Below are 115,343 nucleotides of genomic sequence, written 5' to 3'. Positions count from 1 at the left end.
GTTTCTTTGATAACTGTTCTGTAAGTTCGTCTGATTTTCTTAAAAAAGCCGGTAAATTCATTTGCCTTTTCCAATCAAATCATCAATCCTATTTCATTTTATCCGTCAATATCCATTTTCCTTTTCGATTAGACCCCTCACGGATAACTTTACCTTCATGCTGCATTTTTGTAAGCATACGCTTAATCGTTGCCGTAGAAACTGCAAGCGCTTTTGCTAATTCTTTCTGAGTCAGTTTCGGATTTTTATAAATCATTTCTGACAATTGAATTTCAAGGTCATCTTTGGGATCATGATTGGGGTCATTGGGATCTCGATCGAGGTCAACAGGCTCATGATTGAGATTATCGGGCTCACGATTGAGATCATTTGACCCATGATTGAGGTCATGATCTCGATTTTTGACCTCAATGACCTCATTCTGGCCGCGATAAAGATTGATGCGGAAAGCTACTTCCATATCAATAAATTCCGGTTCACGCAATCCGTATTCCTGCATAGCCTGCATAAGTTTCGGAATACCACTTCCCCATGCTTCCACAAGGTTCATATAGGCAAAAGCATTGGCAAGCGAACGATTTCGGATTTTTGAAAATCCTTCCTTCATCAACTCAATCGTTACGCCAGGAAGCAGTCCACCAGGAGATGTGATCTCCAAACGATCATCATAAATTGCCACCTGAATATTAGAATTCTGAATGTAACTGCAATTCATAACTGCATTAACGATCAACTCACGGATACTATCCGGCGGCAGTTCATAAATATCCTGTCGATATACTCCTTCCAGCCGACATCCCATACGAATATTTCTAAGGACAAACTGCACCGCTTCCTCTACTTGCTTCCAAAGCGGTCCTTCATAATTACGTCGATCCAAAAAGACAGCTCGCGTCGTTCCCTTAAACACAGCGCACTGTATCATGGAACGGAGTCCACCTTGTCCCGTTAAATAAATATACGCATTTGTCGGATAGATTTTTTCATTCTCATCTTTTTTCAAAATTCCCCAACTGAGCAAAACATTTTTCGTTACATCTTTAACTGCTGATCGCTGAAGATTGGATTTGCAGTTGGCAATAGCAACTTCCTTCATTTGTTCACAGAGACTTTTAATATCTTCATCGGTCACTTCTATATCTCTGCGGATTATTGAATCAAAAGAGCGGGCATCGCATTCATAATATAATTCTCTTGACATATCACGGTCAGCAGGGCGTGTTGTTCCAGAAACTCGAATATATACGCCATTCTCCAGCCCCTCTGCCTTAATATAATATGGTTTCCGACGTCCCGTCCTGATTTCTGCAACAATTACAGGTTTATCATTTATATTTTGCAAATAAACATCCGGGATAATTGTAGGTTCACAACTGTCAGAAATAGCATTCGTAATCGCATCAATCTCCCGAAAAACTTTATCCTCCGGAATGCCAACAACTTCTCTTGTTTTATCGTCAATACCAAATATAATCCTCCCACCTTTTCCGTTAGCGAAAGCAACAACCGTTTTCATATATTTCATGCTCTTGTCTGGACGTTGTACTTTGAATTCAACGTTCTTGGATTCTCCAGCAAGGATTTCTTCTATTGTCATCCGATCACCTCCATGATTAAGTTTTGTCCATGATGACTCTATTATTTTGCTTTTTGCTTCCAATGTGGTTCCATTCATTTATGACTATTTTCCGTATGGTGCTTCAGATTCTGCCGCCATCAACACTGTTTCCTGATCGCTCAGATCGTATGTCACGGCTTTATGCTCTGGCTCATTAAAGGAAGACGAACCACCGATACCGAAATATTTTTCAAAAAACGTTTTCAGTTTTTCAATGACTCTCTGTTTTTTCTTGGCTCTTCCGCCACCACCAAAATGAGAAATTGGCGGCATGATTTTATCTATATCCGTTCCCGCTGTTTTGATCTCTCCGTCCCGAAACGCATTCTCTATGAACTTTCGTGTGTCTTTCGGCTTCAATTTTTCTTCCGTAATAATTACATTAAGATCATAATCGCGCTGTTCCACAACAAATTCATGCCACTCATCCATAACATCGTCCACATCATTGATTCCTGCAATAAAGGTTTCAATAAGCTGTTTCTTGCTGCGCAGCTCCGGGCTGGCATCAATCGCTTTATTGATGGTTATCAGCACTTCCTTATCTTCACAGCGGGTATCATGATACTTCTTTACAAGCATCAGAATATAATCAATGTTGATTTCTACCTGCCGGATCAATTCAATTTCAAACACCACATCATCTGTAATATCCGTACTTTCCCGGCGTTTCCGTTTCCACTCGTCACGCAAATCCTGATAACGTCCAAGGTAGTCTTGCAAATTGCGCTCAGAAATCAGCTCATTCCCCTTAAATTCGTCAAAGGAAAGCAGAAGGTTTCTCATACGAAGAATAGCACCAAACAAAGCAATAAAATCCTTCTGGTTCTGCTCTCCGACAATCTGCGGTTCTGACAGCGGAAACTTATGATTCAATTCCTCCATCAGATCCACATACCCTGGCATTAGCTTACCATCTACGGATTCATATCCGTAATAGTAATCCTTAAAGCTCTGCAGTAAAACAAGGCCCCCGGCATTCTTATCCCCAAACAAGGAAATGGCACTATCTACTCGCTTCTGCAGATTTCTGAAACATACAATATTTCCAAAGGTCTTGATAGAATTCAGAATACGGTTTGTACGGGAAAACGCCTGTATCAGTCCGTGCATTTTCAGATTTTTATCTACCCACAGCGTATTCATAGTCGTCGCATCAAAACCGGTAAGAAACATATTGACTACGATCAGAATGTCCAATTCCTTATTCTTCATGCGAAGCGACACATCTTTATAATAATTCTGGAATTTATCACTTGAGGTATCGTAGTTCGTATGGAACATTTTGTTATAATCCTTGATTACTTCTTCCAGAAACTCTCTGGACGGCTGGTCGACAGATATAAAACAAGCATATCACGAAAACGTGAATTTTTCAATCCGCGCAAAAAATCACTCCGCTTCAAAACACAGAAACGAAGTGATTTCTTTTTGCACAAACTGGCACTCTCTATAGCTAAATCAAGGGTTATATGTTGCATAAAAAACAGCAAAACGCCACCAAACACCTCACCTTCAGCATTTCTGCCGAATTCACCGTGTTTGGTGGCGTTTTAGCCCGTTTTATTGATTGATTTCGTACAAAATCAATTATTTATTGTAGTTTACGATAGCTCCGAAATCTGGTTTCAGGGATGCTCCGCCTACCAGGCCGCCGTCGATGTTCTCCTGTGCGAACAGTTCCGGTGCAGTTTTTGCGTTTACAGAGCCGCCGTACTGGATACGGATAGCTGCTGCTGTTGCATCATCATAGATTTCAGCGATGCACTCGCGGATGCCTTTGCAAACTTCCTCAGCCTGCTCTGTTGTAGCAGTTTTGCCGGTTCCGATTGCCCAGATTGGCTCGTAAGCGATAACGGCTGTTTTTGCCTGATCTGCTGTTACATTCAGGAATCCAACCTTTACCTGCTGACGGATGAAATCCATCGTTACACCCTGCTCTCTCTGCTCCAGAGTTTCTCCGCAGCACATGATCGGGGTGATGCCGTGCTCGAAAGCTTTCAGCATTTTTTTGTTTACGGTCTCGCTGGTCTCTGCGAAGTATTCTCTTCTCTCAGAGTGGCCAAGTACAACGTATTTCACGCCAGCGTCTGTCAGCATAGCCGGGGAGATTTCGCCTGTGAAAGCACCTTTCTCCTCAAAATACATATTTTCAGCACCAATCTGGATGTTGGAGCCTTTTGCAGCCTCTACAACCGGGATGATATCGATGGCCGGTACGCAGAAAACAACGTCAACGTCGTCATTTGCTACCAGTGGTTTTAATGTATTGACTAATTCTACTGCCTCGCTCGGAGTCATGTTCATTTTCCAGTTTCCGGCGATAATTTTCTTTCTTGCCATGATCGTTTGATCTCCTTAGTTTTGAATATAAATTCTTATTTGTCGTTTGCTGCTGCAACGCCCGGCAGTTCTTTTCCTTCCAGGAACTCCAGGGAAGCGCCGCCGCCAGTGGAGATATGAGTCATCTTATCGCCATATCCAAGCTGGTTTACAGCTGCTGCGGAATCTCCGCCGCCGATGATCGTAACTGCATCTGTTTCAGCCAGTGCTGCTGCAACTGCTTTGGTTCCTGCTGCAAAATTCGGCATCTCGAAGCATCCCATCGGTCCGTTCCATACAACGGTTTTAGCAGTTTTAACAGCATCAGCGAACAGTTTTGCAGTTTCCGGTCCGATATCCAGACCTTCCCAGCCATCCGGAATCTGTCCGGCCGGAACAACCTGTGTATTTGCGTCGTTTGAGAATGCATCTGCAACAACGTTGTCTACCGGAAGAAGCAGTTTCACGCCTTTTGCTGCTGCTTTTTCTTTCATTTTGTTTGCATAATCCAGATAATCCATCTCAAGCAGAGAATCACCAACGGTGCCGCCTGCTGCTTTTGCGAAGGTATAAGCCATACCACCGCCGATGATCAGGACATCAACTTTATCGATCAGGTTGTCGATAACAGAAATCTTGCTGGATACTTTGGATCCACCAAGGATGGCAACAAACGGACGCTCCGGATTGTTGACAGCATTTCCAAGGAATGCGATCTCTTTCTCCATCAGGTAACCAACAACAGCAGTGTCAACATATTTGGTAACACCAACATTGGAGCAATGAGCACGGTGTGCGGTTCCGAATGCATCGTTTACGAATACGTCACACAGGGAAGCCAGTTCTTTGCTGAACTCCTCACCGTTTTTGGTCTCTTCTGCACGGTAACGGGTGTTCTCCAGAAGGATTACATCTCCGTCTTTCATAGCCTCAACAGCTGCTTTTGCGTTCGGTCCTACAACCTCAGGATCTGCTGCAAATTTAACTTCCTGTCCAAGAAGCTCGGAAAGGCGAACTGCAACCGGTGCAAGAGAAAGCTCTGGTTTTGGTTCTCCTTTCGGTTTTCCAAGATGAGAGCAGAGAATTACTTTTCCGCCGTCAGCGATCAGTTTTTTGATCGTTGGAAGAGCTGCTACCAGACGGTTCTCATCTGTGATTTTTCCATCGATCAGCGGAACGTTGAAGTCACATCTTACAAGGACTCTTTTTCCTTTTACGTTGATATCATCTACGGTTTTTTTGTTTAACATGGGCGTTTCCCTCCATATATCCAACTGCATCTGCCGCGCCGTTTCTTTGTTTTTGCGGCATCGCGGTCCTTATTTAAAAATGCAGTTTATAATTTTTGCACACGGAAAAGGGCTGTTTTTGTGCCGTATTTTTCCGCCGCATTCGCAAAAAGGGCCCGGTCCTTAACAGACCGGACCCTTTGGGCTCTGAAATTTTGCCGTTCAGTTTGTTAAATTATGCTAACTCGCTGAAGTATTTGATGGTACGAACCATCTGGCTTGTGTAGGAGTTCTCGTTATCATACCAAGAAACAACCTGTACCTCTGTTGTTCCGTTGTCCAGCGGAAGAACCATAGTCTGAGTTGCATCGAACAGAGAACCATATCTCATACCAACGATGTCGCTGGATACGATTTCATCTGTGTTGTATCCGAAGGACTCGGTTGCAGATGCTTTCATTTTTGCGTTGATCTCGTCAACAGTTACAGTTCCTTCTACAACTGCTGTAAGGATTGTGGTAGAACCGGTTGGGGTTGGAACACGCTGTGCAGAACCGATCAGTTTGCCGTTCAGTTCCGGAATAACAAGGCCGATTGCTTTTGCAGCACCGGTGCTGTTTGGAACGATGTTAACTGCAGCTGCACGGGATCTTCTCAGATCGCCTTTTCTCTGCGGTCCGTCCAGAGTCATCTGATCTCCAGTGTAAGCATGGATAGTAACCATGATACCGGATTTGATCGGAGCCAGTTCGTTCAGAGCTTTTGCCATAGGTGCAAGGCAGTTTGTGGTGCAGGATGCAGCGGAGATGATGTTATCGTCTGCTGTCAGGGTCTCATGGTTTACATTGTAAACGATGGTCGGAAGGTCGTTACCAGCCGGAGCGGAGATAACTACTTTACGAGCGCCTGCATTGATGTGTGCCTGAGCTTTTGCTTTGGAGGTGTAGAATCCGGAGCACTCCAGAACTACGTCTACGCCAAGCTCTCCCCATGGGCAGTTGTTAGCATCCGGGAAAGCATAGATTTTGATGTTTTTGCCATCTACTGTGATGGAATCTTCATCGGATGTTACGGTATCAGCCAGAGCATATTTTCCCTGAGAAGAGTCATATTTTAACAGATGAGCTAACATCTTCGGGGATGTTAAATCGTTGATTGCTACTACTTCATAACCTTCTGCTCCAAACATCTGTCTGAATGCAAGACGTCCGATACGGCCAAAACCATTGATTGCTACTTTTACTGCCATGATTTTCAATTCCTCCTAAAAAGTGAATTTTAATTTTGAGTCTCTGTACTTTGTTAAAGAAACATCAACCTTATCTGTATAATACCTAATTTCGTCGGAAAATTCAAGTTCTATTTTCAAGAAAATACGAAATTATTTCTAAAATTTGTGAAGAAGCCGGATGCCAATCCGTATTTCTGCAAAATTTCGAAAGATCCGTCTATTGCAGAAAGAGCCGGAATCCAGCCTTTCTGGGGCTTTTTCCGGCTTTTCCTGCGTGTTTTCTATTGGATCGGCAGATATTCCGGCTTTTTCTCTTTAAACCGCACGTAGTACCGGAATCCGGCTTCCTGCGCGATAGCTGACGCGTCCGCGAAATGAAACGCTATATGTTCCGGTTTGTGGGCATCGGCACCGAAGGTGATCTTTTCGCCGCCCAGTTCCCGGTATCTTCTGATGACATCCGGCGTCGGATTCGGCACGCCAAGGCCTGCCTTGTAGCCGCCGGTGTTGATTTCCAGCGCGATATCGTACTGAATCAGCTCTTTTAAAATGGTATCGATCTCGTCCGCAAATGCGCGGTAGCTGTAATCTTTTCCCTTTTCTCTGCAGTAGCGTACCACATAATCCAGATGACCAAGCGTCTGGAAATTGTGGAAGAACCGGATATTTTCTGCTGTAGCCCGAAAATACGCCCGGTACAGCTCTTCTGCTGTCCAGTCCAGGAAAGCATCCTCATAATAGGGGTCTTTTCCGTCAATGACATGCATGGAGCCGATCACATAGTCGAACGGCCACGCATTTACATACTCTTCCATCCGTTCTTTTAAGTGGAGCTGCAGTCCCAGTTCCACGCCGAATCGGATATCGATTTTGTCGCGGTATTTTTCCTGCAGTTCCCGGATTTTTGCCGCATATGCCGGTGTATCGAGCTGGAACTCGCCGGTACTGTAATCCATATCGTAGTGATCCGTCAGGCAGATTGCCGGAAGTCCCAGCTCGACTGCCCGTTTTACCATCTCTTCTGTTGGTGCTTCGCTGTCACTTGAAAAGAAACTGTGCATATGACAGTCCGCTATTTTCATCTTTCGGCCTCCGTAATCGTTCCGCCTCCGCCGACACAGCCGTCCACGTAGAAGACAACAGCCTGTCCCGGTGTCGGAGCACGCACGCCGTCCGGGAAGGTACAGGTAATCTCATCTTCCCCGGTCCGTTTGATCACGCACGGGGAGCCTTTGTGCCCGTACCGGATTTTTGCGGTGCAGGAGAGCTCTTCTCCAAGTTCCAGCGGCGGAATTGCCATATAGTTTACTTTGTTTGCTTTTACTACTTTTGCGAAAACCTCTTCATTTTCGCCGACCACAACCTCGTTCGTCTCCGGACGGATTTCCAGTACGAACACGCGGTGTCCCATCGGAAGGCCGAGTCCGCGGCGCTGTCCTACGGTGTAATGGGTAATCCCCTCATGGGTACCGAGGATTTCACCCTTTGTATTCACGAAATTGCCTTTCGGTGCCACGATTCCTGTCTCGTTCCGGATAAAGGAAGCGTAATCCTGATCCGGCACGAAGCAGATTTCCTGGGAATCCTTCTTTTTTGCTACCGGAAGACCGATTTTTGCTGCAATCTCACGAATCTGATCTTTTGTGTAGTCTCCGACCGGCATCAGCGTATGCGAAAGCTGCTCCTGGGTCAGATTATACAGTGCATACGTCTGGTCTTTTGCCGCTGTTACCGAATTTGCAATCGCATACCGTCCATTGGCAAGCTGTTCGATTCTTGCATAATGTCCGGTCGCAATGTAGTCCGCTCCAATGGAAAGACTGCGCTGAAGCAACGCTTCCCATTTCACATAGCGGTTGCAGGCGATACACGGGTTCGGTGTTCTGCCGCAGAGATATTCGTTCGTGAAATAGTCCATGACGTTCTCACGGAACTCTTTTTTGAAGTTCATGACATAATACGGAATGTCCAGCACCTGTGCCACGCGCCTTGCATCATCAACAGCAGAAAGGCCGCAACAGCCCCCGTTTTCCTCCTGGACTGTCTCGGCCTCATCCTGCCAGATCTGCATGGTCACCCCGATGACATCGTATCCTGCTTTTTTCAGGAGATACGCTGCCACCGAGGAATCTACGCCGCCGGACATTCCAACGACTACTTTCTTTTTTCCCATACTTAGTATTCTTCCTCTTCCTCGCCCTCGCTGATATCAGACTTCGGTTTTGCAAGACCTTCGATCTTGATGTGGTGTTTCTCTGCGTAATCCCAGAGTGCAGCGTGAATTGCTTCTTCTGCAAGCAGAGAACAGTGAACTTTGACCGGCGGAAGTCCGTCGAGTGCTTCCATAACGGCTTTGTTGGTTACTTCCAGAGCTTCCTGGATGGTTTTTCCTTTTACCAGCTCGGTTGCCATACTGCTGGTTGCAACTGCGGCGCCGCAGCCGAAGGTTTTGAATTTGCAGTCCTGAATGATTCCGTTATCGTCGATGTCAAGATACATTCTCATGATATCGCCGCATTTTGCATTTCCAACGGTACCTACACCGCTTGCGTTCTCAATTTCTCCTACATTTCTCGGATGCTGGAAATGATCCATTACTTTTTCACTGTACATTGTTATTCTTCCTCCTGAACTATTTCAAAGCAGTCCTCCTCCGGCACAGCTTTTACCTGAATTTTTCTGTACCGGCTTTCTGGATGGACTGTCTTATTTTTTTTTAACTTATTTACCCTGCTGTTTTTTGATGTAATCCTCATACAGCGGGGACATGCTGCGCAGACGGTCTACGATCGCTTTGATCTGCTCTACAACGAAATCAACGTCCTCTTTTGTGATCTCCTCACTTAAAGTCAGACGTAAGGAACCGTGTGCTTTCTCGTGCGGCAGTCCGATGGCCAGCAGTACATGGGACGGATCCAGGGATCCGGAAGTACATGCAGAACCGCTGGATGCGCAGATACCTTTCATATCCAGCATGATCAGAAGGGACTCTCCCTCGATGAATTCAAAGCTGATGTTGCAGTTGTTCGGCAGACGTTTTACCGGATCGCCGTTCAGACGGCAGTTCGGAATCTCGGTTAAAATACGGTTGATCAGATAATCACGTACTTCGATTTCTTTTGCGGTACGCTCCGCCATAGTTCTTGCCGCACGCTCTGCCGCAACTCCATATCCTACGATGCCCGGTACATTTTCTGTTCCGGCACGGCGTTTTCTTTCCTGCGCACCGCCGTGTACGAAGGAGCGGATTTTCACACCCTTTCGGATGTAAAGGAAGCCGATTCCTTTCGGTCCGTTAATCTTATGACCGCTGGAACTGAGCATATCAATATTGCACTCATCCACATTGATCGGGATCTGGCCAAATGCCTGTACGGCATCTGTGTGGAATAAAATATTGTGTTCTTTTGCAATTCTTCCGATTTCCTTGATCGGCTGAATCGTTCCGATTTCGTTGTTTGCCGCCATAACGGAAATCAGAATGGTCTCAGGTGTGATGGCTGCTTCGAGTTCATCCAGATTGACAACGCCGTTCTCATCGACGCCGATATAGGTGATTTTCGCACCGCGCTCTTTTTCCAGATACTCACAGGTATGAAGAATCGCATGATGCTCGATTTTTGTGGTAATGATGTGGTTTCCTTTATTTTTATATGCTTCAAAGGTAGCTTTTAACGCCCAGTTATCGGACTCGCTGCCGCCGGCTGTAAAATAAATTTCCTCCGGTTTTGCGCCGAGCACGTTTGCGATCTGCTCTCTTCCTTTGGTGATGGCTTCTTTGCTTTTTCCTGCAATTGCATAAATACTGGATGGATTTCCGTAGTATTCGCTGAAATAAGGAAGCATAGCCTCGACAACTTCCGGGGCTGTTTTTGTTGTTGCCGCATTGTCCAGATAAATCATTGTTGTTCACTCCTTGTCATTTCTATCGCTGTTTCTGTTTTTCTCTAATTGCCGGCTCTGCTGAACCAGCTCTCCGAGGCTGATGGAATCCACAGCGTTCGTAATTCCCTCATTGATCCTCTGCCACACAAAACGCGTGACGCAGAAATCGGCCGCATCGCAGCCGCCCAGGCCTTCATTGACCGAGCACGTGACTGCCTCGAGTCCGCCCTCCAGCACACGGAGAACATCTCCTACCGAAATGGAATCTGCCGGTTTTGCAAGTACATATCCACCGCCTGCTCCCCGCACACTCTCAATGAATCCGGCTTTTCGAAGCGGACGCACCAGCTGCTCCAGATAGCTCTCTGAGATATTCTGGCGTTCTGAAATGCTGGCAATGGACACTGCACCCTCTTCTTCGTGACTCGCCAGATCGATCATGGCACGCAGGCCATATCTTCCCTTGGTCGATAATTTCATTCCTGGTTCTCCTTTTTCCTGTGCTGTCGTTTTCCAATTCCGACAGTTTTAATCGGATTTATTTCTCACTCAGAATAGCACCTCTCACGGGGTTCTGTCAAGGAGTTTTTTCGCATATTTTAGACTATCTGCGCAATGCCGTGAAAGGAGTCTATCCCATGCTGAAAATCACAAGAAAGAACACGCTTCTTCTTGGCACACTGATCCTGACCGCGTCCGGGATCATCTGCAGAATTCTTGGATTTCTCTATAGAATATTCCTGTCGCGCCGGATCGGTGCGGAAGCCTTTGGTATCTACCAGCTCGCCACACCACTCTACGCACTGATGCTCTCCCTTGGCGCAGGCGGCATGCAGACGGTGCTCTCGCGCTTTGTCGCATCGTACCTTGCCAAAAAGGATTCCAGACGGGCAAAGATCTGTCTGGCGGCCGGATGCGGCATTGTAGTGATACTTTCCTTCTCCGCCTCCATCTTTCTCTTTTTCAGCGCGGATTTTATCGGAACACGGCTTCTTTTTGAGCCGCGGACGATTCTGCTCCTCCGGATTTTATCACTCGGCATTCTCCCCTCCGGGATCCACAACTGTCTCTCGGCATGGTATCTTGGCCAGAATCAGACGGCACTGCCTTCTTTTTGCCAGCTTTTGGAACAGTTCGTGCGCATGGGCGCTTCCTACCTTGCCTGGCTTTTCTGTCTTTCCACAAGCCTCCCCTCTGCCGCTGTCGCTGCATTCGGTACTGCCGCCGGCGAACTCTTTTCGTGTCTCTTTCTGATGGCCTGCCTGTCCGTCTCGCACAGCAGGTCCCCTCAGAAACACCGCCCGATTTCTGTTTTTTTCAAAGAAAAGACCCTCTGGTACGATACCTTCCGAGAGCTTGCCGTTTTGAATCTTCCGCTTACGCTGAACCGTATTCTTCTGAATGTCCTCCACAGCATTGAAAGTGCTCTGCTCCCCGGCTGTCTGGTCACCTTCGGTCTTTCCCGGAAAGCAGCGCTCTCGCAGTATGGCATTCTCACCGGTATGGCACTTCCTATGATCTTTTTTCCATCTGCCATCACCCACGCGGTGTCCGTCATGCTTCTGCCCGGCGTAGCAAAACAGCAGGCCGACGGTACGCCGGAGCAAATATCAGACACAATCCGTTATACAATTTCTTTCTGTGTGCTGCTTGGCACTTCCGCTGTTTTTGCCTTTTTCTTTTTCGGTCCGTGGCTTGGACGTTTCCTTTTTCAAAACGAAGAAGTCGGCGCTTTTCTGCGTATCCTTTCATTTTTAAGTCCTTTTCTCTATCTGGAAACGACACTTGGAAGCATTTTAAACGGCCTTGGAAAAACTTCTCTCGTTTTTTTCCAGAACCTTGCCGGAGATGTAATTCGTATTCTTGCAATTCTTTTTCTCGTCCCGGTTTTCGGTATCCGCGGCTATCTCTATGGTATTCTTGCAAGTGAACTTACCATTATGACAATGGCACTTTTGTTCCTGCATCGGGAATCTGCAAACGGATTTGCTGTTCATTGATACCTTTTTTCTATCTTTTTTAAGAGAAACAGAATTTTCGCCGAAAAAATATCGACAATCTTCGCGTTATGTATTATAATTTATAGATAGTTTGCGACGGGGCACACAAGAACGCTCCTCTGTCCGCAGCTAGAAAAGAAGTGCATCTAAGATAAAGGAGAACGAAAATGAGCCTTGAATTTGTAAGAAAACTTCCCACCCCAACAGAGATCCGGGAACAATATCCCTTAAGCGCCCGCGCAACCGAAATCAAAAAACAGCGTGACGCTGAAATCGCAAAAGTCTTTACCGGGGATTCCGATAAATTTCTTGTTATCGTAGGACCTTGCTCCGCAGACAACGAAGACGCTGTTCTGGAGTACAATCACCGTCTGGCAAAGGTTGCCGACAAAGTATCCGACAAACTGATCATCATCCCGCGTGTCTATACCAACAAACCGCGTACCACAGGTGAAGGCTACAAAGGTATCGTTCATCAGCCGGACCCGGAAGGAAAGCCGGACCTGCTGCACGGCCTGATCGCCATGCGTAAAATGCATATGCGTGTAGTAGAAGAGACTGATCTGACTTCTGCAGACGAAATGCTGTATCCGTCCAACTGGAGCTATCTGTCCGATATTCTCTCCTATGTTGCGGTCGGCGCACGTTCCGTAGAAAACCAGGAGCACCGTCTGACTGTTTCCGGCATCGACATTCCGGCCGGCATGAAAAACCCGACCAGCGGTGATCTTTCTGTTATGATCAACTCCGTCATTGCCGCACAGGGCTCCCACTCCTTTATTTACCGTACCTGGGAGGTAAAGACAAGCGGAAATCCGCTGGCGCACACCATTCTCCGCGGTGCGACCAACAAGCACGGCAACTCCGTGCCGAACTATCACTACGAGGACATTCAGCTTCTGCTGGAGAAATACAACGAAACACATCTCGTAAACCCGGCTACCATCATCGATGCCAACCATTCCAACTCCGGAAAGAAATACGAGCAGCAGATCCGTATCGTCAAAGACGTTCTGCACACAAGACGATGCAGCAAGGATATCGAAAGTCTCGTAAAAGGTGTTATGATCGAAAGCTATCTGGAGCCTGGCAATCAGAAAATCGGATGCGGAACCCATGTTTACGGAAAATCCATTACCGACCCGTGTCTTGGATGGGATCAGACCGAACGACTGATTTACGATATTGCTGAGGAGTGCTAAATTTTCTCCTTCGTTGCAAAAACACATATGAAAGAAACCTCTGTCGCAGATTTTACCGGTCTGCACAGAGGTTTCTTTCTTTTGTTATGATAAGGTTGTTAAATCAATACCGTTGCAATGCTATTGCCCCAGAAGGTCAGGCGGGTTGTGGTTCCGTTCATGCGGAGATTGACTACTTTCGTCTCTTCTGACGTATTTAATACAACGAGTGCAATCGTTCCATCCGGGTTTTTCGCTGCTGTAACCTCAAGATCCGGCGAATACGTGGAGCTTGCGATGCGGACGGCGCCCGGTTTGATGTATTTTGAGAAGTGGGCGATCGCGTGGAACATCGGTTTTACTTCGATTGTGTCGGTCGTTCCGTCGCAAATGATCGGTGCGCCGCAGAAGTTGTCCACGTGGTTCGGGCCGCCGATCTCATCAAGCACGAGGTTCCAGTCAATCCAGTAATTCATGCCATGGTTCAGATCGCCGATGATGTCGTGCGCATACTGTTTTGCATGGCGCAGAGAGTTTCCGGCAGCCGCACCGTACCGTGCCAGCTCTACGCAGCCCTCACTGTGCATCAGCATCAGATCCGGGTAATCTTCTCTTACCATCGAGAGGGTGTCAAAATGATCGCCTGAATACCAGTGGTATGCAACACCAGCAATCATATCTTTCGTTGTCTCATCCACAATGTCGCGGGTTCTCTCGTACGTTCTCTCTTTGTTGTGGTCCCAGATGTACAGTTTTACGTGATCAAGGCCTTTTTCTTTTAAGGTCGGGTACAGATAGTCACGCAGGAATTCTTTTTCCTCTTCTGCCGTATATTCGCAGGAATCCCAGGTCTGAACAGCCAGCGGCTCATTCTGTACCGTCATCCAGGAAATCGGCAGGCCGAGTTTTTCGTACTCGGTGATGTATTTTGCAATATAATTTGCGTAATCCGGATAGCTTTCTTTTTTCAGGTGGCCGCCGCCGTTTCTCACGCCGGTCTCTTTCAGGAAGGCTGGCGGGGACCACGGGGAAAGCAGCAGTGAGACCGGTTTGCCAAGAGTTTTGGAAACAGCTTTTACGAGCGGCTGCACGTATTTTGCATCTCTTTCCAGGCTAAAATCCCTGAATTCCGGATCGTCCGGGTTTTCGACTGCGCAGTAATTGCCGATGGAGAAGTCACAGCTGTCCATGTGAATCCGGCCGATCGTATAGCCAATGCCGTCTTTTCCATAATACGCTTCTACTACTTTCTTACGGTTTTCCTCACTCATGCGGGACAGTGCATAGCCTGCGGACTCGGTGAGTGCGGCGCCAAATCCCTCAATTTTCTGATACGTCTTGTCCGGGTACAGGTTGATGACCTGCATTTCCTGATTTTTCGCGTCCGGGATCAGTGCAGTTTCATAGTCTCTTGTTTTGATGCCATCTTCCCCAAAGATGGTTGCGTGTAATGTTACTTTTGCCATAAGTTTTCTTCTCCTTTTCTCTGCTTTTTGCAGATCATTTTATCGCTCCGGATCCTTTTCCAGGCAGTCCGGGTAATAACTGAGTCTTGCGGTTCCGTGTTCGGCATAGAGCATGCCTTCCCGCGGTGCGGTTTTTCCTTCTGCTTCGCCGGACAGAATCTGCTCGGCGGTTTTGATGCAGTCATCGAGAATCGTCTCTGGCTGGCTGAAATAGCCCTGCATGCCGCCGAAACCGATGTGCCCGCTGTAGGATCTCTCATAGCGGGTTTCGTATGTTTTCAGGTGATACAGCCCTTCCAGCGTTTTTCTCACGCTGCAGCCGAGGACAAGAAGATTCTGGTTGCAGGCATCGCCGGAGAACAGGATTTTCGTCGCTTCATCAAGAAAACAGATGCCGCCCGGCGTGTGGCCGGCCACCTCGATGCACTCGACGCGGCGGTTTCCCAGTTCGAAAACATCGCCCTCGTGCAGGGCATGGAATGTCGGCATTTCGAACGGCTGAATTTTGTTGAGATCATACTCATATGCCTGATAGCCGCCGTTTCTTCCAATTTCATCAGCAAAGCCGCGCAGCTGTTCTGCGTTCAGGTTCCGTGTCATAGCAAAATCTGCCTCGCCAAGATAGACATCCGTAAACGCACCGATTCCGCCGACATGATCGAGATGGCCGTGCGTCAGGACAACGTCGTACGGCTTGTCCGTCAAGCTTGCCGCGATGCCTTTCAGATCAGAAAGGCCGCATGCGGTGTCAATCAAAAGCGCACGCTCCTCTCCGACCAGAAAATAACACGCGGACAGACCGAATTCGTTGATGGCGTAGGTGTTTTTCGCAATTTCCATTACCATTGGTTCTTTTATCATAGTTTTGTTCCCTCCCATACATGATGGCTGTTTTCGGAAAAAGCAGGCACCGCACGCATACCCCCACGATATGTTCTGCTCCAGTACCTGCTTTTTGTCCGTCTGTTCTGCCTGCGGCAGAAGTTATATAGTCTTTGCGTTTCCCTTTCGGAAATTCGTTTTATTTCAGGCCTGCTACGTAAGCGTCAAGCTGTTTCTGAGCTGCCTCTTTCATGGTCTCGATTCCTGCTGCTTCCATCTGGGACTGATAATCAGCCAAACCAGATTCTGCATCTGTGTATCCGAGCTCAAGCGGCCACCAGTACTGCTGCTGTACATTGTTGCATGCAGCAAGCTGGGTCTCGAAGGAAGAGGTATCCAGTACAAATCCTGTGAATTTCTCATTTCCCTGTCCAGAAACGATGTGGGACTCAAACTCATCAATGTTAGTCTTATAATCGTCCGGAGTACCGATCGCCTGACGGTTCAGAGCATCACTTCTTGCAGACCACATTGCGCTCGTTCCATAGTTGTCCGTATCCAGAACCTTGAACTGTCCTTCATCGTTCAGCTCATAAGAAGTTCCTTCAATGCCGTAGTAGAATGCATCGTATACTTCCTGATCATTGGTGATCAGATCCCACAGTGCCATTGCTCTCTCCGGATTCTTGGAAGTATTGGAGATTACCATACAGTCCTGCGTATATGGAAGATGTGCAACATCTTTTACCATGTTAGAATAGTGAATATCGTATTCCGGATGAAGAATTGCCTGTCCCACATAGGAATCAATGTTATGGATCTTCAGAGCTGCTTTACCATTCTGAAATTTCGTGCTGTCCGTGTCTGACAGAGCAGATTTTGAATAAAATCCTTTCTCATTCCATCTTGCCATCATTTCCAGGAATTCCGGTGTTTTCTCCAGCTCATAGGAAGTCATAACAGTTGGATTTTCTGCATTTGGATCATACCACAGATAACGGATTCCGTTGAAGGCTGCCAGTCCCTGATTTTCCATATACATGAAGAAGATTTCCGGTGCTGTAGAGTACAGATCGATGCACTCCATTTCCGGATGCGTTTCTTTGATGATATCGCAGTACTCTTCAATATCTTCAAAGGTCTCCATCTTTCCGTCCCATTCGGTTCCCTCTACCAGGTCACCACGATAGATAGGACCATATGAATTGTAGGTAGACAGCAGGGAAGGAACACAATAATAGCTTCCATTTACTGTTGCCTGCTGTTTTGCTTCCTCAGACTGTGCTGCAAAGTTCTTCGGTGCGTAGGTTGGCCAGAGCTCATCAAGGCTCTTGAAGGCACCCTTCTGCGCCAGAGATGCAAAGTTCAGCCAGGATGCACTGTATGCCATATCAAACTCTTCTCCCGAAGAGAACAGCAACGGATATTTGTTTGCGTACTCCGCCCAGCCGATCCAGTTGATTTTCAAAGAGCAGTTCAGTTTCTCTTTTAAGAGTTTGTTCAGATTCTCGTCGATTGCATCCTGTCCTGCCGGACGGTCACTGATGACATACATGGAAAGCTCCACAAACTCGGATGTGTCAAGCTCACCGCTTGCGGATGATGTAGATCCGCTCTTTGCAGCTCCACCATTGGAAGAGCTGGAATTGTTGCTTCCGCAGCCTGCAAGCAGGCCTCCGGTCATGGCGATTGCCATGGATACAGCAAGTGCTTTTCTTAATTTTTTGTTTTGCATTTCTTTTTCCTCCTTTTTCGTTGCCTTTATCTAATCGTTCCATCAGCCTTTGACGGAACCGATTGTAACACCTTTTACAAAATATTTCTGTATAAACGGGTAAACCAGAATGATCGGGCCGGTTGCCACAACTGCCATGGCCAGCTTCAGGGAGTTGGATGGCATATCCTGCAGCGGAATGTTTGCAGAGCTTGCCATCTGGGACATTGCCTGCGTTTTCTGCATCAGGGCATACAGCATGTACTGCAGCGGATATTTTGTTTCTGTATTCATATACAGCATTGCATTGTACCAGTCATTCCAGTAACCAAGCGCAAGGAACAGACCGATGGTTGCCATTCCGGATTTCAGAAGCGGAAGGATGATGCTGAAAAATGTTTTAAACTCGCCTGCGCCGTCAATCTTCGCAGATTCGATCAGTGCGGTCGGAATTGCGGATACGAAGGTTCTCATGATCAACAGGTAGAAGACATTGAACACACCCGGTAAGATCAGGGCAAGGTAGCTGTCTTTTAAGTGCAGATACTGGATGTAGAAAATATAGGAGCAAACCATACCGCCGTTAAACAGGGTCGTAAAGTAGAAGAAGAAGGACAGAGCATTTCTGTACTTGAAATCTTTACGGCTGATCACGTAAGCGGTCATTGTCGTAAGCAGAAGTCCTACTGCAGTTCCGGCGAGGGTGATAAAAATAGATACCCCGTAAGCACGGACAACGGTCATCGGGCTCTTGAAGATCAGTGCGTAAGCGGCTGTGGTAAATTCTCTTGGGAGAATGCCATAACCCTGAAACCGAATCGCCTGCTCAGATGAAAACGAACCGGAAACCACCATAATAAACGGCAGTAAACATACCAGAGCCATCAGCGCAACAAAGGTGTAACAGATGACATAAAATACTTTTGTAGAAGTACTTTTCTTGATTTTCTGTGATTTTGCAACAGCTTGCATAACTAATTCCTCCTTTTTTCTGTCTTAGAACAGTGCAAGATCTTCTTCTACATGTTTTACGATTGCGTTTACGATCAGAATAGTCGCAAAGCAGATGACGGACTGATAGAAAGATGCTGCCGCTGTCATACCGAGGTTGGAGTTCTGAATCAGGGAACGGAATACATAGGTATCAATAACATCGGTCTTGTTGAAGAGCTGTCCGTTGTTTCCAACGATCTGATAGAACATCTCGAAATCACCACGGAGAATTCGGCCAACCTGCAGAAGAAGCATGGTGATAATGGTCGGAAGAATGCTCGGAAGAGTGATGAAACGGATTCTCTCAAAAATATTTGCACCGTCGATGGAAGCTGCTTCGTGAATCTCAGCATCGACACCGGTAATTGCTGCGATGTAAATAACGGAGTTATATCCACACCATTTCCATGAGTTGAACAGACAGATGATCCATGGCCATATACCGGCTTTGGATGCATCGTACATATTGATCTTCTCCCCTCCAAAGAAGGTTACGATACTGTTCAGGATACCGGTTTCATAGTTGAAGATATTGTAAACAAAAACTCCAACGATAACCCAGGAGATGAAGTACGGTAAGAAAATGATTGACTGTGTCACTTTTTTAAAGATTTTTTTGTTGATCTCAGAAATAAAAATTGCGATCAATACCGCAAGAAGCTGTGAAGTAACCAGGTTTAACAGGTTGTACACAACTGTGTTTCTCGTAATCAGCCATCCGGTTCCGGATGAGAACAGGTATTCGAAGTTTGCAAATCCATTCCATTCACTTCCGAATACGCCAAGATCATATCGATAGTTCTTAAATGCAAGCACCAGTCCGGACATCGGAAGGTACTGCATAATCAATACCAGCAAAAATGCAGGCATCGCCATAACAAAAAGGGCTCTGTTTTTCTTTACTTCTGCTACAAAACTTTTCACATGCTTTCCCATTTGTTGACTTCCTTTCTTTTTCATCGTTCCTGCACTGTATGCAACTGCCGGCCTGTACAAGAGTGCTCCCAAGACCCTCCACGCATCGCTTTGTCTTGGGCTTGTTCTCAACTGATGACCCTATTATACCGAAGGATTTAGCTATTTTGTACCCAACAAAACTTCGATTTCTAGTAATTTCTTATGATTTTTGTGATCTTGCACAGGAAAAATCTTGTTTTTCTTCCTGTTTCTTGTCAATTTGTCAGCGTACTTTCCACATCTCTCCGCTCATTTTCACAATTTTTATACAAAAAGAAAGAGAGTTTTTCCTCTCTCTTTCTTTTCAGATCTTCTCTTCCGCTTCTGCCATTGTCATAACCGGAATTTTGATCTCAACATGCGTTCCTTTTTCACTTTCCAGATACGTAACACCATACTTTTCACCGAAGCAGAGCTTCAGGCGAAAGTTGATGTTCCGCACACCATAGCCATGCTGTGCTGTCCGGATGTCCTGCTGTGTCTCTTTCTGCATCTCTTTCACATCGACACCGGGTCCGTCATCCTGCACAGAAAAAACAATATCCTGTTCCTCTCTTCTCGCGCAGATCCGGATCTCACAGCTTTCAATATCCGGTTTCTCCGCAATCCCATGGACGATCGCATTTTCCACAAATGGCTGGAGAATAATATTGAGACATGCATAGCTCTTCAGTTCTTCCGGTACATCTACCTCGAGAGAAATGGCGTTATCAAAGTGATAATTTTCGATATTGACATAAACCTCAACATGCTCGACTTCTTCCCCGATGGAAATCAGGCTCTTTCCATGATTCAGACTCAACCGATAGAACCGGGCCAGATTCCACGTCAGCGTTCCGATCTCCTCTGCACCGTAGTCCATGGAAATCCAGTTAATCAGATCCAGCGTATTGTAGAGAAAATGTGGGTTGATCTGCGCCTGCAGTGCCCGTACCTCTGCCATTTTAACTTCCTTACCAAGTTGATAATGCTCCTGCATCAGCCGCTGGACTTCCTGCACCATACCGTTAAAATTGTGATAAATTTCCTCAATTTCATCTTCCTCGGTTGTGATTGGCAGATTTGCGTTCAGATTTCCGCTTTCCAGACCCGTCATTTCCACATTCAGCTTTTTCAGTCTTCCAACGTAGTAACCGGAAAGAAGATATGACATCAATACAATAACGGCAATCATACTTCCAAGCATCAGAGCCGCTGAGAGCCACAGAAACGTGTACTGATCCTCATATTCATTTTCGGGAATTATCAAGATCATCTGCCAGGATGCACCGTCCACATTTTGCCGGGTAATGTAATATTCCTTCTGTCCCTCCTTCTTTTTTTCCATAAAAAGCTCCGCGCCATAGTTTAAAAGTATTCCTTTTTTCTGCATTTTTTGAAGAATACTGCTGTTAGAGCTGGTAATCATCCTGCCGTTTTCACTCATCAGATAAACAAGACCTTCTGATGTGATATTGGCATTTTTCATAATATCCTGGAAATATTTCGCAGAAACACTGATGCTGCAGATACCAAGTTCCTCTTCTTTTTCTTTTTTGGATGCAATCCGGTGATACAGGGTAACCATCTGCGAGGTATCCTGCTGATCCACACCGTCTCTCTTACGACTGATTGCAACGTAATCTTCTCCCGTGTTCAGAGCATACCGCAGATCAACGTAATCGCTGCGTTCCTTAAGCCTTGATACTCCATCGAAATAATATTGATTTCCCGCATACATCACCTCATCCGGCACGTACAGGCAGAAACGATAGATCGAGTTCGAAATCTCGTAGGAATTAAATTCTTTATTCAGCTCATAGTATTCCAGCCACTGCTCCATGTATGGTCTTTCTTCTCCAAAGCCATCCGCTGACAGTGTATTCTGAATTACCCCATTGTCCTCCACCATATTCGCCAGATACGTCATATTCCGCAGATAACTCTCCGTAAAAGAAATCGCCTGGCTTACCGACTGTTCCATTGAGTAATCTGTTTTTTCACGATAATGGCGCACCACCTGCGGATAACATAAAAAGCAGAGTAAAATCTGCACCAGAATCAGCGGAACGGAGAAATACAACATCATTCTCTTATGCATTGACAATTTCTGTAATGGATTTTTCATCGCATCTGCAGGCTCTCCTTATACTCTGTCGGGGTAACCCCCGTCTTCTTTTTAAAGATTTTCGCAAAATAATTGGCATCCTCATAACCCACCATTTCAGATACCTGATAGAATTTCAGCTGCGGATCACGCATTTTCTGTTTCGCATTCTCTACACGCACTTCCAGCAGGTACTGTCCAATTGTAAGCCCCGTTTGTTTTTTAAACACGGTAGAAAGATACGTCGGTGTCAGATAAACAAGCTCAGCGAGTGTTCCAATAGAAAGATCCTGATCTGCATAATGTTCCTGAATATATTCCGTGATACGGCTCACATTATAACGGTTCTCCGTTTTATGCGTATTCGTTTTTCCATTCTGTTTTTCAAAAAGCTGCTCGATTCTGCGTATCATCTCCTCTTTCATTTCCGCAAACGTTTCTGCCTGCATAAAGAAATCGGTTCCTCTCTGTTCCCACGGCTTTTCCAGCATACCGGGATATCGATATTCTGCTGCTTTTTCCAGCATATCACGCATCACACAATAATGGTACCGTATGTCAGAACTCATACACAGATGATGGCTAACCAGTTTTTCATACAATTCTTCCTGAAAAAGGCAGGCACCTTTTTCATTGTTGTCTATAAGGAGTTGATAAAATTCATCCCTCTGTTTCTTGGCGTCATCCATCCACGGCTTCTCTGGCGGAATGTCATCGTAGCAGACACTTTTTCCCCATCCAAGCCACGAAAGAGCTTTTCCCGCTTCCTTTGCCTGACGATAAGACAATAAGATGTCTTTCTGACAGCTGCCTCTTCTTCCATGCGATAAAAAGCAGCCCGAAATCGAACCGTCCTGTGTACAGCTCTTCAACGTCTCAACTAAAATCGGTTCCATTTCTTTCCAACGTTTTTCTTTTTCACTTCCAAGGAGCAAAATCAGACAGAATGGATCAAAAAGTGTCATTGTTATCGAAATCTGATATGGTCGCAGTGCTTCCTTGGCCATTTTTTCAAATTCCGGTAAGAATCCGGCTCCACAGCCTTCACTGTCAAAATGGATCATGACAATGCGAAAATAGGCTCCCTCCGCCTGTTCCAGTGAAACATCGGTATCCACCTCCAAAAGATAGTTTCGAAGTTTCGCGCGTTCGCTTTTTCTGCGCTCTCTCACACGCTGCACTGCTTCCTCGACGTTTTCCGAGAGCAGCTTCACATTAACCGGTTTTTCCACGTATCCGACTGCATGCAAATCGATTGCTGCTTTCAGATATTCTTTATCTGCATAGCCCGTCGAAAAGATAATCTCGATCTCCGGGAATTTTTCTCTTAATTTTCGGCACAGATCCACACCGCTCATGCCCGGCATGCGAATATCCGAAAGAACGATATCCGGCCGGAAATTTTCCGTTTTCGCCAATGCTTCCTCTCCGTTCGCGGCCGCTTCAACTTCCGAAACACCAAGGCGCTGCCACGGAACGTGCTTTAAAAGGCCAGTTCGAATAATCTTTTCATCTTCTACCACAATCAGTTTCATGTTGTGATACCCCTTTGCTTATATCATACTTAAATGTAAAACCTGTTTTTCAGTATAACACAGATTTTGTAGCTTGTGAATCAAAACTGCTGTTTCCTGGCACATTCTAATCTGCATAATCTCAAAAAATTAAGCGTATTTGGCAAATCTTTTCATTCAAGTTTTGCCAAATACGCTTTTTCCATTTCTTTTTTTTGTTCAATCTGCTACTTTCTCGGATGTGCCTTCCGGTACACATCCCGAATCTTATTCACACCAAGGTGGAGATACATCTGCGTCGTCGAAATATCGGCGTGTCCCATCATCTCCTGGACACTCTTTAAGTCCGCACCGTTTTGCAGCAGATGGGTTGCAAACGAATGACGCAGGGTATGCGGCGTAATATCCGCCGTAATGCCTGCGGATTTCGCATAGGATTTCAGAATTTTCCAGAATCCCTGACGACTCATCGGACCTCCGGAGCAGTTGACAAACAATACATCATCATCCCGTCCATGCATCAGGGCTGCGCGCGCACTCCCCAGATACTGCTCCAACGCCTTTTTCGCCGGTCCGCCGAACGGAACGATCCGCTCCTTTTCATCGCGGCAGGTGATGTAGCCCATCATAAGGTTGACATCCTGTATCTTCAAATGGATCAGCTCACTGACGCGGATACCGGTCGCATACAGCATTTCCAGCATTGCTTTGTCGCGGATACCCTTTGGCGTGTCGGTTTTGGGCTGGCGAAGCAGCAGATCGACCTCTGCGATGGAAAGGATCTCCGGCATTTTTCGCTCAACCCTCGGTGGCTGCAACGCTTTCGACGGGTCAGATACCATTTTTCCCTCCTGACATGCATATTGGCAAAACATATGAATCGCCGCAATGCTGCGCGAGATCGTTGCCGGGGAGAAGTGTTCCCGCTCCAGATATAATAAATAAGAATTTAAAACCGTTGCATTCATCTGCTCCGGTTTTTCTATTCCGTGCTCCTTCAAAAAAACTGCCAGCTTTCGAAGATCGCGCTGATAGGAGACTTCTGTATTTTTTGACGCTTTCTTTTCCGTCTGTAGATAGTCCGTAAATGACTGTATCGTTTCCTGCATAGCTTTTTTCCTTTTTGCTTTTTTCTCCCTCTCACTGCCCGATAAAGGGTAACAATGCTTTTAATTATATACACGTTTTTTCAAAAATGCAATTCCCTTTTCCGACCGTTTTTACAGGATTTTCGCAAGAAACCACGGATTGACATAACTCTCAAGCAGAATACCCCACAGAAGCAGGATCAGTGCAAAGAAGTAGCGCACGCCGAAGCAAAAATATTCCTTTTTCTGTATGCCGCCGGCAAGGTGATTCGTCTCTGCCATCCGGCTGCACGCAGCAGCCATCAGAAATAACGCGGCAAGGTAGAGGAAAATCTGCGGAAAAAGAGCCAGAAAAAAGAATAAAAGACCTGCCATTCCGTTCTGCAGATAGGCAGCCGAGAGAAAGACGCCACACAGAAAACCATATGCCCAAACGGCAGCAGTGGCAAAATACGCACCGATTGCCGTCAATCCAAAGAGAAGTCCCGCAAATGCCGGTGCTAACCGTACCTTTAGAAGATAGGAAAAGCAGGCCTTTGCGGAAATTTTTCTTCCAAAAAACGCCTCCGCCTGAAATAGGCGGACGCTATTTCCCTCCTTCATTCCCGTGTGGGATGCCGCAAGCAGCAGCAGTACACCGAGGGTCATACCGGCCGCAAACCAGAGGGCAAAAAAACGAATATATGCATTCTCATCCCGTTCTCTCATTTGCTTTTTGCGCCTCCTTATTTTCTGCCTTACTGTCAATGTATTCACGGTTCATAGACAATATACGTAAAAGAAGTGCCTGCTCCGCAGACCCCCATCTGCGAATGGCACTTCTTTCCTCTTTTCAGGGTCCCCCAATGTCTCACGCACCGAAATGTCCGTTCATTTCAAACCCTGCTTTTTGTATATCCCCATAAGATATTTTTCACTTCTTTTATTTCACGACAAGATAGGTATCCAGATCATCGAACTGATCAAGGTAGCTGACTGCGCCCTCGTACATATTGGACTGCAGTACGATATTTACCGTGTTATAGATGCAGCGTTTCAATTCTGCCATCGTCAGAGTTCCATCTGCAAGTTCTTTTTTGATGTTCTCGTGATCCTCCGGCAGACCCGGCATTACCATGTCATTTCCGGCTCTCATGCAGCCCGCTGCCGTACACTCGCCCTGGATCTGTACGTTGGTGGTTGTCCAGTCGGTCATGATAGCTCCTGCAAATCCCCACTCATCTCTCGCTGCTTTCGTGCAGGTATCGTAGCAGTTTGCAGCGTGTACACCATTGATCAGGTTGTAAGATGTCATAATGGACATCGGCTGTGCATCTTTGACTGCGATTTCAAAGCCTTTCAGATAGATCTCACGCAGGGCACGCTCGGACAGGATGGAATCGGAGCCCATACGGTTATCCTCCTGATTGTTGCATGCGAAGTGTTTGATCGTGGTTCCGCAGCCCGGTACCTTCTGTACACCGAGCGTCATAGCAGCCGCCATCATACCGGCAAGCAGCGGATCCTCGGAATAATATTCAAAGTTTCTTCCGCAGAGCGGATTTCTGTGGATGTTCATGCCAGGTGCCAGCCACAGTGTTACGTTGAACAGCTCCATCTCATGGCCGATCATCTCGCCGACTCTCTTGATCAGTTCTACATCCCAGCTCTGTGCCAGAAGTGTTCCAACCGGAATTGCGGTACAGAACTGATAATAGGTTGTTCCGCGTTTTTCCTGCGGTTTGCTGAAGAATCCGCCTTCCAGTGCCGCCAGGAAATCGCTCGCTACGATCTCTCCGTTGTCTACCTGGTATTCTCTCTTCAGACGAAGACCTGCAGGTCCGTCCACCAGAGCAATGGTGGTTACATTCCACGGCTCCTCCGAAGCACACGGGGATGTCTCCGCTGCTGCTCCCGGAACAGAAATTCCTGCGGAGCCAAGCGCGTTGCCCTGTGCTCTTCCCGGATCACCGGTTGCAAGGAGTGCCAGCTGATCCACAGAAAGGGATTCCACAATCTTTCCTGCTTTTCCAGGAAGCTCTTCCGGTACCGGCTGGTAATCTACTTTCTCAGTTGGAATCTCAGATGCTTTGAGCTCGATCACGCTCATTCTCTTTTCTTTTACTTCCTTCTGCCATACAGCCTCTCTTGCCTGAACTTTTTCTGCATCAGGAACAATCTCATTCAATTCCTCTTTCATCGGGCAGATATTTTCACACGCTGTCATGACTGCTTTCTCGTCCAGCTCCAGCGCGCCGGAGAGAACAGATGTATTCAGATCATTTCCAATCCAGATACCATACATGCCCGGCTCCAGAATCCAGGATGCGCTTTCCTCCTCATAGGAAGTCAGCTGATACAGCGGGAAGGTGATGGTCATGGTCTGGGATTCCTTAGGAGCCAGCAGTTTTGTTTTTCCAAAGCCTGCCAGACGGCGGAACTCTTTCACCAGTCTGCCCTGCGGGCAGGAAGCGTAGATCTGTACAACTTCTTTTCCTGCATAAGTATCGCCGGTGTTGGTGACGGTAACAGTCACGCTTACTTTCGGATTCATCATACCGCGGCCGCTTACTTTGATGTCATCGGTTCTGATCTCGAAATCGGTGTAGGACATACCGTAACCGAAGGAGTAACGGACTGGTACTTCAAAGGTATCGAAGTAACGGTATCCAACGAAGATACCCTCTTCGTATTTTTCTTTCATGAGGTCGCCGCTCTTGTAGCTGTAAACCTCTGCACCCGGATAATCATAGTAATCTTTTGCCCAGGTATCTGTCATTTTTCCGGATGGGGTTACATCGCCGCTTACAACATCAGCAAATGCATTTCCGCCTTCCTGGCCTGCCTGTACGTACTGTAAAATAGAGCGGATATTGTCAAATTCTTCTACGAATGCCAGATCCATCAGGCCGCCGGTGTTGATAACAAGAACAACGTTTTTATAGCATCTGGAAACCTGTGCCAGAATAGCTTTCTCTTCTTTGGAGATGAAGTAGTCACCCTCCGTATCAAAACGGTCTTTGTTCTCTCCTGCGATACGTGCCAGAACGAAGAATGCGGTGTCTGCACCGTCGGCTGCTGCTTTCTCTTCATCGATTGGGTTTCCGGATGGCATAAAGAACGGGGTTGCAGAGTACGCATCAAAGAATTTTGTGTCGTCTCCGTTCAATTTTGTGAAAATCTCATTTTTCCAGTCCAGTCTTGCCTGTACGTAGAGTTTATCGTAATCCTCCAGCCATTCACTGCTTGTTACGTCGTAGCCTGCATTTTTCATGCCCTGGAAAATATTAACGCTGTCACGCTCATTGACATCGCCGGAACCGGTGCCTCCTTTGATGGTGCGGATCGCACCTGCTCCGTAAAGACCTACCTTGCTGCCCTTTGCCAGCGGCAGGAAATGATCTTTGTTTTCCAGAAGAACGAATCCCTCTGCTGCTGCCTCGCGGGCAAGTTTGCGGTGATCTGTTTCACGCTGGGTTACTTCCGGAGATGTAGTTCCGTTAAAGGTTCTTACCTTTGCTTTCATGTCTTTGTTCCTCCCAAACTTTGTTTCGTGCTAATGTCTCCATTATCTTCCCTTTTTCGTGTAACTTCTAGTTCCTTTCTTGTCCTTTCTCTGGTTGATATTGATATTTCGCCCAATTTCTGGTACAATATTCTTATCTTTTTTGATTATAATTGACGTATATTTCTATCACATCCTGGAGGTACTTATGGAATCCTGCTTTTACGAAACAATACACGAAACCGATCTGCTGCACGTCCGTTTTGAGCTGCAGGATGCGCCCGCTTTTGTTTTTCCGGCGCACTGGCACGAATATGTGGAAATTCTCTATCTGATCAGGGGACAGTTTTCCGCGATTGTCCAGGCAACGGAGTATCGGTTAAACGAGGGCGATCTGATTATCATCAACTCCGGCGACCTCCATATGACGCGCTCCAACACCTGTACATATCTTCTGCTGCAGATTTCCGCAAGCCAGATGCGCCAATATCTGCCGGACTTTGATACGATGCGTTTCGACACGATCATTCCCTACTCGGAACAGCCGGCTCCGCTCCGCGCACTGCTCTCGGAGATGAACGAGATCCGGCAGAATCCTTCCGATTCATACCAGCTTCTCTTTACCTCACGACTGTACGAATTTCTGTACCATCTCTGCCGGTCGTATTCCCACCAGATCCCTTCGGCATCCCTCACGGGTTCACAGCGCGATCTGCAGCGCGTGACACACGTTATGAACTGGGTGAAAGTGCATTACCCGGAACCGTTAAGCCTCGAAACAGCCGCGGATTCCCTGGCGCTCTCGAAGGAGTATTTCTGCCGGCTCTTTAAAAAGTATACCGGACAGACCTTTCTCGAATATCTGAACGATGTGCGCACGATGCACCTGTACGAAGATTTACAGAATTCCGACGAAACGATCACGGTACTGATGGAGAAAAACGGGCTGTCGAATTACAAAATTTTTATGCGGACCTTCAAAAAGCTGTATGGCTCTACACCTCAGAAAATGCGCTCGAACCGGATACGGCACGTATAAATTCTTTTGAAATTTACTGTTCTTATACACACTGAAAAGGCTGTGGAACATGATTGCTCATGTCCACAGCCTCTTTTTGATTTCGTTATTAAATTGTTTCGTAGAAAGTCTTTTATTTCGCGTAATCCGTTACACGGCTCTCGCGGATAACATTGACCTTGATCTGTCCCGGGTATTCCAGTTCAGCTTCGATCTGTTTCGAGATATCCCTTGCGAGCAGTACCATTTCAGAATCGGATACCTGCTCAGGAACAACCATGATGCGGACTTCTCTACCAGCCTGAATAGCAAAAGATTTTTCGACACCCTTGAACGAATTCGTGATGTCTTCCAACTGTTTTAATCTGTTGGTATATGTTTCGAGTGTTTCTCTTCTTGCACCCGGTCTTGCTGCGGAAATTGCATCCGCTGCCTGAACGATACATGCAATCAGAGACTGGGGCTCTACATCCCCGTGATGTGATTCTACTGTGTTGATCACAATCTGAGATTCTTTGTACTTTTTGCAGAGATCTGCACCGATCTGAATGTGAGATCCTTCTACCTCATGGTCGATGGATTTACCGATATCATGAAGCAGTCCGGCACGTTTTGCCATGCGGACATCGCATCCTACCTCTCCTGCGAGGAGACCGGAAAGCTGTGCTACCTCGATCGAATGCTTTAATGCATTCTGTCCGTAGCTGGAACGGAATTTCATTCTTCCAAGGAGACGGATCAGCTCCGGATGAAGTCCGTGTACACCGACTTCCAGTGCGGCTGCCTCGCCTTCCTCGCGAATATTCTGTTCTACTTCTTTGCGGGCCTTTTCTACCATCTCTTCGATGCGGGCCGGATGGATTCTTCCGTCTACGATCAGTTTTTCCAGAGCAATTCTTGCCACCTCACGGCGGATCGGATCGAATGAGGAAAGAACGACTGCTTCCGGTGTATCGTCGATGATCAGGTCAACGCCTGTCATGGTTTCGAGTGTACGGATGTTTCGTCCTTCACGGCCGATGATGCGGCCTTTCATTTCATCGCTCGGAAGCTGTACCACGGAGATGGTACTCTCGGATACGTGATCGACAGCACATTTCTGAATAGCTGTTACCACATACTCTTTTGCCTTACGGCCTGCTTCCTCTTTTGCTCTGCTCTCCAGCTCTTTGTAGAGCTTTGCTGTGTCGATTTTTACTTCGTCTTCCACAGATTTTAACAGATACTCTTTTGCTTCCTCGGAGGTAAAACCGGAAATTCTTTCCAGTTCCTGTACTCCTTTTTCGTGTAGACCGTCTACTTCCTTTTCTTTCTTTCTGACGCTTGCCTCTTTTGCTGCAATTTCGTTTTCACGACGCTCCAATACGTCCGCTTTTTTATCTACAGATTCTTCTTTCGATAAAACGCGCTTCTCATATTTCTGCAGTTCCGCTCTGCGCTCTCGGGTCTCTTTTTCTACTTCATTCTTCGTACGAAGAGACTCCTCCTTCGCCTCCAGCAGGGCTTCCCGTTTCTTAGTTTCGGCAGTTTTCAGTGCTTCATCTATGATGTTTCTCGCCTTTTCTTCCGCTGTGCCAATTTTCTCAGCATTCTGCTTGATTTTATTGTCCACAGCAATTTTCCTGGTAACAGGAACCGCAATAAGCAGCGTGACTACTACAGCAATGAATACCAGCAGAATTGTAATACCTGTACCCATTACCGGAGCACCTCCTTATTTAGTTTTCATTGCACATTTACAACACTACAATTTTATACTGTTTTCACAAATTTGTCAATGTTTTAAAAATATTCATGTAATTTATTGCACATAATTTCGCGGCATGTGGCGGAATCGCCGGGAATATTCAGGATTCTTCGTCAGCGGAATCTTGGTATTCTTCCAGTGCCCGACGGATTTCGAAACTGCCGAATCCCTTCCGCGTCAGAAAACCGGCGGCACGGCGGTACTCTTTTTCATCCAGCCGGTGCGGCGTGCCGAGCTTTGCGAAGGCGGCACTTTTTGCAAGTTCATACTCATCGCGGGCATCCTCCTGCTCTTCCAGGACGGATTCCACCAGTTCCCGGTCCACGCCTTTCTGTGCCAGCGCATAGAGGACTGCCTTTTTCCCTTTTTTCGCACCGCTGCCCGCAAGATACTGCTCCACGTATGCGCGGTCGTCGATATAGTGAAAGCTCTCCACGTACGAGACAGCCTCTTCAATGGCTCTCTCGGGATAGCCGTCTTTTCGTAACTTATCTTCCAGCTCTTTTTTCGTCCGCATCTGTCTGAGCAGCAGATACATCGCGCGGTGTTTGGCCCTTTTAGTCAGCACTTCCCCTGCCAGCTTTTCGTAAACCTCATCGGGAAGCTCCTCCTGCTCTTTGATGCGGGAAGCGCGGATTTCCCCGTTATAAAGAACCAGATCCTCTCCGTCATCGAAGAGGATCCGTGATTTCTTTTTATTCAGAGGACGAATCTCTGTCACAAACATTTATTCGTCGTCTCCTTCGGTTTCCGGAACTGCTGCTGTTTCTTCTGTGCCTTCCGGCGCTTCTTCCTTGATCAGGCCGTAAGCCACGCGCACTTTGTGCTCGATCTCATCCATGATTTCCGGATGCTCGCGCAGGTATGCTTTCGCATTTTCGCGTCCCTGGCCGATCTTGTCGCCGCCGTATGCGAACCATGCGCCGCTCTTCTGTACGATGCCGACGGAAGCTGCCAGATCCAGAACATCTCCTTCTTTGGAGATTCCTTTTCCGAACATGATATCAAATTCTGCCTCGCGGAACGGCGGAGCTACTTTGTTTTTCACGACTTTGATTCTGGTACGGTTTCCGACCATCTCTCCGCCCTGCTTTAAGGCTTCAATTCTTCTGACATCGAGACGGATGGAAGAATAGAATTTCAGTGCACGGCCGCCGGTTGTGGTCTCCGGATTTCCGAACATGACACCGACTTTTTCACGCAGCTGGTTGATAAAGATAACAATACAATTGGATTTGCTGATCGCTGCAGTCAGTTTCCGGAGTGCCTGAGACATCAGACGCGCCTGCAGTCCGACGTGGGAATCTCCCATGTCGCCGTCGATCTCGGCTTTTGGAACGAGGGCTGCAACAGAGTCCACGATGATGATGTCTACCGCACCGGAACGGACCATCGTCTCGGTGATCTCAAGTGCCTGCTCGCCGTTGTCCGGCTGTGAGATATAAAGGTTTTCAATATCAACACCGATGTTTTTGGCATAGGCCGGATCGAGCGCATGCTCTGCATCGATGAAGCCGGCGATTCCGCCGCGTTTCTGTACTTCGGCTACCATGTGGAGCGCTACGGTTGTTTTACCGGAAGACTCCGGTCCATATACCTCGATGATTCTTCCCTTCGGCACACCGCCAAGGCCGAGTGCGATATCCAGGCTTAAAGAGCCGGTCGGGATGGTTTCCACGTTCATGTTTGCTGCGGAATCTCCGAGCTTCATGACAGCTCCTTTTCCGTACTGTTTTTCAATCTGTCCAAGTGCGGCATCGAGTGCACGCAGTTTATCTTCGTTATTATTTCCCATACTGAATATTCTCCTTACCATGCGAACGTTCGTTCGCTTCTGTATACATACTATTACAAATCTGCTTTGTTGTCAACTGTTTTTCTTGTGTCTTTTTTCAGCCCCCAAATCCTCTGCACCGGAGTTGCTTCGAATATATCCTTATGCACAAGTGTAGCATATTCCACTCTCCTGCCGCAACCCAAAAATACTGCAAAAAAATCCCGAAACGGCTTTTCTTTCCTCTTCTGCCATTTCGGGATTTTTTTCTTATTTTTCAGAATGCAGACCAGCTTATCCGATCAGCCAGTTGTACATTTCCTCGTACTGTTTTGCGGAATTCGCCCAGGAGAAATCCTGTGCCATTGCGCGGTCGATCATCTTGTTCCACTCGCGTTTTTTGTCGTAATAGATGCGCTCTGCGTACCGCACGGTACCCATCATCTCATGCGCATTGTAGTTTGTGAAGCTGAATCCAGTTCCTGTTCCCTCGTACTCATTGTACGGCTCTACGGTGTCTTTGAGGCCGCCGGTCTCGCGGACGATCGGAAGGGTTCCGTAGCGGAGGCTCATGAGCTGGGAGAGTCCGCATGGCTCAAACAGGGACGGCATCAGGAAGGCATCGCAGGATGCATAGATCTTGTGTGACATTGCATCAGAATAGTAGATGTTTGCCGAAACCTTCTTGTCGTATTTCCATGCGAAGTGGCGGAACATGTTCTCGTAGCGCTCCTCGCCGGTTCCAAGGATCACAAACTGTACGGCATCCTGGCACATCTCATCCATCATATAGCTGATGAGGTCGAAGCCCTTCTGATCGGTCAGCCGGGATACGATACCGATCATCATCGTCTTCGGATTGACCTCGAGTCCTAACTCCTCCTGCAGTGCCAGTTTATTTTTCACTTTCTCTTTACGGAAGTTCTTTACATTGAAATTCTTTGCAATCTGAGCGTCTGTCTCCGGGTTCCACTCATTGTAGTCGAGTCCGTTTACAATACCGCGCAGATCGTTTGCTCTTGCACACATCAGACCGTCGAGTCCTTCGCCATAGAACGGGGTCTGAATCTCCTGCGCGTATGTATTGCTGACGGTGGTGATCGCATCTGCGTAAACCAGACCGCCCTTCAAGTAGCTGGCATCGTGTTTGAACTCCAGCTTATCCGGTGTGAAGTAGTAGTCGGAAAGGCCGGTAATGCTCTGAATCGTCTTGCGGTCCCAGATGCCCTGGAATTTCAGGTTGTGGATCGTCATGACGGTTTTGATTCCCCGATAGAATTCATCTGCCTGGAAACGCTCGTGCAGGTAAACCGGAACGAGACCGGTCTGCCAGTCGTGGCAGTGGATGAGATCCGGGCGGAAGCCGATGGTCGGTAAAATGGAAAGCGCTGCTTTGCTGAAGTAAGCAAATTTTTCCAGATCCCACGGCATGCCCGCATATGGAGTGCTTCCTCCGAAATGCTCCTCGTTGTCGATAAAGTAGAATTTGATGCCTTCATATTCCATCTCGAAAATGCCGACATACTGCTGTCTCCAGTTCAGATCCATGTAGAAGTTTGTCACATACCGCATCTGATTTTTAAACTGTTCTTTGATTCCTGCGTATTTTGGAATCACCACGCGCACATCAAAATACTCTTTCGGGAAGTACTTCGGCAGAGAACCTACTACATCCGCCAGACCGCCTGTTTTGATGAACGGTACACACTCTGAAGCCACGAACAAAATATTTTTCATGAAAAGAATCCTCCTGTAATTTCATGCTGATTATCGCATCTTTGTTTTTCTGTAATTCCTTCCTTTTTGTCACGATCCTATGAAACGCGAAAGGATAATCAACGTCCTGTCTGTATTATACCGTACTTTGTCCAGAAAAAAAAGTCTAAACTTCTGTAATTTCTCCGTTTGTTCGGATTTTTTTGTTACTTTTTACTGATTTTTCAGTTCAAGACGTATTTTATCTGCAATTAATGCAATAAATTCAGAATTTGTCGGTTTACCCTTGCGGTTGTTCACGGTATAGCCGAACAGCTCGTCGATTGTGTCCATTTTGCCGCGGCTCCAGGCCACTTCAATCGCATGGCGGATGGCACGCTCGACACGACTTGACGTTGTCTGGTGGCGTTTCGCGATGGTCGGATAGAGAATCTTGGTAATGGAATTGAGCATTTCCGTGTCCTCTACGGAAAGCAGAATCGCATCGCGCAGGTACTGGTATCCTTTGATATGGGCAGGAACGCCGATCTCGTGGATCATATTTGTCACATCAATTTCCAGACTGTTTTCCGGCGGACAGATCGGCTCTTTTCCGGGGTTTGTAAAATTTCTTGGATGGTATCTTCTTACTGATGTCATTCCTTTTGTTGCTTTGATCCGGTTCAGAAGAGTTTCGTTGTCGAACGGTTTTAAGACGTAATAGTAAGCGCCGAGCCGGAACGCATCTTCGGTGATCCTCTCCTCTCCTACGGCGGAGACAACGATAAAGGCAGGTCTTTTTTTCAGATTTTTATCCTCATTGACTTTCTCCATTACAGTCAGACCATCCATCTTCGGCATGAAAATGTCAAGCAGTACGACGTCCGGTTCTTTGTCGCGGATGATACTGTAGATATCATTTCCGTTTCCGGTCTGCCCGATCAGTTCAAGCGTGTCATCCTGTTTTATGACGTTCCCAAGCATTTCCTGCATGCGTTCGTTATCATCCGCGATGGCAATGTTGATCTTTTCCATAAAGCTCTCCTTTGCAAAAACTCATAGTCTTTCCGGAATTTCACTGCATCCGTTTTCTTCTGAACTTTTTCCAATCACACAGACATTATAATTTTATTTTTTCGCATTTTCAATATATTTCCCGTAAATTTTTGAAAATTCGATCGACATTTTCCGTAAAAATTCGGAAGTTTGTAACAATTTCAACCAAATTAACGCATATTTTTTCAGTTCCGTGCAAGCATGTTTTCCGCAAAGACACCGTAGCCTTTTTCTGGATGGTTTACGAAAACATGGGTAATGGCGCCGATCAGCCTTCCGTTCTGGAGCACCGGCGAGCCGGAATTTCCCTGTACGATGCCGCCGGTTTTCTGTAGCAGCCGTTGATCGGTAATTTCGAGCACAAAATTTTTGTTCGTATTCTCGCTTCCAAGATCGATTTCTGTAATCTCCGCCTCATACTCTTCTACCGTATTGTCCACGCACATCCGCACGGTGGCCGGGCCCGTCTCGATCTCCTGCCGATAGGCAATTTCCGTCACGGTAAGCGGCAGTGCACTGCTTTTTTCCCTGTCCAGAACGCCGTGGATACCGTAGATGGTATTCTCCGCCACTGACCCGATACGGTTCTTTTCTTCGTAATGGATCACGCCCTGCAGTTCACCCGGTACACCCGCTTTTCCCGGGATCACAGACAGAATCTGTGTCAGATACAGTTCTCCGCCGTTCAATTGGAGCATTTTTCCGGTATCGATATCACTGATTCCATGGCCGAGCGCTGCAAAGGTTCCGTCCGGTTCCACGAAAGTCAGTGTTCCGATTCCCTGCATATTGTCGCGGACCCAGGCCCCGAGGCGGCAGGTGCCGTCCTGGCTTTTCTGCGGTGTCACCTGCACTTCGATCGTTTCCCCGTCCCGAAGCAGGGAAAGATACACCGGGGAACCGTTTGATACTTTTACTGCATCAATCAGATCCTGCTTGCTGCGGATGCTCTGTCCGTTTACTTTTGTGATATAGTCGCCTTCCCGAAGAATATTTTCTGACGGACGGCTGACGGTTCCGTCGGACGAACGGATTTCGGCTGTACGGATCACCATCACACCGTCGGTCTCCATATAGATACCGACCGGCGCTCCGCAGACGGCAACTTTCGGCCGTTCTTCCTGGATCACACGGATCTTTTTCAGCGGGATCCCGGCGGCGGAACATTCTACAACCGTTTCACCCGTTTCTCCGAATTCGGTTTTTTCTGCTTCCTTCGTATCTTCCGAAATCGTCAGAAGTGGATGTTTCGTGAGCGGCTGAAACGGGCTTTCGCTGTTCTCATCCACATACATCGTATCCGGCAGGGATTCGCGCATGGCATCGTAGCCAAGAAGAACGGCGAGGATCAGAAACAGCGCCGCCAGCGCAAGCAGGACTCTTCGGTATTTTTGTTTTCTCGTCATTTGCATTCCCATCCTTTCCGCCGCAGGGCAGAACTGCGGCATTTCTTTTGTTTTCGCGGCGGTCGTCAAGTTCTCGTGCAGGCACGGACTTTGACTCGCCGCCCGCGAAAAAGAGGGAAACCACGCTTTGTTTCGTGATTTCCCTCTTAGTATGCGGACTTCTCTTTATTTGAGTCTTGCAGATTTTTGTACCTGTGCCAATTCCTTCATCTCGCTGGCATTTGCCAGAACAGAATCCGTAATTTTCGCGCCGCCAAGCATTCTTGCCAGTTCTCTGACAGAATCTTCCTCGGATAATGGATGGATCGATGTGACGGTCTCGTTTTCTTCGACGTTTTTTTCGATTTCAAAATGAGAATCTGCCATCGCCGCGATCTGCGGCAGATGGGTGATGCAGATGACCTGATGGCGCTGCCCGATCTGTGCCATTTTTTCGGAAACCTTCTGCGCCGTCCTTCCGCTGATTCCGGTGTCGATTTCATCGAAAATCAGAGTTTCTGTCTCGTCGCGGTCGGCAAGAATCGTCTTGATTGCAAGCATGATTCGCGACAGTTCACCGCCGGAAACAACTTTCGCCAGCGGACGGATCGCTTCGCCCGGGTTTGTGGAGATTAAGAACTCCACAGCATCGGTTCCGTTTTCGGTGTAGCTTTTTGTCTTTTCAAATGAAATTTCAAATGCGACATGCAGGAAATTCAGGTCGCGCAGACCTTCGATAATCTGTGTTTCGAGCCGTTTTGCATAGTTTCTGCGGATTTTGGACAGATTATGTGCGGCCGCATCCAGTTTCTGCTCCGTTTTCTGTAACTGCTCCTGCAGTGCGGCGCGGCAGCTCTCAAAATTTTCCAGTTTTTCCAGTTTTTTCTGCTGTTCTTCGCGGTATGCGGCAATCTCTTCCATCGTCTTTCCATACTTTGCTTTCAGGCGGTTGATCTCATCGAGCCGCTTTTCCGTCTCGTAATACTCTTCTTCGGAAAAGGTCAGTTCGGAAAGATATGCGGAAATTTCGCGGTTGAAATCATTCAGCAGTCCGTCAATATCGGAAAGGGTCTGCGACGGACCGGAAAGTGCATCGTCGTACACCGCGGCCTGCTGCAGCTCCCGGATTGCGCGGCCGACCTGCTCCCCGGCGCTGTTCTCTGCACCGTAGCCGGTGATCGCATATACCGTCTGCAGAGATTCCGCGATCTTTTTCGCATGGCCCATTTTCCGGTACGCAGTTTCCAACGCTTCGTCCTCGCCCTCTTTTAGCTCTGCCTGATCAATCTCGTTGATTTCAAACGTAAGAAATGCTGCCTCCCGCTTTCTTGCCTCCTCGCCGAGTTCGTACGCCGAGAGCTCCTTTCGGACATTCTTCCACTCCTGGTACAGCGCCCGGACCTCTCCTTTTGCCGTGGCCGCCTCGGTTCCCGCAAACGCGTCAAGAATCGCGATCTGCCGGTCCGGATAGAGCAGCGACTGGTGCTCATGCTGGCCGTGGATGTCGAGCAGCAGGGACGCAAGAGCTTTTACCTGCGAGATATTGCATGCCTCGCCATTGATGCGGCAGACGCTGCGGGATCCGGTGATCTTTCTGGAAATAATCACCTGTCCCTCCTCCGCCCCGAGATCCGTCTCTTTTAACAGCTCCAGCACATGCGGATTTTCGGTTTCAAAGACCAGTTCCACCAGCGCGCTTGTCTCTCCCGTCCGGATCATCTCGCGGGATATCTTCTTTCCAAGCGCCGCGTTGATCGAACCGATCAAGATGGATTTTCCGGCTCCGGTTTCTCCGGTCAGTATATTCAGGCCCGGACCGAACTCCACTTCCGCTTCGTCGATCAGGGCCAGATTTTTTACGTGTAAGTTTGTGAGCATTCTTTTCCTCCGGTGTCACACCTGCTGTCATCTTTTTGTCTCTTTTTGCAGAGACGTGCGTTCTTTAGAACTCTTCGCCCGTCTCCTCCATGCCGTCCACCATTTTTTTCAGTCGTTCTGCTGCCACAAGCGCCGCATCATCGTCTCTTGCCACGCAGAGAATCGTATCGTCTCCGCCGATGCAGCCGACAATTTCATTCCAGTTCATCTCATCGAAAGCCGCTGCCGCCGCCATCGCCATTCCAGACACGGTTTTGATGACCAGAATATTCTTGGCAAGATCAACGGAAATATACGCGTCTTTTAACACGCGCGCATAGCGGCTCCCAACCTCGGACGGTGCGTTCTGCAGAACCGCATAGCGGCTTCCGCCGTTCTCTTTTGGTACTTTTGTGAGCTTCAGCTGGCGGATATCCCTCGAAATCGTCGCCTGCGTTACGGCAAAGCCGCTCTCCTCCAGCTTCTTTGCCAGCTCCTCCTGTGTTTCAATGTCATATTGGTTAATTAATTTGATAATCTGTGCATGTCTCGCGATTTTCATTTCAAGCATCCTTCCCCAGTAACTATATCTTAAATGTTTGCCATTTTCTTTCTTAATGTCTCCAGAAAACTGATGTTGCTGATCTTCACAATCAGAGTATCCCGTCTGGCCTTTTTGATCACGATCCGGTCGCCGGTTTTCATCGGAACGCGGGTGTCGCCGTCAAAATATGCCATGCCCTGTTCAATGCCGCCGTCTCTCGAAGGCCCGAGCTCCACCTCAATCACATCCTCTGCCGGAAAGACAATGCTTCTCGTATTCAGGGTGTGCGGGGCAAGCGGTGTCATCAGCATCAGGCTGGCTGACGGTGAGATGATCGGGCCGCCCGCGGAGAGGCTGTAGCCGGTCGAACCGGTCGGCGTTGCGATGATGATGCCATCGGCGCTGTAGGAATTTAAAAACTCCCCGTTGACGTAATTGTCGAACCGGACGACACGCAGGTTTCCCTCACGGGTGATCGTAATGTCGTTGAGTGCCGCGTCCTCCGCAATCAGCTTTCCGTCCCGGTAAATCGATCCACAGAGCATCATGCGGTGCTCAATCGTATACTCATCTGCCATCAGATGATCCAGCGCCGGATAAAGCGTGTCACGGTCGATTTCCGCAAGATAGCCGAGCGTTCCCAGATTGATGCCGAGCAGTGGAATCTGTAAATCCACCACGTCGCCTGCTGCCTGCAGAAGCGTGCCGTCACCACCGAGCACCAGAATGCCGTCGATATCTGACGGAACCTTCGCCGGATCCGTATAATGGTATTTTTCCCCTTTTTCGCTGTTATCGCAGAGAAGACACGTTTTTCCGCGCTCCTCCAGATATTGCCTGATCTGGTCTGTCACGGTAAGGTCCGGGTCTTTTGCTCTGTTTGTGATCAGGTAAAATCGCTCCATATCATGCTCCTTAACCCTTTTATTTATCCAGTGTATCGTGTGCGCTCTTTACAACGGCGTCTACATCGACATTGGTCTCTTCCTCTGTCACGCCGTCCGGCAGCCGGACAAGGTGAACGAGATACTCGATATTTCCCTCCGGTCCTTTGATCGGAGAAAATTCCAGATGGCGCACGCCGAAGGAAATGCTTTTCGCATAGGAAATGACCATCTCAATGACTTCTTTGTGTACAGCCGGATCACGGACAACACCTTTTTTGCCGACTTTTTCGCGTCCTGCCTCAAACTGCGGCTTGATCAGAGCTGCAATTTCGCCGTTCTCTTCCATCAGATTCCGGACCGGAAGCAGCACCTTGGTCAGGGAGATAAACGATACGTCGATCGATACGAAGGACGGTCTCTCCTCGATATCCTCCGGCACGACGTAACGGATGTTCGTGCGCTCCATACAGACAACGCGCGGATCGTTCCGCAGCTTCCAGTCGAGCTGGCCGTGGCCGACATCCACGGAATATACCTTGACGGCGCCGTTCTGCAGCATACAGTCGGTAAAGCCGCCGGTGGATGCTCCGACATCCATGCAGACCTTTCCATCCAGGGTAAGGTCAAAGTTTTTCATTGCTTTCTCTAACTTTAAGCCGCCGCGGCTCACATACGGCAGTGGTTTTCCTTTTAAGACAATCTCCACTTCTTCCGGGAACATGGAACCGGCTTTGTCCTCCCGCTCATTGTCCACCAGAACTTCTCCTGCCATAATCATGGCTTTCGCTTTTTCCCGCGATGTGGCAAGGCCCCGTTCTACCAGTAATACATCTAATCGTTTTTTCATCTTTCTTCCTGCCCCTGTTTTCTGTAGTATTCCTCAATTCTGCCGCAGATATCTTCCGGCGTAAAGCCGACCTGTTTCATCTGGTATAATACACTTCCGTGCGGAATAAAGCGGTCCGGCAGTGCAATGATCTCCACGCCAAACGGAAGGTCTTCTTCCTCGGCAAAAGCAAGGACGCGCTCTCCAAAGCCGCCGTCTTTTACATTTTCCTCGAGTGTTACGACAAGCTCATACGTATCGGCAAAGCTTCGAAGAAGTTCTTCATCGATTGGTTTGACGAACCGCGCATTCACAAGCGCCGCATCCATATCCATCCGCTCTTTTAACTGTTTCTGCACTTCTTCTGCCATTTTTACCATACTGCCGACGGCAAGAAGTGCAACACGGCTTCCCTCATGGATCACTTCTGATTTTCCGAGGCAGATGGGCGCACGGAACTCTTTTAATCCCGTATACGCTTCCCCTCTCGGGTAGCGCACCGCGATCGGGCCGTCGTAATCGACCGCAAATTTGATCATATCCGAAAGCTCCCAGAGGTTCTTCGGTGCAAGAATTGTCATATTCGGCATCGAACCCAGATAGGAAAGGTCGAAAATGCCGTGGTGTGTCTCCCCGTCGTAGCCCACAAGACCGGCGCGGTCAATCGCAAAGACGACATGGAGATTCTGCATACAAACGTCATGCATGATCTGATCGTACGCCCGCTGCAGGAATGAAGAATAAATCGCAACGACAGGCGTAATGCCGCCGAGTGACAGTGCCGCTGCAAATGTCACCGCGTGCTCTTCTGCGATTCCCACATCGAAACAGCGGTCCGGGAACATGTTGGAGAAGCGTTTCAGTCCGACACCGGTCATCATCGCCGCCGTGACTGCCGCAACATCCTTTCTTCGATCTCCCATTTTCCGCATGACCGTGGAAAAGACATCCGTGTACGTCGGATTGGATTTTCCAACCGGCAATCCTGTTTTCACATCGAACGGACCCGCACCGTGGAATCTTGCCGGGTGGCGCATCGCCGGCTCATAGCCGCGGCCCTTCTGTGTCAGGACATGCACCAGAATCGGTCCTTCAAACCGTTTTGCTTCCTGGAAGGTCTTGATCAGCTGCGGAATGTTGTGGCCGTCCACAGGACCTAAATACGTAAGTCCCATATCCTCAAACAGCATGCCCGGAATGATGATCTGTTTGATGCTGCTTTTCGTCTTCCGCATCGCATCCACCATGCCAGGTCCGATGCCCGGAATGCGGTTCAATGCCTTTGTGACGTCCATCTTGAAATCCGTGTACGCCGATGCCGTCCGAAGGCCGGACAGGTACGATGACATACCGCCGACATTCTCGGTGATCGACATTTCGTTGTCATTTAAAACGATAATAAAATTCGATTTCAGGCTGGCCGCATTGTTCAGCGCCTCGTACGCCATGCCGCCGGTCAGCGCACCATCTCCGATGATCGAAATAACGGAATAATTTTCTTTTTTCAGTTCCCGTGCACGCACATAGCCGACGCCTGCGGAAATCGAGGTCGAGCTGTGGCCGGTGTCGAATACATCGCAGTCACTCTCGCTCCGCTTCGGGAATCCGCTGATGCCGCCTTCCCGGCGCAGCGTTTCAAACCCGTCTTTCCGCCCGGTCAGAATCTTGTGCGTGTAGGACTGGTGTCCCACATCCCAGATCAGCTTGTCTTTTGGAAGATCGAAGACGCGGTGCATCGCAATCGTCAGTTCCACGACACCAAGATTGGACGCCAGATGGCCGCCGGTTTTACTCAAAGACTCGATAATAAATTCCCGGATTTCATCTGCAAGCGCCGGAAGCTGGTCCGCCGGAATCTTCTTAATATCGTTTGGTTTCTGTATTTTTTCTAACATGAAATCATCCCTTACTTTTTTCTGGAAGTCAGAGATTCAAACAGCTCTTCCAGAAATATTTTATCTCCCGGACAGGACAGATTTTTCAGTTCGTCTACGGCCTCTTTCGTGAGCCGTTTTACCTCCTGCTCCGCCCCGTCTGTGCCAAACATCGTCACATACGTTGTTTTTTCATTCTTTTCATCGCTGAAAACCGGCTTTCCAAGCTCCTCCATCGTGGATGTGACATCCAGGATGTCGTCCCGGATCTGGAACGCGATCCCGACTTTGGAGGTAATCCGGCAGAGCGCGTCAAGATCATCGTCGTTTGCTCCTGCAAGTGCCGCACCTGCCATCATGGCAGCCTCTAAAAGCGCCGAAGTCTTGTTCTCGTAAATGTAGTCCAGCATCTCACGGTCGATGGCGAAATGGCCGGCTTTTTCATTCATCACGTCAACACTCTGACCGCCCAACATGCCGGAAATTCCGGTTTTCTGACAGAGAATGCCAAAAGCACGCACTACGCGGTCGGTGTGCTCCTCCAGTGGAAAGGCTTTCCAGGCTGTCTCGTATGCATAGTTTAAAAGGGCGTCTCCTGCCAGCACGCCGACGGCCTCCCCGAAGACGACATGGGTCGTTTTTCTGCCGCGGCGGTAATCATCGTTGTCGATCGCAGGGAGATCATCGTGGATCAGGGAATGGGTGTGAATCATCTCCATGGCTGCCATAAATGGTTTTACAGCCTCCCCGGTTCCGCCGAACAGACGGAAACTCTCCTGCAAAAGCAGCGGACGAAGCCTCTTTCCGCCCGCTGTCATACTGTAATTCATGGCTTTTGCCAGTTTCTTTGCAAAGCCTTCCTCTTTCGGCAGGTAAGCGGCAATGATACTTTCCGCTTCCCGCGTTTTTTCTTCGAGTACCGCTTTAAAATTCTCTGAATGTTCCATCCTCATTCATCTGGAGCATTTTTTTCTCGACGCGGTCAATTTTCTGACTGCATTCGTTCAAAAGCTCCATTCCCTCCTTGTATAAACGAAAGGAGTCTTCCAGGCTGACATCGCTGCTCTCCAGCGTTTCGAGCATCTGATCCAGTTTTCCAAATGCTGCTTCCAGTGTCTCACCGGAAGGGGTTCCTTCTTCTTTTCTCTCTTCTGCTTCCATATTTCCCATGTTTTCTCGATTCTCTGCTTTTTCACGATTGTTCCATCCAGGATACGGCCGATGTCTTCTCTGCGCGCGCTGTGATCTTTCCGTCTGATACACAGATTTCGAGCAGATCACCTTCTTTGACATCCTGCACCGAAGTGATGGCTTTTCCTTCTTTTTCCACGTAGGAATAGCCCTGGTTCAGCTTGTCCAGCGGGGACAGACCCTTCATCGCCTGAATGTAAAGGGCAAGGCGGTGGCGCGCTTCTTTGAGCTTTTCTTCCATCGCATCTGTATACCGACGCTCCAGCTCGGCGTGGCGTGCTCTCTGGTCACGGATCTTATTTTCCGGTCCGAGATACTTCCACTTTGTCTCGTACTGCAGAAGGCGGCTTCTCGCTCTCTGCGTCTGGTTTGCCATCGCATGGTTCATGCGGCTTTTATAATTTTCCAGTGTGTTGAGTACCGCGCGGACATCAGCGACTGCCAGCTCCGCCGCTGCGGACGGGGTCGGGGCGCGCAGATCTGCCACGAAATCGATGATCGTTGTGTCGGTCTCATGGCCGACGGCGGAGATCACCGGCGTATGGCAGGAAAAAACGGCACGCGCTACTTTTTCCTCATTGAACGCCCAAAGATCCTCGATCGAACCGCCTCCGCGGCCCACGATCAGCACATCCAGATTCAGTACGTCCAGACGGCGTATGCCCTCCACGATGCTGTCCGCCGCTCCCTCTCCCTGCACCAGGGCCGGGTAGAGGATGATCTGGACAAAGGGATTCCGGCGGAGTGCAATGTTTTTGATATCCTGCACAGCAGCTCCCGTCGGTGCTGTGACAACGCCGATTTTCTTTACATACGCAGGAATCGGCTGCTTGTACTCCGGGGCAAACATGCCCATCTCTTCCAGTTCTGCTTTTAGGGCCAGATACTTTTCGTATAAAAGGCCGGCGCCCTCTTTTGTGATCTCTTTTGCATAGATCTGATACTTTCCGTCCCGCTCATAGACGCTGATGCTGCCGCCGACAATCACGTTATCGCCGTCCCGCATCGGGAAGGCAAGGCCGCGCCGCGAACCGGCGAACATGACACAGGAAATGGTTCCTTCCGCATCTTTTAAGGAAAAATAGATGTGGCCGGACGGATGGTATTTACAGTTGCTTACTTCTCCGCTGACGTAAATCCGGCGGAGCATATAGTCCTGGTCAAAGATGTTTTTGATGTATGAATTGACCTGGCCTACGGTGTAAACATTCTGATTTTTATTTCTCATCTTCTTCTCTTGCCAGTTTTCCAAGAATACCGTTGATAAAGGACGGAGACTGGTCTCTGCCGAAGCGTTTTGCCAGCTCAACGGCCTCGTTGATGGCTACACCGACCGGAACGTCCTCGTCGAATTTCATCTCGTAAACGGCAAGACGCAGGATCGCCAGGTCTACTTTTCCCATACGGGTCGTTTTCCAGCCCTCGGAAGTACGGTTCAGCATCTCGTCGATTTCCGGGATGTGCTCGGTCACATGATGGTATTTCTCTTCCATATAGGTCTGATCTTTTTCGCTTACGGTTACTTCTTCATCCTCGTCGTTGTCGTCAGAGTACGTAAAGTAAAGAGACATCTGCTGCGGCATCTCCTCTTTCTCCTGGAACTCTGCGGTATAGAGAAGTTTAAAAATATTTTCGCGAAGTTTGCTTCTGTTCATTGTCTGTTTTAATTCCTTCCTGTATAGTTAATTAACTATTTTTCTTCCATTTCATCTGGCTCTGAATAGTTAACAAGAACCGCGGGGTTGTAAGGGGTCGCCTTATTCCCTCGCGGTTCGTTGTTTTTTATTTCGTCTGTTCCATATTCACGCCTGCAATGGCTACATTGACATCGGAAACTTCCAGGCCTGTCATATTCTCGATCGCTGTTTTTACTTTTTCCTGTACGTTTTTGCAGGTTGCCGGAATCTCGTATCCATATTTGAGATTGAGGGCAAGATCCACGCAGACAACGCCGTCGAGTACATCAACTTTGACACCCTTGGAAAGATTTTTCATGCCAAGCTTGCTGACTAATTCGTTGGTAATATTTCCGGCCATGGAGGCTACCCCGTCCACTTCCGTTGCCGCAAGTCCTGCGATAATAGCTACCACCTCGTCTGCAATCTGCACGGTTCCGATTCCTTCGTCATCATATATCGTATAAGTGTTTCTTTTCTGAATTTTTGCCTCTGCCATCTTAAAGAACCTCCTCCTTGGCTGACTTTCCTTTATTATACCAAAAGTTTTCCGAAAATAAAAGTTTTTTTTATTCTTCTTCCTGTGCCGCGCACCACTCGCGTGCTGCCGGCGTGTTGGCAAGGCCGCCCTGGCCGGTTTCGCGCAGACTCGGATGCATCTGGTCGCCGACTTCCCGCATCGCATCGATCACCTGATCCGGCGGAATGCGGCTTATGATTCCCGCAAGTGCCATGTCCGCCGCAGAAAGTGCATTCACGGAACCGATCACATTCCGTTTGACGCACGGGACCTCGACAAGACCGCCGACCGGGTCACACACGAGACCGAGCAGGTTCTTTAATGCCATCGCTGCCGCATGCGTGATCTGGGACGGAGTGCCGCCGCCAAGTGCGGTCAGTGCGCCTGCCGCCATCGCGCTTGCTGTTCCGATTTCGGCCTGGCAGCCGCCGGAAGCGCCCGCAATGTAGGCCCGCGCCGCAACGACCTGGCCGATACCGGCTGCCGTGTAGAGCGCACGCACGATCTGCTCATCCGCTGTCCCCTTCTCTTTCTGGTAATTCACGAGCACAGCCGGAAGCACACCGCACGCTCCTGCGGTCGGTGCTGCAACGATCCGCTTCATGCAGGCGTTTGACTCACCCATCGCAAGTGCAGATGCCATAACTTTTCCGACAAACGGTCCGCAGAGCGTGTTCCCGCTCTCGACATACGCGCGCATCGTCTTTCCGGCGCCGCCCACAAGACCGCTTCTCGACTGCAGCGAACCGTCATAATTCCGTTCAGCGCCTTTCATGGCTTCCCACATGCCGCGCATCGTCTCAATGGACTCTTCGCGGCTTACATTTCTCTCATTCATATCGTCCAGAAGGATGACTTCATCAAACGGCAGGTCTTTTTCCTGGCACTCCCGGACAATTTCTTCCAGTGAATTATAAGACATCGTCCTCTTCTCCTTCCGTTACGTTGATGTATGTTACCTTTACAATGCCCTCAAGATGCTCCAGCCATTCCAGCGACTCTTTGGGAAGCGGCTGATCCATCTCCACGACCATGACGGCCGATCCGCCTCTCTTGTCGCGGTAGAGGGACATATTCGCAATGTTGACTGACTTATGTGCCAGCATCGACGTAACCTCGGCTACGTGGCCCGGCTGGTCCAGATTGTGGACGATCAGGGTCGGAATCTCGCAGCTGCAGTTGACATCCAGCCCGTCGAGGCGGTTGATCATGATACGGCCGCCGCCAAGGGAGCACGCCTGCACCTCGAGCGTCCGGCCGCTCTTTCCCTTTACTTCCAGAACGACGCTGTTCGGATGGGCACTCGTCAGATTGGCGATGCCGAATGAATAGGAAAGACCCATCTTCCGGGCAATTTCAAAGCTGTCCGGAATCCGCTCGTCATCCGGCCGCATGCCGAGAAGACCCGCGACGAGACCGCGGTCCGTTCCATGGCCCTTTCCCGTTGCGGCAAAGGAACCGTACATCAGTATTTTTGCTTCCACCGGCTGTTCCCCGAGAAGTTTCTGCGTCATCCATCCAATCCGCACTGCCCCCGCTGTGTGCGAACTCGACGGACCGACCATCACAGGGCCCAGAATATCGAATAAGTTCATTCCTTCTCCTTTTTAAGCGGCATCCCGCTCTTTTGTTCTTAGTTTTTGCTGAATTCGGTCAGCACAAGGTCTTTGTTTCGATCCTGTACCATGCCGACACTCCACGGATTGACAAAGAGAAGCAGCGGATTTCCCTTGAGGTCCATGACCTTCTTCATATCGGATGTACCCTGAATACGGTCCAGGTTGATCTCCTCTTTGTTTGCGATCCAGCGGATATGCTCATACGGCAGGTTCTCCAGACGGATATCCACGTTGTACTCGTTCTCCAGACGGTATTTTAAAACGTCAAACTGCAGGACGCCGACAACGCCGACGATGATCTCCTCCATGCCGCCTTTGTACTCCTGGAAAATCTGGATCGCACCTTCCTGTGCAATCTGGGAAATTCCCTTGACGAACTGTTTTCTCTTCATCGTATCGAGCTGGCGCACTCTTGCAAAATGCTCCGGCGCGAAGGTCGGAATTCCCTCGTATGCGAATTTTTTGCCCGGCATACAGATCGTATCTCCGATAGAGAAGATGCCCGGGTCAAATACACCGATGATATCGCCGGCGTATGCTTCATCAACAATATGACGGTCACTCGCCATCATCTGCTGCGGCTGGGAAAGACGCATTTTCTTTCCTCCCTGCACATGGAAGACTTCCATTCCGGCGTCGAATTTGCCGGAGCAGATGCGCATGAATGCGATACGGTCACGGTGTGCTTTGTTCATGTTTGCCTGGATTTTAAAGACAAACGCAGAGAAATCCTCTTTGACCGGATCGATTACGCCGCAGTCTGCCGTACGCGGAAGCGGCGGCATCGTCATCGTGAGGAAGTGCTGCAGGAAAGTCTCCACACCAAAGTTGGTGAGCGCAGATCCGAAGAATACCGGGGAGAGCTCTCCCTTGCTGACAAGCTCCTGGTCAAACTCTGCACTTGCGCCGTCGAGCAGCTCGATCTCATCCATGAGCTGTTCTTTCTGGTCCTCATCGACCACATCGAGAAGATGCGGATCGTCGATATCGATTTCTTCCTCGATACCTTCCTTTGTTCCCTTCATTGTATCGGAGAAGGTAAGGACTTTCTTTTTGTCACGGTCGTAAACACCACGGAATTTCTTTCCGGAACCGATCGGCCAGTTGATCGGGCAGGTTGCAATGCCGAGCTCTTTTTCAATCTCGTCGAGCAGCTCGAAGGTATCGTTCGCATCGCGGTCCATCTTGTTGATGAAGGTAAAGATCGGGATGTGGCGCATGACACAGACTTTAAACAGCTTTCTGGTCTGTGCCTCGACACCCTTCGATGCATCGATAACCATGACGGCGGAATCGGCTGCCATCAGGGTACGGTACGTATCCTCCGAGAAGTCCTGGTGTCCCGGGGTATCCAGAATGTTGATGCAGTAGCCGTCGTAATTGAACTGCAGAACGGAAGAGGTAACGGAAATACCACGCTCTTTCTCGATCTCCATCCAGTCGGATACGGCATGGCGCGCAGTCGCTTTTCCTTTTACGGAACCGGCGAGATTGATCGCTCCTCCGTACAGCAGGAATTTCTCAGTCAGTGTGGTTTTACCGGCATCCGGGTGGGAAATGATGGCAAAGGTACGCCGTCTTTCAATTTCTTTTGTATAATCAGGCACGGTTTTATCTCCTTTAGAATATAAAATCTTATTTACTATGTTTTCCATGTTTATGCTTTTTAGACATACTAATTTATTCTATTATATGCCACCATTCCTGTCAATCGTTATCTTGACAGTTCATTCATAATCGAAGCATAAATCTTCTGACTCCGGTTTTCCCAGTTGCTGCAGATCTTTTTGGCCGCCTCCTCGGACGGAACCGTCACGACAATCTCAAAAATAGTCGTCTTCCGCTCTCTTGCCTGACAGCGGACCTCGTAGTCATCTCCCGCGGTCTTGTAGTAATCGGCCACAACGGACGCTTTTTTCCGCAGTTCATAGGAGTGTTCCTTCATATAGCGGTCGATTTCCTCCCGGATTTCCGGAGAGATCTCGTTTTCGAAGAAGGAAAGCGTCTTGCTGCCCTCCTCAGTCATGTGGTAGTACGAGGTGTTGCGCACCTTCTCGATCTCGATCAGCTTTGTATCCTGCAGCTCGCTTAACGCCTCCTGGAGATGAAAGTAGTTCGTGTACTCTTTTTCCAGGATAAAATCCGAAATCTGTGTATTTGACAGCGGAAAATTCACATTCTGCAGCATGTAGAGAATAATCAGTTTGTATAACGTAAAGGATGATTCAATCACGGTGTGTTTCCTCCTTTTTCTTCGTCCAGAAGCTGTCCCTGATACGCATGTTCTTCTTTCATGCGATGATGCAGCTCATTTAAGACGGTGCGTTTTGCCTGGCTCCATGTTGGTGCAATCAGAAGATCCCCGGGGCCGTCTCCCGTCACACGGTGGATCACAAGATCGGGACGGAGGCGCCGCAGGCAGTCGATGACAAGGGTAAGATACGCCTCCTGCTCCAGCACCTCAAATTTTCCGGCCGCGTAGTCCGCCGCAAGATCCGTGTTTTTCAGCACATGAAGCAGCTGAAGCTTGATGCCGGAAATGGAAAGTCCATTCAGGTAATCCATTGTTGCAAAGACTTCTTCCTGTCCCTCCCCCGGCAGACCGAGGATCGTGTGGACAACCACGGGAATCCCCCGCCTGTGCAGCTCGTTTACTGCCTGTTCAAAACAGGAAAGCGGATAGCCCCTTCGGATATACTGTGCCGTTTTTTCATGCATCGTCTGCAGTCCCAGCTCCACCCAGACCGGTTTGATCCGGTTCAGCTCTTCTAACAGAGAAAGAACCTCTTCCCCTAAGCAGTCCGGTCTCGTTCCGATCGAAAGGACCACGACCTCCTCGTCCGAAATTGCCTCCCGGAAAATTTTTTCCAGATATTCCACCGGCGCGTACGTGTTCGTATACGCCTGGAAATAAGCGATGAACTTATGCACCGGCCGCTTTTGCTGCAGGAGGGATTTCTGCTCCCGGATCTGTTCCGGGATGGATTTGTTTCTGTCCCCGGCAAAATCACCGGAGCCGCCCGCACTGCAGAAAATGCAGCCCCGGTCACCGCAGGTGCCGTCCCGGTTCGGACACGTCATCCCGCCGTCGAGCGAGAGCTTGTACACTTTTTCCCCGAACGTCTTTTTCAGATAGGCGTCCAGCGAATAATACGGCTTTCCAAGCCAGTCTGTCATGATTTCTTCCCCTTTTATTCGATGTCTTTTCCAATTTTTTTGAAGTTTTCCCGGATCTTCTGCTCATAGCCGTTCGTTCCAAGATGAAGGAAACGGCTTCCTAAGATCTCGTCCGGCAGATACTGCTGCTCGACGTAGTGATTCGGGTAATCATGTGCATACTGATAGCCTTGACCGTGGCCGAGTTTGGCAGAACCTTTGTAATGGGCGTCCTGCAGATGCGGCGGAACCGACGTCCGCACACTTCCGACCGTCTTCATCGCCGCAAAGACTGCCTCGCACGAAGAATTACTCTTCGGTGCACAGGCAACATACGTGGCTGCCTCCGCCAGAATAATCTGCGCCTCCGGCATGCCGACGCGTTCCACGGCAAGGGACGCGGAAACTGCTACATTTAAGGCATTCGGATCGGCAAGGCCGACATCCTCCGCCGCGCAGATCATGATGCGGCGGGCGATAAACTTGATATCCTCCCCGGCATACAGCATTTTGGCCAGATAAAAGACCGCCGCATCCGGGTCAGAACCACGCATGCTCTTGATAAATGCAGAGATCGTATCGTAATGCTGATCGCCCGTCTTGTCGTACCGCACGACGCGCTTCTGGATGCACTCCGATGCCGTTTCGAGATCGATATGGATTTTTCCGTCCGCCTGACGTTCCGTTGAGAGGACGCCCAGCTCGATTGCATTTAAGGCCGCTCTCGCGTCACCGCCTGCGATGTCGGCAAGGAACTCTTTTGCATCCGCATCGAGCACAACGTTGTACGTCCCGAGCCCCTTTACCGGGTCCGTCACCGCGCGCTCCAGCAGTTTTTCGATGTCCTCTTTTTCGAGCGGCTTTAATTCAAAGATAATGGAACGCGAAATCAGCGCCCCGTTGACCTCGAAATACGGGTTTTCCGTCGTCGCGCCAATCAGAACGAGTGTGCCGTCCTCCACAAACGGAAGCAGATAATCCTGTTGCCCCTTGTTGAAGCGGTGGATCTCGTCGACAAAAAGAATCGTCTTTTTGCCGTACATGCCGATCCGCTGCTGCGCTTCTTTTACGACTTCTTCCATATCCTTTTTGCCGGCTGTCGTGGCATTCAGCTGGGTAAACTCTGCGCTTGTCGTGTTGGCGATGACGCGGGCAAGCGTCGTTTTTCCCGTTCCCGGAGGGCCGTAGAAAATGACGGAGCCGAGTTTATCCGCCTTGATCGCACGGTACAACAGCTTTCCAGGGCCGATGATGTGCTCCTGTCCAACCACCTCGTCCAGCGTTGTCGGGCGCATGCGCGATGCGAGGGGGGACTCTTTTTCCATTGTGGTTTCTTTCATATAATCAAACAAATCCATGTATTTTTCACCCCATTTTTCTTCCTGCCATTTATCTTATCACATTTTGGCGGGTATCCTCAACCCCTTAATCTCGGATTCTCCGCAACTATGTTCGATGGAATCCGCGGAAGCTATTCTTCAATCAGCTCACGCACCGTCACAAACGTGTATCCCTCTTCTTTTAATTCTTTTACGATCCGCCGCAGCGCTTCCACCGTCGCGCGGTAGCCGTCATGCATGAGAATAATGCTGCCATCCTTCACATTCGGAAGCACCGCGCTGCAGATCGACGCGGTGTTCTGGCTCTCCCAGTCGCGGGAATCCACATCCCAGAGTACCGGGATCATCGTCACTGCAAGGTCCAGCCCCTCTCTCCATTCCCCGAACGGCGGACGGATATAGACGGGATATTCCCCTGTGATCTCGTAGATTGCATTGCTTGTTTTCACGACCTCCTCCCTCGCTTCCTCTTCTGATACTTTCGTAAGCTGAACATGATGAAACGTATGATTTCCGATCAGATGGCCTTCCGCATGCATCCGGCGGACGATTTCTTCGTTTCCGGCAAGACACTGCCCCTGCAGAAAAAACGTTGCCGGAATTTCATTTTCTTTTAAAATTTCAAGCACCTCCGGCGTATAGCACGCATTCGGCCCGTCATCAAATGTCAGCGCCGCACGGCGGGGCACACTTTTTTCTGCTTCCGCCGCTGTCTCTTTCGCGCCTTCTCTTTCACACCGTGCCAGCTCTGCAAACAGAATAGCCGCCATCATCACAGCCAGAAGCGGCAGAGGAACGTGCCGCACTTTTCGGAATCTCCGCATGGTCTGCCCTTCGCACTTTCTTCTGCATTCCCTGTATTATATGAAAAACAGGAGAAAAGATGCCGCACCCGGCGGTTCTTTTCTCCTGTTTTTGTTCTTTATGTATCCTGTACCTGAAGAATATACGTACCGGACGCAGTATCCTGGTAAACGATATCTCCGATGGACTGCAGCAGCGATTCGTTCAGCGCATCGCCATATTTCTCCTTTTCTTTGCTTCCCACAAAAATGTAGGTCACATGATACTGCTCCAGCAGGCGCAGCACTTCATTCGTATCGGTCGAGGTGTACATCTGTTTCACATCCTCGGCGCGGACATTTAAGTCTGCGGGATCCCCTCTCCAGAGCCATTCATGGACATACCATCCAAGCACGGTCGGAAGACCGGTCATTGCGGAAACGCGCTCGTAATCGCTATAGCTGTCGCCGTTCGCCTCAAGCACAACCGGCTGTCCTTCTATTGTTTCATCCAGCCAGCGGATGGCACCTGCGTCCTCGGAAAAGACATTTTCCAGATACGCTGTCGCATCGAGTCCGCGGTACTCGGACAGATCGAAAATATTTCCGAACCAGGAGTACACGCTCGTTCCAAAATAGCCGAAGGTCCATAAAAGCAGTACCAGCCCGATTCCGCCGAACACCTGCAGAATCCGCTCTTTTTTCCAGAGCAGGAACCGCGTGATGATGTAGCTCATGCAGATCCCAAACAGGATAAATGCCTGATACGTCAGCTTGAACATCGTGTTGGAGCGCGCATACGATTCTTCGTAGATATCGCGCACATAGACGAGCTCCGGAATGATGATAAGGCCGATGGCACAGAGGCCTAAAATACCGATCACCATATCGCTCACCGCAATCTCTCTCCAGAAATTACAGAAGGCAGAAACTTTTTTTGGCTTTTCCGCCGTTTCTTTTTCGCCCGGCTCCGGTTTTTTCTCTCCCAGAATCAGGGCAACGGCCTGCTCTTCCACCTCTTCCTGCGTCTTTCCATCGGCAAGTACAATCTGTCCCTGCCGCTCCATGCCCGGAAGATGACAGTTTTTCCGCCATGCTAGCAGAACGGCTGCGATAAACAGCACAACGAGCACCGTCGGAAGGCCCCAGAGAATCGTCAGCTGATACAGCATCGAATGGTGCCTGGCAATGCCGACACCGGAAACCATCGTCTCAAACTTCATTGTAAACGGAAGGGCGACAACTGTTCCAATTGCAAAAACTTCTGCAGCCTGCAGGAGAACCGTTCCGATCGTCTCTTTCGCCCGCGCATGATACCGGTACAGCGCACCGTACAGAGAGAAGCCTGCAATCACGACGAAATAGATAACAAAATCCCAGTAGTTGGACCAGTGGAACACACCGATCAGAAAGCCCGCCGCGATGATCTGCGGCTGAAGCAGAACGTCTTTTAACGACCATTTCCACTCTTTTTCCGGATCACGGCAGGTATTTTTCACGTAGGAATATAAAAGGCCCAGCACCAGCAGGACGAACATGACATTCACCACATGGGCATGCAGGTCGCCGAGCACAAAGGAATACGATGGAAACTCATGAATCGTGCGGTCATTTTCCACAAGCGGGTCATACCCGATATAGCGGGTCGAACTCGGGAACCAGTAAGCCGATTCGTTCAGTCCCAGCCACTGGCGGATGCAGCCGTAAATCACATAGTGCATATTTCCGGCAAGGGAAACGGCGCCTCCCGAAAGAAGACCGCCAAGCACCGGTGCAATCTGGCTTTTATTGCCGCCCTCTTTCCGGATGCGGTGGCACGCACGCGACTCTGCCAGATGGTAGGTGATCGAAAACGGCAGAACAAACGCGAACGATGCCACCATCGTACGCATCAGATGGTACGTCTGCTTTACATCCGTGAAGGTAATCTTCGTCAGAAATACGGCATAGAACTGGCCGCCGTAATAGTAGTTAATACCGCTTCCGCTGTACCAGAGATCCTCTGCCGGAACGGCGGTGCTGCGCATCATGGCCTTCATAAAACCATAATCCATGAATTTTTCGGTTCCGTGTGCCTCCGGGTGAAAGCCCGCAAGATAGGTCCAGAGAAGGAAAAAGGCGAAAAACAACACTTCTTCCATCATCAGGAAGTCGATTTCCGGCGCATGGACGCGTACCTTAAAACATCCGAAAATCCAAGAAGCCAGGATCAGTACACCGACTGTGATCAGGCAGACCGGTGCGGTAAACGGAACCAGTCCGAAGCTTCCAAGAGCAAATACAGCAAAACCGGAAACAACGATGCCAAGCACTTTAGAAAACATCCATCCCCGGTCATGAAACCGCGGAAACAGCGCTGCGGCAGCCGGATAAAATCCAATACCGAGCACCAGGGTCATAAGCCACCACTTCAGGAACGAAACGTTGTCCGTTCCAAGAAGCGGCGTTGTGGCCAGCACAAGCAACACCAGCAGAATGCCGGAAACTGTCGTCTTTTTGCTCATCTTTAATTATCTTCCTCTGTCATTGTATAGACATGACGTTTTCTTGCCATCTCATCGCTTGCAAGATACTCGTCGTAGGTGGTCATCTTATCGATCAGCGCGCCGTTCGGAAGGATCTCCATGATACGGTTTGCTGTAGTCTGTACAAACTGATGGTCGTGGCAGGTGAACAGCAGCACGCCCGGGAATTTGATCAGACCGTTGTTCAGTGCAGTGATGGACTCCATATCCAGATGGTTGGTCGGCTCGTCAAGAACGAGAACGTTTGCACCGGAAATCATCATCTTGGAGAGCAGGCAGCGCACTTTCTCTCCTCCGGAAAGGACTCTGACACGTTTCACGCCGTCCTCACCGGCAAAAAGCATTCTTCCGAGGAATCCGCGGACATACGTTACGTCCTTGATCTCGGAATACTGGGTCAGCCAGTCTGCGATCGTCAGGTCGCAGTCGAATTCTGCGGTGTTGTCCTTCGGGAAGTAAGCCTGTGTAGTGGTTACGCCCCATTTGTAGTAACCGGAATCCGGCTCTTCTTCTCCGGTCAGAATCTTGAACAGCATGGTGATCGCCTGCTCGTTGCTTCCGACGAAAGCAACTTTATCTTCTCTTCCGAGGGTGAAGCTTAAGTTATCCAGGATTTTCACGCCGTCTACGGTTTTGGTCAGTCCCTCTACCTGCAGAACGTCGTTTCCGATCTCACGGTTCGGACGGAAATCGATGTAAGGATATTTCCGGCTGGACGGTTTGATATCGTCGAGCTGGATTTTCTCCAGGGCTTTCTTACGGGAAGTAGCCTGTTTACTCTTCGATGCGTTGGCGCTGAATCTAGAGATGAAGTCCTGTAACTCTTTGATCTTCTCCTCTTTCTTCTTGTTCGCCTCTTTCATCTGTTTTACCAGCAGCTGGCTGGACTCAAACCAGAAGTCGTAGTTTCCGGCATAGAGCTGGATTTTTCCGTAATCTATATCTGCGATCTGGGTGCAGACTTTATTCAGGAAGTAACGGTCGTGGGATACGACGATAACGGTATTCTCGAAGTTGATCAGGAACTCCTCAAGCCACTCGATCGCATCGAGGTCCAGGTGGTTGGTCGGCTCGTCGAGAAGAAGGATGTCCGGGTTTCCGAACAGGGCTCTTGCAAGAAGAACTTTGACCTTCTGGCTACCGGTCAGGTCTGCCATCTGTGCGTAGTGCAGTTCCGGCTCAATGCCAAGGCCGTTTAAGAGCTGCTCTGCATCGGTCTCTGCCTCCCAGCCGTTCATCTCTGCAAACTCACCCTCGAGCTCGCTCGCTTTGATACCGTCCTCATCTGTGAAGTCTTCTTTTGCGTACAGCGCCTCTTTCTCTTTCATGATCTCATAGAGACGGGCATTTCCCATGATAACGGTGTCGAGTACCGGATAGCTGTCGTATTTGAAGTGGTCCTGCTCGAGGAAGGAAAGACGCTGGCCCGGTGTGATGGTTACGTCTCCGTTTGTCGGTTCAAGCTGGCCGGACAAGATTTTCAGAAAGGTTGATTTTCCCGCTCCGTTGGCACCGATCATGCCGTAGCAGTTTCCCTCGGTGAATTTGATATTGACATCTTCAAACAACGCTTTTTTTCCGACACGAAGTGTCACATTATTTGCTGCAATCATACTTTTTAAAACCTCATTTTCTTATTCTTAATTGTAAACGTGAAGTTACCGCCGGGGTTTCCCGGTCATACGGAGTATAGTCTACCATAGGTTTCCGTTTTCTGGCAAGTAGGGAAAGCCCTTATTCTTCGTCTTTTTCACCGGAAATTGTAAAAAAGCTGTCATCCCGGTCTTTTTTGTCGATCAGTTCATTGTACTGCAGGCATTCATACTGCCGTTCGTACTCGAGATCCTCCTCCGGCGCATCGCTGTCGTTCCAGCGGTACCAGGTTCCGTCACTTGCTAAAAAGCCGAGGTGATTGAGCGCCGGCATCTTCTCGCGCAGGTCAAGCAGATACTCGTTGTACGGCGTCAGTTCCAGGCCGGTAAGGCTTAACGCATAGCTTGAGAGATAATTTGTGCTGATCCAGACATTGCTCTCGGATTTCATGCTGTAGTTGGTCCAGATGAAGAACGGGGTTCCATAGAACTTCTCCTGATCCTCGACCGAAAGATTCTGATAGGCGTCTCCGGCAATCCATGTTTCAAACGCATCCGGCAGTTTCGGGGAATGATCGCCGAACATAATGATCATCGTCGGCTCGTCCACCTGCTGGAAATACCGGATCAGATAGGAAATTGCCTCATCGGAAAGCTTTAACAGGGAGAAATACTGATCGGCCTCATCACTGTCGTAGCCGTTGCAGTTGATATCCGCCTGGAAATAACGGTTCGTGTAGCCGCTGTGGTTCTGCATCGTCACATCAAAGAGGAAGAACGGGCTGCCCGGCTCCTTGTTCTCGTAGGTTTCCACGATCTTCTCATAGTTCGCCTGATCGCTGATCATGCCGCGGTACCGCTTGGCCGTATCGGAGAACTGATCAATCGAGATGAAATCATCAAAATCAAGGAAACGGTATGCCGTGCTCCGCTTCCAGTTTGTCGCCTTGTTCGGATGCATCGCAATTGCCTGATAACCCTGGTCTTTTAACGTCGTGACAAGGGAATACTGGCTGTGCGTAAAGTAGCTGACGTACGGCACCATGCCCGGGAACCGCTTGCAGGAGTTTCCGGTCAGGAACTCATACTCCGTTTTTGCTGTTCCGCCGCCCTTGGTACACGTCAGCGTGTGCCCTTTGATGATATTTTCGGTCAGCGAGTCGAGGAACGGCATGTAGCTCTCGCTCGTCTGCGGATCGCCGACGGAACGGTAGTCAAACCACGACTCGTTCATGATCGCGATGATGTTGACGGGTGTCACGCTATCCGCATTATCTTTTCGAAGATCTTCTGTTTTCGTCTCTTTCTCGCTCGTATCGGCAATCGCTGTCACTTCGTCTTTCGAATAGCCGTCCGGCGGTGTCAGGCGCATGTATTTGGCGACCGCGGTAAAACCGACTGTCGTTCCGTACTGGCGGTATGTCTTCGCCGGATTCCAGAGGTCACTGATGACACCGAACTCGGCGTTCCAGTTCAGATTCATGTACGCCAGGTATGTTCCGAGCGTCAGCGCAGCAGCAGCCACGCGGAGCAGAATTTTATTTCTCGTTTTCCGTGCAAAACGATATTCCCGGCTCTGCAGCCAGAGGCGCACAACGAGCATCATCGTGATAAACGAAGTCACGATTTCACCTGTGATCTCGAATTTGTAGCCGCCGACTACGTCCGCCGCCGTCGCAATGCTGTACAGGTCGATGAGCTGGAACGCTTCTCCGCGGAACAGATAAACATAGTAGAATACCAGACTCATGCAGAAATAAAAGATGTTCATGAAAATCATCGCGCGGCGGATGGAGTTCAGAAAGAGGGAAACGAGAATGGAAAGTACGAAAATGACACCGATATTCAACAACGCATAATACCATTTCATCTCCCGGAACTGGCTGTTTGTGACAAATTCCAGTGTGGCAAACAGATAGGCTGCGTTTGCCAGCATCAGAATCGGCTGTTTCCATCCCACATAGCGCGGTTTTGGTTTCTGGTCCGGCTTTGCAGCAAACCGGCAGAAACTGACAACTGTCGTCAGTATGATACACGCCAGCAGGCATGGGAACAGAAAGTGAATACTCCACTCCCGGTCTGCCGCCGTCGTATCCAGCAGCGGGCGCGCCAGAAACAGCAGCACCGCCAGCACGCCGAAATCCAAAACAAGAAACGCGCACCGGGCGCGCTCCTTTTGATTCTCTTTTAATCTCTGATAAAACTTCTGCATCGAAACTTTATGCTCCTTTTATAAACAAGAATTATAATCCTTCCGTAAACGGCTCGTCCGCCGGATAGCCGCCGCCTAATTTTTGCATACAGCGCTGGATGGAATCTTTTGAATTTCCCCAGTCCTTATCCTTGTTGCGGTAATCGAATTTGTCAGTAAACCATGTTACCTCTTCCTGCAGCCGCTGGTAATTTTCTTTCATGATTTTGAACAGAGTCGGGTAAAATTCCGCTTTCTGTTTATCATTCAGCTTTTTCTCCGCCGTTTCTACCAGATCCGCAAAATGCGGCAGACAGAAGCCTTTTCCCTCGCGGAACAGTCTTGCAAACTCCTCGTCTTTTTTGTAGAGATCAAAGAACGTATCAAGATAGCGGTTATAGTTTGCCTTGAAGTGATCGCAGACGTAGCACGAATGCGTCTTCTCATCAATCCACTGGCCGATCGCAGTCTCACGGCCCTGTTTGTCGAGGGATGTCTTCTGCATCCGCTTGAACACCGAGGATTTTCCCGGTGCAAACAGATCCATCTGTGCGGCAAGCTCCTGGTTCAGTTTTTTCAGATGGGTGGATAAAATCAGACCGCTTCCGAGACGGTTTCCGTAATCGTACATCATTTTATAGTGGTGGCGGCAGAATCCCATCGCGTCTGTTTCCGCACGCACATCATCCTCCATATAGGATGCGCCGGAACCGAGCGCAAACGAAATCGCATGCTGCTCTGCTTCCCGCTCCAGATAGCAGAACGGGCACTCATCTTCCGCCTTGAATGCATCCATCAGCGGAATGGTATGGATCGACTCTTTCATAATGTAAAAACCTCCGATTTTATTTGTTGGTGCTTTCTACAGCATACACAAAAACCTCTCATTTGTCAAAAGAACTCTTTTTCCTGTTTTCCTATTATTCTGATGGATAATTTCTATATTTTGCACAATTTACATGTGCATTATAAAAATTTAAAGTTGTTTCTTTTTGGTATTTAATCGTTTAAGATAAATATTATATAAGTCTTTGTATCACTCTGTTCAGAAAGGAGCCATAGCAATGGGAGAACGTCATACGGAGGAGATGCGCCTCCTCGGTCTTACCATCGCTTTTTATCGCAGAGCACGCGGATTAACGCAAAGTGAGCTTGCCGAAGCTGTCCAGATCAGCCGTACACATATGAGCAACATCGAAGCGCCAAACAGTCATACCTCTCTGTCTCTAAACAAGCTGATGGATATTGCGGAAGCACTCGAAATTCCGCTGAAAACATTATTTGATTTCAAACGGTAAGCCCGGAAAGCTTTCCGTTTTTTATAGCAGATTTTTACAGCAACCCCCCGCAGCCGGTGTGCGCCCGGTGCGGGGGCTTTTTCTCTCTTATTTTCCCGAAAAATCCGGAGTTCCGTCAAGATTATACGGGGTCACCTGGTATACATAGTAGTTCAGCCAGTTCGTGTACAGATTGTTCGCATGTGACCGCCATAAAAGCACTGGTTTTGTATTTGGATCGTCGTTTTTATAATAGTTCTTCGGAATCTCAATCGGGAGTCCTTTGTCTTTATCGCGGTGGTACTCGCCGTCGAGCGTCATACGGTCGTACTCCGGATGACCCATCACAAAAATCTTTCTTCCCTCTTCCGCCATGCCAAGATAGAATCCGGCTTCGTCGGACTCTGCGAGAATCGTGACATCTTTGCAGGCACGGATATCGTCGATCGGTACTTCTGTGTGGCGGGAATGCGGTGCCAAAAACTCGTCATCGAAGCCTCGCACAAGCGGGATCTTGCGGTTGTTGACTTTGTGCCAGAACAGCCCGAATTTCTTCTCCGGAAGCATCCGTTTCTTCAGTCCGTAGAAATGATACAGACTCGCCTGGGCTCCCCAGCAGAGGAACATCGTGGAGGTAACATGTGTGTTCGTCCAGTCCATGATCTTTGTCAGTTCATCCCAGTAGTCAACTTCTTCAAATTCCATCTGCTCGACCGGTGCACCGGTGATGATCATACCGTCGTAATAATTTTTCCGCACATCCTCAAATTTCACATAGAACGTGTTCAGATGGCTGGTCGATGTATTTTTCGCCTCGTGGCTTGCCACCATCAGAAAGGTGACATCAACCTGCAGGGAGGTGTTGGAAAGGGAGCGCAGAAGCTGCAGCTCGGTATCTTCTTTGAGCGGCATCAGATTCAGGATCATAATCTTCAGCGGACGGATGTCCTGATGAACCGCTCTTGTCTCGTCCATGACGAATATATTTTCGCTTTCGAGTATTTCTTTTACAGGTAAATCTGCCTGAACTTTAACCGGCATATTCTTTTTCCTCGTTTCTATTCTTCTTGATCTGCCGCGCTTTTCTCTGCGCAGACAGGCGGTTTGCTTTTTCCGGCAGGAATTTCTGCCGTCTGCTTCCGATTATAGCAGATTCCCGCGCGGGATGCAAACCGCCTTTGCAGATATTTCGTTATTCTTCTGTCATCTTCAGAAATTCCTCTTCTGAGATCACCGGCACGCCGAGTTCGCGCGCTTTCCGGTTTTTGGAGGAACTGGATGTCGTGTCGTTGTTGATCAGATAGCTCGTCTTTCCCGTTACACTTCCGGTGGCTTTTCCGCCGAGCTCCTCGATTCTTGCCTTTAATGCATTCCGGTTCGGGAAATGTTCCACACTTCCGGTGATGACGAAGGTAAGACCGGCTAATTTCTGTTCTTCCTGGCTTGCCTGCGGCTTCTCAATCGTCAGATACGACAGAAGGCGCTCAAGGCGTTCTTTATTTTCCTCATCCGCAAAGTAATCCACGATGCTTTTTGCAATCACTTCTCCGACACCGTCGATCTGCGCGAAATCCTCCGCCGATGCATTCCGGATCCGGTCGAGATCGAAATCGAAGGCTTTGCAGATCATTCTCGCGTTTGCAAGACCGATATTTAAGATGCCAAGTCCGAAAATCAGACGGGGCAGCGTTGTGTTTTTCGCGCGCTCGATGCTGTCGATCAGATTCTGGTATGATTTTTCACCGAAACCGTCCATCTCCACAATCTCGTCGCGGTAGCGGTCGAGACGGAAAATATCGGCAAACTCACGGATGAAGCCGTGGCCCACGAATTTTTCGAGCGTTGCCTCCGACATGCCGTCGATGTTCATCGCGTCGCGGCTTACAAACAGGGTGAATGCCTTCATGAATTTTGCCGGGCACTCCGGATTCGTACAGTAGAGGGTCTCGACATTGTTCATCATCTGAATCCGGGTGGCACCGCCGCAGGCAGGACACGTTTCCGGAATATCGCGCACACCGCTTCTCGTCAGATTCTCTGAGATCTGTGGAATGATCATGTTTGCTTTGTAGACAAGGATTTTATCACCCACACCGAGATCCAGCGAACGCATGATACTGATGTTGTGGACGCTTGCGCGGGAAACCGAAGTTCCTTCCAGCTCGACCGGCTCAAAAACCGCAACCGGATTGATGAGACCGGTTCTCGACGGGCTCCACTCAATTTCAAGCAGAGTGGTCTCCTTCTGTTCATCCGCCCATTTGAAGGCGAAAGCGTTCCGCGGGAATTTCGCGGTTGTGCCGAGTGATTCTCCGTAGGCGATATCGTCATACAACGTGACAAGGCCATCGGACGGGAAATCGTTTGTCTCGATTTTCGTGGAGAAATATTGCATCGCCTCGTCGAGGTTATCTTTGGTGACAACCTTGTATTCCACCACCTCGAAGCCCTGCTCTTTCAGCCACTCCATCTGACGGATTCTGGAATTTTCGAAATCCTGTTCCGGAGCGCTCACAAGCGCAAATGCCATAAAATGAACGTGGCGTTTTGCCGTAATCTCATTGTTCAGCTGGCGCACAGAACCGCTGCAGAGGTTCCTCGGATTCTTGTATTTCGCATCGACATCCTCAATCTCCTCGTTGATCTTCTCAAAATCGGAATAGCGGATGATCGCCTCGCCGCGCAGAACCAGCTCTCCCTGGTACGGGATTTTTAAGGGAATATTTTCAAACACTTTTGCATTGTTCGTGACAACCTCTCCGATCACGCCGTTTCCACGGGTGACGGCCTTTGCGAGGGTACCGCCGCGGTACGTCAGAACGACGGTCAGACCGTCCATCTTCCAGGATAGCAGCGTTTTGTGATCCCCGATGAAGCTGCGGAGCACTTCCACATCTTTCGTTTTATCAAGGGAAAGCATCGGCGACTCGTGCGCTTCTTTCGGCAGTTCGTCCATCGCCTCGTAGCCGACTTTTGTGGTCGGGCTTCCGGCGAGTGTTACGCCTGTTTTTTCCTCTAATACCTGCAGTTCGTCATACAGCGTGTCGTACTCCAGGTTGCTCATGATCTCCCGGTCTTCCTGGTAATAGGCTTTTGCCGCTTCGTTCAGCTTTTTGACCAGTTCCTTCATCCGTTCTGTCTCGTTCATCGCTTTTCCTCCCCGATCTGCTTTTTCAGTTCTGCTAATTCTTTTTCCGTTAAAGGGCGGTACTCCCCTGTTTTCAGGTCTTTCAAGTGAATATTCATGATCCGCACACGTTTCAGCTTTGTGACACGATATCCTAATGCTTCGCACATCCGCCGGATCTGACGGTTCAGCCCTTGCGTCAGAATAATCGTAAAGCTGCGCTCTCCCGTTTTCTGGATCCGGCACGAGCGCGTCACGGTATCGAGAATCGGCACGCCGGATGCCATTTCTTTCAGAAATTCCGGTGTAATCTCTTTGTTTACCTCGACCTGGTATTCTTTTTCGTGGCGGTTTCTGGCACGCATGATACCGTTTACGATCGCACCGTCGTTCGTCATCAGAAGGAGGCCTTCGGAATCTTTATCGAGTCTTCCCACCGGGTAAATCCGCACCGGGTAGGACAGATAATCGATGACGTTGTTTTTCTCCCGTTTTTCCGCAGTACAGACGATGCCGCGCGGTTTGTTGAAGGCGAGATAGACTTTTTTCTCCTCCGGGACAACGGTTTTGCCTTTCACGACAACAACGTCGCCAGACTCCACCTGCATGCCGGTTTCCGCGCGTTTTCCGTTTACCGTAATCTCGCCCGCTTCTGTCAGACGGTCCGCCTCCCGCCGCGAGCAGACGCCCGCATCACTTAAGTATTTGTTTAAGCGCATGGTTTTATCCTTCCAAAAAAGCAGTTTCATAAAAACCAGAAACTGCTTTTTTTGTTTTGTATTATTCTATTGTTCCTACTGAATGCTCTCTACATATACTCTCAGGGAAGCATCTGCATCGAGTGCATTCCGATAATCGTTCTGAACCTGTTCGATCAGATTTTTGACTTCTTCGTTTTCGAGCGCCGCTTTCATAGCCTCGGTTACGGCCGCATCGCTGTCAGTATCATCCATGATTTTCAGGCCGCCGTCTTCTGTCGTGTAGAGATAATACTCCGAAAGCATCGGCAGGGTCTGGTTGATTCCCAGATATTTGCATCTGCTGCTGACAAACGCGATGTACGTTCCGTCGCTTGGACCGCTGATCGTGTAGACCTTTACATCTCCGTATGACTCCACATCGCTTTCTGCCTCAATCTGCGCCTGCTCCTCCGCGGTCAGATTATCTGTTACTGCAAAAAGACCGTTGATATCCCTTGCACCGAGCGCGGTGTAATACTGCTCCAGCACGGTGCTTACTTCCGGGACATTGTCCGTGGCAAAGGAGACAGCCGTATTATCGGTATTCTCTGTATTACTGGTATCGTCTGCCGCTTCCGGCTCACTTGTCGGCTCAGCCTCTGCATCCGGCGCGCTGGCAGTATCGGTACTGGAAGCATCTGCACTGGAATCATTCGCGGAATCCGAAACGTCCGATGAAATGCCTGTGCTGTCCTCAGAATCTGCTTTGCTGTCTGCTTTTACCTGTGTCTTTTTATCCGGCACATTGTTTCCGGTGCTGCTGCTTGTTACGGTTCCGCCGCTCGATTTTCCATCGTTTTTTGGTGACACCAGATGAACGATGAGAAGAACCGCTGCCACAATCAGGAGAATTGCTCCGATCAGAAGCATGTAGCGCAGATTATCGGAAATCCATTCCCGGATTTTATCTTTTGTTGTCATTGGTTTTGCCATATTTTTCCTCCTTCATCAAAACTGATCCGCCGGATCAGTTATTGATATGCTCAGCAAGCAAAAAAACCTCTACTTCACACCGAAGCAGGGGCTTTCCTTATCCTGCGCCGGTCCTGCCCGCCGCAGCATGCCATGTAGCAAAAACGCGTCTGGAGGGATTCGAACCCCCGACACACGGTACCGGAAACCGTTGCTCTATCCCCTGAGCTACAGACGCTGATGTGATCTGTTTTCTCAACCACACTATGATAGTTTACCACAGACTCCTGCAATTGTAAAGTATTTTTCCCACCCAGCCGCCCATTTTTTTCTTAAATTATTCGCAGACTATTCTGCCACACAGCTTACGTTTCTTCCTCACACAGCGTCAGTTCCCCGCTTTCCCGGTGGTAATAATAAACGTGATCCGACAGAATCTCCTGCGGCTTGACCGTCTTTTCATTCACGTCCCGTACCATGTCGGAAAGACACTCCTCTGGGAACACATCATAATCTGGAATCACCATGCACTCATGGATACTGCTCGGAATCACATAAAGACTTGCCTCAAAGCGCTGCGAAAGACTCTCCAGCACGCCGGGATAGCACATGCAGATTGCACCCAGCTTTCCTCTGCGGTTGCTGACCAGGTAAAACTGTTCCGCCAGCGGACCAAGCTCGAACAGGGGAAATGTTACTCCGTACTCCTCTTTCAAATACACCATAAGGCTGTCTGTGCGCACCGGCAGATCCCGCAGGGTGTTCTCCCAGGCACGGGCATCCAGCTCCTCCGCCGAAATTCCCCACAGCTCCCGGTGCGTCTCGTGGATCAGAATTGTCGCATCCGGCACGCGGTTTCCCCGCATCTGGTAATAGTACACGACCGCGAGATCGAGAAATTTTCTGTGCGGAACTTCGGAGAGCAGCGTACGGTTTTTCTCCGCATGAATGAGCTCGCAGTAGATCTGCGGCGCAGCATTTTTCCAGTTGGTAAAAAAGGCAGCTTTCTCCGGTCTTCTCGCCTCCGCTTCCACTTTCCGGTACTGCTCCAGTACCTTTTCTGCAATCTGAGAAAGCGGCACGCCCTGCAGACAGCATTCATACAGAAGCTCCACGTAGATCGTCGGTGCAATCCAGTCCTTCTTTCTGCTGATGACAAACGCCTCTTTTTCGATACCGTTCAGCTTCTGCACCGATTCTATCTTCACCTCAAAATCATCGCCGGCTTTTCTTTTCAGCAGCGCGGCAAGCTGCTCTTTGAACATCTGATAGTCCATTTTTTCCCACCTTTCCTGTTTGATTGCCTTTTGTATTTTTGCTTTACGGAACAAAAAAAGCTCCGAAAAACACAACTTAAAAACCTCTGTACAGATCTGTATATGCCAGAGATTCGTTGGTTCGCGGAACTTCGAACGATGAGAAAAACGGGCCCGGACTGCTTCCGACAGCCTTTATCAGCCATTTTTCAGACGAATATTCTATTTATTTAGAAAACCGTGTCCGCCACAAAGAAAGTTGTGACGGACAACGGCGGGAACAGTCTTACTTATACACGGGACAGATATTCACCTGTTCTGGTATCAATTTTGATTTTGTCTCCCTGGTTTACGAACAGCGGAACGCTTACGGTAGCACCAGTCTCAACGGTAGCCGGTTTGGAAGCACCCTGTGCGGTATCTCCCTTGAAGCCTGGCTCAGTCTCGGTGATCTCAAGCTCTACAAACAGAGGCGGTTCGATTGCGAATACATTTCCGTTGTAGGAACATACTTTAACCATTTCGTTTTCTTTTACAAATTTCAGAGCATCTCCGATGGTCTCTTCGTTCAGAGCGATCTGCTCATAGTTTTCTACGTTCATGAAGTAGAATAAATCACCATCGCTGTACAGATACTGCATGTCTACACGCTCGATACGAGCCTGCGGGAATTTCTCAGTCGGACGGAAGGTACGCTCTACCACACCACCGTTGATGACATTTTTTAATTTTGTTCTTACGAATGCAGCTCCTTTACCAGGTTTTACATGCTGAAATTCAAGAATCTGAACGACCTGACCATCGATCTCGAGGGTAACGCCGTTTCTAAAATCTCCTGCTGAAATCATTCTGATTTTTCCTCCTTAACATAGTACGATGCGCCAAATGCGCACCATAGGCTTATCTTATAATATAATATTTTTCCCGATTTTTCAACTGTTTTTTTTCGTAATCCTGCCGCGGGCCAGATCACGCTCATAAAAGAACAGTACAATGTGCTCCAGATACCGTTTCAGAACGATCTGAATTTCCTCTTTCGGATTGATCGGCTCGGTCAGAATATTGTAAAGTCCGGTCCGTTTTGCACCGTACACATCGGTGAAAAGCTGATCCCCGACAAAGACCGCCTGCTCCTCTTTGATCCCCATTCTCCGGCATGCCTCCTGGTAGTTTTTCACCGAAGGCTTGTGCGCATTTTCGATATAGATAGAACCGACCGCATCGGCAAACGGAGCCACACGCGGTTTCTGATTGTTGGAAAGCAGACAGGTGGAAAAACCAGTCTCCCGAAGAGACGCAAAGAACGCAGCCGCCTCCTTCGTTGCCGGCGCACCGTGCGGAACAAGCGTATTATCGATATCAAAAATCACGCCCCGGTATCCTTTCCGGTACAGATCCGCGTAATCGATCGTATAGGCACTTTTTTCTCTCCGGTCCGGGTAAAACATCCGCATCAGTATAGTTCCCCGGTTCTTCTGGTTTTTTCCACTCATCTTCTTTCTCCAATCCTCTTTTCGTTTATACAGTAACTTTATTCTTCTTTCAGAAACTCCTGCAGAGCCTCAAAATTTGCTTTCATCTGGTCATAGCCGTGCTGGTAAAATTCCCGCAGCTTCTCCTCGTCCTTTTCGAGACGCGATACCGCCGGTATCTCCGGGCGGATCACAAAGACGGAGCCTTCTTCTTCCCATTTTTCGATGCATTCGAGTACCTGGTTATAATGTTTCGCGCGGTTTACAAGCGCACGCACGAGATTCGGGTATTTGCGGAATGCCGCCACATACAGCTCCCAGCCTCTCGTTCCCTCTTTTTTGCGGTAACCGAAATTCCGTGTCAGAATAATGACATTTTTTCGGTGTCCCGTCTTTAAGGAACGGATAATCGGGATCGAATCGGCAACACCGCCGTCGACGTACTCGTTTCCGTCGATCTCCACCATCGGGCAGGCGATCGGCATGCTCGATGATGCACGGCCAATTGCAAGCAGACGTTCTTTATTTTCGCGGTCATCCAGATATTCCGCGCGTCCCGTCTCACAGTTTGTCACAACCAGCTCACACGTCTGCGGCGATGCAAAATACGTATCAAAATCAAATGGAAAAATCTCATACGGATACCGTTCGAACACCATATCCATGTCGAGCAGTGCTTTTTTCTCAACGATTGTCTTGATATTCTTATTGACGTAGCGGTTTTTCTCATCCGTGACAATCATACAGTCCCTCGTTCTGCCAATCTGGCGCGATACATAGTCCAGCGCATTGCAGGCTCCGGCGGAAACGCCGATCACATGAGGGATATAATACTCCTGCTCCATCAGAAAGTCCAGCGCTCCTGCTGTAAAGACGCCGCGATTGGCCCCTCCTTCCAATATGACTGCTCCGGATTTTGTTATGCTGTAATTTTTTGTCTCATTCATTCTCCTGCACTCTCCTATTTTTCACAATGACACATTACTTCCTGCACAGAGCAATGCCGGAGCAGATCGGAAAATCCCGACACGCTCCGGCCCTTCTGCCTGTTTTATCTGTTTTCCAGCGGAACATAGTCCACTTCATCTTTGACACTCTTGTACGCCGGGCGGATGATCTTGTCGGTGTTGATCAGTTCCTCCATCCGGTGTGCACTCCAGCCGACGATACGCGCGCAGGCGAACATCGGGGTGTAGAGCTCCAGCGGAAGATCCAGCATGCTGTAAACGAAGCCGCTGTAGAAGTCGACGTTTGCGGATACACCTTTGTAAATATGGCGCTCCTCGCCGATGATCTTCGGAGCCAGTTCCTCGACCATAGCGTACAGCCGGTAATCTTTCTCTCTGTGTTTTTCTTTTGCCAGCTGCTCAACGAAGGTCTTGAAGATGCGCGCACGCGGGTCGGAAATGGAGTAAACCGCATGGCCCATACCGTAAATCAGACCTTTCTGGTCGAACGCCTCTTTGTGCAGCAGCTTTCTTAAGTAATTCGATACTTCTTCCTCATCCGTCCAGTCTTTGACGTGTGACTTCATATCGTCGAACATCCGCACAACCTTGATGTTTGCACCGCCGTGCTTCGGTCCCTTTAAGGAGCCGAGCGCCGCTGCAATTGCGGAGTACGTATCGGTTCCGGAAGAAGAAACAACATGTGTTGTAAAGGTTGAGTTGTTACCGCCGCCGTGCTCCATGTGGAGGACGAGGGCAAGATCGAGGATCTTCGCCTCCAGCGGGGTGTATTTCTGATCCGGGCGGAGCATCAGCAGAATGTTTTCTGCGGTGGAAAGCTTCTTCGACGGATTGTGGATATATAAACTTTTTCCCTTGATATAATGGTTGTACGCCTGATAGCCATAGACGGACAGCATCGGGAAAACAGAAATCAGGTTAATGCACTGGCGAAGCACATTCGGAAGGGAGGTATCATCTGCGTGGTTGTCGTACGCGTACAGGGTCAGAACGCTTCGGGACAGAGTGTTCATCATGTCCTTGGTCGGCGCTTTCATAACAACGTCACGCACAAAGTTCTTCGGCAGGGACTGCTGCTGTTTTAAAATCGTCTTAAAATGCTTAAGCTGCTCTTCATTCGGCAGATTTCCAAACAGGAGCAGATAAGCGACTTCTTCAAATCCCATACGGTTTTCACTCAAAAATCCCTGGGTCAGTTTTTCCACGTTGATGCCGCGGTAGTACAGACGTCCGTCACACGGTGTTTTGACGCCGTCAATGATATCCGAAGACACAACGTTTGAAATCTGTGTCAGTCCCGCAAGGACGCCAACGCCGTTGACATCGCGCAGTCCGCGTTTTACATCGTATTGCCCATACAGCGAAACATCCATTTTGGAGTTATCCAGACAGATGTTTGTCAGTTCCTCTATTTCCGGTGTTACTTTCATGCTAAAAGCCATATGCATTCCCCTTTCTCTTCTCTTTTTTTACTCACTTTCGCTCATTATAGCATTAAACCAAGGGATTCGTATACTGAAATTTTTATAAACATTCGAAAAATTTTCGTAAGATTTTGTCTCACAAAAGGTATCAGGCTTCTGTTTTACATGCATCGAAGGCTTGATCCAGTGCGTCCAGGAAATCTCCCATCACGTAATACAGCGTCTCAAACCGCAGATAATCGAGGACGTTTTCATCCCACATAAACTTCAGCACCGGCGGGAATTCCTCATCGGACTCCCAGAACTGGAAGACGAGCGGCAGAAACGGAAAGACATGAAAAACAAAAGCAGCGTCTCCCGGGAAATATGGTTTTCCGCCAAGGGAAACGCATGCTTTTTTCAGCTGTTCCACATGCCCGTCATACCGTGCGGCGCGGCTGTCGTGAACGCCGGACGCAATCGTGCGGCCTTTGATCGTTCCCTTTAAGGAATTGGTACGCGCATACGTGCCGGCGAGCACAATCTCCTTCTTTCCGCAGCAGAGCAGGTCGAAAATCGTCAGCGTCTCATTGAAACTGCCCTGATGTACATGAAGAAAATGGTCTTTTGATCCCTCTACAACGCCGGTATGGCGGTTCACTCTCCATTCTTCAAAAAGATACGGCACATAGAAATAATCGCCATCAAACGCAAAGCCATACTTTCCTTCGATCTCCTTCTGATCGTATGTCAGAAAACGTTCCTGCATCTGATCACGCATTTTAATATAGTTCGACACTTCCATTTTTTTGCCTCCCGCTATTTGTCGAGCATCTTTTTCAGCTCGTCCATGAACGTGTTGACGTCCTTGAACTCACGGTAAATCGACGCAAAGCGGACGTACGCCACCTGATCCAGGTCTTTTAAGTAATGCATGACCTTCTCTCCGATCACAGAGCTTGGAATCTCGCGTTCCTCGCCGTTGAAAAGCTCCGTCTCCACCTTGTTGACCATCTCGTTGATCTTCTCGGCGGACACCGGCCGTTTGTGGCAGGCGCGCAGGATACCGGTCTCGATTTTCGAGCGGTCATACTGCTCGCGGTTCATATCTTTTTTGATGACGATCAAAGGGATCGTCTCCACTTTTTCGTATGTCGTAAAGCGTCTGCCGCAGACATCGCACATCCGGCGGCGGCGGATCGCATTGCTGTCTTCAATCGGGCGTGAATCCACAACCCGGGTATTATCCTGATTACAAAATGGACATCTCATATCTTTCGTCCTCGTTTCTAAATAAGTATTTCGGAAAGTTTTCTACTTTTACAGTATACGCATTTTTCCGTGAAATTCAAGTCAACTGCAGCAACATTTTCGCATATGTTTTTCCATAGGAATCAGTAAAAAGGAGCACCGCATGCGCGTTGTAGATCTCCGCCAGAAAGAAGTTATCAATATCTGCACCTGCAAAACGCTCGGCTGTCCGATTGATGTGGAATTCAATCCAAAAACGGGACATCTTACCGGACTCGTTCTTCCGGGTCCTGTGAAATTCTGCGGCTTTTTCTGCCACGGCGAGGATTTTGTGATCCCATGGGACCGCATCTGCCAGATCGGCAGCGATATCATTCTTGTCGAAATTCCGGAAAAAGAGAAAAAACAGCCCTGATCAACGGATATGAAAACCGAATTCCGATTCCAGCGGAATCTTCGTCCATTTTGCATCCGTGATTTCGATGTAGCTGGAGGTGCGGATCCTTTTGATCATCTCCGTGATCGTCTCCTCATCACCCTGCACCTCCATCTCCACCGTCTCATCCCAGCAGTTTCTCACCCAGCCGGTCAGTCCGAGCTGGTAGGCAGCATAATACGCCCGATAACGGAACCCCACGCCCTGCACCTGGCCGTAGAAAATCACATGGTACCGGATTTCTTCTTTTTCGTCTCTTCTGTCTCGTTTCTCTGTCTCGTTCATATTTCTCTGCCTCCCAACAGTCATTGCCTAAAATTCGTCTGCCGTCGCACAGTACAGCGGAAGCGGGAACCAGTCGGATGGAATGTTCTTCCAGATTTCAGATGGAACCTTGCTTCCCTTACTTGCCAGCGGTGAAAGAAGCAGTTCCTGCGCCTGCTCCCGGTTGAGTACATCTGCCCCCGGATGGGCTTCCCGTGTCACGGTCACAGTTCCATCTTTTACCGTCACGGTCAGCGGCTGTCCCTCCAGTACGGCGAACCACGTTCCATCGCTGATGCCCATCGTCTCTGCTTTCATGGTCAGCATTGCCTCGATGACGTCTGCAAATTGGAAAATACGGTACATCGCGGAACCGCAGCGCTCTTTTGTGAAGCTTTCGCAGACTTCCGATAACGCTGCTGCTTTTCCGGTCTCATACACCGGAATGGAAATGAAAAGAGAGTCAAGCGCATTTTCTTTTAAATAAGCGGCAAGTGCAGGAACGAAATCCTGTTCCTCCAACACTTCTGCTTCCACAACCTGGTTTCCGCCGCAAAGTGCCAGATATCCGATCCGCTCACCGTTTTTCCAGATTGCAATTGCCTGCTCGCCGAACGTTTTCAGGCAGGCTTTCACATCCTCTCTTACCACGTAAAGCGGTTTTTCCTCATTCAGCTTCTTTGCAAAGGCTGCCGCCTCTTCGTCCGCTTCGCCGTTTTCCGGAAACAGCGGCGCAAAGGTGTAAGCGGAGAGTTCCCCGTTTTTCCAGGTATGGCGCACATTTGCCACATCCAGGTAAAACGTGTATTTTTCACTTCCCGGCGTAAAGCCAAAGTAGGCATACCGCTGTCTCTGGCCGTCCAGTGCCAGAAGATCACACGTTCCTTCCAGATCCGTAATCCAATCGCCAAGAAGACGCTTCATGTGGCCTTCGCCCCTTGCCTTTGGATGCACGGAAACGCTTCCCACATATCCTGCGCGGAGCAGCTTACCCCCTGCTGCCATTTGCTGCGGAAGCACCGCAATCTCGGCCCGGAGTCTGCCGTTTTCCGCAACAGCGACGCGGTGGATCCGTGCCATTTCCGGTCCTGCCTGATAAACCCTTGGAATTAACTGCTCAAAGTCGTGCGGACGGTGTGCCATGCTGAACACGTAGTTTGCAAGTTCGATGCAGTCCTCCCACTCTTCCGGCTTTGCAAGTCTGTACTCTGTCATAATGAAAAAACCTCCTGATCCTAAAAACCCTTTTGTTTTTGCTCTTCTTTTTCTCTATCCTAACGGATTTTTGTCCTTTTGTCACGAAAATTCCGAACAAATTGCAATATTTTTGCTATATCTGGTAAAAAAAAGAAACGCGCCCGGAAATTTTCATTCCAGGCGCGTTTCCCTTTTCTCAATGTTTCCTGTTTTACTGGATTCCTTTTACGGTGTAATCCTGTGCCTCTACGGCTGTTTTCAGCACATCGTCTGATACCGGAGCTGTCAGTGTTACAACGGCTGTTCCTTTTTCATGGCTTACTTCTGCGGATGCAACACCCTCGATTGCCTCAAGTGTTTTCTTCACTCTTGCCTCGCAGTGGCCGCACATCATGCCCTCGATTGTCATGGTTTTTACCATTCCCTGTTCTGTTGTCATGTTCAGATCCTCCTTTGGAATTTCGTTTTTGATTCTTTTATCTTTTGACGCGTCGTGCATCCGAAACAGATTCAGACGCAGGGCGTTTGTCACAACGCAGAAGCTCGAAAGGCTCATCGCCGCCGCACCGAACATCGGGTTCAGCTTCCAGCCGAACAGCGGGATCCATACGCCCGCAGCCAGCGGAATACCGATGATATTGTAAATGAAGGCCCAGAACAAATTCTCGTGAATGTTCCTGAGGGTCGCACGGCTTAAGCGGATCGCTGCCGGTACATCGGAGAGGCGGCTCTTCATCAGGACAACGTCTGCCGCATCGATCGCGATATCGGTTCCTGCTCCGATGGCAATACCGATATCCGCACTGGTCAGAGCCGGTGCATCGTTGATGCCGTCTCCTACCATCGCTACTTTTCCTTTTTCTTTCAGGCGGCTGATGACCGCTTCTTTTCCATCCGGCAGAACGCCTGCGATGACTTCGTCCACACCTGCCTGTGCGCCGATGGCACGCGCGGTGCGCTCATTGTCTCCGGTCAGCATCACGACACGGATTCCCATATTCTGCAGTTCTTTCACCGCACGCGGGCTGTCCTCTTTGATGACATCCGCAACCGCGATCATACCGAGCATCTTTCCGTCTTCACTGAAGAACAGCGGTGTCTTTCCTTCTTCGGAAAGTTTTGCTGCCTGCTCTTCCATCTGTTTCGAGAGAAACGCTTTTTTCGTAATCAGTGCGCGGTTGCCTCCGCAGAGCTCTTTTCCGTTCCGTTTTGCCACAAGGCCGTTTCCAGGAAGCGCAGAGAAATCACTGACTTCTTCGCGGGCCAGGCCTTTTTCCTCTGCAAGTGCAAGAATCGCACGGGCCAGCGGATGCTCACTTTTCTGCTCCAGTGCAAAGGCACCTTTTAAAAGCTCCTCCTCACTTACACCGTCCGCCGGGACAAGATCGGTTACCTGCGGCTCTCCGCTTGTGATGGTTCCAGTCTTATCGAGTGCAACGATCTGTGTTTTTCCTGTCTTCTCGAGAGAAACTGCGGTTTTGAACATCGTTCCGTGTTTTGCTCCCATTCCGTTTCCGACCATGATCGCAACCGGTGTTGCAAGACCGAGCGCACACGGGCAGCTGATAACGAGAACGGAAATACCTCTTGCAAGAGCAAAGCCGACGCTCTCTCCTGCAAACAGCCAGATCACAATCGTAGCAAGTGCAATGCAGATAACGGCCGGCACAAAAATACCGGAAACTTTATCGGCCACTTTGGCGATCGGCGCTTTTGTCGCTGCCGCATCGCTGACCATCTGAATGATCTGGGAGAGTGTTGTGTCTTCTCCGACTCTCGTCGCCTCACAGGTCAGGAAACCGGACTGGTTTAAGGTCGCCGCCGATACGCGGTCGCCGGCCTCTTTATCCACCGGAATACTCTCGCCAGTCAGCGCGGATTCGTTGACGGCACTCGTTCCCTCCAGGACAACGCCGTCCACCGGAATATTTTCGCCCGGGCGGACGATGAAATGATCGCCCTTTTTCACCTGATCAATGCCGACTTCCACTTCTTTTCCGTCTCTTAAGAGAACGGCGGTCTTCGGAGCCAGCTTCATCAGACTCTTTAACGCATCGGTCGTTTTTCCTTTGGAAATCGACTCCAGCATTTTTCCGACGGTAATCAGGGTCAGAATCATGGCTGCGGACTCGAAGTAAAATTCATGCATATAGCTCATGACTGCATCCATGTCCCCCTGTACCTGCGCTCCCGTCATGGCAAACAGGGCGTAGACGCTGTATACAAACGATGCGGTAGAACCAAGCGCTACCAGCGTGTCCATGTTCGGTGCTTTATGCCAGAGGCTCTTGAAACCGCTGATAAAGAATTTCTGGTTGATGACCATGACCGCAATGGTAAGCAGGAGCTGTACAAGTCCCATTGCGATGTGGTTTCCTTCAAAGAATTTCGGCAGCGGCCATCCCCACATCATATGGCCCATGGAGAAATACATGAGCGGAATCAAAAGAAGAACGGAGCTCACCAGACGGCGTTTCATGACCGGTGTTTCCTTGTCTTTCAGCATCTCTTCGTATTCTGCTGTGGAAGCCGACTGTGATGTGCTTCCCTTCTCGCCTTTTTTCGACGCACCGTAGCCTGCATTTTCCACGGCGGCAATAATCTCTGCCGGGGAGGCCGTTCCCTCCACGCCCATGGAATTTGTCAGAAGGCTGACTGCGCAGGATGTGACACCGGGTACCTTTGACACGGCTTTTTCGACACGGCTCTGGCAGGCGGCGCAGCTCATACCGGTTACATTGTACTGTTCCATCGTATGTCTTCCTTTCTGTAGTTCTGGATTTTCTTTTTCATATACCCCAATAGGGTATCTTATTTTCTTCTACACTATATACCCTGTCTGGGTATTTTGCAAGTGTTTTTTCAAAAAATTTCCACTTCTCTTCTGCCATCCCCCGCACAATCCGGCCGGACCATCCTCAGAAATCCCTTGACAACCCGGCGCATGTATTTTATATTGAAGCAATCATGGATGATTTTTTCTTCTTCATCCTTCGGAGGTTTTTATGATTACATATGATTATTATCGCATTTTTTACTTCGTAGCACAATATCACAGCTTTACAAAAGCCGCGGAAATTCTGAAAAACAACCAGCCCAACATCACACGGTGCATGAACAATCTGGAAAGTGAGCTTGGCTGCAAACTTTTTATCCGTTCCCACCAGGGTGTCACACTGACAGCGGAGGGCGAAAAGGTGTATGAGCGTGTGGCCGTTGCCTACGAACAGCTCCGCACGGTTGAGGAGGAGCTGGCTCTTGAGCGGTCTCTTGAGAGCGGCCTTATCACAATCGGTGCGAGCGAGACGGCACTTCGTCTGATGCTGCTCTCCCGCCTGGAGCACTTCCACACCCGCTATCCGCACGTCCGCCTGCGCATCTCCAACCACTCGACGCCGCAGGCCATCCAGGCGCTCGAAAACGGTCTGGTCGACTTCGCAGTCGTCACAAGCCCGGTGGAAATCCGCAAACCGCTGCACAAGATCCCGATTTTCCCATTCCAGGAAATTCTGATCGGCGGATCGAAATATGCATCCCTTTCCGCAGAGCCGCATCATCTCGGCGAATTGTCAGAATATCCTTTTATCTCGCTTGCCAAAGACACCGGCACGCGGGAGCTGTACGCCGAGTACTTTCTGAATCACAGCCTCGCCTTCCACCCCGATATGGAGGCGGCGACGACGGATCAGATTCTTCCTATGGTCGAGTATAACCTCGGCATCGGATTTTATCCGGAGGAGCTGGCACGCGATGCCTTAAAGAGCCGTACCGTCTGTCGGATTCCGCTCATCGAGGAGGCCCCCAAACGTGAAATCTGTCTTATCATCAACCCGCGGCAGCACCAGAACGCGGCGGCAAAAGAGCTGATCGAGGAGCTTCTGGAACGCGTATAAGATTTTATGAACTTTTGTTTGAAACAGAAAAAGACCCTGTCTACCGGCGGACGGAACATCGCTGCTCCATCCTTCCCGTATACAGGGTCTCTTTTTTATTTATGCCTGCTGTCCGGCAATCTGCTCTTTTTTATGCGGCATGGCAAATACCATCGCCGTGTAGGAAAGCATTGCGCCTGTGATGTAGAAGAACATCAGAAATCCGCTCCGGTTCAGCACAGCGATGCGGACAATTCCAATCCAGAAACCGACGTTGGACGCCAGGGAGAACACACGCGCAAACATCATGTTTTTCTCCTCACCCTTTGCCAGGCGGACGATCAGCAGCAGCATGGCCGCTGAAAAGAATAGTGTCATACAGCACTCCAGAAATACTTCCATTTTTTCAGCCTTCTTTCTTCACTCTCTCTTATTTCTCAGCGGTACTTTTCCAGTGACATCAGAAGGAAGCTCACCAGAAGAAGTCCGCAGGAAATCCAGATTACATGGATTCCATACAGCATGGAGAACACGCCTCCGATTCCGGCGCCGATGGCGAAAGCCAGAATCACGCCGAAATAGTATCCGGCCTGACGGAGCTGTTCTTTTTTCTTATCCCGCATATACATAGACAGCGCTGCGGTTCCGCTTCGCAGGTTTCCGATGCACATGGTGCTTGCATACGAATAACCGCCGACCTTGCGGAAGGTCTGTACCTGAATCGCGCACGCAAACGATACAAGCATCGCCGCGAGCATATTATAAGAAGACGGAATAAATCCGACGATCGCAAGGATCACAATTTCCGCCGCGAGAAGTACCTGCCGCCAGTGCAGCCTCTTTGCATACCGGTAATGCTCCTGGAAATTTTCTGCCAGAAATACACCCATCGCAAAAAAGAGGATCGGGAAGAGATACCGAAGACCTGCCGTAAAGTTTCCTTCCAGAAAGTTCTGGCTCATCAGCACAACGTTTCCCGTCTGGGCATTTGAGAATACTTCATCTCTGCAATTGTACGTGTAGGCATCCTGAAAACCGCCGGACAGCGCCAGAAACATACTGTTGATAAATGCTTCCGACATCTGATTTTCCGAGAGCAGGCGTCCTACAAGGCTTGCTTTCTTTTCCATAAATTTTCCCTTTCTTTCAACAGACGGCCCGGCTTTTTGGTGCCTGCCGTTTTGCTTCCCTTATTATAACCGCCCGCTTTTTGAGATGGAAAAACGGATATCGTATTATGCTCATATATTTTTCATATGACTATATTGATTTAAAATCATTTTAATATGATACACCGTAAAAAAAGGAGAAATTTTGTCACTTTGCACAAACAAAATTTCTCCCTTTTTGTAAATTGTCTTTATTGTTCTAAAATTTTCTTACTTTCTTCCTCTCTGTTTCTCACTCTGCTCGCGGTGGTACTGCAGCGTGTAGAGCTGGTAATATCTTCCCTGCGCTGTTAAAAGCTCCTGATGCGTTCCATGCTCCACGATTTTTCCGTGGGACAGTACGATAATCTCATCCGCATGCTGGATCGTCGAAAGACGGTGCGCTACGATCAGCATCGTTCCGATGTTCTTCATCTTTTCCATGGAATCCTGGATCAGAAGCTCGGTTTCGGTGTCGATGTTCGCCGTCGCCTCGTCAAGGATCATGACCGAAGGCTTATGGATGATGGTACGCGCAAACGAGAGAAGCTGGCGCTGTCCGGCGGAGAAGTTGTTTCCTCTCTCCCGCACCGGCTCGTCGAGGCCGTAATCCAGCTTGTTGATAAACTGGTCAGCATTCACGTAATGGCAGACGTCCATGATCTCTTCATCGGAAATCCCCTCCTCGCGGAGAATAATGTTGCTACGGATCGTTCCCGAGAACAGGAAGACATCCTGCAGCATCTGGCCGAATTTTTTCCGCAGGGAATCGATCTTGATCTTTCGGATGTCGATGCCGTCGATCAGAATCTCACCCTTCTGGAACTCGTAGTTCCGGCAGATCAGGGAAAGAATCGTCGATTTTCCGGAACCGGTGGAACCCACAAATGCGATTGTCTCTTTCGGGTTGACGTGGAATGAAACGCCTTTTAACACCCACTCGCCCGGGATATAGGAAAACCATACGTCGCGGAACTCAATTTCGCCCCTGATGTCGGTAAGCTCGATCGCATCCGGCGCATCCTGCATTTTTGGCTCGAGATCCAGAATCGAGAATACTTTCTCGGCGGATGCAAATGCGGACTGCAGCCAGTTGAACTGCTCCGCCAGGTTCTGGATCGGGTTGAAGAATTTTGAAATATACATGTAAAAGCTGACGATCATACCGCTGGTAAGCGTCTGGCCGAGGAACGACGTTCCCTCCAGATAGCCCTTGCCGCCTAAATACAAAAGGCAGAGCACGGAGCTGATATACAGCATGTAGACGAGCGGACGGAAAATACCAAACACGAAAATCTGCTCCTGCTGTGCGCGGCCGAGTGCGTTGCTCTTGTCGGTAAACTCGCGCATCTTGGCATCCTCGCGATTGAAGATCTGTGTGATTTTCATACCGGAAAGGTTCTCCGACAGATACGTGTTGATGTCCGTAGTACAGTCTTTTACTTTCCGGTGTGCTCTTCGCGAGAATTTGCGGAAAATAATCGAGAACAGCATGATAAACGGCACGAAGCAGAGCACCATCAGCGTCAGCTCATAGTTCAGAAACAGCATCGCAATCAGAATACCGATGATCACGAAGAAGTTCTTCAGAAGATTGACCAGAAGGTTGGTGAACATCAGCGAAATCGCGTTCGTATCGTTTGTCGTTCTCGTGACAAGCTTTCCGACCGGAATCTCATTTAACTGCTCGTGGGAAAGGCGCTCGATGTGGACGAACAGATCCTCCCTCATATTGGAAATAATTTTCTGACCCGTCTTCTGCAGAATCACGGCCTGGAAATACGTGCACGCCATCGAGACAAGAAGGATTGCCGCATAGCCCGCTACCCACAGAAACAGGGCATTCAGCGCGAATTTTCCAACGACGAGCTCCTCAATTTTGCCGACGATCAGCGGCGAAATGATATCGTACGCGATCGAAAACAGCATCAGAAAACCAACAACGATAAACTGGCGGTAAAACGGCTTTGCGTAATCCATCAGACGCTGCATGATTTCACTGTCTTTCATGTTCCGCTCAAAGCCGGTTTCTTTTTCTCCATCTTTCACTACAAACGCGGCCACAATCAGCAGGGTGGAAATCACGCCGATGATCGCGCCGACCCAGAGAATCGGATAATAATTGTGCATTTCTACTCCTCCCCCGCTTCCTCTTCAAGTTTCTGCAGATCGACCATCTTGCGGTACGCCGTGCAGGTCCGGTACAGATCCTCGTGTTTTCCGACTGCATGGACTTCTCCGTCCTCGACGAACACGATCTTGTCCATCTGCTCCACCGTTGAAATCCGGTGTGCGATCAGAATTGTCGTCAGTCCCTCACGTTTTTTGAGATTGTCGAGAATCGTGCGCTCTGTTTTGGTATCGACCGCAGAGACGGAATCGTCGAGAATCAGAATCGGTGCGTGTTTCATCAGCGCACGCGCAATCGAGATTCGCTGCTTCTGTCCGCCGGAAACCGTCACACCGCGCTCGCCAAGAACGGTGCGGTAGCCCTCTTTGAACTCTGCGATATTGTCATGGACATCGGACATCATCGCCGCATCCTCAATGGCCTCCTGGTTTTCGTCATCAAAGGCGAAGGAAATATTGCCGGAAATCGTGTCGGAGAACAGGAAGTTGTCCTGCGGCACGTAGGCACAGCCCTCACGCACGGAGTGAATGGAAACGGTGTTGACATCGTGGTCATCAATAAACAGCATTCCGTCCGGCACGTTGTAGGTGCGGAGCAGCAGATCGACGATGGTCGTTTTTCCGGAACCGGTCTTTCCGACGATGCCGACACTCTCGCCCGGCTCAATGGTAAACGATACGTTTTTCAGCACATCGTACTCCCCGTCCGGATAGCGGAAGGTCAGATTGCGGAACTCGATTTTTCCATGGATGAACGGCAGATCCTGCACACCGCCGCGGTCCTTCACATCGACTTTTGCGTCAAGCAGTTCCGTAATACGATTTAAGGACGCTTTTCCACGGGATGTCTTCTCAATCAGCATGGAGACCGCCATGATCGGCCATACAACGGCCGAGAAATAGCCGATATACTCGACAAGCTGGCCGGCGTCGAAGCTTCCGCAGTAAACGAGATAGCCGCCGTAGCCTAAGATTACGCAGATGACGGACTCGACGAACAGCGTTACCATAATGTTCAGCAGTGTGGAAATTTTGGTATATTCTACGTTGATGTCCTCGTTCTCGCGGTTCAGTCTGCGGAACATCATCAGCTCTTTCGTCTCTTTGACGAATGCTTTGATGACAGCAAGACCGGAATAGTTTTCCTGCGCGAAATCGGACAGCTCGGAAAAGGCCGCCTGGCGCTCTTCCCACTTTTTCATCAGGTATTTGCCGAGCGTTGTGCCGGCGGCCATCAGAAATGCCATCGGGATCATGGAAAGGCCGGTCAGGAAGTGGTTCATGCGCCACATTTTGATCACGGCAAGCAGGCCTAAAAACAGCGCATCGCAGAACATCAGAATACCGTCGCCGAAGCACTCCTGCACGGTATCGAGATCGTTCGTGTAAAGACTCATCAGGTTTCCGACTTTGTTGACCTGATAATACTCCTGGGACAGCTCCTTGCTGTGCGCGAACATGCAGGTACGAAGATCGGTCACCACGCGGATCGCGGAGCCGAAAAAGCAGACTCGCCACAGGAAACGGCCGACTACCATGACGATAATGGTAATAATCATGGGCCGGCAGACCTGATCCAGCAGAAATTCCATATCAAACACCGCCGCCTGGCCGTTGACCAGAACAGGGTCGCCGTTCATGCCGTTGATGACCATGCGGTACAGCTCCGGTATGAAAAGCTGGAAATAATCTACGAGAATCAGCGCTGCAAGACCGAGAATCAGAATGGGCGCATTCTTCAGGTAGTATTTGTTAATGTACTTTCCAAATATCATATATTTTCTCCCTCTTTTTGTTTTTGCCATTGTCTGCTATGATCTTTCTGACCATAACAGTCCTTCCCTTTTCCAAAGCGTTTTCGCCCCGGAATGCCTCCTTTCTTCTCCTGCATTTCACAGCTCCGATGCAATTTTAACAGAGATAAACAGAAGGAACTGGACTTTGAAAAATCCAATTCCTTCTGTTCCAATTCACATTCCTGCTCCAAAAGCGTTCCGCTTCTTCTTTGCAGGACACCGTTGTCCTGTGAATGTTTGTTCTATTTTTTAGTATACGGTTCTTTTTCTCTCCCGTCAAGCATTTCACGCGTTTTTCTGTTTTCTTTTTTATTTTTTGCCGTTTTCCGCTTTTTTTGCGCAAAATCTGCGCATTCCGGTTAAAACAGCCAAAAGAAGAAAAAGGCTGACGCCAAGTGTGATCCACCACGTTCTGGTCACGGCTGCAATCAGATATCCCACCAGGCAGACACACGCCGTAACGGCCGCATACTGCATCTGCGTCGATACGTGGTTCAGATGGTTGCTCTGCGCACCCGCACTTGACATAACCGTCGTATCCGAGATCGGCGAAATATGGTCACCGCAGACCGCCCCTGCCAGGACGGCGGATACCGAGATAATCATCATCTCCAGATTTGTTCCGGCGGCGAACATGCCCGTTGCAATCGGCACAAGAATCGCGAACGTTCCCCAGGAGGTTCCCGTCGAAAAGGAAAGGAACACCGCCACGGCGAACAGCACCACCGGGATAAAAATACTTGCGGATGCATGGTCTCCCACGACGCTTCCGACAAACTGGGCCAGGCCCATCGCATCACCGACGCCTTTTAAGGTCCACGCAAAGACGAGAATCGTAACCGCCGGAACCATCAGCTTGAAGCCCTCGGACAGGCTGTCCATAAAGCTCTTGAAGGTGATGACCTTCCGCGGCAGATACAGCGCCATCATAAACAGGATCGTCACGACGGAGGCAAAAATCAGACTCGTCTCTGCATCACATCCTGCGAACGCGGAAATCACATTGTCCGCGCCGCCGAGGAAGCCAGTGTAAACCATCGCTCCAATCGCTGATACAATCAGCACGGCAACTGGGAGCACGAGGTCGATGACTTTTCCGTTCGGATTGACCTCCTGCTCGGAAACCTGCTCAAACTCCTCGCCTCCGGTCGTGAAAAGATCACCTTTGGCGGCATTATCCTCGTGGAGCTTCATCTGACCAAAATCAAAGCCGGTGTAGCAGATGTAAAAGACCATCGCAATTGTAAGGATCGCATACAGGTTATACGGAATTGTCCGCAGAAACAGCTGGAATCCACTGATTCCCGCATCCGCCGGCACATACGAGTTGACGGCTGCCGCCCAGCTTGAGATCGGCGCGATAATACAGATCGGCGCTGCGGTGGAGTCGATGATGTATGCGAGTTTCGCGCGGGAAACCTTGTGGCTGTCCGTGACCGGGCGCATGACAGAGCCGACTGTCAGACAGTTGAAATAGTCATCCACAAAAATCAGAACACCAAGCCCCATCGTTGCCAGAAGCGCACTCCGCTTCGTTTTGATCTTCGTCCCCGCCCATTTTCCATACGCCGCCGAGCCGCCGGATTTCGCCATCAGCACGACAACCATGCCAAGCAGGATATCGAAGATCAGAATGTTGATGTTCATGCTGTTCCGTAAAATTTCAAAGAAGCTTGTGAACGCATCCCACGGATGGAAGCCGGTGTACAAAAGGACACCGACTGCCGATCCGATGAACAGGGAACTGTAAACTTCTTTTGTGACAAATGCAAGCAGAATTGCAAGCAGCGGCGGGACGAGTGCCCACCAGGTTCCGATAAACATTGAACCATTCATGTCGTCTGTTTTCCCTTTCTGCTGTTAAGTTCGTTTACACTTCCGGCGTCACAATTTTTCCAGCTACTGCACATGCTGCCGCTGTCTTTGGAGATGCCAGATAAATTTCAACTTTAGAAGTACCCATTCTTCCAAGAAAGTTTCGGTTGTTCGTTGCTACAACACGCTCGCCGTCAGAGAGGATTCCGCCCGCTCTTCCGCAGCACAGGCCGCATCCCGGATGTGTAATCATGGCGCCTGCCTCTGCCAGTGTATCGAGAATGCCCATTTTGCTTGCCTGCAGATAAATCTTGCGGCTTGCCGGTGTTACGATCAGTTTTACGTAGTCGGCTACTTTTTTGCCTTTTAAAACCTCGGCTGCCGCCTGCAGATCCTCGAGACGGCCGTTCGTACAGGAACCGATGAAGACCTGATCGATCGGGGTTCCCTCGAGAACGCTGGTATCACGGATCTTGTCTACCTGGGACGGGCATGCCATAACCGGCACAAAATCCTCGGCGCGGTAGGTGATGGTGCACAGATATTTTGCATCCTCATCGCCTTTTAAGCTCTTCTGATAGTCATTGAGTTCGATCTCGCAGTATTCTGCGGTCTTCTCATCCGGGGTAAAAAGTGCACATTTGGCACCTGCCTCGATCGCCATGTTGGCAATCGTCATACGGCTTGCCACGGTCATATTTTCTACGGTGCTTCCTGAGAACTCCAGTGCGCGGTACGTTGCGCCGTCTGCACCGAGGTCACCGATCAGACGCAGGATAATGTCTTTTGACATCACATTTTTCGGCAGCTCGCCTTCGATGACAACTTTGATCGTCTCCGGCACTTTGATCCACATCGTACCCGTTCCAAGGATGCTCGCCATCTCTGTGTAGCCGATTCCGGAAGAGAATGCACCGACACAGCCGTATGTCGTCGTGTGGCTGTCGGTTCCGAAAACAACGTCGCCCGGTTTTACGTAACCTGCCTCTGTCATTAACTGATGGCAGATTCCGTCGCTTCTGTGTACGTTTTTCATGCCATATTTCTTTGCAAATTCATCGCCTTTGTGGAAATGTCTCGTATCGTCCACCTGGCTTGTCGGAACGAGGTGGTCGTAGATCAGAACGACTTTATCCGGGTCCCACAGTTTGGTAAAGCCCATCTCCTCGAATTTATCGCCGACAAACGGGATGAAGATATCATGAATCATGACTCTGTCCACGTTGACCGTCACAATGTCGCCCGGTTTTACGTCTTTTCCGGTGTTGTGGCGGATGATTTTTTCAATTACTGTATTGCCCATCGTTTCTTCCTCCCGCTCTTAATCCAATCCGTTGCGCTTGCGCATTGCCTTTACCAGGCCGCCTGCCTGAATGATATCCATCAGGTTCTCCGGCAGAGCTGCGATCGGGTATGTTTTTCCGTTGTAATCAACATGCTCATTCATCTTGACGGTGATGGTGTCGCCCTCTTTGATATCATCGTGCAGATCCGGCTGCTCGATCAGAAGAAGGCCGTTATTGATGGAGTTGCGGAAAAAGATCCGAGCAAAGGATTTCGCGATAACGCAGGAAATGCCGAGCGCCTTGATGATCTCCGGTGCCTGCTCTCTCGAGGAGCCGCAGCCGAAGTTCTTTCCTGCCACGATGATGTCGCCCTTTTCGATCTGTCCGGCCAGTTCCGGGCGGAGCGGGGAAAAGCCGTACTGTTTCATATCGTCAATTGTCTTTAAAGCAAGATACTCGGTCGGGATAATGATATCGGTATCAATATCGTCTCCAAGCACCCATACTTTTCCTGTAAATGCTTCCATATGTTTATTCTCCCAAAAATATTATGTATCCCTCAAAGAAAATGGTCAGATCTGATCTGCCGTCGCAATCTTTCCGGCAATCGCGGATGCGGTTACCGTAGCAGCGGATCCCAGGTATACTTTGGAGCTTGGATGACCGGCACGGCCCTTGAAGTTACGGGTTCCGGTGCTGATCAGCACTTCGTTCTCGCCGATGACACCCTGGCAGCTTCCCCAGCAGACGCTGCAGTTCGGGTTCATGACGATGGCTCCGGCCTCCATGAAGGTGTCGATGATGCCTTCTTTTAATGCCTGACGGTAGATCGTCTGGCTTGCCGGAACAACGAGGAAACGGACACCCTCTGCGACCTTCTTTCCGCGGATGATCTCTGCGCCGACACGGAGGTCTTCGATTCTTCCGTTGTTGCAGGAACCAAGGAATGCCTCATTGATTGGCGTTCCGCACGTTTCCTCTGCCGGAACAACGCGGTCCACAAAGTCTGGCTTTGCAACAACCGGGCGGACTTTGGAGAGGTCAAAGGTATACTCTCGGACGTATTTTGCATCCGGGTCGCTGTGGAAGACTTCTTTTGGCTCTCTTCCGTGCTCTTTCAGGTATTCCATGGCTTTCTCATCTGCCTCAAAGATACCGGTCTTGGCGCCGGCTTCGACTGCCATATTACAAAGTGCCATACGGTCACTGATGCTCAGCGTTTTTGCACCCTCACCGGTAAACTCCATCACCTGGTAGTTGCATCCGTTTGCGCCGACCTCGCCGATGATGGTGAGGATCAGGTCTCTCGCATAAACGCCCTCCGGCAGTTTTCCTACAAGATTGAATTTTACGCTTTCCGGTACGAGTACCCAGGAAGTTCCCGTTACCATGCCGTACAGGAAATCGGTACAGCCGACACCGGTGCCGAATGCGCCGAGTGCTCCGTAAGAGCAGGTATGGCTGTCAGCGCCGAAGATCAGCTCGCCCGGGCGGACATAGTTCTCGATCATCACCTGATGGCATACGCCTTTTCCTTCCCAGAAGTCAATGTTGTTCTCTCTTGCAAAATCACGCATCTTTTTCTGGGATGCTGCTGTTTTCGGGCTGTCGGACGGCACGTTGTGGTCGACGATGAAAACGAGCTTTTTCGGATCCGCAATGTGCGGGTGGTTTAATTTGTTGCGGTACATATCAACCGTCAGATGAGTTGTTCCGTCGTTGCTCATCAGACGATCCAGTGTTACGGTGTGGATATCTCCCGGTTTTACTTCCGGAACGCCGGCTGCAGCGGCGATAATTTTCTCTGCAATTGTCATTCCCATGGTTCTTACTCCTCCTCGCGGTTCAAAGAGGCAATCAAGCCTCCCTGATTCAGTATGTTCTGCATATATTCCGGCAGTTTGGTGCAGGTGTACGTTTTGCCGTTCACCTCTGCGGTTCCCTCGGACATATGGAGGACCATGGTGTCCCCGTCTTCTACGGCATCCGGCAGGTCTTTACAGACAATCGCCGGCAGACCGATGTTGATGGCGTTGCGGAAAAAGATTCTGGCAAAGGATTTTGCGATAACAGCCTGTACACCAAGTGCCTTTAAAACGCCCGGTGCCTGCTCTCTTGAGGAACCACAGCCAAAGTTTTCTCCTCCTACGACAAAATCTCCCGGTTTTACTTTTTTTGCAAAGTCCGGATCTAACGATTCAAACGCATGACCTTTCATCTCATCCAGATTCGGCAGAAGCAGATACTGGGATGCGATGATCTGGTCTGTATCAAGGTCATTATGAAATTTAAAAATTTTACCCTGTTCCATTTTCTTTCTTTCGTTCCTTTCGCATAAAAATTCTGACGAATCTTATTGTATCACAAAAGATATAGTTTGCAAAAGAGAAAATAGCAAAAAAAGCAGACCGCCGCACCAAAATTCCGGTACGACGGTCTGAAAGTCTGTTTTAGTGGGTAGTTCCCATTGCTTCTTCTACTTCTTCTTTGTTGGTTACGACTGCCTCGATGCAGTATTCCAGAGATTTTGCAATCGTTTCCAGCGGCATGCTTGCCATGGTGCTTGCTTTTCCGACTACCTGCTCGCATGCGAACGGTACGTGGATGAAGCCTGCGCGGATGTTCGGATATTTCGTTGCGCACAGGTGAAGCACATTGTACATGACGCAGTTGCATACGTAGGTGCCTGCGGTGAAGGATACGTGGCACGGAAGGCCGTGTTCGCGGACGTTCTGAACCATTGCTTTGACCGGAATCGTTGCAAAGTATGCGGTCGGGCCGTCTGCCTGCAGCGGTTCATCGGACGGCTGCTCTCCGGCGTTGTCCGGGATTCTTGCGTCTGCAAGGTTGATGCCGACTTTCTCTACGGTTACGCATGCGCGTCCGCCTGCCTGTCCGACATCGATGACAACGTCCGGATTGTGCTCTTTGATGGCTGCTTCCACGCAGGAAATACTTCTGGTAAACTCGGTCGGGATCTCAACTTTTACGATCTCTGCTCCGGCGATGGTATCCGGCAGAAGTTTGATGGCCTCGAATGCCGGGTTCACGCTCTCTCCTCCAAATGGGTCAAATCCTGTTAATAAAACTTTCATCGTCTTTTCTCCTTTTGTCTCTTAATTTTTGTCTCCTGGTTCTGTCCTTTAGTATAACACAGGCTCGGGTGCAATAATCTTTCCCCGGTCCATAATCTGACGGTTATCGGTAAAAATATCGGGTTCCCGGCAGACCAGGTCGAAGTGGCCTTTCGCATTCTGCACGCCGCCGAGCGCGATATTGCGTCCAAGCCCTACGTGGAAAGTTCCATACGCGGATTCATCCTCAATGTAGCAGTTGCCGAGGCAGTTCGAGCACGAATTCAGTCCGATGCCAAGCTCTCCTGCGATATAAATCCGTGGATCGAAATATTTCTCCATATACTTCTTTAAGCGGATGCCGGTCGGTGTCTCCTCGATATCGACATATGTTGTAACTGTAACCAGCGGTTGGATTCGTCATCCAAAATCCGCCGTTTTCCGCACTGCATCATGAATTCAATTCTACTAAAATGTTCAAAAGATATCAACCTGTTTCTGATTTTTCTATGAAATTTGCACAATTCTTCCAATAAAAATCAATTTTGCGTCCGTACTGTCTGAAAATTTTGCAGAAAATTTCTTTTTCCTCAAAAAGAAAAAGAGGCGTTCACAGCCAGCAGAAACATTTCTTTCCTGCGGACCGTGACAGCCTTTTTGCCGTCTTTCTTTTTCTTATTTCCAGACCGTATCGTAGTTGATCGGTTTATAGAATGCTTTTTCCCGGCTCTCATGATCATCCGGACGGTTGCCGAGAAGCCACATGGTTTTAGTTGCGACTGCCTCCGGGGTCATATCGTATGACTCGAGAATGTTGCACAGGGTTTTCATCTCATGGCCGACTTCATAGACGGTCATATCGCTTCCCTCGTGAGAAACCTGGGTACACATGATGATGAGTTTTTCCGGGTACTTCTGGCAGAGCTCGTAAAACGGCTCCTTGATGCTCGCCGGAATACCGCCGACACCGAAGCTCTCCACAATGATCGCATCGTAGTGCTCAAAAATCGCCGGAAGCAATACCGGGCTGATTCCCGGGATCAGTTTCAAGAGAAAAACGTTATCGCTTAAGTTTTCATAAAAACGAACCGGCTTTTCATACGGCAGCATCGGCAGATACCGCAGAATCCTGCGGTCCTGTATTACCGCAAGGTACGGGAAATCGATGCTGGAAAAGGCATTGTAGCTCTTCGTCCGCACCTTCTTCGCGCGCGTTCCCGCGATGACTTTTCCGTCGAACACAATCTGTACACCCTGGGATGCATCATCACAGGCGTAATAAAAGCTATCGGACAGGTTTGTCTTTGCATCCGTGATATCCAAATTGATCGGCCGCTGTGCTCCGGTGATGACGATCGGCTTTTCCGAATTCTGAATCATATAGGAAAGCGCCGCCGCGGTGTACGCCATCGTATCAGTTCCGTGCGCGATGACGAAACCGTCGTAATCCTCGTAATGCTCCTTCGCCACTTTCACCAGCGTGCTCCAGTTCTCCGGAACCACATTCGAGCTGTCCAGATTAAACGGATTCACCGCCGTAATCTCACAGAGGCCTTCCACCTCCGGAATATAAGACAATAACTCCTCCGGCGTAATCTGCGGAGTCAGACCATTTTCCGTCTTCTTCGAAGCGATTGTGCCGCCGGTTGCGATAAATAAAATCTTTTTCAATGTAAATCACTCCTGTTTTCTCGTTTGGTAACAAGTTTTCTTTATCTTAGCAGACTTTGGGGACGGCGTAAATGATGAATTTGGAAATCGAGAAACCAATCCTTTCCATTGACGCGAAAAATTCCGTTTGCTATACTGAATTTTAGACACAGAAAATCCTTATCTACGAATTTTACATTCAGAAAGCCAGGCTTCCTATGAATCATGAAAATCATCCCGGTCATCCATATCTTTATTCTTTTCTTCTTGTTTTCGGTCTGACGCTGATCTGCGCTCTGCTTGCGGGATCTTCGTATTGATCGGAGCGTGAAAAACAGGAAGCTGCCGAACAGCGCAGAATCCAGGAGCTGCATAATGAATTTCTGACTCAGAAAGATTAAACACATGTTAAACATACGTGAAACGCCCTTTACCGGCTACGCCTTCAGCAACACCTTCTGCCCGCAGACCGGGATTTCCTCGAGATACTTAAAATACCACTTCTTCCTCCGCGCCGAATACCGCACCACCACCGGAATCCAGCAATTTTCCACTTTCAGATACACATACTGCCCGGAAGCCACTTCCACCTCGCCGTTCTGCTGCTCTACAAATGCACGGTTTTTCTTTATTTTTACAATGCCTTTCGTCATAATGATCATCCTTTCTGAACGGGTTTGAAAAGATACTCTACCTGTATTGTATGCAGAGGGGATAGGAAATTTCCACTTTTCAGGGGCAAAAAAACAGGACACGGGATTCCCCCATTGTCCTGTTCTCCTTTTATCACACACCTGCTTACCCCTCAGCATCGTTCTGCTGCCAAACTTTATCGCTCGAATCAGAACAGCTGCCCCAGCAGTTTCAGCTTTTCCTTTTTGGGGAATGCGGCTTCAAATTTTTCAAAAGCTTCCGGGTTCTTGTCACAGATAAAACTCCAACGCCAGCTGCATGGCCGTTTCATCAGAATCCGCCAGCTTACGAAAAATCACCGCCATATATTTCAATGGTCCGCCCGCCAGATAATCATGATGAAGCTGCGCAAGTTTTGGATCGCGGTATTGTTCCAGCGTCAGCATTTTGCGAAAATTGGCAGAGAATGTTTCTTTCGTCCAATGCTCAAACTGCGCCATGCTGTAATCATGAATCTGTGCAATCGGGGTCTGCAGATAGAAGTGTAATGGGGTCTGGTACCAATGTGCAGCTCCTCGTTGTCCAGAAACGCATCCTTGTGATCGACTCTTCCGGCTTTCCGGATCTGGCCTGTCTGTGCTTTTTTCAGGCAGCCACATTCCCGGCAGCCCGACTCACTGATTATCGTAACACGTAACCTCTCTTTGTGAAACCCCGGAGTCAAAAGTAAAAAATCTCAAAACCAGTTGCTCTTGTTCTCCTGGTTTTGAGATTTTTTTATGCTGTGTATCTTTTATTTTTCACCCGCCATCGGCTGATGGTCTGCAATTTTCAGAAAAACAAATCCAAGTGCAAAGAAAACCGCCAGACATGCAACCGCTACGTTGATCGTTCCTCCCGCCAGCTTTACAACTGCAATGACTACAGATCCAAGGAAGGAAGCGCCCTTGGCAAAAATATCGTAGATGCCAAAATATTCTCCCGAATTCTCCGCCGGAATAATTTTGGAATAATACGACCGCGACAACGACTGAATTGATCCCTGAAAGCATCCCACTCCAAATGCCAGAATCGCAAAGTGCACCAGCGTCCGCAGTGTCAGCGCATAGAGGCAGATGACAAAATAGCCTGCGATGCAGATCAGAATCAGGGATACCGTATCTTTTTTCCGCGACAGTTTTGCAAAAAACAGAGATCCTCCAAAAGCGACAACCTGCGTGGCAAGCAGAAAAACAACCTGTCCGACCGTATTCAGGTTCAGATCGGTTCCGATGTTGATGCAGTTGTCAATGATAGTTCCGACCCCATCAATATAGAGAAAGAATCCAATCAGAAAGAAAAATACTTTCCGGTCCGAAACTGCGATTTTTTTCAGAGTTCTGAATATTTTTCCAAATGTCTGACCGACGGTAACCGTTCTCATTTCCACGTAATTCTTCTGCCGATACTCCTTCAGCAACGGCAGCGTCACCACCAGCCACCAGAGAGCCGTTACGCAAAAGCCAATCATCTTAGAGACAAAATCCGGCAACACCCCGACCATATCCGGCCCCAACACATAAGCAATCAGTGCTACAAGAAACGGAATGCAGGATCCCAGGTATCCCCACGCATAGCCATAGGAGGATACCTCATCCATACGTTCCTCCGTCGTCACGTCATTCAGCATGGAATCGTAAATCGTCAGCGATGCATTATAGCAGACTCTTGTCACAATGTAAATGACCAGAAACAGCACCCAGCTCGTTGCAACGCCATTCAGCACACATCCTGTGATGCCAAGACCTGCCGTTGTGGTAAAAAAGATCTTTTTCTTATCCTTATGATCTGCCAGCACACCGCAGACAGGACCGATCAGTGCCACCACCACCGTAACAATGGAAATGGCAATCGAATAATACGCCGTCGCCTGATCCGAACTGATTTTTCCCGGCCCTGTACCGATTGCCAGACTCTTAAACCAGATCGGAATCAGCGAACAGGCAAGCATAATAAATGCCGAATTTCCCACATCATATAAAACCCATGCAAACTCCTGCTCCGTCAGATTTCGAAACACTTTTGTCCGATGAAGAGCACGAAACAGACCACTCATACTCCAATCCCCACTTTCTTTTATTTTGTCGTGCAGTATCAGTGTAGCATAGATTTCTTGATATTCAAAGTATTTTTTGTATGAAAACAGGCAAAATCATTTGCGAAACGCCAGTTTTCCCATCCTTCCATGATCCGCCGGAAATTTCACAGCAGATCATTTCGATTTCTCAGATTAATGCCGGTGTCTGCGCCAAAACGGAAAGAATCGCAATCACCGCAAAAATCACAGCAGCTGCCACTGCAGCAATCATAATTTTTCTTTTCATAGCATACCTGCTTTCTCTATCATGTTTGCGGAATATTTTGTTTTCGTAATCATATCTTTTTTCCTAAAGACATTATACCCTATGCATAGGAATACATCAAACTTTTCCAGTCCAGGCCATTTCCAGACAGCTTTTAAAAACAGTCTGGCATGACTCCAAACGATTACAGGCGCAGGCGGTCATAACCGTCTGCGCCTGTAATCGTTTCACTTTTTTTGCAGATGTTTTATAAGAATCTGATTACTATTTTTTCATTTCTCTGCTATACTTATAATAAGATGTCGGGCGTTGCACCGGCCCGGCAGTCAGTGTATTGAAAAAAGCAAGAAAGCAGAGGATCAAAGAGAACATGAGAATCTATCACAGACTTCACAAATACGTGCCATCTATGCTGCTGTTTCTGCTGTTTGAAGCAGTGGCAGTTACGCTGTGGCTCACAAAGGACAATTTTTTCTATCTGCTGAATTTCAGCTACATCGGAGCCTGCCTTGGGCTTGGAACGGCACTGTTTACCGCCGGGAAACGGTATGCCCGGCATTTCGTCCAGTTGGCGGTGGGCAGCTATATGTTGCTGTACCTTGGCGTGATTTCCCGTGAAAATATGCAGATCGAAGGGTTCTGGTACTACCTGTTTCTCGGCGTTTTCGAAGCAGCAACTATCCACTACGCGGTTGCAAAAATTTTCGGACCGTTGCTTTTTGGGCGTGGCTGGTGCGGTTACGCCTGCTGGACAGCTATGGTGCTGGACTTTCTGCCCTACAATCAGCCGCAGAAGCCACGAAAAGAAAAGCTGGGCTTCCTTCGCTATGTGATGTTTCTTCTGTCTCTGGCGTTGGTGTCTGGGCTGTTTCTGATGCAGGTGGCACATCTGGAGCAAATCATGTTCTGGCTTTTCCTGGCCGGAAATGCGCTTTATTACCTTGTCGGTATTGTGTTCGCCTTCCTGTTTCAAGATAACCGGGCATTCTGCAAGTACCTGTGTCCCATTACGGTTTTTCTCAAACCTATGAGCTATTTCTCTCTTCTGCGCGTCCACTGTGATGAGGATAAGTGTGTCCATTGCAGGAAGTGTCTGCAGGTCTGCCCCATGAACGTGGAGGTTAATAAGGAAACCCGCAAGCGGAAAAACGGAACAGAGTGTATTCTCTGCTATGAATGCACGAAAGTTTGTCCCTCAAAAGCACTGCATTAACCGTTTTTCTCTTCCGTAAATTTATTCCTCGCTTCGGCCGTCAGATCATTCAGCTCAGAGAAAACAGCGTGGCAATTAATTCCTTCTCTTCCTCTTCGGTCGGCAGATCTGCCATATCCATCCATCGTTCATATTCTCCGGCAAATCCTCCGGCAGCCATTGCCTCCATGCGAAAAGACGATACAGCCAGAAGTACGGATTGTCGCCACATCCGGACCCAGCGGATTCATAAAACCGATCCCTTAATTACCTATACATAATTTTACCTGATTTTTCATGGATCGTATATACTAATGGTTGGAAATCCCCCCTGTTATAACAAAATTCCAATCATTATCATACCATATATAGTACATTAATGATTGGAATTATCTATATCTTCTTTTAGCATTCTACTGCTACCTTAATTACACCGTCCCGCTTACCTTCAAAGAGTTCATAGGCTTCCTCTATCCTTTCTAATGGATAGGTATGGGTGATAAGCGGCTCTGTGTTCAGTTTTCCCTCTGCAATCAACCGTAATGTTTCTTCACAGTCACAGCCATCCACCCCTCCGGTTTTAAAGGTAAGATTTTTTCCATACATATCCGGAAGCGGCAGGATCTGTGCCTGATCATAAAGAGCAACCACCGTCACCAGACCATTGGGTCTCGCGCATTCCCAGGCCAGACGGAAGGTAGCTTCCGCCCCCGCAACCTCCAGCACAACGTCAGCTCCCCCATGATCGCTGTTTGCCCGTACAAACGCTTCACACTTCTCCGGAGAAACCAACAAAATCTCCGGATAATGCTGTCGGATAAACTGCAGACGATTTTTATCCTTTTCACACACAATAATCCGTCTTGGTTTTTTCAGCATTACCGAAAGCAGGGTACAGATACCGGTGGGGCCGGCTCCGATGATCAGCACCGTATCCTGCTCTGAGATCTCTGAAATACGCGCTGCCCAGTAACCGGTAGCCAGAACATCGCCCACCAGCAATGCCTGTCGATCCGTAACGCCATCCGGAATCTTATTCAGTCCCTGATCTGCAAAGGGCACACGCACATATTCCGCCTGGCCGCCATCAATCCGGCAGCCCAGCGCCCAACCGCCATTTTCATCTGTACAGTTATTCACATACCCTTTCTTGCAGAAAAAGCATTCACCGCAGAAGGTCTCCACGTTTACTGTCACCCGGTCTCCCGGTTTTACCTTGGTAACTGCCTTTCCAACCTCTTCCACAATCCCCACCATCTCATGGCCAACCGTGATCCCGGGTACTGCCCGCGGAACGCTGCCATGCTTGATATGCAGATCGCTGGAGCAAATGCTGGCGAGTGTCACTTTGACAATAGCATCCCGCTCCTGCATCAGGGTCGGTTTTGGCTTCTCTCTTAATTCGAATTTTCCTTTTGAAACGTAGGTATACGCCTGCATATTTCTATTTTCCTCCACGTTTTTTATAATCCTCATCTATACGTTTTTTCCAGTCTGCGTTCAACGGGGCACTGCACCGGACAGAGCTGATTGCTTCGCTGACCACCTCATAATTCAACGCAGTTCCTTCGCTGTCGCACTGATAGTTGACTGCACGGTCTGCACCGATTCCGAACTGGCTTGCGGTCTCTACCGCGTCAATATTAGCACCGAGGAACAAAAACTCCCAACCGTATTTCGCTTTCTGCCGCTCGATCATCTGCCTCACTTTTTCGCTGTTGTACCGGCGGCTGGCATTTTCCATTCCGTCCGTAGTGATTACGAACATGGTGTGTTCCGGTACATCCTCCGGTCTTGCATACTTATGAACATTTCCAATGTGATGAATCGCACCGCCGATGGCATCTAAGAGCGCTGTGCATCCGCGAACTGTATAATCCCGGTCGGTCATCGGTCGGATTTTCTTTACATCTACACGGTCGTGCAGGACTTCACTCACATTGTCAAACAGTACCGTTGAAATCAGTGCTTCGCCCTCTGTTTTTTTCTGCTGCTCAATCATGGAATTGAATCCGCCGATGGTATCCCGTTCCAGTCCGTTCATAGAACCGCTGCGGTCTAAGATAAAAACGATCTCTGTTAAATTCTTTCTCATATGCTTATCCTCCTAAAAGATCTCGCCCTTACGGGCTCGCTGTCGCAGTATTCGCCAAGGTTTCGAGCAAGCTCGAGCTTTGGCTCATTCCTCACGCAAATGACTGCTCGATTTCGTACCTTACAGCCATAGTATAGCGATTTTCTTTTGCGGAGTGGTCGCATGGAAAGCGACATTTCTTTTTCCTTATGTACCGATCAGACTCTGGTCAAAGGCAAACAGTGCCTCGTTAATTTCATACACATTATAGTTTCCCCGTTCGACAAAATATTCTACAATGATGTCAAATTTACTTGAATGGGACAATGTGAATCCTGCCTTGCCGAGCATCTCCTGCATCTGGGCAAGCGGTAGCTCCAAAGCGAGGGCAAATGCCAGCACCGTAGGTTTGGATGGCTTATAGAATCTATCCGAACGGATTTTTGAGAAGAGCTTTCTGTCAATATTTGCTTTCTTGTAGCACTGTGCATCCGTCATACCGCTTTCCTCAATCTTTCGAAGCAGCATTTCTGAAAAGCTCTCATCCATCTGCCCCAGCGCCTCTTCCAGAGACTGACTGCTGCAGGATTTACAGATTGCTTCGGGCGGCAGCGGGACAGATGCAGCTTCAAAGCAGGATTCCTCTTGCCATGCTTCGGAACACCGACTCTGTTCTGCCCTCCTGTCGGTATGTTCTTCCACATACCTGTCATCTATGTACACTGCGATGTCATCAAACAGCTTTCCGCTAATCTGATATGTCTTTCGGTCAAAAATAACGATATAGACCATCATCTCGTTTTCCAGCAAAAATTCGCTGATGGTATCGACTGCAACCTTCAGAGCCTGGTCTTTTGGATAGCCGTAAACACCGGAGGAAATCAGCGGAAAGGCTACAGACTGACAGCCATTTTCTTTCGCCAGATTCAAAGATGTCCGATAACAGGATTCCAGAAGCTCCTGCTCCCGATGCCTGCCATCCCGCCAGCGCGGACCGACTGCATGGATCACATATTTGCAGGGCAGACGGTATCCCTTTGTAATTTTTGCACTGCCGGTTTCGCAGCCATGCAGCGTACGGCATTCTGCAAGCAGTTCCGGTCCGGCCGCACGATGAATGCAGCCGTCCACACCTCCGCCGCCCAAAAGGGACGTGTTGGCAGCATTGACGATTGCGTCAACACTCATTTTTGTAATATCGTTTCTGATCATTTGCAACGGCATGAAGCACCCCTCCCATTCGTCCAGCAGTTGAAAATCAACATTAGTAAATAAAATATCCCATAACATAAGCTTCTTTAAAAACACTTTGATTCTTGACTCCAGGAACTTTATCGAGATATTCCATGTCATTACTTGCAATCTTAACTCTTTTTAAGTTAAGATGCAATATTTGAGTTAAAAGTAGTTGAAAATCAACATTATTAAAAATCATTTTCGAAAAAAGTCCGATGCAACATGAGCATTACACCCACACTGCACCGGACATTCCACATCATCAACTGCTCTGTCTATTTTCTTCTTCCTGCTCATGCAGCTGCTCTTTTTTCTACTCGTCCCCTTTCAGGATTTCTTTGCCACAATGTCAAGTGATGAATTAAAAAAAGACAAGCAACATCAAAGAAAAATTTCTTTCACAGCACTTGCCTTTTTCTATTATATTATCGTTATAAAAGCTCCTACTTGAATGCTTACAAACTGTTCTTCAAAATCTCCAATACCTCATCATGATTCAACACCTTATATCCACCTTCCATGATGATGGTTCCATTTGCAATACCATGCAACATTTCTTCTGTTGCCCCCAACTCATGGAGATTCATTGTAAGTCCCAGTTCTTTCATCCAAACTTCCATACAGGAAAGCCCTTCTCTGGCAACCTGTTCATCAGCTTTTCCAGCAGGATTGACCTCCCACACATTCACAGCAAAACGGCAAAACTTGCTAAGACCATAAGGCATAATATACCGATATTGAACTTATTATAAATGAATCTATATCACCTGAAATGTTTTCCATTTTCCGGACTTCTGCCTCCAGAAGAAAATGACCGCCCGAATGCTCCAGTCACAAACCATTGCAATAGCAATCCCGATCACGCCCATTTTCAAAACAATTCCCAAGAGCCATGATAAAAGCAGACGCACCGCTATCGTGGAGATAACCGAAACATACATGGTAAATTTCACATCACCCGCTGCCCGCAGCCCATTACTAAGCGCACCGGAAAAGGGATATGCTGCTGCATTAAACACGTTATGGATTAAAACCAGCCAGATTACAAGCCGTTTGGTCTCCGGCTGCAAAGCATAAAATTTCATAAAGAATGGAGTCAGAAGAAAAATCAAAAGATTCCATGCCGATGAAATCAGCAATGTGATTCTTGTCAATCTCTTAAAATAATGCTCCGCAGCATCTGCATCCCCATTTCCCATACACTGTCCAATGACCGTTATAAATACGGGACCCATAGCGACTCCCGCCAGCGCAGCCAATGACCAGATACTTTGTGCAACACCATTTGCAGCAATCTGATATGTTCCAAAAAGTGCAACGATACCGCTTAATGCTACTTTGACTAACTGGAATATACCGTTTTCCATCCCATTTGGAATAGCGATTTTTAGAATTTGTTTCATGAAATCCACATTCCACCGGAAAATCCACTTGCAGCGATAGAACACTTCATTTTTTCTCTGAAAACAAAGTACTGTAATCATCACGGCTGAAAATGTCCGAGCGATCAGTGAAGGGTATGCAACACCTGCAACACCTGCACGCAAAACAAGTACACCAATGAAATTTCCAATAACATTGATGATATTGGAAATTACCGACAAATACATGGTCACACTGGTTTTTCCAATACTGCGAAAAAGGGCAGCGCCAGCATTGTAAACCGCCAATGCCGGATAGGAATATGCAGAAATCCTAAGGTATGTAATACAAGAGTGCATCACAGAATCTTCCACTTTACCGAACATCAGACGAAGCATCCCTTCATTTCCAATTAGAACCATCACTACGATCAGTATGGAAAAAATCGCAGAAAATGAAAGAAGCTGACTGGCGGATTCTCCAGCGTCATCATTTTTCTTTCTACCAATATACTGGCTGATCACAACCGCCCCTCCAGATGCCAATGCTGTAAACAGATAAATAAAAATAGTATTGAACTGATTTACCAGTGAAACACCGGATACTGCCGCTTCTCCTGCGTAGCTGACCACCAGTGTGTCCGCCATCCCTACAAGCATTATCAGCAGCTGCTCTAAAAACAGGGGAATAATCATAGCCATCAACTTCTCGTTTGAAAACAGAGTTGTTTGCTGATTCACGCCTTTTCCTCCTCTTATTGTTATTTTTTTGTTTTACAGATCATATAATCGATTGCATCAAGTGACTGCTGCTTTTCATGTACCTCATCAAGCAATTTGTACCGATATTTTCGCAACATCCTTATCTGCATTTCTTGATCTTCGCATCCTGAAATTTTTGCGATTTCTTCTTTGCTTAATCCGGCGTTTATACGGGAATCATAATCCGGTTTCATGAAATGGCACTCCCTCCTCAATAAAAAATATAGGTGCAGAAATTAAAGCTGTTTGCTTTATCTCTACACCTATATTATAATTTTCTAATTGAATTATATCAAATACTTAGTTTTTATGGTTTGTCCATGCCTAAAAAGCATTGAATATGTTTGATGAATTTTGTGGTTGCTAAGCTAAACGGCTGACCACGTTTCCATGCTAATACACTTGTTGCTGTAAGTGGCGGATCAAGCGGTCTGAATGTAACCTTTGATTGATTCCAGAACGGTACAGCCCCTTCAATCACCAATGAATATGCCAAGCCTCCATTCACCATAATTGCGCTGTTCGTACTTAAATTGCTGGTAAAAACAATATCCAGTTTCTCATAGTAGTTGCCAAACCAACTTGCCAACTCACTCTGCACATTCATACGCCTAGGAAGAATCAAAGGCAGTACAGACAAATCTTTTGCGCTTACCGTTTCTTTCTTGGAGAGTGGATCATCCGATTTCATCAGAACCACCCATTTTTCCCTTATATTCAAGCGAATAAATTCATATTTTTCCATATCAACCGGCTCAAGAAGCAAACCAATATCCAGTAGTCCCTTCTCCATTTGTTCCTTTACCAAATCTGCTGTGGCTGTAAAAATGTCAAAAGTAACACGGGGATATTTCCGACGAAAGGACTCAATTATTTTAGGAAGAAGTTGTACAGCAGCAATTTCTCCACACCCAATGGAAATTTTACCTTCCACCTGTTCCTCTTGCTCCACTAATTCTTTTTCTGTCTTATCTACAAGCTGCAAAATTTCTTCCGCACGACGGCGAAGAAGTATTCCTTCATTTGTCAATTTGATTTTCCGTGTCCCTCTATCAAACAGCTTTACACCAATATCTTCCTCCATCTGTGCAAGCTGACGTGAAAGTGTCGGCTGCGTGATATGTAAAACTTCTGAGGCTTTTGTGATACTTTCTTCCCTTACTACAGTCAGAAAATATCGAAGAACTCTAATTTCCACGAAAAATACCTCCCAAATTCATCATGCTTAATAAGTATATTTTAACGTATCTATACTCGAAAGGCAATAAAAAACATCTGCTCATCGTATGCTTACCGGTAATATAATTTTATGTAAAACTTGATAAACACCTATCATTTAATCGTTCTGTCTACATTGTAGAGCGGGGAAAATCGAAAAACAATGGACGGAGTACAAGTCCTTCCAAGAGGGATAAGAAAACTTCTGAATGGGTAAACAGTGCTAAAAAAGGTTCTGACATTGAAGCACAGCTCCATGTCAGAACCCATTTATTTCACAAATTATTTTTGGGGGTTGCGTCGCCCGGTGTTTTCCGAGCCACGCACTTCCTCATGGTAAAAGTAATCCACAATGACCGGGTGCCCAGGCTCTGCTCGTCCGTAGGGCAGCTCGTTGTCCACGAAGGGACAGCTGTTTTCTTTCGCCAGCCGTTCCGCTTGATCCTCCAAACCACGGAAGTAGCTTCTGTCTCTCTTGTTGTAGATAGCGTCGTACAGCGGAACCAAGTCAGGATGTTTTTTACGTATATAGTCAAGGATGTCTTTTTTGAATCCGCCTCGCAGGTTTAGATTTTCTAACCATATCAGGTCGCATTGATTTCTGACCTGATGGAAGATAGCCTCAAAATCCGTGATACCCGGAAAGACAGGGGCAATAAAGCAGACGGTGCGAATGCCCGCATCATAGATCTGCTTCATGGCATCCAGCCGTCGCTTGATGCTGACGGCATTGTCCATATCGTTTTTGAAATCCTCGTCCAGCGTATTGATCGACCAAGAGACCGTGACCTTTCCCAGTTCTTTCAGAAGATCGATGTCACGGATTACCAAGTCTGACTTGGTGCAGATGAGAATTTCCGCCTCGCTGCCCCGGAGCTGTTCAAGAAGCTTTCGGGTGTTCTGAAACTGAGCCTCCTGGGGCAGATAGCCATCGGTCACAGAACCGATGACTACGCGTTGCCCTTTGTACTTTTGCGGATTTTTGATTGCTGGCCAATGTTTCACATCCAGGAATGTACCCCACGGTTCGGTGTGCCCGGTAAATCGCTTCATAAACGAGGCGTAGCAGTATTTGCAGCCATGGGTACAGCCCACATAAGGATTGACGGAATAGCCTCCCACCGGCAGGGCGGATTTTGTCATAATATTTTTGGTTTCTACATCCTGAATCAGAATGCTGCTCTCTTTTACTTCTGTCATGTCTTCTGTTCCTCCAATACCCGGTAAAAAGCCGGGGGAAATTCTTGTACCATCTGTGCCTCTCCCATGATAGGAAGCAGATCTTCCTTCATAAATACAGGGATGCCAAGCTCATGGGCCTGATGTGTCAGGTTCCACACCCATTCCGGTTTCGATACGGCTTTGCCCTTCCTATGTCCGGTCTCAGTCCCAATGACGATCCACTCAATTTAATACAAACGGCCACCGCTGATGCCTCCTTACCGTTTTAAGATTTAGCCTTCTGCCGCAGGTGCAACTTTCCCGAAGCCGTTCCAGGCATACAGCCCCTTCTTGTCCTCATCGCCCAGGAACTTGTCCACCTGACAGATGTGCAGGATATGGTCGCCAACTTCCACCGACTGCTGCAGGGTGGCCACCATCGCCAGACGAGTATCCACCGGAATCTGGATATCACTGCCATCCACAGCCATCATCTCGATGTTGTTGGCGGCCACCTTGTCGGTCTCGGCACCGGTAGATGCTCCGCAGGCCATTACTGCGCCTGCCAGACTCTCACAGGGAACAGTGACAATGACTTTGCCGGTCTCACGCACACGCTTGCCGGTGTGGGACTGTTTGCCAGTGGCGAAACCCACCATAGGCGGATTGAAGGAGAGGTAAGACACAAAGCAAATGGGAGCCAGGTTCGTAGAACCATCCTCCTTTTTAGAGCAGATCAATGTCAGCGGATTGGGGGAGGTCAGAACAGTAGCCTCCATAATGTTCAGTTCTTTCATATCATTCAGACCTTTCTGAGAAATTTCAGTCGTTGACTGCATGGCCAACCAGTGATATATTTATTATACTTGACAGCAATTTTTGTTCAAGTACGCAAATTATTTGTACCTGGTATCAAAAAGTATACTGCAAAAGACGAGGAAAGATCCAATCATGACTTATGAAGAATTCAAAGAAAAGGTTGGCAGTGTCATTCTAACCGATGATGGAAACTGCCCGGTCACACCGGTGGTTCAAATGCTGCAGGGCAAATGGAAACTCCAAATTCTCTATGAACTATGCATCAAGTGTCCCATGCGGTTTGGGGAACTGAAAAAAGTTCTCAAGCCCATCACCAATACAGCCCTGACCAACGCCCTGAAGGAGCTGGAAGCGGATGAATTGATCCAGCGCATCCAATATAATGAAATGCCCCTACGAGTGGAATACTCCCTCACCGAGAAAGGACGGGATCTGTTGCCGGTCTTTTACGCCATTTCCCAATGGGGAATGAAATATATACCATGATTCTAACTATACTAATCCGCAAGATAATAGCCGGGAGGCATTGACGATTTGAGTCAACTTCCCGGCGTTTTATTTTCTGCATTTTCTACTGCTGCAAAGGATTCAGGAAGCAACCTGATTCATGAGAGTTGATAACTCCCACCGCCTGCAAATAGGCATAGATGATTACGGTCCCCACAAACTTCATGCCTCGCTTTTTCAAGTCTTTTGAGATAGCATCCGATAATGGTGAGCTGACCTTGTCTACTTCTTGGATGCTCTTTTCATCTGTCCAATGCCATAAGTATCGGTCAAAACTGCCCCACTCTTGCTGTATCTTTTGAAACGCTTGTGCGTTGACCACTGCAGCTCGTATTTTCAGCCGGTTACGGATGATTCCAGAGTCAGCTTGCAGAGCCGTCAATTTTTCTTCGCTATAAGATGCCACCTTCCGTAAATCAAACCCGGCAAAAGCACGGCGAAATGCTTCTCGTTTATTTAAGACACATTCCCAGGTGAGGCCTGCCTGAAAATTCTCCAAAATCAACATTTCAAACAGCAACTGGTCATCGTGGACCGGTCTGCCCCATTCCTCGTCATGGTATCGCAGATAAGTGGTATTAGTCGGGCTCACCCAATGGCATCGAATCTTTCCATCTGTCCACTGCATTCGTATAGTCATTTTGAACTTGCTCCGAAATCGTTATGCCTCGCACGCCTCCCGGAGAGCAGGCAGCAGCTCATCCAGCCGCCCGTCCAGACCGAAGGACTTTTCTTTGATATTGTCCGTAATGTAGATCTCACCAAGATTGAGGGTCACATAAGTGGCGTTTGGCTCGCCGGCCACCAGGCGCATCATCGGGGCCTTGATCAGCTGATTGCGCCAGCCAATGCCCAGCTCCAGAACCACCAGTTTCTTTCCGTGGTAGGTTTTCAGAAAGTTTTGGAACCGTGCCTGGGCAGAGGTATCCGGGATCATTCTCTGACCCGCGCCCATGTGGATGTCCATGGGACCTCCGCACTTGGGACAACGCGGCACCAACTCTGTAGGCACATGGCCGCCCTGTTCGGCAGCCGATAATTTTTCGGCCACCTCTAAACTTGAATAGAGGGTATCGTGGCAGGGGCGGGCACACTGCATAGTAATCCAGTTGCCCTCAATCTCATAGATTTTCGTCGGATCGAAGCCACACAGTTCAAAGTGACCTTCTCCGTTTGATGTGACGACAAAGTAATCTTTTTCTCCTACAATGGCCTTCAAATCGTTCATCACCGGCGTAGGCTGGTACTGCCCACAGTAACGATGGATGAGCCGGGCCCAGAAGGCCCATTTTTCCTCCTCGCTGGGCCATCCGGCCATCATGCCCTGCAAAATACAACGTAAGCCGTATTTTTGTTTGAAATCCCCAAACAGTCTTTCAAAAGTCGCATTGTCCGCAAACAAATGCAGTCCTTCGGTGATGGACAGGCCGTTACTGGCTCCGATCAGGATAGCGTCCGCTTCTCTGAATTTTTTCGCAATAGGGTTCCAATCAACCATATTTGTTCGCTCCTTTCTATTTTATGGTTGCTGCGATGGATCGCTCCTGCCGGAGGGCAGCCAGAGTTTCCGCCAAATCTCCTTGCAGATACAGGCTGCGTCCCCGCAGATGCTCTGGCCTATGAGCTGCCTCTCGATTAAGACATGCATAAAAGACGTTTTCGTTTTTGGCAGTAAGTTCCCAGAAGGGCAATTTGATGATACTGGGTGTCATCTCACCCACGCCAAGTTCCAACAGCAGGACTTTTTTGTCGGACTGATCCATTATCCAGTGTCGCAGGAATCTATGGTAGCGATGCAGACTATCCTGCCAGAAGGTTCCCTCCAGAAAGGTATCATCTCGTACCCAGGGCACCAGCACCCGCCCGCAATCCGGGCAACGAGGAACAGCCTCCTCCGGCAGGCGAACACCTGCCAGGCAACCAGTCAGTTCCTTCACCAGTTCGCGGTTTTCCCCAATATCATCCCGGCAGGGCTGACTGCATTGGCAGTAGCTAAATTCTCCCTGAAAGGCGCAAATTTGTTTCTGGGGAAATACTCGAAAAAACTGCTGATCCACATTGGTGGTCAGAACAAAAGCAGGTTTGTCCGCAACAAGCGCCTGCAGGTCCAGATAGGGCTGCCCAGTAGGGGCTTCCCACATGAAGCGGATATATTGACTGTAATACCCCCACTGTTCCCCATAGCTGGAAAAGCAATGGTAGAATCCAGCCAGCGGAGAGGTAAAGCCATACTGTTCGCGAAAGGGAGCCAATGCCTCCGAAAGTGCCGGGGACCAATGGTAGTGGTCGTATCCAGCCGCGCTTGACAGGCCGGAGCCGCCTCCGATCACAACGGCATCTGCTTGATCAATACGCTCAGCAAGTTCCTGAAGCGTCGCTTGGTTTCCACCCCTCATCGATCGTTATCTCCGCTGTCCATGGTATCCCGTGCATCCCGTAGCACTTGAGCAATGTCGGCCACAATGGTCATGCCCTTGTCCTCCAACTGCTTGGGCAGGAAGTTATACTTGTTGTTGACAGCAATATATCGAGCATGGGGAAAGCTGAGGGTCATGTTCCAGAAAGGTTCTTGGATAAACATGGGAGTCATTCGGCCCACGCCCAGCTCCAGGAACAAAATTTTGCTGTCTTTGTGTTCCAGCACATAGCGAGAAATTTTTTCGTACTGTTCTTCGTATTTCTTTCCTTGCAGAAAATTCCCATATCCTCGCACCCAAGGGAATGCCTCGCCGCCGCAGTGGGGGCATCGGGGAATGAGATCCGTGGGAATCTTCGTGTCACTCCCCATAGCGGCTACCATATCAGCCACCGGCTTTACCGCATCCCAAGTGTCATCGGTACAACAGGCGGCACACTGGAAGAAGCGGTGATCCCCCTGAATCTCTGCCACCTTCTCCTCCGGGTAGAGTTTGACAAACTGGGTATCCTGGTTCGTGGTGAGGATGAAGAAGTCCTTGCCTTTCAGCAAAGCGTCTAAATCCAAATAGGAATGACGCACAGGTGCGGTCTGGGTGGTGTGAAGGAATGTGGCGAGATACCCCCAATACTCTTCCCTTGTCTTCCAGGGGTGCATCATCCCTGCAAAAGCACCTTTGAAGTGGTACTTCTCGGCAAAAGGGCGGAAGTATTTGCGGTAAGAGTCGTTGTCCTCGTAGTAAAAATCTCCACCACCGGCAGCGGACAGGCCGGAGGCTCCGCCCACTACCACACAGTCAGCTTCCTTTACCTCCTGTACCAAACGATGGATCTGTTCGCTATACGGCAGCGGCTTTTTGTCAGTCAGCTGATAAGGCGTACCGCCGGAAGCATAGATATGATAGTGCCTGGAATAATTCATCTGGGTCTGCATGACCAGATCATCATAGAAGTTCATTGTCACCATTCCTTTCAAGTGGGTGTTATTTTTATTCTTACTTCAAATTATTTTAGCATCCTCTTGCGTCACTGTCAATATGTTGTTATAATAAAAATAACATCAAAGTAAAAAAGGAGATCAGGCTATGAAATATTCTACCCGCCTTAGCGATGCTGTTCATATTCTGGCTTTTATCGCTCTGTACCCAAACTGCGACCTGACCAGTAACAAGCTGGCAGAGAGCATTCAGACGAATCCTGCCTATGTGCGCCAGCTCATGTCCGCCCTGCGGAAGGGAGGACTGCTGGTCAGCGTGAAGGGACATCCCCGACCTGCTCTGGCTCGTGAGCCGGAGAAAATCACTCTGCTGGATGCCTATCGGGCAGTAGAGGGCAACAAGCCCCTGCTCCATCAGGACATCCACACCAATCCTGCCTGTGGCGTGAGTGTAAATATTCAACTGGTGCTGCGGGATTTTTACTTGGACATTCAAAAAACAGCGGAACAAAGAATGCAAGGAATCACGTTGAAAGATGTGCTGGAACAATATCACATGACTCCCATTGGTTACCCCTGTCCTTTTGCCAAACGTATGCGGGAGCTGGTGCAGAAAGAGATAGGTGATGGTGTCCGTATCTTGGATTACACCCATGACGCTGGTCCTGAACCAGAAATATTTCAGAAGTAAAGTTTCTTTTTCCTTCAGCCTATGGTAAGATAGACTTTAAGGAGGAGTGCTAAATGATTCAGAACCCCTTACCACACGACCACGGACAAACTATCGAGCAGGAACTGGAACATATGCCCAGCGTAGAAAACTTTCAAACCGTAGCTGATATTTTCAAGCAGCTGGGGGATGGCAGCCGTATTCGCATTTTTTGGTTGCTTTGCCACTGTGAGGAATGTGTTATCAATCTTTCAGCCATGGTAAATATGAGCAGTCCTGCAGTTTCTCACCATCTCAAGCAGTTGAAATCAGCAGGTCTGATCGTTAGCCGCCGGGACGGAAAAGAGGTCTATTATAAAGCGGCCGATACCGAGCAGGCCCGAAATTTCCATCACATGATTGAGTGGCTTGTAAAAATCGCCTGTCCGTCGCAAGTAGAAAAACAAAAAGGAACGCCATGAAAAAAGAAGAATCCAAAGTTATCGCTCAAAAATTTCAAAAGATTCCAAACGGCACACTCGCCTTGAAGCATTGCCGTGCTGGCGGAACGGGTACCACACTCTTTGGAGAACAGTTTCGAGCGGTTACCGCTGGAAAAGGGGGTATGGAGGCATATGAAACTTTTCCTGGAATAGAGGTATCCTTCAATGTTTTTCTTGCTTCAGAGATCAAGTTTCAGCATGATGCTTCGGATTCTGTTTTAGAAATTTACTATTGTCGCAGTGGTCGCGTGGGTTGGAATATGCAAGACGGTACTGCCGTCTATTTAGGTACAGGTGATGTGACAGCACACAGTATGGCCTGCTGCGCGGATTCCGCCATGATGTTTCCCCTAGGATATTCAGAGGGAATTTCCATTTCCGTGGATCTGAAACAGCTCTCTTCCATTTGCCCGGAAGTTTTAAAGAATGCCGGTGTGGAGGCAGACCAGTTACGGGATCGATTTTGCTCCGGAAAACCATCCGCAATCCCGTCCTGTTCCGATTTAGAGCACATTTTTGCCCCACTCTTTTCTGCTCCTGTATCCGTTCGAATTTCCCTCTTGAAATTAAAGGTGCTGGAAATTTTGATTTATTTGAGCAACATGAAATCGGAGCATAAAGAATTGACTCAATACTTCTCCCAGCAAACCGAATTGATAAAAGAAATTCATCAACAGTTGACAGAGCACTTGGATCAACGATTTACGATCGCAGAACTTTCCAAACAGTATTTGATAAATACCTCCACTCTAAAGGAGATATTCAAGGCAGTCTACGGCCAGCCTATCGCCACCTATATGAAGGAATTTCGAGTGCGTCAGGCTATGAAATTATTACGGGAAACAAATGACACTATCGCGGATATTGCTTCCCAGGTAGGCTACCAAACCCAGGGGAAATTTTCAAGCGCTTTTCAGTCTATAGTCAAAATGTCACCCAGAGAATACAGAAAAATCCAGGGTATAGCTCCATCGGATTCCTTTAGCAAAACACTGTAATGAAAAATTCTGGTAGACTACTGCCAACAAAGCCAAGTTCTTCACTTTTGATGTATAGTCAATCAGCGTTGTCATCCTAATCTGTGCTGACTGCATCAGCAGCCGTTTTCCACATACTGAACATAGGAGATCAAACCGTCTGTTCTTACAGCATCCAGTGTTTTTACGCTGATTCCCAGTATACTGGCTGCTTCCTTCCTTGTAATCAGTTTATCCATCGCCTTCTTCGTCATAGTTCATAGCGAAAGCTCCCTTCCTGTGATAGCTACATACTACCACAAAAGTAATTATCTTTCACTGACAACTATCCTAACACACAGGGATAACTTGAATAGAGTAAAATGCTCGCATCTATCATTTCAAGCAAGAGAAAATGAAGTGAAATGCTTGCATTCTCTAATGATTATTATGAATTGATTTTTAGGGCAACACAATCCGTCGAATTATTTTGCGCTTACTTTCAAAAAATCTTGAAACGCATATTTTTAAAAATGCAGATGTAGACTGTCAAGGAGCTGGAAGCGGATAAACTGATCGTCCGCACCGAGTATCCGCAGATTCCGCCGAAGGTGGAATATACGCTTTCGGAACGAGGAAAAACGCTGATGACTGTGCTGGATCAGCTCTGTGTCTGGGGCGAGGAGAATCGACTGACAGAGTGACAACTTCCAATGGAGCAGTGAAGCACACTGCCGCCTGTGAGAAATCCTACATCTCTGGGGTGATAAGAAAAAGTACAGAGAAACCATATTTTCAGAAAGCACTGCCGGGTGCTGTATCAGCATGATACTTGGCAGGCTTTATCCATATCAGTGTATGGAGATTGGAGACAACAGCAAATGAAAGAAAACTGTCTATGGTATTGGCAAAAAAAGAGACAGGGCAAATGTCGAAAGGATAGTCCAGAATTAAAGGATGCACTCCTCAGGAGGATGCTTCCACCAAACAATGAATCTATTACCAAGATATCCAGAGAAGAAGGAATCTCTGAATAGACACTTCGTAACTGGCGGGATAAAGCCAGAAAGGAAGGCTATGCTGCTCCTGGTACGGATGCTGTTCCTGATGACTGGAGTACACAGGATAAATTTTTAGTTGTTGTTGAAACAGCAGGTATGAATGAAACGGAACTTGCCGAGTATGCCCGTAAAAAAGGTCTTTATATCGAGCAGATCAAAGCCTGGAAAGATGCCTGCATGAATGCCAATGGTGGCATCGCTAAAGAAGCTTCCCGGCTTAACCGCGAACTTAAGGATTCTGAGAAAGAACGCAGAAAACTTGAAAAAGAATTACAGCGCAAGGGCTACGTCTGCTTCCATCAATCGGGGCTTGACCGTATCGCCCAGACCGTCCTCGGCGGTCTGATAGATGATATTGAAAGGTTCAAGTGTCTCCATACCGGGCAAAGGCTTTCGATTGGTGCAAGCCGCCGCAAGGCGCATGGCAAAGTAGGTCTTGCCCTCGCCGGGATTACCCTGGATAATTGTCAGCTTTCGGGAAAGGACTTGCCGTAAAACTCTATGACAAAATCAATGGGATAGCCGCCCTTGCTCTGGCTGTGGCGAAACCACTTGTTTCCCCGGACGGTCAGACTGTCATGTTCTTTCCAGCGGTATTCTCGTCCGCTTTTTATCAGTGTCTCTCCCTGTGTGCGGAGAAAATCTTCCAGACTGACGGCATTTGCCCGGTCAATCTGCGCTTGGGTATAATTCATCGGGATAGTTCCTCCTTTTTCTGTCGTGTTTGGGGTCGATTTTGGAGCTTTTGTTCCTCTGTACGCTCGTTAAATCGGGCGGCAGTATCTACACATGACTTGACCTTCCAAAGGCGGTGTAAATCGTCTCTGACAGCCTTAAACTCGCCGTAGGTGCTTTCGTGTGCCTGTTCCAGCTCGTCATACTCGTCGGACAGCTTTTTCATATCCACCTTGCCGTCCGGGAACTCCTCGGTCAGCTTTCGTCTGGCGGCGTAGAACTGTATCAGTTCCGCTTCATGCTCTGCCTTGTACTTGGCTCTGGGCTTCTCAAACTTGATTTTCTGCAAGCCGTCATAGACAGGCTTCAAGTTCTGGAAAGCGGCGGAGCTGTCATAGAGTTGCTTAATTGCTTTCATTCGGGCGGTCTGTTCGTCCAGCGTTTTCTTCAAGCTCTCTGTGGCAGCACTGTGTTCGCTGACACGGCTTTCCAAATCTTCAAGGGAGTAAATGCCGTTTGCCCGGAGATAATTGAAAGTCTCGTTCATCTCCTTTAGATTGCTGACCTTGCCTTTCTGCGAATATGCCCCGGCTCTGCGCTGGGTGTAATAGGCGCTCAGCAGCGAAACAAGGTCGGGTGCCTGCGGCTTGGCAAGCTCCGCTTTTGCTTCGGCAATCCAATCAAACAGGAGAGCGATTTTCTTCTTGATGTCCCGGATAACGGCATTGGTGGCTCTGATCCAGCGGTTGAACTCGCCTTTCTCGGTGCGTATGCCTTTCTTCTCCATTGCCTGGACGGTTGCGCCCTCATGGACGGTGGGAAAAAGCTCCACGCCCTGACGCTCATAGCTCCGGTGGTCGATACGAACATCAATACCTTTTTCCGCAAACTTGGCATTGCATAGCTCCGCCCATGCTTCACGCCAATGTTCCAGCGTTTCGGGACTGCCCCAGTCGGTAGTGGGAACGGCGTTGAACACAAACTTTCCGTCTGCGTCTCGGATACGGTTGCCGTCCTCGTCCAGCTCATACACCCGGCGTTGCTTTAGTCCCCATTTGCCGTTCTGCTCGATGGGGCGGATGGGGCAAAGCACATGAAAATGCGGATTGGGTACGCCGCCGTCCTCCCGGTCTGGCTGGTGTACGGCGAAGTCAACCACCATGCCACGGCTCACAAAGTTCTCCAATAAAAATTGCCTTGCAAGAGCGATGTTTTCCTCAAGGGAAAATTCATTCTGCAAGGCAATGTCAAAGCTGTATGCAAGCTGGGCGTTCTTTCCACGCTCGGCTTTTTCCACGGCGTTCCATAGGGTTTGGCGGTCTGCGTATTCTGGCGGTGCATGGGACGGCAAGAGAATGTCAGAGCAGATCACGCCGCCCTTGCGGGTGTAGTCGCTGTATTCGCCGTAATACTCGCTATACAATCGCTCCCCGGCTCGGTAGGCAGCAGAAGCGATAGCGGACTGTCCTGCGCTTCGCTTAGTCTGCGTGACGCTCAGATGAAATAGTGCCATCGGCTTTCAACTCCTTTTCTCCGTTTGCTTGGCTGATGTGGGTAATCGTCATGTGACGGACGGCTCGCTGGACTTCGGACAAAGAAAAGATTTGTTCCATCAGCTCTGTCATTTCGGTGCGTGTGAGATCTTTGACCTCCGGGGCAAGGCTCTCAATCGTGCCGCCCAGATTGCAAAGACGATGGGTGCGTTTCTGCCTTTCGCCTTTCTCCAGATATTTCTTTCTGTTCTCAAGACGGTTGAGCTTGTGCTGTTCCTGTGCAAGCTGCGTCTCGGCCCGTTCCTTTTCGGCTCGGAGCTGGTCAAGGGTTTTCGGTTTTGTCATTGTGATTGACCTCCTATTTTTGATTTTGGGGATAAAAAAAGACCGTCAACTTTTCGCATAGTGCGACCAGTCAACGGTCTGATTTTCGGTATTTGTTTTTCCAAACTTGCTGGCGGCGAACGGTTTGTCAAAACCGTTTGCGGACGGCAAGTACACAAGGGATAGCCGCATTAGCAGCGCAAGGGGGTGTAGCCACCTTGACGGAACGAAGTGACGAAACATTCTCGGTCATGCAGCTTTTTTCTGCTGACAGAGAATGAAGCTCCGCAGGACGCACGATACTCCCGATAGGAGAGTATAGAAGTGCGCCCTTTAGTTCCTAAAGGGATTTTATCAGTTCGCCAAACTTGAATCTGTCGTATTAGAGATTCTTCGCTTGCAGCTCCCTTAACGATTTCTTCGCTGGCGAAGTTGGTAGCGACCGATACATCACCGGCTACAAACTGTGATAATCAAAAATAAACACATTTGCCGATATTAAAGAAAGGAAGCCCCCTTTTTGGGGGCTTCCTTTCTTGTTTACTCCACCGATCAACGGCTCAATATTAAAAAATCTCCGAAACCAAGAACGCTACAACATAGCAGATCGGTTGGTGTATCATGTAAATAATAAGCGAATGTTTCCCTAAAAAGTTAATACCTGGAACTTTCCATTTTCCAAATAGCCGGTTAATCAGCCCCTTTTCCTGTAAGAAACTGTACAGGAAATATCCTGTTGCAAATAAGAAAATCCATGGGAGCAACGGAAAATAGTCGGTAGATGAAAAGCCAGCTTGCGGAAATCCAATATAAGCTAATACCGATTTCAACCATGTAACATTCAGCAAATTATCAGATAGTTGGATAGGGTCTTGCTTCGTCCAACTTCTGAGAATGAGGAATAGCACAAAACTAACACTTACCCCAACCCCAGCCGGGATTTTTTTCAGAACCTTATCCAGTAAAATCCATATCAAAATACAGCTGCCAATAAGCGTTAGAACACCGTAGCGCACCCGATCATTGGGAAGAACTATGGCGGTAACGAGCGAAACGACCACACCACCACCAAACGCCCACAATCCCCTTTTCATGTGTTTTTTCCTAAATGCCAGCTGAACCCAGCCAGCAAAATAAAAGTCCAGCAAATGGATTGCTGCCAAATATAGGCACCGTGGGACTTATACCATGGAATATCTGCATTATACAGATAAACTAAATCCCATAAGAAATGATACGAAATCATTTCAATAATGGTTATACCTCTTATCAAATCAATAAACGGTAAACGCTGCTTTATTTGCGTTGTTTCCAGCAAAATTTCATCACCCCTTTTATTTACTCCAAAATCGGCTCCACCAGCTCCGGGGCGACTCTGGCTGCTGCCGTTCCGGCTCTGCCGGAGCTACGCAATCCTCTGATTTTCTTCATGTTCTGTACCTCTTTCGTAAATTCCGATTCATAATGTAAGAGTAAGGTCTATCCGGCCTTGCTCTTTTCTTTTAAAATGGAGATATGGTCTGACGAAATTTCCGATTGGGACATCACGCCCGCAGACAAATGTGTCAGCCAGCCTCCATTTGTTGCTCACTTTTCGTATTCAAATTGTACCATAAAACTTGTGAACAGTTCTACCGCAACTTTGGACTATATGAGAAAAGTCCGAACAGTTTTCTGCCCGGACTTCCTCGCTCAATCATAAATCAATTCCGCTTTCACAATCTCCTCTGCCTGTGCCTTGCAAGCGTTCATCTGCCGCACCCATTCCATTTGATTATCGGCTTTCAGTTGCTCAGTCACACCGTTTTGCTCTGCCAGTGACCGCACGATCTGCTCCATGCGGTTTCGTGCCGCTTCGTCAATCTCGGCACAATGTTCAAAGAGCTTGTCGGATAGCACCAGTTCATTGAACAGTATCGGGCGGTGCATTTCCAGATACGCCTTGCGAAGTCTGCCGTAGTGTCCGATGGGCTTGGTCTTGCGGATAACGATGTTCGGGATAAGATAATCTCCGTTCCGTGTGTAAGTGATATTCATGCTGTTTGTACTCCTTTCATCGGCTCTCTCTGCGGTAAACTGCTGACAGGGACGAACACGCCCTTTGCAATGTCCTCCGCACGAATGGCGGCTTTCTTAGCTTCAATTTCTGCCTTTTTCCGCTTCTTGATTTTGTCCTCGTATCGCTTCTGCGCTCCGCTGGCTTTCCGCTTCAAGTAGTTCTGATGAAGCCTGTCCTTGCGTTCCTCACGCTTGCGGATTTCCTCTAATTCCTCCGGGGTAAGCTCCGCTTCTCCAAACGCCGGGGGAACGAATCGCCCAACAAAATTGAAGTAAATCTCGACCTCCTGTGTGGTCTGTATACTGCCTTTACGGTCACGCTCATGCACAAGGATTTTCTCGATAAACTCGTTGAGCATAGCAATGGTCAGCTTGTCGAAGTTCTCATACTTGTCAATCAGAGCGATAAAACGATCAGCGTCCTTTTCGTGCTTCTCATAGCTCTTGACAGCCTTTTCCAGAACAGAGATTTCAGCGGTAAGCTCGGACTGTTCCTTTTCGTATTGAGCGTCCAGAGTGGCGTATCTGCTGTCGGACAGCTTGCAAGACCACGGGTGGTGTAATTCCAGTCCTCTGGCAAAGACAGCATCATGGAAAGCAGCCCCTTGGCTTTTAACGACAGGTTTGCATTTCGTAAATGATGATTGCTCATCACAGTATAATCACGGGTCCGTTCAATGCGAAAAACGGCCATCGACCTCACTCCTTCCGACTTTTGGATATAAAAAAAGCCACAATCCCAAATCAAAGAATTGTGGCGTTCAACTTTCTCTATATTTTCTTGTGCGTTTCTTTCCCGGCTTAAAGTCGAGGATGTGTCCCTCAACAACACGGGCATACCGCTTGATTTTGATTTTCCGGCGCTGCTGGTCTTGGAGAGCATTCTGATAGCTGTCCTCTGCAAGAAACAGACGCATTTCATCACCTCTGCTCCCGTAAGCACTACACGGATGGAGAACAACAAACTCAATCATCCATCGGGTGCTGTCCTCAAAGCGTTCCACGGCAAGAATGTTATGTCCTTTCAGCTCCCTTGCTGAAATATCCA

The 115,343-nt window shown here is 48.7% G+C and carries 106 protein-coding genes, 1 tRNA gene and 5 pseudogenes; 12 read left to right on the top strand and 100 right to left on the bottom strand.

The window, feature by feature from the left end:
- Window positions 1-88 precede the first annotated feature (88 nt).
- The 10 genes from PGS38_RS00570 to PGS38_RS00525 all read right to left on the bottom strand — a co-directional run bounded on the left by PGS38_RS00570 (window position 89) and on the right by PGS38_RS00525 (window position 10,765).
- Complete coding sequence (locus PGS38_RS00570; RefSeq protein WP_117814072.1) at window positions 89-1,597, bottom strand: ATP-binding protein; 1,509 nt, start codon at window positions 1,595-1,597, stop codon at window positions 89-91.
- An 84-nt stretch (window positions 1,598-1,681) separates the two neighbouring features.
- Window positions 1,682-2,962: a type I restriction endonuclease subunit R, EcoR124 family gene (locus tag PGS38_RS00565; RefSeq protein ID WP_416388403.1), complete on the bottom strand. Its 1,281-nt coding sequence runs from the start codon at window positions 2,960-2,962 to the stop codon at window positions 1,682-1,684.
- A 246-nt stretch (window positions 2,963-3,208) separates the two neighbouring features.
- Entirely contained in the window at window positions 3,209-3,961 is a 753-nt protein-coding gene (gene tpiA, locus PGS38_RS00560) for a triose-phosphate isomerase (protein ID WP_022463322.1), read from the bottom strand.
- A 35-nt stretch (window positions 3,962-3,996) separates the two neighbouring features.
- Window positions 3,997-5,190: a phosphoglycerate kinase gene (locus tag PGS38_RS00555; protein WP_022463323.1), complete on the bottom strand. Its 1,194-nt coding sequence runs from the start codon at window positions 5,188-5,190 to the stop codon at window positions 3,997-3,999.
- Between the two features lie 214 nt (window positions 5,191-5,404).
- Window positions 5,405-6,418 carry a type I glyceraldehyde-3-phosphate dehydrogenase gene (gene gap / locus PGS38_RS00550; RefSeq protein ID WP_022463324.1) on the bottom strand — a complete coding sequence of 338 codons (1,014 nt, stop codon included), beginning with the start codon at window positions 6,416-6,418 and terminating at the stop codon, window positions 5,405-5,407.
- A gap of 263 nt (window positions 6,419-6,681) precedes the next feature.
- Entirely contained in the window at window positions 6,682-7,482 is an 801-nt protein-coding gene (locus PGS38_RS00545; protein ID WP_117509090.1) for a histidinol-phosphatase HisJ family protein, read from the bottom strand.
- Window positions 7,479-8,573, bottom strand: coding sequence for a tRNA 2-thiouridine(34) synthase MnmA (gene mnmA, locus PGS38_RS00540; protein ID WP_117509091.1), 1,095 nt, complete (start codon window positions 8,571-8,573; stop codon window positions 7,479-7,481). The genes PGS38_RS00545 and mnmA overlap by 4 nt, the downstream gene beginning before the upstream one ends.
- Window positions 8,574-8,575: 2 nt before the next feature.
- Window positions 8,576-9,013, bottom strand: a complete 438-nt coding sequence (nifU, locus tag PGS38_RS00535; protein ID WP_022463327.1) for a Fe-S cluster assembly scaffold protein NifU — start codon at window positions 9,011-9,013, stop codon at window positions 8,576-8,578.
- Between the two features lie 108 nt (window positions 9,014-9,121).
- A complete protein-coding gene (nifS, locus tag PGS38_RS00530) occupies window positions 9,122-10,303 on the bottom strand; it encodes a cysteine desulfurase NifS (RefSeq protein ID WP_022463328.1) in 1,182 nt (393 codons plus the stop codon).
- A gap of 6 nt (window positions 10,304-10,309) precedes the next feature.
- Window positions 10,310-10,765 carry an RrF2 family transcriptional regulator gene (locus tag PGS38_RS00525; protein ID WP_022463329.1) on the bottom strand — a complete coding sequence of 152 codons (456 nt, stop codon included), beginning with the start codon at window positions 10,763-10,765 and terminating at the stop codon, window positions 10,310-10,312.
- A gap of 158 nt (window positions 10,766-10,923) precedes the next feature.
- On the opposite strand from PGS38_RS00525, the gene PGS38_RS00520 reads away from it, so the two are divergent.
- Together PGS38_RS00520 and PGS38_RS00515 are read left to right on the top strand one after the other, a co-directional pair.
- Window positions 10,924-12,285: an oligosaccharide flippase family protein gene (locus PGS38_RS00520; RefSeq protein WP_117509092.1), complete on the top strand. Its 1,362-nt coding sequence runs from the start codon at window positions 10,924-10,926 to the stop codon at window positions 12,283-12,285.
- A gap of 167 nt (window positions 12,286-12,452) precedes the next feature.
- The gene (locus PGS38_RS00515; protein WP_117509093.1) at window positions 12,453-13,487 is read left to right on the top strand and encodes a 3-deoxy-7-phosphoheptulonate synthase; all 1,035 of its coding nucleotides are present in this window, start codon (window positions 12,453-12,455) and stop codon (window positions 13,485-13,487) included.
- 98 nt (window positions 13,488-13,585) lie between these two features.
- Here the strand turns inward: PGS38_RS00515 and PGS38_RS00510 are convergent, their stop codons facing one another.
- The 10 genes from PGS38_RS00510 to PGS38_RS00465 all read right to left on the bottom strand — a co-directional run bounded on the left by PGS38_RS00510 (window position 13,586) and on the right by PGS38_RS00465 (window position 27,611).
- The gene (locus tag PGS38_RS00510; protein ID WP_117509094.1) at window positions 13,586-14,932 is read right to left on the bottom strand and encodes a glycoside hydrolase family 30 protein; all 1,347 of its coding nucleotides are present in this window, start codon (window positions 14,930-14,932) and stop codon (window positions 13,586-13,588) included.
- A gap of 39 nt (window positions 14,933-14,971) precedes the next feature.
- Window positions 14,972-15,793 (bottom strand): MBL fold metallo-hydrolase, encoded by an 822-nt coding sequence (locus PGS38_RS00505; RefSeq protein WP_158554955.1) that lies wholly within the window; start codon window positions 15,791-15,793, stop codon window positions 14,972-14,974.
- 160 nt (window positions 15,794-15,953) lie between these two features.
- Window positions 15,954-17,489: an ABC transporter substrate-binding protein gene (locus tag PGS38_RS00500; RefSeq protein ID WP_117509096.1), complete on the bottom strand. Its 1,536-nt coding sequence runs from the start codon at window positions 17,487-17,489 to the stop codon at window positions 15,954-15,956.
- Window positions 17,490-17,531: 42 nt separating this feature from the next.
- Window positions 17,532-18,440, bottom strand: coding sequence for a carbohydrate ABC transporter permease (locus tag PGS38_RS00495; protein ID WP_117509097.1), 909 nt, complete (start codon window positions 18,438-18,440; stop codon window positions 17,532-17,534).
- Window positions 18,441-18,464: 24 nt separating this feature from the next.
- Complete coding sequence (locus PGS38_RS00490; protein WP_117509098.1) at window positions 18,465-19,397, bottom strand: ABC transporter permease; 933 nt, start codon at window positions 19,395-19,397, stop codon at window positions 18,465-18,467.
- A gap of 325 nt (window positions 19,398-19,722) precedes the next feature.
- Entirely contained in the window at window positions 19,723-21,525 is a 1,803-nt protein-coding gene (locus tag PGS38_RS00485) for a sensor histidine kinase (RefSeq protein ID WP_270475729.1), read from the bottom strand.
- A complete protein-coding gene (locus tag PGS38_RS00480) occupies window positions 21,522-23,039 on the bottom strand; it encodes a response regulator transcription factor (RefSeq protein ID WP_117509100.1) in 1,518 nt (505 codons plus the stop codon). The genes PGS38_RS00485 and PGS38_RS00480 overlap by 4 nt, the downstream gene beginning before the upstream one ends.
- 206 nt (window positions 23,040-23,245) lie before the next feature.
- Window positions 23,246-24,127 carry a site-specific tyrosine recombinase XerD gene (xerD, locus tag PGS38_RS00475; protein ID WP_117509101.1) on the bottom strand — a complete coding sequence of 294 codons (882 nt, stop codon included), beginning with the start codon at window positions 24,125-24,127 and terminating at the stop codon, window positions 23,246-23,248.
- 111 nt (window positions 24,128-24,238) lie between these two features.
- Complete coding sequence (locus PGS38_RS00470; protein ID WP_022463333.1) at window positions 24,239-24,814, bottom strand: stage II sporulation protein M; 576 nt, start codon at window positions 24,812-24,814, stop codon at window positions 24,239-24,241.
- Between the two features lie 214 nt (window positions 24,815-25,028).
- Complete coding sequence (locus PGS38_RS00465) at window positions 25,029-27,611, bottom strand: glycoside hydrolase family 3 protein (RefSeq protein ID WP_270475728.1); 2,583 nt, start codon at window positions 27,609-27,611, stop codon at window positions 25,029-25,031.
- A gap of 187 nt (window positions 27,612-27,798) precedes the next feature.
- Between PGS38_RS00465 and PGS38_RS00460 the strand changes: the two genes are divergently transcribed.
- Window positions 27,799-28,629, top strand: coding sequence for a helix-turn-helix transcriptional regulator (locus PGS38_RS00460; protein WP_117760398.1), 831 nt, complete (start codon window positions 27,799-27,801; stop codon window positions 28,627-28,629).
- A 112-nt stretch (window positions 28,630-28,741) separates the two neighbouring features.
- Here the strand turns inward: PGS38_RS00460 and rny are convergent, their stop codons facing one another.
- The 27 genes from rny to PGS38_RS00325 form a co-directional block, all read right to left on the bottom strand.
- Complete coding sequence (gene rny, locus PGS38_RS00455; protein ID WP_173815704.1) at window positions 28,742-30,307, bottom strand: ribonuclease Y; 1,566 nt, start codon at window positions 30,305-30,307, stop codon at window positions 28,742-28,744.
- A gap of 148 nt (window positions 30,308-30,455) precedes the next feature.
- Window positions 30,456-31,082, bottom strand: a complete 627-nt coding sequence (locus PGS38_RS00450; RefSeq protein WP_270475724.1) for a regulatory protein RecX — start codon at window positions 31,080-31,082, stop codon at window positions 30,456-30,458.
- Window positions 31,083-32,150, bottom strand: coding sequence for a recombinase RecA (recA, locus tag PGS38_RS00445; protein WP_022463338.1), 1,068 nt, complete (start codon window positions 32,148-32,150; stop codon window positions 31,083-31,085).
- Between the two features lie 273 nt (window positions 32,151-32,423).
- The gene (gene glgA / locus PGS38_RS00440) at window positions 32,424-33,866 is read right to left on the bottom strand and encodes a glycogen synthase GlgA (protein WP_117760400.1); all 1,443 of its coding nucleotides are present in this window, start codon (window positions 33,864-33,866) and stop codon (window positions 32,424-32,426) included.
- 192 nt (window positions 33,867-34,058) lie between these two features.
- Window positions 34,059-34,859 (bottom strand): sporulation transcription factor Spo0A, encoded by an 801-nt coding sequence (spo0A, locus tag PGS38_RS00435; protein WP_022463341.1) that lies wholly within the window; start codon window positions 34,857-34,859, stop codon window positions 34,059-34,061.
- Between the two features lie 206 nt (window positions 34,860-35,065).
- Complete coding sequence (spoIVB, locus tag PGS38_RS00430) at window positions 35,066-36,286, bottom strand: SpoIVB peptidase (RefSeq protein ID WP_158568530.1); 1,221 nt, start codon at window positions 36,284-36,286, stop codon at window positions 35,066-35,068.
- 165 nt (window positions 36,287-36,451) lie between these two features.
- Window positions 36,452-38,143, bottom strand: a complete 1,692-nt coding sequence (gene recN, locus PGS38_RS00425) for a DNA repair protein RecN (RefSeq protein WP_022463343.1) — start codon at window positions 38,141-38,143, stop codon at window positions 36,452-36,454.
- Window positions 38,144-38,207: 64 nt separating this feature from the next.
- Window positions 38,208-38,684, bottom strand: coding sequence for an arginine repressor (gene argR / locus PGS38_RS00420; RefSeq protein WP_022463344.1), 477 nt, complete (start codon window positions 38,682-38,684; stop codon window positions 38,208-38,210).
- A 29-nt stretch (window positions 38,685-38,713) separates the two neighbouring features.
- Window positions 38,714-39,571 carry an NAD(+)/NADH kinase gene (locus PGS38_RS00415; RefSeq protein ID WP_022463345.1) on the bottom strand — a complete coding sequence of 286 codons (858 nt, stop codon included), beginning with the start codon at window positions 39,569-39,571 and terminating at the stop codon, window positions 38,714-38,716.
- Window positions 39,572-39,590: 19 nt separating this feature from the next.
- Entirely contained in the window at window positions 39,591-40,400 is an 810-nt protein-coding gene (locus tag PGS38_RS00410) for a TlyA family RNA methyltransferase (protein ID WP_117804021.1), read from the bottom strand.
- Window positions 40,397-42,274 (bottom strand): 1-deoxy-D-xylulose-5-phosphate synthase, encoded by a 1,878-nt coding sequence (gene dxs / locus PGS38_RS00405; RefSeq protein WP_117804020.1) that lies wholly within the window; start codon window positions 42,272-42,274, stop codon window positions 40,397-40,399. The genes PGS38_RS00410 and dxs overlap by 4 nt, the downstream gene beginning before the upstream one ends.
- 11 nt (window positions 42,275-42,285) lie before the next feature.
- On the bottom strand, window positions 42,286-43,200 hold the full coding sequence (locus PGS38_RS00400) for a polyprenyl synthetase family protein (protein WP_330411313.1): 915 nt from the start codon (window positions 43,198-43,200) through the stop codon (window positions 42,286-42,288).
- Window positions 43,178-43,423, bottom strand: a complete 246-nt coding sequence (gene xseB, locus PGS38_RS00395) for an exodeoxyribonuclease VII small subunit (RefSeq protein WP_226906307.1) — start codon at window positions 43,421-43,423, stop codon at window positions 43,178-43,180. The genes PGS38_RS00400 and xseB overlap by 23 nt, the downstream gene beginning before the upstream one ends.
- 22 nt (window positions 43,424-43,445) lie before the next feature.
- On the bottom strand, window positions 43,446-44,672 hold the full coding sequence (gene xseA / locus PGS38_RS00390; protein WP_117509110.1) for an exodeoxyribonuclease VII large subunit: 1,227 nt from the start codon (window positions 44,670-44,672) through the stop codon (window positions 43,446-43,448).
- Window positions 44,662-45,099, bottom strand: coding sequence for a transcription antitermination factor NusB (gene nusB / locus PGS38_RS00385; protein WP_022463351.1), 438 nt, complete (start codon window positions 45,097-45,099; stop codon window positions 44,662-44,664). Before nusB ends, xseA begins: the two co-directional genes overlap by 11 nt.
- 127 nt (window positions 45,100-45,226) lie before the next feature.
- Complete coding sequence (locus tag PGS38_RS00380; RefSeq protein WP_022463352.1) at window positions 45,227-45,619, bottom strand: Asp23/Gls24 family envelope stress response protein; 393 nt, start codon at window positions 45,617-45,619, stop codon at window positions 45,227-45,229.
- Between the two features lie 70 nt (window positions 45,620-45,689).
- Window positions 45,690-46,562, bottom strand: coding sequence for an L-serine ammonia-lyase, iron-sulfur-dependent, subunit alpha (sdaAA, locus tag PGS38_RS00375; RefSeq protein ID WP_055228454.1), 873 nt, complete (start codon window positions 46,560-46,562; stop codon window positions 45,690-45,692).
- The gene (gene sdaAB / locus PGS38_RS00370; protein ID WP_055218253.1) at window positions 46,552-47,235 is read right to left on the bottom strand and encodes an L-serine ammonia-lyase, iron-sulfur-dependent subunit beta; all 684 of its coding nucleotides are present in this window, start codon (window positions 47,233-47,235) and stop codon (window positions 46,552-46,554) included. The genes sdaAA and sdaAB overlap by 11 nt, the downstream gene beginning before the upstream one ends.
- A 38-nt stretch (window positions 47,236-47,273) precedes the next feature.
- A complete protein-coding gene (locus tag PGS38_RS00365; RefSeq protein ID WP_022462532.1) occupies window positions 47,274-48,866 on the bottom strand; it encodes a peptide chain release factor 3 in 1,593 nt (530 codons plus the stop codon).
- 107 nt (window positions 48,867-48,973) lie between these two features.
- Window positions 48,974-49,492 carry a DUF4364 family protein gene (locus PGS38_RS00360; protein ID WP_022462531.1) on the bottom strand — a complete coding sequence of 173 codons (519 nt, stop codon included), beginning with the start codon at window positions 49,490-49,492 and terminating at the stop codon, window positions 48,974-48,976.
- Complete coding sequence (mnmL, locus tag PGS38_RS00355) at window positions 49,489-50,436, bottom strand: tRNA modification radical SAM protein MnmL/YtqA (RefSeq protein WP_117804016.1); 948 nt, start codon at window positions 50,434-50,436, stop codon at window positions 49,489-49,491. The genes PGS38_RS00360 and mnmL overlap by 4 nt, the downstream gene beginning before the upstream one ends.
- A gap of 14 nt (window positions 50,437-50,450) precedes the next feature.
- Window positions 50,451-51,773, bottom strand: a complete 1,323-nt coding sequence (locus PGS38_RS00350; protein ID WP_022462529.1) for a replication-associated recombination protein A — start codon at window positions 51,771-51,773, stop codon at window positions 50,451-50,453.
- A gap of 113 nt (window positions 51,774-51,886) precedes the next feature.
- On the bottom strand, window positions 51,887-52,561 hold the full coding sequence (locus PGS38_RS00345; protein ID WP_158581083.1) for a polysaccharide deacetylase family protein: 675 nt from the start codon (window positions 52,559-52,561) through the stop codon (window positions 51,887-51,889).
- A 116-nt stretch (window positions 52,562-52,677) separates the two neighbouring features.
- Window positions 52,678-55,041 (bottom strand): DUF2298 domain-containing protein, encoded by a 2,364-nt coding sequence (locus tag PGS38_RS00340; RefSeq protein ID WP_117804014.1) that lies wholly within the window; start codon window positions 55,039-55,041, stop codon window positions 52,678-52,680.
- Between the two features lie 2 nt (window positions 55,042-55,043).
- Window positions 55,044-56,675, bottom strand: a complete 1,632-nt coding sequence (locus tag PGS38_RS00335; protein ID WP_022462526.1) for an ABC-F family ATP-binding cassette domain-containing protein — start codon at window positions 56,673-56,675, stop codon at window positions 55,044-55,046.
- 121 nt (window positions 56,676-56,796) lie between these two features.
- A complete protein-coding gene (locus PGS38_RS00330; protein ID WP_117804013.1) occupies window positions 56,797-58,866 on the bottom strand; it encodes an LTA synthase family protein in 2,070 nt (689 codons plus the stop codon).
- Window positions 58,867-58,897: 31 nt separating this feature from the next.
- Window positions 58,898-59,671 carry a DUF6062 family protein gene (locus PGS38_RS00325; RefSeq protein ID WP_117509116.1) on the bottom strand — a complete coding sequence of 258 codons (774 nt, stop codon included), beginning with the start codon at window positions 59,669-59,671 and terminating at the stop codon, window positions 58,898-58,900.
- Between the two features lie 238 nt (window positions 59,672-59,909).
- Here PGS38_RS00325 and PGS38_RS00320 point away from each other — a divergent pair, with 238 nt between their 5' ends.
- Complete coding sequence (locus PGS38_RS00320; protein WP_022462523.1) at window positions 59,910-60,143, top strand: helix-turn-helix domain-containing protein; 234 nt, start codon at window positions 59,910-59,912, stop codon at window positions 60,141-60,143.
- 87 nt (window positions 60,144-60,230) lie between these two features.
- On the opposite strand, the gene metA is transcribed toward PGS38_RS00320, so the two are convergent.
- The 12 genes from metA to nrdR form a co-directional block, all read right to left on the bottom strand.
- Window positions 60,231-61,163, bottom strand: a complete 933-nt coding sequence (gene metA, locus PGS38_RS00315) for a homoserine O-acetyltransferase MetA (RefSeq protein ID WP_055228462.1) — start codon at window positions 61,161-61,163, stop codon at window positions 60,231-60,233.
- Between the two features lie 151 nt (window positions 61,164-61,314).
- On the bottom strand, window positions 61,315-63,270 hold the full coding sequence (gene ligA, locus PGS38_RS00310; protein WP_117804012.1) for an NAD-dependent DNA ligase LigA: 1,956 nt from the start codon (window positions 63,268-63,270) through the stop codon (window positions 61,315-61,317).
- Complete coding sequence (locus PGS38_RS00305; RefSeq protein ID WP_117509172.1) at window positions 63,267-63,968, bottom strand: pseudouridine synthase; 702 nt, start codon at window positions 63,966-63,968, stop codon at window positions 63,267-63,269. The genes ligA and PGS38_RS00305 overlap by 4 nt, the downstream gene beginning before the upstream one ends.
- Window positions 63,969-64,043: 75 nt before the next feature.
- Window positions 64,044-64,922, bottom strand: a complete 879-nt coding sequence (locus PGS38_RS00300) for a hypothetical protein (RefSeq protein ID WP_117509117.1) — start codon at window positions 64,920-64,922, stop codon at window positions 64,044-64,046.
- A gap of 144 nt (window positions 64,923-65,066) precedes the next feature.
- A tRNA-Arg gene (locus tag PGS38_RS00295) sits at window positions 65,067-65,139 on the bottom strand.
- A gap of 127 nt (window positions 65,140-65,266) precedes the next feature.
- On the bottom strand, window positions 65,267-66,178 hold the full coding sequence (locus PGS38_RS00290) for a DUF5688 family protein (RefSeq protein ID WP_118666314.1): 912 nt from the start codon (window positions 66,176-66,178) through the stop codon (window positions 65,267-65,269).
- 269 nt (window positions 66,179-66,447) lie between these two features.
- Window positions 66,448-67,005, bottom strand: coding sequence for an elongation factor P (gene efp / locus PGS38_RS00285; protein WP_022462517.1), 558 nt, complete (start codon window positions 67,003-67,005; stop codon window positions 66,448-66,450).
- Window positions 67,006-67,089: 84 nt separating this feature from the next.
- The gene (locus PGS38_RS00280; RefSeq protein WP_117509173.1) at window positions 67,090-67,614 is read right to left on the bottom strand and encodes a YqeG family HAD IIIA-type phosphatase; all 525 of its coding nucleotides are present in this window, start codon (window positions 67,612-67,614) and stop codon (window positions 67,090-67,092) included.
- 74 nt (window positions 67,615-67,688) lie between these two features.
- Window positions 67,689-68,576, bottom strand: a complete 888-nt coding sequence (locus PGS38_RS00275; RefSeq protein ID WP_055218274.1) for a patatin-like phospholipase family protein — start codon at window positions 68,574-68,576, stop codon at window positions 67,689-67,691.
- A gap of 104 nt (window positions 68,577-68,680) precedes the next feature.
- On the bottom strand, window positions 68,681-70,039 hold the full coding sequence (locus PGS38_RS00270) for a citrate/2-methylcitrate synthase (RefSeq protein WP_117509174.1): 1,359 nt from the start codon (window positions 70,037-70,039) through the stop codon (window positions 68,681-68,683).
- 130 nt (window positions 70,040-70,169) lie between these two features.
- Window positions 70,170-70,805: a DUF3786 domain-containing protein gene (locus PGS38_RS00265; protein ID WP_117509119.1), complete on the bottom strand. Its 636-nt coding sequence runs from the start codon at window positions 70,803-70,805 to the stop codon at window positions 70,170-70,172.
- A gap of 14 nt (window positions 70,806-70,819) precedes the next feature.
- On the bottom strand, window positions 70,820-71,272 hold the full coding sequence (nrdR, locus tag PGS38_RS00260) for a transcriptional regulator NrdR (protein WP_022462512.1): 453 nt from the start codon (window positions 71,270-71,272) through the stop codon (window positions 70,820-70,822).
- Window positions 71,273-71,414: 142 nt separating this feature from the next.
- Here nrdR and PGS38_RS00255 point away from each other — a divergent pair, with 142 nt between their 5' ends.
- On the top strand, window positions 71,415-71,666 hold the full coding sequence (locus tag PGS38_RS00255; RefSeq protein ID WP_055267066.1) for a YlmC/YmxH family sporulation protein: 252 nt from the start codon (window positions 71,415-71,417) through the stop codon (window positions 71,664-71,666).
- Here the strand turns inward: PGS38_RS00255 and PGS38_RS00250 are convergent, their stop codons facing one another.
- From PGS38_RS00250 to PGS38_RS00240, 3 genes are all read right to left on the bottom strand, one after another.
- Complete coding sequence (locus PGS38_RS00250; RefSeq protein ID WP_055218278.1) at window positions 71,667-71,972, bottom strand: acylphosphatase; 306 nt, start codon at window positions 71,970-71,972, stop codon at window positions 71,667-71,669.
- A 27-nt stretch (window positions 71,973-71,999) separates the two neighbouring features.
- Entirely contained in the window at window positions 72,000-73,166 is a 1,167-nt protein-coding gene (locus PGS38_RS00245) for a GNAT family N-acetyltransferase (RefSeq protein ID WP_055267068.1), read from the bottom strand.
- Window positions 73,167-73,359: 193 nt separating this feature from the next.
- Window positions 73,360-75,900: a heavy metal translocating P-type ATPase gene (locus tag PGS38_RS00240; RefSeq protein WP_055267070.1), complete on the bottom strand. Its 2,541-nt coding sequence runs from the start codon at window positions 75,898-75,900 to the stop codon at window positions 73,360-73,362.
- A 253-nt stretch (window positions 75,901-76,153) separates the two neighbouring features.
- Here PGS38_RS00240 and PGS38_RS00235 point away from each other — a divergent pair, with 253 nt between their 5' ends.
- Window positions 76,154-77,041, top strand: coding sequence for a LysR family transcriptional regulator (locus tag PGS38_RS00235; RefSeq protein WP_055267072.1), 888 nt, complete (start codon window positions 76,154-76,156; stop codon window positions 77,039-77,041).
- A gap of 99 nt (window positions 77,042-77,140) precedes the next feature.
- Here the strand turns inward: PGS38_RS00235 and PGS38_RS00230 are convergent, their stop codons facing one another.
- From PGS38_RS00230 to PGS38_RS00160, 15 genes are all read right to left on the bottom strand, one after another.
- Window positions 77,141-77,422, bottom strand: coding sequence for a hypothetical protein (locus PGS38_RS00230; protein WP_022462506.1), 282 nt, complete (start codon window positions 77,420-77,422; stop codon window positions 77,141-77,143).
- A 35-nt stretch (window positions 77,423-77,457) separates the two neighbouring features.
- Window positions 77,458-78,150 (bottom strand): YoaK family protein, encoded by a 693-nt coding sequence (locus tag PGS38_RS00225; RefSeq protein WP_242991102.1) that lies wholly within the window; start codon window positions 78,148-78,150, stop codon window positions 77,458-77,460.
- A gap of 249 nt (window positions 78,151-78,399) precedes the next feature.
- Window positions 78,400-80,298: an ABC transporter ATP-binding protein gene (locus tag PGS38_RS00220; RefSeq protein ID WP_117509123.1), complete on the bottom strand. Its 1,899-nt coding sequence runs from the start codon at window positions 80,296-80,298 to the stop codon at window positions 78,400-78,402.
- 2 nt (window positions 80,299-80,300) lie between these two features.
- Window positions 80,301-82,073, bottom strand: a complete 1,773-nt coding sequence (locus PGS38_RS00215; RefSeq protein ID WP_158554957.1) for an ABC transporter ATP-binding protein — start codon at window positions 82,071-82,073, stop codon at window positions 80,301-80,303.
- A gap of 330 nt (window positions 82,074-82,403) precedes the next feature.
- Window positions 82,404-83,930: a Na+/H+ antiporter NhaC family protein gene (locus PGS38_RS00210; protein WP_117509125.1), complete on the bottom strand. Its 1,527-nt coding sequence runs from the start codon at window positions 83,928-83,930 to the stop codon at window positions 82,404-82,406.
- A gap of 34 nt (window positions 83,931-83,964) precedes the next feature.
- Window positions 83,965-85,212: a 3-isopropylmalate dehydratase large subunit gene (locus PGS38_RS00205; protein WP_117509126.1), complete on the bottom strand. Its 1,248-nt coding sequence runs from the start codon at window positions 85,210-85,212 to the stop codon at window positions 83,965-83,967.
- Window positions 85,213-85,230: 18 nt separating this feature from the next.
- A complete protein-coding gene (locus tag PGS38_RS00200; protein ID WP_022462500.1) occupies window positions 85,231-85,722 on the bottom strand; it encodes a LeuD/DmdB family oxidoreductase small subunit in 492 nt (163 codons plus the stop codon).
- Between the two features lie 45 nt (window positions 85,723-85,767).
- On the bottom strand, window positions 85,768-87,018 hold the full coding sequence (locus PGS38_RS00195; protein WP_117509127.1) for a 3-isopropylmalate dehydratase large subunit: 1,251 nt from the start codon (window positions 87,016-87,018) through the stop codon (window positions 85,768-85,770).
- Between the two features lie 5 nt (window positions 87,019-87,023).
- Complete coding sequence (locus PGS38_RS00190) at window positions 87,024-87,506, bottom strand: LeuD/DmdB family oxidoreductase small subunit (protein ID WP_055218301.1); 483 nt, start codon at window positions 87,504-87,506, stop codon at window positions 87,024-87,026.
- A 139-nt stretch (window positions 87,507-87,645) separates the two neighbouring features.
- Window positions 87,646-88,290 carry a pyroglutamyl-peptidase I gene (gene pcp / locus PGS38_RS00185; protein WP_117509128.1) on the bottom strand — a complete coding sequence of 215 codons (645 nt, stop codon included), beginning with the start codon at window positions 88,288-88,290 and terminating at the stop codon, window positions 87,646-87,648.
- A gap of 48 nt (window positions 88,291-88,338) precedes the next feature.
- Entirely contained in the window at window positions 88,339-88,611 is a 273-nt protein-coding gene (locus PGS38_RS00180; protein WP_191892600.1) for a 2,5-dihydroxypyridine 5,6-dioxygenase NicX family protein, read from the bottom strand.
- A 333-nt stretch (window positions 88,612-88,944) separates the two neighbouring features.
- A complete protein-coding gene (locus PGS38_RS00175; protein WP_117509129.1) occupies window positions 88,945-89,940 on the bottom strand; it encodes an asparaginase in 996 nt (331 codons plus the stop codon).
- Between the two features lie 416 nt (window positions 89,941-90,356).
- The gene (locus PGS38_RS00170) at window positions 90,357-90,572 is read right to left on the bottom strand and encodes a hypothetical protein (RefSeq protein ID WP_022462490.1); all 216 of its coding nucleotides are present in this window, start codon (window positions 90,570-90,572) and stop codon (window positions 90,357-90,359) included.
- A 270-nt stretch (window positions 90,573-90,842) separates the two neighbouring features.
- Complete coding sequence (locus tag PGS38_RS00165; protein WP_243104815.1) at window positions 90,843-91,211, bottom strand: hypothetical protein; 369 nt, start codon at window positions 91,209-91,211, stop codon at window positions 90,843-90,845.
- Between the two features lie 134 nt (window positions 91,212-91,345).
- A complete protein-coding gene (locus PGS38_RS00160; RefSeq protein ID WP_118639927.1) occupies window positions 91,346-92,647 on the bottom strand; it encodes an MFS transporter in 1,302 nt (433 codons plus the stop codon).
- Window positions 92,648-93,264: 617 nt separating this feature from the next.
- Here PGS38_RS00160 and PGS38_RS00155 point away from each other — a divergent pair.
- On the top strand, window positions 93,265-94,107 hold the full coding sequence (locus tag PGS38_RS00155; protein WP_118639951.1) for a 4Fe-4S binding protein: 843 nt from the start codon (window positions 93,265-93,267) through the stop codon (window positions 94,105-94,107).
- A 49-nt stretch (window positions 94,108-94,156) separates the two neighbouring features.
- Here PGS38_RS00155 and PGS38_RS00150 read toward each other — a convergent pair whose 3' ends face one another.
- From PGS38_RS00150 to PGS38_RS00105, 10 genes are all read right to left on the bottom strand, one after another.
- Window positions 94,157-94,318, bottom strand: coding sequence for a hypothetical protein (locus tag PGS38_RS00150; RefSeq protein WP_158565074.1), 162 nt, complete (start codon window positions 94,316-94,318; stop codon window positions 94,157-94,159).
- 173 nt (window positions 94,319-94,491) lie between these two features.
- Window positions 94,492-95,526, bottom strand: coding sequence for an alcohol dehydrogenase (locus PGS38_RS00145; protein WP_055228476.1), 1,035 nt, complete (start codon window positions 95,524-95,526; stop codon window positions 94,492-94,494).
- Window positions 95,527-95,530: 4 nt separating this feature from the next.
- Entirely contained in the window at window positions 95,531-96,181 is a 651-nt protein-coding gene (locus PGS38_RS00140) for a vWA domain-containing protein (RefSeq protein ID WP_117814036.1), read from the bottom strand.
- Window positions 96,182-96,367: 186 nt separating this feature from the next.
- On the bottom strand, window positions 96,368-97,384 hold the full coding sequence (locus PGS38_RS00135; RefSeq protein WP_118639928.1) for an O-acetyl-ADP-ribose deacetylase: 1,017 nt from the start codon (window positions 97,382-97,384) through the stop codon (window positions 96,368-96,370).
- A 467-nt stretch (window positions 97,385-97,851) separates the two neighbouring features.
- Window positions 97,852-98,016 carry an oxidoreductase Fe-dependent alcohol dehydrogenase family gene (locus PGS38_RS17420; protein WP_022462483.1) on the bottom strand — a complete coding sequence of 55 codons (165 nt, stop codon included), beginning with the start codon at window positions 98,014-98,016 and terminating at the stop codon, window positions 97,852-97,854.
- 138 nt (window positions 98,017-98,154) lie between these two features.
- Entirely contained in the window at window positions 98,155-99,498 is a 1,344-nt protein-coding gene (locus PGS38_RS00125) for an MATE family efflux transporter (RefSeq protein ID WP_117760428.1), read from the bottom strand.
- Between the two features lie 20 nt (window positions 99,499-99,518).
- Window positions 99,519-99,713, bottom strand: coding sequence for a DUF4224 domain-containing protein (locus PGS38_RS00120; protein ID WP_022462481.1), 195 nt, complete (start codon window positions 99,711-99,713; stop codon window positions 99,519-99,521).
- 113 nt (window positions 99,714-99,826) lie between these two features.
- Window positions 99,827-100,717 (bottom strand): LysR family transcriptional regulator, encoded by an 891-nt coding sequence (locus PGS38_RS00115; RefSeq protein ID WP_022462480.1) that lies wholly within the window; start codon window positions 100,715-100,717, stop codon window positions 99,827-99,829.
- Window positions 100,718-101,019: 302 nt separating this feature from the next.
- Window positions 101,020-101,937 carry a radical SAM mobile pair protein B gene (locus PGS38_RS00110; RefSeq protein WP_118639929.1) on the bottom strand — a complete coding sequence of 306 codons (918 nt, stop codon included), beginning with the start codon at window positions 101,935-101,937 and terminating at the stop codon, window positions 101,020-101,022.
- Between the two features lie 254 nt (window positions 101,938-102,191).
- Complete coding sequence (locus PGS38_RS00105) at window positions 102,192-102,695, bottom strand: flavin reductase family protein (RefSeq protein WP_118639930.1); 504 nt, start codon at window positions 102,693-102,695, stop codon at window positions 102,192-102,194.
- A gap of 154 nt (window positions 102,696-102,849) precedes the next feature.
- Between PGS38_RS00105 and PGS38_RS00100 the strand changes: the two genes are divergently transcribed.
- Window positions 102,850-103,203, top strand: a complete 354-nt coding sequence (locus tag PGS38_RS00100) for a winged helix-turn-helix transcriptional regulator (protein WP_117800764.1) — start codon at window positions 102,850-102,852, stop codon at window positions 103,201-103,203.
- Between the two features lie 85 nt (window positions 103,204-103,288).
- Here PGS38_RS00100 and PGS38_RS00095 read toward each other — a convergent pair whose 3' ends face one another.
- From PGS38_RS00095 to PGS38_RS00080, 4 genes are read right to left on the bottom strand one after another with little or no spacing between them, the layout of a single operon-like run.
- Window positions 103,289-103,852 (bottom strand): DNA-3-methyladenine glycosylase I, encoded by a 564-nt coding sequence (locus tag PGS38_RS00095; protein WP_118639952.1) that lies wholly within the window; start codon window positions 103,850-103,852, stop codon window positions 103,289-103,291.
- Between the two features lie 33 nt (window positions 103,853-103,885).
- On the bottom strand, window positions 103,886-104,722 hold the full coding sequence (locus PGS38_RS00090; RefSeq protein WP_118639931.1) for an SIR2 family NAD-dependent protein deacylase: 837 nt from the start codon (window positions 104,720-104,722) through the stop codon (window positions 103,886-103,888).
- Window positions 104,723-104,738: 16 nt separating this feature from the next.
- Window positions 104,739-105,620 carry an SIR2 family NAD-dependent protein deacylase gene (locus tag PGS38_RS00085; protein WP_118639932.1) on the bottom strand — a complete coding sequence of 294 codons (882 nt, stop codon included), beginning with the start codon at window positions 105,618-105,620 and terminating at the stop codon, window positions 104,739-104,741.
- The gene (locus PGS38_RS00080) at window positions 105,617-106,597 is read right to left on the bottom strand and encodes an SIR2 family NAD-dependent protein deacylase (RefSeq protein WP_173829423.1); all 981 of its coding nucleotides are present in this window, start codon (window positions 106,595-106,597) and stop codon (window positions 105,617-105,619) included. The genes PGS38_RS00085 and PGS38_RS00080 overlap by 4 nt, the downstream gene beginning before the upstream one ends.
- Window positions 106,598-106,724: 127 nt before the next feature.
- On the opposite strand from PGS38_RS00080, the gene PGS38_RS00075 reads away from it, so the two are divergent.
- The 3 genes from PGS38_RS00075 to PGS38_RS00065 are packed head-to-tail and all read left to right on the top strand — an operon-like array spanning window position 106,725 to window position 108,726.
- Entirely contained in the window at window positions 106,725-107,267 is a 543-nt protein-coding gene (locus PGS38_RS00075; protein ID WP_243104816.1) for an Rrf2 family transcriptional regulator, read from the top strand.
- A 53-nt stretch (window positions 107,268-107,320) separates the two neighbouring features.
- On the top strand, window positions 107,321-107,707 hold the full coding sequence (locus PGS38_RS00070; protein ID WP_055228485.1) for an ArsR/SmtB family transcription factor: 387 nt from the start codon (window positions 107,321-107,323) through the stop codon (window positions 107,705-107,707).
- Window positions 107,704-108,726: a helix-turn-helix domain-containing protein gene (locus tag PGS38_RS00065; RefSeq protein WP_118639933.1), complete on the top strand. Its 1,023-nt coding sequence runs from the start codon at window positions 107,704-107,706 to the stop codon at window positions 108,724-108,726. Before PGS38_RS00070 ends, PGS38_RS00065 begins: the two co-directional genes overlap by 4 nt.
- A 95-nt stretch (window positions 108,727-108,821) precedes the next feature.
- Here PGS38_RS00065 and PGS38_RS00060 read toward each other — a convergent pair whose 3' ends face one another.
- Window positions 108,822-108,959 carry a hypothetical protein gene (locus PGS38_RS00060; protein ID WP_442857661.1) on the bottom strand — a complete coding sequence of 46 codons (138 nt, stop codon included), beginning with the start codon at window positions 108,957-108,959 and terminating at the stop codon, window positions 108,822-108,824.
- A 273-nt stretch (window positions 108,960-109,232) separates the two neighbouring features.
- On the opposite strand from PGS38_RS00060, the pseudogene PGS38_RS00055 reads away from it, so the two are divergent.
- Window positions 109,233-109,388: pseudogene (locus PGS38_RS00055) on the top strand (winged helix-turn-helix transcriptional regulator); the annotation flags it as partial.
- Between the two features lie 636 nt (window positions 109,389-110,024).
- Here the strand turns inward: PGS38_RS00055 and PGS38_RS00050 are convergent.
- The 8 genes and pseudogenes from PGS38_RS00050 to PGS38_RS00015 form a co-directional block, all read right to left on the bottom strand.
- A pseudogene (locus PGS38_RS00050) lies at window positions 110,025-110,440 on the bottom strand (AAA family ATPase); the annotation flags it as partial.
- Entirely contained in the window at window positions 110,437-111,933 is a 1,497-nt protein-coding gene (gene mobQ / locus PGS38_RS00045) for a MobQ family relaxase (RefSeq protein ID WP_118639934.1), read from the bottom strand. The pseudogene PGS38_RS00050 and the gene mobQ, both read right to left, overlap by 4 nt.
- Window positions 111,899-112,258, bottom strand: a complete 360-nt coding sequence (locus PGS38_RS00040) for a DUF3847 domain-containing protein (protein WP_117509145.1) — start codon at window positions 112,256-112,258, stop codon at window positions 111,899-111,901. Before PGS38_RS00040 ends, mobQ begins: the two co-directional genes overlap by 35 nt.
- Before the next feature lie 545 nt (window positions 112,259-112,803).
- Window positions 112,804-113,483, bottom strand: a pseudogene (locus PGS38_RS00035) (heparan-alpha-glucosaminide N-acetyltransferase domain-containing protein).
- A gap of 446 nt (window positions 113,484-113,929) precedes the next feature.
- On the bottom strand, window positions 113,930-114,274 hold the full coding sequence (locus PGS38_RS00030; protein WP_118639935.1) for a TnpV protein: 345 nt from the start codon (window positions 114,272-114,274) through the stop codon (window positions 113,930-113,932).
- A pseudogene (locus tag PGS38_RS00025) lies at window positions 114,271-114,837 on the bottom strand (DUF4368 domain-containing protein); the annotation flags it as partial. The pseudogene PGS38_RS00025 and the gene PGS38_RS00030, both read right to left, overlap by 4 nt.
- A pseudogene (locus PGS38_RS00020) lies at window positions 114,837-114,989 on the bottom strand (helix-turn-helix domain-containing protein); the annotation flags it as partial. The pseudogenes PGS38_RS00025 and PGS38_RS00020, both read right to left, overlap by 1 nt.
- Before the next feature lie 67 nt (window positions 114,990-115,056).
- Window positions 115,057-115,343: DUF5720 family protein (locus PGS38_RS00015; protein WP_270475717.1), on the bottom strand; the 287-nt coding region annotated here is incomplete at its 5' end.

The sequence above is a fragment of the Fusicatenibacter saccharivorans genome, from assembly GCF_027667425.1.
GTDB classification, from domain to species: domain Bacteria; phylum Bacillota; class Clostridia; order Lachnospirales; family Lachnospiraceae; genus Fusicatenibacter; species Fusicatenibacter saccharivorans.
Note: the sequence above shows the minus strand (reverse complement) of the source record. Positions and strands in the feature narration are given on the sequence as shown.

Coding starts and splice junctions, on each gene's coding strand:
- PGS38_RS00570 (WP_117814072.1), bottom strand. CDS start 1,597: ATGACAATAGAAGAAATCCTTGCTGGAGAATCCAAGAACGTTGAATTC.
- tpiA (WP_022463322.1), bottom strand. CDS start 3,961: ATGGCAAGAAAGAAAATTATCGCCGGAAACTGGAAAATGAACATGACT.
- PGS38_RS00555 (WP_022463323.1), bottom strand. CDS start 5,190: ATGTTAAACAAAAAAACCGTAGATGATATCAACGTAAAAGGAAAAAGA.
- gap (WP_022463324.1), bottom strand. CDS start 6,418: ATGGCAGTAAAAGTAGCAATCAATGGTTTTGGCCGTATCGGACGTCTT.
- PGS38_RS00545 (WP_117509090.1), bottom strand. CDS start 7,482: ATGAAAATAGCGGACTGTCATATGCACAGTTTCTTTTCAAGTGACAGC.
- mnmA (WP_117509091.1), bottom strand. CDS start 8,573: ATGGGAAAAAAGAAAGTAGTCGTTGGAATGTCCGGCGGCGTAGATTCC.
- nifU (WP_022463327.1), bottom strand. CDS start 9,013: ATGTACAGTGAAAAAGTAATGGATCATTTCCAGCATCCGAGAAATGTA.
- nifS (WP_022463328.1), bottom strand. CDS start 10,303: ATGATTTATCTGGACAATGCGGCAACAACAAAAACAGCCCCGGAAGTT.
- PGS38_RS00525 (WP_022463329.1), bottom strand. CDS start 10,765: ATGAAATTATCGACCAAGGGAAGATATGGCCTGCGTGCCATGATCGAT.
- PGS38_RS00520 (WP_117509092.1), top strand. CDS start 10,924: ATGCTGAAAATCACAAGAAAGAACACGCTTCTTCTTGGCACACTGATC.
- PGS38_RS00515 (WP_117509093.1), top strand. CDS start 12,453: ATGAGCCTTGAATTTGTAAGAAAACTTCCCACCCCAACAGAGATCCGG.
- PGS38_RS00510 (WP_117509094.1), bottom strand. CDS start 14,932: ATGGCAAAAGTAACATTACACGCAACCATCTTTGGGGAAGATGGCATC.
- PGS38_RS00505 (WP_158554955.1), bottom strand. CDS start 15,793: ATGATAAAAGAACCAATGGTAATGGAAATTGCGAAAAACACCTACGCC.
- PGS38_RS00500 (WP_117509096.1), bottom strand. CDS start 17,489: ATGCAAAACAAAAAATTAAGAAAAGCACTTGCTGTATCCATGGCAATC.
- PGS38_RS00495 (WP_117509097.1), bottom strand. CDS start 18,440: ATGCAAGCTGTTGCAAAATCACAGAAAATCAAGAAAAGTACTTCTACA.
- PGS38_RS00490 (WP_117509098.1), bottom strand. CDS start 19,397: ATGGGAAAGCATGTGAAAAGTTTTGTAGCAGAAGTAAAGAAAAACAGA.
- PGS38_RS00485 (WP_270475729.1), bottom strand. CDS start 21,525: ATGAAAAATCCATTACAGAAATTGTCAATGCATAAGAGAATGATGTTG.
- PGS38_RS00480 (WP_117509100.1), bottom strand. CDS start 23,039: ATGAAACTGATTGTGGTAGAAGATGAAAAGATTATTCGAACTGGCCTT.
- xerD (WP_117509101.1), bottom strand. CDS start 24,127: ATGCAGGAAACGATACAGTCATTTACGGACTATCTACAGACGGAAAAG.
- PGS38_RS00470 (WP_022463333.1), bottom strand. CDS start 24,814: ATGAGAGAACGGGATGAGAATGCATATATTCGTTTTTTTGCCCTCTGG.
- PGS38_RS00465 (WP_270475728.1), bottom strand. CDS start 27,611: ATGAAAGCAAAGGTAAGAACCTTTAACGGAACTACATCTCCGGAAGTA.
- PGS38_RS00460 (WP_117760398.1), top strand. CDS start 27,799: ATGGAATCCTGCTTTTACGAAACAATACACGAAACCGATCTGCTGCAC.
- rny (WP_173815704.1), bottom strand. CDS start 30,307: ATGGGTACAGGTATTACAATTCTGCTGGTATTCATTGCTGTAGTAGTC.
- PGS38_RS00450 (WP_270475724.1), bottom strand. CDS start 31,082: ATGTTTGTGACAGAGATTCGTCCTCTGAATAAAAAGAAATCACGGATC.
- recA (WP_022463338.1), bottom strand. CDS start 32,150: ATGGGAAATAATAACGAAGATAAACTGCGTGCACTCGATGCCGCACTT.
- glgA (WP_117760400.1), bottom strand. CDS start 33,866: ATGAAAAATATTTTGTTCGTGGCTTCAGAGTGTGTACCGTTCATCAAA.
- spo0A (WP_022463341.1), bottom strand. CDS start 34,859: ATGGAAAAGATCAACATTGCCATCGCGGATGATAACGAACGCATGCAG.
- spoIVB (WP_158568530.1), bottom strand. CDS start 36,286: ATGACGAGAAAACAAAAATACCGAAGAGTCCTGCTTGCGCTGGCGGCG.
- recN (WP_022463343.1), bottom strand. CDS start 38,143: ATGCTCACAAACTTACACGTAAAAAATCTGGCCCTGATCGACGAAGCG.
- argR (WP_022463344.1), bottom strand. CDS start 38,684: ATGAAAATCGCGAGACATGCACAGATTATCAAATTAATTAACCAATAT.
- PGS38_RS00415 (WP_022463345.1), bottom strand. CDS start 39,571: ATGGAGCGATTTTACCTGATCACAAACAGAGCAAAAGACCCGGACCTT.
- PGS38_RS00410 (WP_117804021.1), bottom strand. CDS start 40,400: ATGAAAAAACGATTAGATGTATTACTGGTAGAACGGGGCCTTGCCACA.
- dxs (WP_117804020.1), bottom strand. CDS start 42,274: ATGTTAGAAAAAATACAGAAACCAAACGATATTAAGAAGATTCCGGCG.
- PGS38_RS00400 (WP_330411313.1), bottom strand. CDS start 43,200: ATGGAACATTCAGAGAATTTTAAAGCGGTACTCGAAGAAAAAACGCGG.
- xseB (WP_226906307.1), bottom strand. CDS start 43,423: ATGGGAAATATGGAAGCAGAAGAGAGAAAAGAAGAAGGAACCCCTTCC.
- xseA (WP_117509110.1), bottom strand. CDS start 44,672: ATGAGAAATAAAAATCAGAATGTTTACACCGTAGGCCAGGTCAATTCA.
- nusB (WP_022463351.1), bottom strand. CDS start 45,099: ATGAACAGAAGCAAACTTCGCGAAAATATTTTTAAACTTCTCTATACC.
- PGS38_RS00380 (WP_022463352.1), bottom strand. CDS start 45,619: ATGGCAGAGGCAAAAATTCAGAAAAGAAACACTTATACGATATATGAT.
- sdaAA (WP_055228454.1), bottom strand. CDS start 46,562: ATGTCTTATAATTCACTGGAAGAAATTGTCCGGGAGTGCCAGGAAAAA.
- sdaAB (WP_055218253.1), bottom strand. CDS start 47,235: ATGAACTTATTCGATATTCTGGGCCCTGTGATGGTCGGTCCGTCGAGT.
- mnmL (WP_117804016.1), bottom strand. CDS start 50,436: ATGACAGACTGGCTTGGAAAGCCGTATTATTCGCTGGACGCCTATCTG.
- PGS38_RS00350 (WP_022462529.1), bottom strand. CDS start 51,773: ATGGATTTGTTTGATTATATGAAAGAAACCACAATGGAAAAAGAGTCC.
- PGS38_RS00340 (WP_117804014.1), bottom strand. CDS start 55,041: ATGAGCAAAAAGACGACAGTTTCCGGCATTCTGCTGGTGTTGCTTGTG.
- PGS38_RS00335 (WP_022462526.1), bottom strand. CDS start 56,675: ATGATTGCAGCAAATAATGTGACACTTCGTGTCGGAAAAAAAGCGTTG.
- PGS38_RS00330 (WP_117804013.1), bottom strand. CDS start 58,866: ATGCAGAAGTTTTATCAGAGATTAAAAGAGAATCAAAAGGAGCGCGCC.
- PGS38_RS00325 (WP_117509116.1), bottom strand. CDS start 59,671: ATGAAAGAGTCGATCCATACCATTCCGCTGATGGATGCATTCAAGGCG.
- PGS38_RS00320 (WP_022462523.1), top strand. CDS start 59,910: ATGGGAGAACGTCATACGGAGGAGATGCGCCTCCTCGGTCTTACCATC.
- metA (WP_055228462.1), bottom strand. CDS start 61,163: ATGCCGGTTAAAGTTCAGGCAGATTTACCTGTAAAAGAAATACTCGAA.
- ligA (WP_117804012.1), bottom strand. CDS start 63,270: ATGAACGAGACAGAACGGATGAAGGAACTGGTCAAAAAGCTGAACGAA.
- PGS38_RS00305 (WP_117509172.1), bottom strand. CDS start 63,968: ATGCGCTTAAACAAATACTTAAGTGATGCGGGCGTCTGCTCGCGGCGG.
- PGS38_RS00300 (WP_117509117.1), bottom strand. CDS start 64,922: ATGGCAAAACCAATGACAACAAAAGATAAAATCCGGGAATGGATTTCC.
- PGS38_RS00290 (WP_118666314.1), bottom strand. CDS start 66,178: ATGGACTATCAGATGTTCAAAGAGCAGCTTGCCGCGCTGCTGAAAAGA.
- efp (WP_022462517.1), bottom strand. CDS start 67,005: ATGATTTCAGCAGGAGATTTTAGAAACGGCGTTACCCTCGAGATCGAT.
- PGS38_RS00275 (WP_055218274.1), bottom strand. CDS start 68,576: ATGAATGAGACAAAAAATTACAGCATAACAAAATCCGGAGCAGTCATA.
- PGS38_RS00270 (WP_117509174.1), bottom strand. CDS start 70,039: ATGGCTTTTAGCATGAAAGTAACACCGGAAATAGAGGAACTGACAAAC.
- PGS38_RS00265 (WP_117509119.1), bottom strand. CDS start 70,805: ATGGAAGTGTCGAACTATATTAAAATGCGTGATCAGATGCAGGAACGT.
- nrdR (WP_022462512.1), bottom strand. CDS start 71,272: ATGAGATGTCCATTTTGTAATCAGGATAATACCCGGGTTGTGGATTCA.
- PGS38_RS00255 (WP_055267066.1), top strand. CDS start 71,415: ATGCGCGTTGTAGATCTCCGCCAGAAAGAAGTTATCAATATCTGCACC.
- PGS38_RS00250 (WP_055218278.1), bottom strand. CDS start 71,972: ATGAACGAGACAGAGAAACGAGACAGAAGAGACGAAAAAGAAGAAATC.
- PGS38_RS00245 (WP_055267068.1), bottom strand. CDS start 73,166: ATGACAGAGTACAGACTTGCAAAGCCGGAAGAGTGGGAGGACTGCATC.
- PGS38_RS00240 (WP_055267070.1), bottom strand. CDS start 75,900: ATGGAACAGTACAATGTAACCGGTATGAGCTGCGCCGCCTGCCAGAGC.
- PGS38_RS00235 (WP_055267072.1), top strand. CDS start 76,154: ATGATTACATATGATTATTATCGCATTTTTTACTTCGTAGCACAATAT.
- PGS38_RS00230 (WP_022462506.1), bottom strand. CDS start 77,422: ATGGAAGTATTTCTGGAGTGCTGTATGACACTATTCTTTTCAGCGGCC.
- PGS38_RS00225 (WP_242991102.1), bottom strand. CDS start 78,150: ATGGAAAAGAAAGCAAGCCTTGTAGGACGCCTGCTCTCGGAAAATCAG.
- PGS38_RS00220 (WP_117509123.1), bottom strand. CDS start 80,298: ATGCACAATTATTATCCGATTCTCTGGGTCGGCGCGATCATCGGCGTG.
- PGS38_RS00215 (WP_158554957.1), bottom strand. CDS start 82,073: ATGATATTTGGAAAGTACATTAACAAATACTACCTGAAGAATGCGCCC.
- PGS38_RS00210 (WP_117509125.1), bottom strand. CDS start 83,930: ATGAATGGTTCAATGTTTATCGGAACCTGGTGGGCACTCGTCCCGCCG.
- PGS38_RS00205 (WP_117509126.1), bottom strand. CDS start 85,212: ATGGGCAATACAGTAATTGAAAAAATCATCCGCCACAACACCGGAAAA.
- PGS38_RS00200 (WP_022462500.1), bottom strand. CDS start 85,722: ATGGAAGCATTTACAGGAAAAGTATGGGTGCTTGGAGACGATATTGAT.
- PGS38_RS00195 (WP_117509127.1), bottom strand. CDS start 87,018: ATGGGAATGACAATTGCAGAGAAAATTATCGCCGCTGCAGCCGGCGTT.
- PGS38_RS00190 (WP_055218301.1), bottom strand. CDS start 87,506: ATGGAACAGGGTAAAATTTTTAAATTTCATAATGACCTTGATACAGAC.
- pcp (WP_117509128.1), bottom strand. CDS start 88,290: ATGAAAGTTTTATTAACAGGATTTGACCCATTTGGAGGAGAGAGCGTG.
- PGS38_RS00180 (WP_191892600.1), bottom strand. CDS start 88,611: ATGGAGAAATATTTCGATCCACGGATTTATATCGCAGGAGAGCTTGGC.
- PGS38_RS00170 (WP_022462490.1), bottom strand. CDS start 90,572: ATGACGAAAGGCATTGTAAAAATAAAGAAAAACCGTGCATTTGTAGAG.
- PGS38_RS00165 (WP_243104815.1), bottom strand. CDS start 91,211: ATGTGGCTGCCTGAAAAAAGCACAGACAGGCCAGATCCGGAAAGCCGG.
- PGS38_RS00160 (WP_118639927.1), bottom strand. CDS start 92,647: ATGAGTGGTCTGTTTCGTGCTCTTCATCGGACAAAAGTGTTTCGAAAT.
- PGS38_RS00155 (WP_118639951.1), top strand. CDS start 93,265: ATGAGAATCTATCACAGACTTCACAAATACGTGCCATCTATGCTGCTG.
- PGS38_RS00150 (WP_158565074.1), bottom strand. CDS start 94,318: ATGTGGCGACAATCCGTACTTCTGGCTGTATCGTCTTTTCGCATGGAG.
- PGS38_RS00145 (WP_055228476.1), bottom strand. CDS start 95,526: ATGCAGGCGTATACCTACGTTTCAAAAGGAAAATTCGAATTAAGAGAG.
- PGS38_RS00140 (WP_117814036.1), bottom strand. CDS start 96,181: ATGAGAAAGAATTTAACAGAGATCGTTTTTATCTTAGACCGCAGCGGT.
- PGS38_RS00135 (WP_118639928.1), bottom strand. CDS start 97,384: ATGCCGTTGCAAATGATCAGAAACGATATTACAAAAATGAGTGTTGAC.
- PGS38_RS17420 (WP_022462483.1), bottom strand. CDS start 98,016: ATGGAAGTTTGGATGAAAGAACTGGGACTTACAATGAATCTCCATGAG.
- PGS38_RS00120 (WP_022462481.1), bottom strand. CDS start 99,713: ATGAAACCGGATTATGATTCCCGTATAAACGCCGGATTAAGCAAAGAA.
- PGS38_RS00110 (WP_118639929.1), bottom strand. CDS start 101,937: ATGACAGAAGTAAAAGAGAGCAGCATTCTGATTCAGGATGTAGAAACC.
- PGS38_RS00105 (WP_118639930.1), bottom strand. CDS start 102,695: ATGAAAGAACTGAACATTATGGAGGCTACTGTTCTGACCTCCCCCAAT.
- PGS38_RS00100 (WP_117800764.1), top strand. CDS start 102,850: ATGACTTATGAAGAATTCAAAGAAAAGGTTGGCAGTGTCATTCTAACC.
- PGS38_RS00095 (WP_118639952.1), bottom strand. CDS start 103,852: ATGCAGTGGACAGATGGAAAGATTCGATGCCATTGGGTGAGCCCGACT.
- PGS38_RS00090 (WP_118639931.1), bottom strand. CDS start 104,722: ATGGTTGATTGGAACCCTATTGCGAAAAAATTCAGAGAAGCGGACGCT.
- PGS38_RS00085 (WP_118639932.1), bottom strand. CDS start 105,620: ATGAGGGGTGGAAACCAAGCGACGCTTCAGGAACTTGCTGAGCGTATT.
- PGS38_RS00080 (WP_173829423.1), bottom strand. CDS start 106,597: ATGAACTTCTATGATGATCTGGTCATGCAGACCCAGATGAATTATTCC.
- PGS38_RS00075 (WP_243104816.1), top strand. CDS start 106,725: ATGAAATATTCTACCCGCCTTAGCGATGCTGTTCATATTCTGGCTTTT.
- PGS38_RS00070 (WP_055228485.1), top strand. CDS start 107,321: ATGATTCAGAACCCCTTACCACACGACCACGGACAAACTATCGAGCAG.
- PGS38_RS00065 (WP_118639933.1), top strand. CDS start 107,704: ATGAAAAAAGAAGAATCCAAAGTTATCGCTCAAAAATTTCAAAAGATT.
- PGS38_RS00060 (WP_442857661.1), bottom strand. CDS start 108,959: ATGACGAAGAAGGCGATGGATAAACTGATTACAAGGAAGGAAGCAGCC.
- mobQ (WP_118639934.1), bottom strand. CDS start 111,933: ATGGCACTATTTCATCTGAGCGTCACGCAGACTAAGCGAAGCGCAGGA.
- PGS38_RS00040 (WP_117509145.1), bottom strand. CDS start 112,258: ATGACAAAACCGAAAACCCTTGACCAGCTCCGAGCCGAAAAGGAACGG.
- PGS38_RS00030 (WP_118639935.1), bottom strand. CDS start 114,274: ATGAATATCACTTACACACGGAACGGAGATTATCTTATCCCGAACATC.